This is a genomic window from Ruegeria sp. CH10 (assembly GCF_056537125.1).
Genome location: NZ_JBQFQY010000004.1, coordinates 1 through 115,343, shown reverse-complemented (window position 1 = coordinate 115,343; position 115,343 = coordinate 1). Strand labels below are relative to the sequence as shown.

Genomic DNA, 115,343 nt, shown 5'->3' with positions numbered 1-115,343 from the left:
AGGATTGAGATTGCCAGGCAGCCCAGTTTGATATTACCCGTTGTCATTTGTGTATTCCTTGCTGTTCATCCGCGCCATGGCATGACCATCGGCGCATTGTTTTCAATGGGATGGGCAAAGGATGCAGCCAACGGGTCATGGTTGATTGCAGGTTGTGTGGATACTGTGTGGAGGCGTGAGCTTTTCTACATCGGCAGCGCGACGATGATCTCAAGCCCGCCGCCGTCGCGGGGCTGCGCCCGCGCAGATCCACCATGCGCCTCAGCAATCGCCTTGACGATGGACAGACCCAGACCCGAGCCGCCAAAATCGCGCGATCTGGAGTCCTCGGCACGCTGGAACGGCTCGAACACGACCGACCGGAAACTGACCCCCAGACCGGGCCCCCGGTCTGCCACCCGCAGAATCGCCTGATCCTCGTCCTGCGACACGTGGATGTCGAGTACGCCCCCCTCGCTGGCGTAGCGGGTCGCGTTTTCGATCAGGTTCGACAAGGTCTGCCGCAACCGGTCCGGATCGACCCGGGCCACGACCGCGTCACCGCTTACGTGCACCGTGAGGCCGGCATCATCCAGTACACGCACGTGCATCTCAACCACCGAGCGCGCCAGTACCAACAGATCGGTCTGCGACCGGACCAGAGACAACGCCCCCTGCGAGGCCAGCGACAGGGTACGCAGATCATCCACCACGCGCGCCAGCACCTGCGTCTGGGCCAGCAATCGCTGCAGCTCGTCGCCGGACACCGGCACCACGCCGTCGATCATGCCGTGCAGCTTCATCTGCAGCGCCGCCAAGGGCGTACGCAGCTCGTGCGCGATGGCGGCGGCATCCGTCCTGATCCGCTTATCCGAGGCCTGCACCATATCCAACAGGCTGTTCACATTGCCGATCAGAGTCCCGATCTCACTGCCCTGCTGGTTGTCGGGCAGATGCGCCCGCGCTGAAAGGTCGCCGTTCACCACCTTCTGCGCCACCCTGCCCACATGGCTGATCGGCCGGGTGATGCGCAAGGCAACAAGAACGCTGGCCAATACCGACAAGGGAAGCGCGACCAGCAGAACCAGCAGGAATGTCGCCCCTTCCGAAACCGGGTCCAGATCGCTGATCCGGTCATCGGCTGCAAAAAAAGCCTGTCGTTCTGCGTCCGTCATGGCCGCGACAAAACTCATGTCCACCAGTACAAAGGCGATGATGAACAGGACAAAGAACAAGGCCAGGAAGGCGACAAACCAAACCGCCAACCGGAACCAAAGCCTTTTTGATAGACGCGGCAGCCTCATTCCGACAACAGCCTGTAGCCCACGCCCCGTATACCCGTGAAACAGGGCGGCGCGCCCAAAGCGTTCAGTTTCCGGCGCAAATGGCTGACATGGCTGTCGATCGTCCGTTCCACCGCATCACTGTCGCCCAGACAGGCATCCAGCAGTTCAGCCCGTGAAAACACCCGCCGTGGTGCGCGGGCCATATGGGCCAGTAAGCGGAACTCCGTCAGCGTCAGATCCAGCGCGTGCTTTGCCCCGTCCTGAACCACCCACGCAGTGTGGCTGTCCTGATCGACCTCGATCGCCCCCACCCGCAAAACAGTCCCCATAGCGGCCTGCCCCCGGCGTAGAACGGCGCGGGCGCGGGCCACGATCTCCATCGGGTTGAAAGGTTTGACGACGTAATCATCGGCGCCCATTTTCAGGGCGAGCAACTTGTCCAAGTCCTCGCCCATTGCTGTGGCCATGATCACGGGCGTATCGCCGCGCTGCTGGATTTCCCGCAGCGTCTCGATCCCGTCTTTCTTGGGCAGCTTCACATCCAGAATCACGATATCGGGCCGAAGCATGTCCAGATGCACCAGCGCCATCTCGCCATCACGGGCGGTCACGGTGCGAAAGCCGTCCCGCTCAAAATACGCGACGAGAACCGAGGCGATGTCGGGCTCATCCTCGACCACCATCACAAGCGGTTGAAAGTCTTCTGTCATGGGGTCCGGGGTTCCCTTTGCCAGTGCCGTCTGTGTGTACCGTAGCGGGCGGGCTTTGAAAATCCATCACCGCCCTAATTGGGTTAACCTGTGACGGTGTACCCGCGTTCGATCAGACAGCTTCTGACTGCCACGCGTTCGGTCACATCGACATCATCCAACCCATCCAGCGCGCCCACGCTGGCCCCGACAAGGGCTCCGGCTGCGGCGTTCCCGACCACTGTGCCACCATCATCAAGCGCCCCCAGAACACCGCCAAACGCAGCACCCGCCAGTGCCTCGGACTGCACCAGACGGTCCTGATCCAGAATCTCATCTGCAACCATACGACATTCCGCCAAATCCGTTGCGTATTGCGCATTTTTCGCACCGGTCACCTGTGGCTCGTAAGCGCCGGAGCAAGCGGCCAAGCCCAAACATGTGGTTAAAACAATCGGTCTCATTCCCGTCACCTTCCTATAGTCTCCAAAGCCTCAGCGAGGCGATGCGCCGGATATGACCGGGTTTGTCGAATACAAGGAGGAGGAAGTGTGGAGACTGTGTGGAGCGGTCAAACCCAACCCGCGCAGTTTGGTCCGCTATCGTTGTCGTTGATTGAAAATCGAATTGCGTCGCGTTTGACCAACGTCATCATTTGCGTGAGTAATTCGTATAAGACACTGTACCACGCTGAAGGCTCAGCCCGCCGATACGCTGAATTCCAGTATGTCCGGTGCGACCCCTTCGCCGTTCACGGGCGTCATGTCTTGGGGACAGGCCGACATCACCGCGATAAGGTCGGCTTCGGCCCGCAGCGAAATCCAATCACCCGCGCGCGCGACAGGAGGTTCAAAGCTGGTTGATCCATCCGTCTTGAGCGGCACATTCATCCAGATGTTGAACGGGGCTGGGATGAACGGCGCCTTCAGCCCGATGGCGATCAGCGCCATGCGCAGGTTGTCTGCGCAATTGTCGTGATAGCCTTCACATTCCAATTCGCGGTACCTCGCGTGGTCGCAACATGCGATAACTGTATCATGCACCCCCGGCGAAGTGTCCGTAATGATCGTCAACAATGGCCTCCGCTGATTACTGACTAAAATGTCTCCAACCTTCGGGAAGATTGACGCAATCGACGTATGAAGATGGGGCATCGACAGATGTTCGTTCAGGTTTCCGGCAACAAAGGCGAAGAAATCACAGACCTGATGACCGCTTGGATTTACGATGTTGAGAACCTGCCCCCGCGCAAGCCTGACCGCGATGCCGCATCGGGCAGGTATCTTGTAGGTGAGCCCTACTTCCGCAGTCCCGTCAGCCGAGATTGCGATATCAAGGCTCTGGTTTGACCCGTCCGGGACCGAAACATCGGTGCTGCTCACGTCACTCTCCATGTCGAAAGATCAATCCGACCAACCGCATTCTGCTGCGGAAAATAGGGCAACGCAGAGACTGTTTGGCATTGCAATTTCTCTCATCTGTGGCCGTTGACCGCTACGAAAAACTCACTTCTGTCCAGCCTCAACTTTTCAAGGTTCAGAAAAAAATAGTTATCTCGCCCCCTTCCCAAATCAACCTCTTCCAGACCAACCAATCCCATTGATTTAGGGAACTAAACACATTTCTTGATACCGCTCGGACTCATACTTTGCCGATCAAATCGGCTGGCACCTGCATTCCATCGGTGTAGGGCAGGCTGTCGTAGCGCGGGTCATAGGCTCCGGACGCTGTTACCGCATTGATGTGGTTGGCAATCTCCTCCAGCGTAGCGAACCAGACATCGCCCGTTCCCATCATGTATTCGATCATTTTTTCTACCCTTTGCCAGCGCGACAACCGCCCGCTGACAAAGGGGTGCCAGACCGCTATCCAAAGCCCTCCCGGGGAGTAGCGGAGCGCTTCGAATTCGGCCATGAAAATCTCCATGGCCCGATCCGGCGATTGGGGCGCGAACATGTATCCAAGGTCTGGTGCATGGACATAGGGTGGCCAGTCATCCGTGGCCCAGCTAACCGGTAGCTCTACCAGATCCCCCTGCCCTGTTTGCAGAATATACGGCACCTCGTCCCCCATCAGGGACGAGTCGTACAGGAACCCTTCCTGCGCAAGAAACCCGGGTGTCTTGGCGGACATATGATAGAGCGGCGAACGATTGCCTCGGGGTCGTTTTCCGGTGTGCTTTTCAATGATCTCGATCGAGCGGCACATCCAATCATGTTCTTGCGTCTCTGACAGGCTGTTGGGGGCCTCGTGGATATAGCCGTGATAGCCCACCTCATGCCCGTCCGCGACAATAGCCTCGACCGTTTTGGCATGGTTTTCGATGCACCAGGCGGGGATGAAAAAGCTCTGCTTCAGGTCGAACTTTCGAAAGGTCTCCAGAATGCGTGGCACTGCGACCTCAGGCCCGTATCGCAGCATCGACGTGGCCGACAATTTATTCTGTGCTCCTTCGCCGTGATGGATATGGATCAAGCTGTCAGCATCCATATCCAGCGTTATGGCGCAGGCCACTTTGGCACCATTGGGCCAGGGAACGGGTCTTGCAAGCTGCATAGCAAAAGCTCCTTAAATCATTACCGCGCCGCCATTGGGGCTGAGCGTTTGTCCCGTGAAGTACCCGGCGTGCGGTCCGCACAGGAAATGCACCAGCCCGCCGATCTCGGACGGTTGGGCGATCCGGCCCAAGGGAACGTCAAATTCCTTTTCGATCCATTCAGGCGACATGTTTTCGACATCTAGCATGGGTGTATTCACCGGCCCCGGTGCGACCGCATTAACCGTAATCGCAGGCGCAAGTTCACGCGCCAGAGACCGGGTCAGCCCCACCACGCCCGCCTTGGACGCGCAATAGGCCGAGTAATCCGCGCGCCCTAGGTAGGCGAGTTCAGAGGCGATCAGGATGATCCGCCCGGACCGAGCCTTGGTCATGATCCGCGCGGCACCCTGAGCGATCAGAAAAGATCCGCGCAGATTGATTGAGATCATCCGATCGAACGCCGACGCGTCCATATCGACAAGTTTCGCTTCGAACAGTACGCCTGCTGCGTTGATTGCAAAGTCCAGCCGCCCCTCGTTCTCAGCTACTGACCGGAACAGCGCATCCACACTGTCTGCATCGGATACGTCGCAAAGAACCCCGCGCGCGCCGGACAGACCCGAGATAGTTTCCGAAACATCCTGTAGATCGGCTGCAACGATGATGGCGCCTGCCTGCGCCAAAGCGTGTGCGACCGCCGCGCCGATCCCCTGTGCCGCGCCGGTGACCAGCGCGACCTTTCCGGACAAATCCTGCGTCATTGCATCAGCTCTCCACGATCCACGGTAAAGGATTGGCCGGTGATATTGGCAGCCGCGGGCCCGGCCAGAAACACGTACATTGCTACCATATCGGACGGTTCCATCAGCCCGCCAAGCGCCTGTGCCGACACGATTTCGTCCAGCAGGTCGGCTTCCGTCCGATCTTGCCGGGCTGCCATGAAAGAGAGCGACCGCATCGAGGCAACGGTGCGTACCCAGCCGGGGCACACCGCGTTGACAGAAATGCCGCGCGGCGCAAGCTCTTGCGCCAAGGATCGGGTCAGCCCGATCACCGCGTGTTTCGAGGCGCAATAGGCACTGAATTCGGCCACCGCCGTTTTGCCCCACATCGAGGCTGTGTTCACGATCCGCCCACCATCCGGGATTTTGTCCAGCAGGTGACGCGTGACGGAAAATGTACCGATGACATTGGTTTCGATGATCTGTCGAAACACCTCATCCACGTGATCCGCCGGGTCGTCGATCGGAGTGATATACTCAAAACCTGCATTGTTGATCAGCACATCGACCCGGTCCAGAGACGCGCAGAGAGCTTTGACCTGCTGCAGGTCAGAGATGTCACATTTGATGTGCCCGACGGCCCGCCCGTGATCCTTGGATAATCCCTGCGCCACCTGCACCACGTCTTCCTCAAGCGCGACAATGGTCACGTCGGCCCCCGCCGCGAGAAACCCCTGTGCAAGCCCCAAACCGATGCCTCGGTTGGCGCCGGTGACAACCACATGCTTGCCGGACAATTCTGCCACCATCTTATGTTTCCTCTAGTGTATGCGCGTATTCGGCCCGGATGATTTCCAGTATATTGGCCCGCAACTTGAAAAACCGGTCCATGTCCGCCGTGCCGTTGCGGCGGTCTTCGATGGGCAGAATCTCATCGACTTTGATTTCGCGCACCACCCGCGCAGGACGAGACGAAAAGATCACGATCCGGTTGGCCAGCAGGATCGCCTCTTCCACGTCATGGGTCACGAAGATGGTGGTTTTTTTCTCGGCCTTGTTGATGTCCATCAGCTGGAACTGCAGATATTCCCGCGTTTGCGCATCCAGCGCGCCAAAGGGTTCATCCATCAACAACACATCCGGTGAAGAAGCCAGCGTGCGTGCAATGGCAACACGCTGGCGCATCCCGCCCGAAATACGGTTGGTATAGAAACCCGCGTAACGTGTCAGCCCAACCATATTCAGGTAGTGATCGGTGACCTCTTCCTTTTCCTTTGCTCCGATATCCTTGCGATATCTGGTGCCGAATTTGATGTTGTCGCGCACCGTCAGCCACGGGTACGAAGAATAGGACTGAAATACCATGCCCCGCCTGCGGTCCGGCCTGGTCAGCAGGTCCCCATGCAGGTGAATGGTACCCTGATCCGGGGTCTCCAGCCCGCCGACGATCCGCATCAGCGTGGTCTTCCCGCAGCCCGATGGGCCCAGGAACATGACCATCTCGCCCTCAGCAATCGTCATGGAAAGCGGCAGAACCACCTTGGTTTCTGTACTGCCGTCATCGGACCAATAGGTCTTGGCCACATCTTTGATATCAATGAAATTATCCATGGTTTACCTGCGCAGATATGAGAACAGCCGCGCATGCGCGTAGCGAAACGCCTGATCGGTCAGCAGGCCAATGATCCCAATTGTGATAATACCTGCCATAACCTCGGGGGTTTTAACGAACCGTCTCAGGGACCAGATCACATGACCAATCCCGGAATTCGCCGCCACGATCTCGGCCACGATCAGATAGGTCCAGCACCATCCCATCGTGATACGCAGGCTGTCGACCATATTGGGCAATGCTGCCGGAATGATGATGTGACGCATGATCTGGCCATTGCTGGCCCCAAGTGTCTGGCCGGATTCGATGAACTCGACCGGTACGCGCTTGGTGTCGTCCGAGATCATCAGGATCAGTTGAAAGAACGTGCCCATCCACAAGACCGCGATCTTTGATGTCTCGCCCACGCCGAACCAGATCACCAGTAGTGGCACCAATGCGGGAACCGGCAGATAGCGGACGAAATCCACGAACGGTTCAAGGATCGCCCCGGCGAACCTGTATGTACTCATCAACAGGCCCAGCGGGATCGCGACAATCATGGACAGCAAAAAGGCAAACCAGACACGCCCCACGCTGATGACAATGTCCGAGGCAAAGTCGCGTTCGACAAAAAGGCCGACAAAGGCCTTTACCACATCGATGGGTGACGGCAGGAATTCGGGCCGGATTGCACCAGATCTTGCCGTGACCTCCCACGCGGCCAGAAAGAGGATAAACCCCACGATGCCCAAGGTCAGATCAGTGCGGCGATTGAGAGGTTTGCGAAAAGCGAACAGGGACTTGAACACGCGTCAGTCTTTCTGGCTGTAAAATCAGAGTGGTCGCGCTCCCCGGCCCGCCTCCGCGCCGGGGAACACAGGTTTCTTAACGCGTATGGCCATCAAACAGCCCGTCCAGAACTGAGCCATCAACAAAGGGTTGATACTCAAGCGGAGCATCCTGCAGATCAAGCACCACGTTGATTTCGTTGAAAGAGTCGAACACTTCTTTCAACTGACCATCCCCGGCGGCCGAGGGCAGATAGTCAACGCTTTCCTCGTAAGAGGTGTATTTCACACCGGCCAGCGCCTCCTTCATCTCGGCGGCCGGTACGTCAAAAGCCGGGGCAGAGATCGCTATGAACTTGTCCGGGTCGGTGTTGTAGAGGTCAATCGCCCGATAGATGCCCCGCAGGAACTTGGCATATTTCTCGGGGTTTTCCTGCAAATCCTCGGTCCGGACGATGATCACGTCGGTGATCAGCCCCTCATAATCAGCCGATGTCAGCAACAGATGCGCCCCATCGCGCGAGGTGTTTTTGACGATGGAACTCATCATCGGTTCCCAGGTCGCAACCGCCGATACGTTGGGATCCTCGAACACCGCAGCCGAGTCATCGGTGGCGATCAACTGGATATCCACGTCTTTGATGCTTTTGCCGACCTGTGACAGCGCGTGCTGAATCAGCGTGGTGCCAGGGTGATTTATTTCACCAGCCATGGTTTTGCCGATCAGATCCTCGACCGATTTGATATCTTCCGATGCGACAACCCCATCCGCCCCGATCGAGATATCGATGGTTCCGATCACGGTTCCTGTCGTATCCGGCTGACGCGGGCGCGACATGCTTTCGCCGATGGTGCGCATCGTGCAATCAATCGACCCATTCGCCATCGCTGGCAGAACGTTTGCGCGGTCATTGTCAAAGGCCGTCGTCACCTCAAGCCCTTCACTTTCGAAATACCCTTCCTCCTGTGCGACGAAGACAGGCGCAAAGCCGAACCAGAAGGGGAAGATGCAGCTGATGCTATCCTCGGCCTGGGCCGCCCCTGCGGCCATGTTTGTCGCCATCGCAACAGCCACCGGAGCCAAAAGGGCCTTCCTGGCTGTCCTGAAGATCGAATGGTCTTGCATGTCTTGGTCTCCTTGTTGGGTCACGGATGGCTCTGACGGCCAGTTGATGTCGGTATGAGACACAGGCAAAAAGTGATGAAAAATACGGGAATCGTTTACTTTACATCTATTTTTCTAGAAGTAATGCCTGCTCGCATTAACTTTGCTCGCAATTTCATCATGGGTTTGGAAACAGCGCGCGTTTCTTGCGCAGAACACAAAAAGGGAGCGGGGGAATGCCCGCTCCGGTAGAAATGACCAAGGCTTGCATCACGCGACTGCGTTCAAAGCGGCCTCAAATCCGGTCAGGAATCTATCGGCATTCTCAGCACTGAATGTCAGGTGCGGCCGAATCTTCAGGACATTGGCGTTGAAGGACGTGGCCGAGATTAAAATCCGTCGTTCGCGCAGTTCGTTTACAAGCGCAAGTGCCCGGCGACTGTCGGGGGTCTTGGTGGTTTGGTCCTGAACGATTTCGACACCCATGTACAAACCGGTTCCGCGCACATCGCCGATCCCGTCGTGACGTGCTGCAATGTCGCGCAGCCCGTCCATCATGATCCGGCCCACCCGTTCGCAATTGTCCTGAAGGTTTTCATCCTGAATGACCTCAAGCGTTGCTTTGGCGGCTGCCATCGCCACCGTGTTGCCGCCGAACGTATTGAAATAGCGCATGTCATGGCCAAACCGCTCGGCCACCTCAGGGCGCATGGCGATCCCGGCAACGGGGTATCCGTTGCCCATCGGTTTGCCCAGCGACACGATGTCGGGCACTACGCCATGTCGCTGGTAGCCCCACATGTGACTGCCGGTGCGTGCAAACCCGCATTGCACCTCGTCCGCCACAAAAACACCGCCCGCATTGCGAACCACGTCCAGAACTGGTTTCAGCATCCCCGGCTCTTGCGGGAAGATGCCGTCCGAGGTGAACAGCGAATCCGCCACAAAGGCCGCCAACCCCTGCCCGCGTCTGTGTAGATCATGTATCTGCTCGGATACGCGCGCGGCCAGCCATTCCCCCATGTTTTGCGTCTCGACCCGGTAGGTATCAGGCGCAGGCACCCTGCGCACCCAGGTTCCCAGCGGTGAGTTTTCACCCATCGAGGGCGAGAAACCAGCAGTCAGTTCCGAGTTGCCATGATACGCCTCGGACGTGACAATGATCCCCTGATTGCCGGTGTGATGCTTGGCCATACGCAGCGCCAGATCATTGGCCTCGGACCCCGTGCAGGTGAACATGACATGGCCGATCTCAGGCTCGAACGTGTCCAGCAGCGTTTCCGCGAACTCCAGAATTCCATCCTGCATATAGCGGGTATGAGTGCACATCACCTCCATCTGCTGCGTGATGGCTGCATTCACATGCGGGTGGCAGTGGCCGACCGAGACCACGTTGTTATAGGCGTCCAGATATTCATTGCCGTCCGCGTCATACATGAAAACGCCCTTGGCGCGGCTGAATTCGACCGGATTGGAATAGAACAAGCGGTAGGCCGGGCCCAGCAGCCGGGCGCGGCGTTCCACAAAGTTGCGCGCGCGTGGGTCAAGGTTTTCGGTATTGGCCGGGTCAAACCCGTTCACCATCTTACCGCGTTTGGTCTGTTTTTCGGCAGTGGTCACTTCGATCACCCTTTCTGATCGGCAAAAGACATCAACAGGTCCGAGACCTGATCCGGGCTGCGCGCCAGAAACCAGTCCAGCTGATGCCACCCCTGATAGGTATTGCGCATGATATAGCGCGTGTTTTCGGGAAACATCTTGGTTCGCCACAAGGTCAAAAGCGCACGCACGACGATCCGCCCCATCACCAGATGTGGGATCAGGGCCAGTTCATCCTCGGTCAGCTCCGTAACCTGCAAATACCCGCTCAGAACATCCCGTCCGCGATAGAACAGATCCTCATAGGGCCCTTGCGGCAGTTGATTGAGCAGCGCCGTCGCCACATCCACCGCAATCGCGGTTTTGACGGAATCGCCAAAGTCGATGATCCCGGTTACGAATTCGGGCCGGTTGTGATCGACCACAATGTTTGACTTGCTAAAATCATTGTGCAGCACCTGCTGCCGACACTGACGCAGCTGCGGTTCGATACCCCGGAACCGCGCAAGCCCGTGTACCAGCGCTTCGCGTTGCGAGGGATCGTCCACATGGGCCAACAGATGCTCTAACGTCAGCAGATGCTGCACATCCCATGCATATTGCCGCGCAGCACCGGGATGATCGAAACCGTCAGTGGCCAACCGCAAACGGCCCAGAACCTTGCCGATCTCGACCCTCTGCCGCGGATTGGACTCCGTTGAATCCAGCGGTACCCCTTTGAGGTAGCTGAGCACGCGTACGACCCGCTTGTGCCCCCCTTCATCGGTAACAAAGGCGTAGTCTTGCCCCGCAACCGTCTGGATGGTGTCCGGGATCGCAAGCGTAGGATCGCGCCGGCTTGCGTGGCGCATCATGCAGGTCTGAAAATCAATCTCTTCCAGTGGTTCGGAGGGGTTGGCGATTTTTAGAACAAACATGCGTCCATCCGGGCAGGACACACGGAACGTGTCGTCCTTTTCGGTCTCGAACCGACGCAGCGTGCCTTGAAAATCATAATACTCTCGCAGGATCGCGTTGGCATGATCTTGAGAGACGGGCACATATGCCCCGCTGAGCCCGCCTTGGTCAGCTAAGGTTGCGCTGCTTTGCATCATCGCGGCGTCACCGAGTGCCGCGCTTCAGCCAGCACGCAAAGCAGCTCAAACATCACCGTTGCCCCCGCCAGTGCCGTCAGTCCACCGACATCGAAAGGCGGCGAAACTTCAACCACGTCCGCGCCGACATAGTTCAGCCCGCGAAACCCGCGGATCAACGCCATTGCATCGCCAGTGGTAAAACCGGCAACCTCGGGCGTTCCAGTCCCTGGGGCAAAGGCCGGATCAATGCTGTCGATATCGAAACTCAGGTAAACCGGACCGTCGCCAACAATCGCCCGCGCCTCGTCCACGATGGCCACAATACCACGCTCCTGCACCTCTTCGATGAACATGACCCGCATGCCAGCCTGTTCGGAATAGTCCCACCCCTCGGAAACGTTCTGCGCACCGCGAATGCCGATCTGGACCGTCTTCTTCGGATCAATCAGACCCTCTTCATGGGCTCGCCGGAAGGGGGCACCGTGGTTGAATTTTGACCCCTGAAAACTGTCCCATGTGTCCGTATGCGCATCTATGTGGATCAGCGCCACCGGCTCAGGCGCGACGGCCCTCAATATCGGCAGCGTTACCGAATGGTCGCCGCCGCAGGACAACGGCACTACATCGTTGGCGACCATCAAAGCGATGAAGTCCGCTATGTCCTTGTGGGTCGCTTCTATGTCAAAGACGGAATGGAACGGTACATCGCCCACATCTGCGATGCGACACAGCTCATAGGGATTCACCCGCGTGGCGTGATTGATGGCGCGCATCAGGCTGGACTGGTTGCGCACCTCGCGTGGTCCGTGGCGCGCGCCGGAGCGGTTGGTCAACGCGCCATCATAGGGGATACCCAACAACCCGATATCCACATCCGCCAAGGACTGGGCGACGGGCGCACGCATAAACGTGGCCAATCCGCTGTAACGCGGGGCGAACATGTCGGGTGAAGACGGCGGAGTATATTCTGTCACAGCAGGCAAACCTCATTCAGCATCTGCGCCCCAGAAATCACGCTTGATTACCGCCGGGCAACCCATGATAAATGATGATTACATCTATAATTATCGTAGGAAACAGGATGCTGACGTCGATTTCCACGCCTGATCTTCATTTGTTGCGTGTCTTTGTTGCCGTGGCCGAGGCCGGTGGCTTTTCGCGCGCGCAGATCGCGCTGAATGTCAGCCAATCGACGATCAGCACACAGATGAACGACCTTGAAACCCGGCTTGGGATGCGGCTCTGCCGCCGGGGGCGGGCCGGGTTTGCGCTGACCGAAGAGGGGCATGAGGTCTACCAGATGGCGACCGACCTCCTGCGCGACTGTCAGGATTTTGTCTCGCGCATCAACAACGTGCGCGGAGAGATCACAGGTGAGTTGGAAATCGCCACCGCCGATGCGTTGCTGGGAAACGAGGATTTTCCATTTGACCGCATCCTGTCCGATCTGCGGGACGCGATGCCGAAAGTGAAACTGCATCTTCGCGTCATGGAACCGCTTGAGATCGAGCGCAGAATTCTTGAACAGAAGCTGCATATGGGTATCCATACTTTCCCCAACCATGCGCCTGGCTTGCGGTATCTGTCATTGTTCAAAGAGCAACAAGCCCTCTATTGCGGCGTCGGTCACCCACTGTTTGATGTCGCAGACCCGGAACCCGATGACATCGAAGCCTATGACTACGCGTCACGCTCTTATTATGGAGGGTCTTTGCGCCCCGGCGGTTTGAAGCCGGCTTACGAGCATATTCACAGCGGCAATATGGACGGCATTGCAGCCGCCATCCTATCCGGGCGGTTTCTGGGCCATTTGCCCGCCCAATGCGCCCGGCCCTACCTGTCCGCCGGACGCATGAAGGCAGTCTGCCTCGATCAGTTTTCCTATGCCGCAAATTTCGAGGCCGCCTTTCCCGTCGGCATGCGCCTATCCCGCGCGCAGCGCATGCTGGAAACGATCATCGAGCAGAGCTTTCAACAAAAGCCCTGACTCACCTGTGATGCAGCACCCGGCCAATGGTGTTCATCAGGATTTGCGCCGCCAGCTCGGCGCAACCTATGTGTCCAAGCGAATGGCCTTTCCGTTTCGACATAACTGATCTCCTCTCCGTGGAAGATCAGCAGACAACAAACCGTAGCTTACGTCAGTGTCCGAAAGCTAAACGTTGGATCAGGAATAGAGGTAGTCAACATGATCCGCTGTAAACAATTCTCTAGCTGTTTGATGAACCGATGATCCTATTCGATCAGGCTGAGCCGATTTCGATCCGATGTAGCCATGTCAATACATGGCCTTGGAAGAACTGATAATTCACATCGAAACGTACTCCTGCCTGGAACCTACTGGTTAGGTCTTGTGTTAGACACAATTGCAAACAAGTTTTGGACGGGCAGTACACGACTTCAGCGCACTCAAACCCAAATATGTAACCCACGTGAATATAGAGTGCTTTGAACAAGCTTTCCTTTGCCGAGAAAATCAGGGTAGCACTCTCATTTGCACTGAGCCCAATCGCCTTTTCACACAAGTTCTGCTCAGTTTGGGTCAGAGCAGTGGTTCTGATCGCTTCAGCGGCTTCACTGTGTGCTATTTCTTCGATGTCCACACCAGCCAACCCCTGATCTGACAAGGATATTAGCGCAGCACAAAAGTGTCCTGAGTGACTGATCGACCCAATTAACCCGTCTGGCCAGGCCGGTGCCCGATCTTCTCTTTGCGGAACCGGAAGATCTGGCAAACACAGTTGCTGAAAGCCGTATCTAACGGCCAAACGACCAGCGAGAAACTCTGCCTTGCGCTTGGGGATTGCGGTTGTCAATCGGGCTGGACATTCAAGTTGAAAATGTTCGAACAACCCTGACCGGAATCGATCAAGACTAAAGCGACCTAGAACAAACGCGGTGTGGTCTTTTCCAGTATTCAAAACCTCCAAATTAGGAATGAACCCCGTTGCATCAAACCAGGGCTGAGCACGCTTAAATTGCATTTGGAAGATCATCCCTTGTCTGTGCAGCGGACACACATTGCACCGTTAAGGGAATCCATATTGCCTTTCACGCTTCATCGAAAATAGGGATGTACACCCGGCAAACAATTATGTCGCGTTCACAAACGGCCCGGCTATGGACGCATTTAAGGTGTGCGGGCATTTAGGGCCGCAACAGCCAAAGATGGGCACCCCCTCCTTCAGCCAACGTGTTTTTTAACTCACCACTCATGGGTGAGTGTTGGAGAATTACATGCCCGCCACAGCCTCAGTTACTGCCTCCGGTCTGGATGAGCAGCTGTCCTCGACCCCCGGGACATATGTGGAAGGCTGGCTCAATTGCGCGGCAGGTACGGCCGATCTGATTCTGCGGGAAGCTGGGTTTGACGATCGGATGCTGTTGCGGGGCGTACAGGATCTGCACAGTTTTCGCTTTGTGACACGCGGTTCGGCTGCGGTTCTTGAACTGCGCAAGAGCGAAGATGCGCAGGCGCAGCTTTGCATCACAAAACAGATCGCACCGTCCGAGCAGAGTACTGAACCGACAGGCGAGATTTGCGACGCGCCGATCAGCCCCAGACTGATGCAGGTTGCGCAGGGTCAGCTCACCATGGCTGCGTTTTGGCAGCAAGTGGCACGTGACGGCAGCCCTATGATTGAACCCGACCTGAATGGATCGCAGGATCACCGGCTGGTCACCTTTCTGTGGCGTGGGGCCAAATGCAACGCGCGATTGATTGGCGGACCGGCCCCCGATCATGTCTGGATGCAGCGTTTGGCCGATAGCGATATCTGGTTTGCCTCGTTCCGCGTCCCGAATGACCTGCGCCTGTCCTACCGCATCGCGCCGGACGTGCCGTATATCAATGCCTCGCCCCGGGAAAATCGCATGGCGCTGCTTGCGGTGGCGCAGGTGGACCCTTTTAACAAAACGCCGTTTCATAGATCGGTCAGCGACCCCTTTGCACAGTGGAGCCTGTTTGACCTGACCTCACAATCGAAACCGCTGAAACAATTGCTGGGGCCGGTTACGCGAGACGTGACTGAGCATCGCATCAAGGACTCGGAACTGGCATCAGGGCGCAGAATTTGGATTCACCGACCGACCGGGTTCGTTCCGGGTGCGCCAGGCAATGTTCTACAGATTTTGTTCGATGGGGCAGTCTATCTGAATGATCTGGATCTACCTTCGCGGTTAGAGGCCGCAGCCGCCGATCAGACCGTGCCACAGGTCGCGACGGTGTTCGTGGATTCCGTGTCCCCTGCCCTGCGGTCCGAGAACCTGACCTGCAGTGATCGGTTCACCCGGTTTTTGATCAACCGCATCCTGCCCTTTGCCTGCGAAAAGCTGGGGCAGGATTTCGCGGCGCAACAGGTGGTTGTCAGCGGCTCCAGCTTTGGGGGTCTGGCTGCGGCCTATACAGCGCTGACGCAACCTCAGGCGGTTGGGAATTTCATCTCACTTTCAGGTTCGTTTTGGTGGGCCCCTTCGGGCTGGACCTCTGCTGCCCCCTATTTGGCGTCGCTGCCGGGGCGGACTGGGCTGCGTGCGGTTTTGACGGCGGGGAGCTACGAATGCGCCCGGCATGAAGGCGACACAGGCATTCTGGAAAGCACCCAAATGTTCGCCAACCACCTTCGGGCCCAAGGCGTCGCAGCCGAGATGCGGACATATAGCGGAGGCCATGATTATGCGATTTGGGGCCCGGCCCTGATCGACGCACTTGCAACCTTGTTTGGACATGATCCCAACCATCACCTCAATTCCAGTTCGCGGGGGCAGAGCTGAGCCATGGCCTCATCACCCTTTATCCGCCTTTCCTTGCTGCGCGAGAATGAACAATACAGCAGACTGCTGGCTGCACGTGCGCTCTCGCTGATGGGGCTGGGTTTTCTGGTCGTGGCGGTGCCGATACAGGTTTATCACCTGACCGCCTCGACCCTTTGGGTTGCGCTTGTCGGGGCAAGCGATGCCGCGGGCTTGTTTCTGGGTCTGCTGATCGGCGGCTTGCTGGCCGATACCCGTGACCAACGCAAGCTGATCCTGATGGCGCGCAGTGTCTGCGGGGTGGGCTTTGCGGCCCTGACACTCAATGCTTTGCTGGCGAACCCATCGGTACTGGCGCTGGTGGGTCTGGCCTTTGTCGACGGGTTTTTCGGAGCCATTGGCGTGGCCGCCCTGATGGCCGCCGCCCCGAAAGTGGTCGGGCGCGAACGCATTGTCGAAGCGGGGGCGCTTGGAATGCTCGTGACCCGCGTCATCAATATCACCAGCCCCGCTTTGGCCGGTTTGCTGCTGGCGGTGGCTCCGGTCGCGTGGGCCTACGGCATTGCCACAGCGGCCACGATTGCCACGGTCACAGTTCTGCGCGGGCTCAAGCCGCTGCCGGTCGAGCCGGTGGAGACCCGCAATCCCTTTGTGATGCTGGGCGATGCGCTCCGCTTTTTGCTGTCGCGCAAACAAGTGCTGGTGGTGTTTCTGCTGGGCATGTTGTTGACCGCCTGCACAGGTATCAAGGTCTTGTTCCCAGCCCTCACGACCGAGGTTTTCGGCGCAGGCAACGGCATGACAGGCGTGTTGTTTGCCATGGGGCCGGTCGGTGCCACCCTTGCGGCCGTCTTCAGTGGCTGGGTGCATGACAGACAGCGGCCTTTCGCCCTGATGATCTGGCTGAGCATCGGGGCCCTGGCGGTCTTTGCGGCCATAGGCCTGGCCCCTGTGATCTGGATGGTGATGAGTTTGCTGGTGGTGTTTGGATACCTGATGTCCACAGCGGCACTGCTGCAATATGGCATCGTGCAGCGTCAGACCCCCGACGCCTATCTGGGCCGCGTCAACAGCCTGTGGCTGGCGCAGGACGCGATGGGCGACATCCTCGGCGCGCTGGTGCTGGGCCTGCTGGCCAGCATGATCATGCCGCTGCATGCCGTTCTGGTTCTGGGCCTCTCAAGCCTTGGCATTCTGCTGGTGCTGAGCCTGTGCGCGCTTGCCCTACGCCGACAGGCAAAACCGCTGGACCCGGACCTGGCCTGACCTTTCCCTGAACAAAGGACCACGACATCATGCCCCCTCTGACCGCTGAAACCATCCGCAACGACATCCAGAGCTTTCTGGACGATGTTCCTGACGACCACGAACTCCTTTTGGATTACGGACTGAACTCGATCAATTTCATGACACTTGTCACCCGGTGGGAGGCGCATGGGATCAAGGCGGATTTCAATGCGCTGGCCCGCAACCCCACCATGGGCGGGATACTCACCCTGCTGGCCGACCAACTGGCCCCTGCGTCGGGTGAGGTGACCCATGGATAACGTCCAGCCCAACCCGTTCGACGATACCCGGTATCAATTCTACGCCCTGCGCAATGCCCAGGGTCAATACAGCATCTGGCCCGACTTCCGCGACATCCCCGCCGGTTGGGACGCGGTGCATGGACCCGACGAGCGCGCGGCGTGTCTCAGCCACGTCGAAGACAACTGGAAAACCCTGCGCCCCTGACACAGGGGCTTTGCTTGCCTGATCCAACCTGAGGGGCATTCGACATGACCAAGACATCTTTCGATCTGCTGGACACGCAGCAAGGCATCTGGACCGCGCACCAGATCGCGGCGCGTCCTCAGGATTATCTCATTGCGCATGCCATCGATATTCACGGCGCGTTGGACCCCGATCAGATGACCCGCGCCATAAAAGCCGCGCTGGCCGAGGCCGATACGGTGACTGCTTGTTTCCTTGAGGTGAACGGAAAGGCAGTCCAACAGTCTGGCCCTGATCTTTGCCCTCCTCAGTTCACAGTGCATGACCTGCCCGAGGAGGACGCGCGGGCGCGGATGGCAACTGACCTTGAAACCGGCGCTGACGGGTTCAGGCCCCATCACATGCTGTTTCGGATCGAACAACAGGCCGAGACCGAGCGGTGGATTTGGTACCAGCGCTATCACCACATCATGCTGGATGGGTACAGCCTGGATGCGCTGACTGACCGGGTCGTTGCGCTGTATGAGGCCGCCCTTGCCGGAACCGAAGCTGCGCCAACCCCTTTCACACCCGTCGTTGAGGTTGTGGCCGAGCAAACCGCCTACCGCACCTCGGACCGGTGGGGGCATGACGGGGCCTATTGGCGGGGCCAATGCGCTGATCTGCCCACCCCGCGCAGCTTGTGCGAAGGGGCCGCCCCGCGACAGGGGGTTGTGGCAAATACCGGCTTCAGCGCGCCGTTGCTGGATCAAGACGGGATTGCACAGCTGGACCGGATCGCAACCGCGCATAACTGTGCCGGTTTCGATCTGCTGACCGCAGCCATTGGTCTCTATGTCGCGCGCCTGACCGGGCAGCATGATCTGGTGTTGGGTGTCCCCATGATGCGGCGCATGGGGTCCGCCGCAATCAGCTCAACCGCGCCGGTGGTCAACGTCTTGCCCTTGCGCCTGAGCGTTCAGGCGTCTGACACTCTGCCGCAACTGGCCGCGCGCGTTCAGTTGGCCATGCGCGGGATGCGCAAGGCCCAACGCTATCCGGTTGAGCAGATCCAGCGCGACCTGGGGCTGACGGGTTCGGGTCAGGCGATGTGGGCCGCAACGCTGAATTTCCGCCTGTATGAGACAGACAAAACCATCGCGGGTCACGCCACTCGGTTGCATCGGCTTGCCATCGGTCCGCTGGATGAACCCGAATTTGGCCTGCGGATCGACGATACAGGCGTGCATCTGGACCTGCGCGCGCCTGGGGATCGGTATGATCGTGATGACCTTGCGCAGCACGCCGCGCGGCTGACCGCCATCCTCCGGCAGCTTATTGCGCAACCTGAAACCGCATTGTCTGAGATCGCGGTGACCACAGCGGCCGAACTGGACAGTCTGGCCCTGTGGCAGCAAGGGCCGGCCATCGCGTCGGCCAAAGCTGAAACGACCCTTGCTGACGTGTTCCTGAATGGCGCGTTGCCAGATCAGTCATCGCCCGCACTGCGGTTTGACGGGCGGTCTGTCTCGGGCGCGGAATGGGTGCGGCGCAGTTGCCAGGTTGCACATCTGCTGCATCGGCGCGGTATCGGGCGCGGTGACGTGGTGGCCGTTGCCCTGCCCCGATCCGACCTGTCGGTCATCGTGAAATTCGGCATTCTGATCAGTGGCGCAACCTATGTGCCCATGGACCTCAGTTATCCTGACACACGTCTGGCTGCGATCTGCGAAGACGCCCGGCCCGCAACCATCCTGACGACCAGGGAAACCGCATCTCGGCTGCCAGACGGGCTGGATCAAGTCTGGCTCGATAGCCCCGAAGTTGCCACTGCGCTTGAAGCCTATCCGCCCGTGCCCCCGGAAACCCTGCCACGGCCGCGTCCCGAGGATATTGCCTATATCATCTTCACATCCGGCAGCACAGGCAGGCCCAAAGGGGTCATGGTCTCACACCGGGCGCTGCTGAACCTGCTCGTGGCGCAACGGAGCGGGCTGATGCAAGAGGCGCTGCACCATCGCGCCTCTGACCAACCTCTGCGCGCCGCGCATTCCCATTCCTTCGCCTTTGACGCCGCGTGGGAGCAACTGTTTTGGGCACTGCTCGGGCACGAAGTTGTCGTGCTGCAAGACGAACAGCGCCACGATGCCCAGCGTTTTCTGCAGGCGGTCCATGACGAACGGCTGGACGTGCTGGATATCCCGCCCTCGTTCTGCGCGCAATTGCTTGAGATGGGGCTGCTGCAGCAGCCCGACCACCGCCCCTCGGTCCTGTTGCTGGGGGGCGAGGCGATGCAACCCGCGTTGTGGCAGGCACTGGCCGGTCAGGATCAGCTTTTGGCCTATAACGCCTATGGGCCAACAGAGTTCACCGTGGATGCCGCAATTGCGCCCGTCACGGGGCGAACGCAGCCAGGGATCGGGCGACCAATCGGAAATGCCCACGCCTATGTTCTGGACGCCTTCCTGTCGCCGCTCCCCGCAGGGGCCGTGGGTGAGCTTTATCTGGCTGGGCCGGGGATTGCAGCTGGATATATCGGCAAGCCGGGCCTGACGGCGGAACGGTTCGTTCCCAACCCGTATCGGGTGGGCGAAACCATGTACCGGACCGGGGACCGCGTGCGATGGACCGCGGATGGGACATTGGACATTCTGGGTCGCACGGATCAACAGGTACAGGTGCGCGGCCACCGGGTTGAACCCCGCGAAATCGCCGCCGTGCTGAACTCCTGCGACGCTGTAACCGATGCAGTTGTCGTGGCCGAGCCCGTTCACGGCAGCCATCGTCTGTTGGCGTATTGCACCGGCGATCTGGACAGCGCGCGTATTGAGGAATTGCGCGAAGAACTCGCCCAGAACCTGCCCGCCTACATGGTGCCCTCGGCCATCATGGCGGTGGACAGCTTCCCCCTGACTGTGAATGGCAAGATTGACCAGCGCGCGCTGCCGAAAACCTCGGCCAGCCACACCCGCGCAGCGCAGACCACTTTGGAAAAGATGCTGTGTTCCACCATTGCGCAGGTTTTGGGCATGGACGGGGTCGGGCTGGATCACGACTTTTTCGCCTGCGGTGGTGACAGTATCTCGGCCATGGTTCTGTGCAACGCGTTACGCAAACAGGGATGGGCTCTGCAAACCCGCGATATTTTTGCGACGCCGCGTGTGCTGGATCTGATCCCGGCGCTGACCCCTGTGGTGCCTGACGATACACAGATTGACGCAGCGCCTTCTGTTCATGCCCAGTTCGTCGATTTGCCGGATCAGGTCGCAACGGTTTTGCCCCTGTTGCCCGCGCAAAAAGGTATTCTGTTTCACGCCACGCTGGGTGATATGGCAGGTGCCTACAACGCTTTTACGCGCCTTGAACTGCACGGCGCGCTGGATGTTGAACGGTTGCGCAGCGCCTTTGACGCTGTATTGCAACGCCACCCGCAATTGGCAGGCTTCTTCGTTTCAGACACCGAAGGGGAGCCTTTCATGGCCCTGCCTGCGCGATCGGACCTGCGCTGGCCCTGGAAAACGCATGACATCAGCGCCCTGAAGGGCACAGACAGAGATCGCCGCCTTGAACAGATCGAAACGGCTGCCACCCGGAACCTGCGCCTGACCCGTGACCCTCTGTGCATGATTTCAGTTGAGTTGGTGCGTCTTGAGGCCCAGCGGCACGTTCTGATCGTGAATATTCACCACGCGATAATTGACGGCTGGTCCACGCCCATTCTGCTGCGCGACCTGTTTGCCGCGTATCGGGATGGGCCCCACAGCCTGCCTGTTGCCGATCAGGGCTATGGCGCGGTTGTGACCGCCCTGTCCCACCGGGACCGGGACGCCGCACAAGCGTTCTGGACTGCGCATTTGCAGGATTGCGTTCCCACCTGCCTGTTTGACAAAGATCGCAGCACCGGCACGATGGATGAGCATCACCTGACACTGACACCCAAACAAAGCCGCGCCCTGCGCAGATTTGCGCAACAAAACGGCGTCACGCTGAATGTCGTGATGCAGAGCTTGTGGGCCTCGGTCGTCAGCACCCTGTCTGGCCGCCAGGACGTGATCTTTGGCACCGCCGTGGCCGGGCGCTCGGCCCCCGTTGAAGGTATCGGCGAGCAGATCGGAATGTTTCTGAACACCCTCCCCGTGCGCGTCGATCTGAACCCGGCACAACCGGTTCGGGCGCAACTGGCGGGGATGCAGGCAACCCATGCTCAGGCCATGGAGCATGACAATCTCAGCCTGTCGGACCTGCACAGGCTGGCAGGGCAGGACGCGTTGTTTGACACTTTGCTTGTGGTCGAGAATTACCCCGATAACAGCTATCTCGATCAGGATATCAACGGGCTGCGCGTCGCCGATATCCATAACCGCGGCTACAGCCACTATCCGCTGGCCCTGCTTGTTCTGCCCGGCGATGACATCCAGTTCGTGATCGAAAGCCGCGACGCCTCGGCGCAGGCCGAACGCGTGGCAGGTATGCTGGGCCGCCTGATCGATACGCTCTTGCAGCAGCCAAATGCGACCCCGGCACAACTGTGCCTGCTGCCGGGGCGTGACGATGATCTGATCACTGAAAGCAACCGAACCGGTCTACACTTGCCCGATCTGTCGCTGCGCGATCTGATTTCGGCTCAGGTTGGTCGGTCTCCGGATGCAATCGCGCTGCAGGATGCCGACCATCAACTCAGCTTTAGGCAAACCCGCCATCAGGTCCTGCATCTGGCCCAGCAACTGCGTCAGGCGGGGGCGCAAAAGGGCGACGTCATCGCTGTTGCACTGCCCCGCTCGGCCCAGTTGTCGGTGGCCATTCTTGCCGTCATCGAAATCGGGGCGGTCTATCTGCCACTTGACCTCAGCTATCCGCAGGACCGGCTGGAGTTTCTGATCGCGGACGCAAAGCCAAGCCTGGTGTTGACCCAGACAGGTGTTGAAATCGGCGTGCCCGCGTGCCCCGAACTGGTGTTCGACACGCTTGCAGGTCCGGGGCAATGCGTTCGGGATCTGGTAGATGCGCCAAACCTGATGGGTTGCGATCCGGCCTATCTGCTTTACACCTCGGGCACCACGGGGCGGCCCAAGGGGGCCCTGATTTCGCACGCGGCCATCGTGAACCGGCTGCTATGGATGCAGAATGAGTACCCGCTGGATGAAAGCGACGCGATCCTCCAGAAAACACCCTGCGGTTTCGATGTTTCGGTGTGGGAGTTCTTTTGGTCCTACCTAGTAGGCGCGCGGCTGGTCATGGCCCCCGTGGACGCCCATCGCGATCCGCAGATGCTGTTGGAACTGGTTCAGCAACACAGCATCACCACACTGCATTTCGTGCCCTCGGTTCTGAACGTGTTCAATGATGCGCTTGCGGCTGCGGGTGGCACCCCCTGCCCCAGCCTGCGGCGGGTGTTCTGCAGCGGCGAGGCGCTTGGCGGGCAGGCCGTGGCCAATTTCGCGCGCCACTGTCAGGCGCAGGTGCACAACCTCTACGGTCCGACCGAGGCGGCCATCGACGTCACCTATTGCCCCGCCCTGCCCCACGCCGGCAGCCCGGCAGGCGTGCCCATCGGCAAACCCGTCTGGAACACCGGCCTGCGCATACTGGACCACCTGCTGCGCCCCGTTCCCGTGGGTGTCGGGGGTGAGCTTTATCTGACCGGTGTCCAACTTGCACAAGGGTATCTGGGCCGCGCTGGCCTGACCTCCGAGCGCTTTGTTGCGGATCCCTATACGCAAGGCCAACGCATGTATCGCACCGGCGATCTGGCCTGCTGGGATGAAGACGGGCGCGTGGTCTATCTGGGGCGCACCGATCACCAGATCAAAATTCGTGGCCAGCGGGTCGAGCCGCAGGAAATCACAAGCAGCCTGATGCGCCAGCCCGATATCACGGACGCGGTTGTGCTGGCCCTGAAACCCGATGGCCGGGACGAGGCAGAGCTGGTCGCTTATGTGGTCCCCGAAAGCGCGGCCTTTGACCCCGCAGCGGCGCTGCAGGCCCTGTCGGCGCAACTGCCACCCTATATGGTGCCGAAACACTGTATCCCGCTGGCCCATCTGCCGATCAATGCCAATGGCAAGCTGGACCGGCGGGCCTTGCCACAGCCTGATCACGCGAACCGCCCTGCGGGACGCCCCCCGGCTGTCGGCATCGAGCAGGAACTGGCTGATATCTTCTGCGATCTGCTGGGGCTGGATCAGGTCAGCGCGACGGATGATTTCTTTGCCATTGGCGGGCATTCGCTGCTGGCCATGCGTCTGGCCGCCCGCATCCGGCAGGACCTTAAACGTCAAATTCAGGTTGGCCAGATCATGAGCATGGCAACCGTCGAACGACTGGCTGAGCATCTGGCGGCAGGCGCGATGGTGGGCACGCTGGTGCAGGACGGGTTCGACCCCGTGATCCGCTTGCGCGAAGGCACCGGTGCGCCCCTGATCTGCATCTACCCGGCATCGGGCGTGTCCTGGCAATACAGTGTTCTGGCCCGGTACCTTAAAAACGACATGCCGATCATCGGCCTGCAGTCGCCGCGCCCGGACGGCCCGATCGCGACATCTGCCAATCTGGATGAACTGTGCGAGAACCAATACGCCCTGATCCGCGAAATCCAACCAGAGGGCCCGTATTACCTGCTGGGGTATTCGCTGGGCGGAAACATCGCCTTTGGCCTCGCAGAACGGCTTGAAGCCGCCGGGCAGGAGGTTCGTTTTCTGGGCCTTCTGGACACCTACCCGGCCGAGCGGCACGACTGGTCCGACCCCGACGGAGGCGAAGCCGAAGCAGGTGCGGAGCGCGAGCAGGAACAATTGCTCAACGATGCGATGGGGGACGTTATGGATGACGAATTCCACCGCGAAAAAGCCGAAATGTTTGGCCACATCTTCGACAATTACCGCGACGCGGTGCGGCTGTTGTCGACCGCGCGGACCGGGCAGTTCTCGGGTCAGATCACGCTGTTTGTTGCCGATAAATCGGACCTCCCGGACATTGATCCGGATACAAGCTGGCTGGGCCATATCGGCGCGCAGGACGTGCATCATCTGCCCAACGCATCGCATGAAGACATCGTTTCACCCGCGTCACTGAAAGTGCTCGGCCCGCTCATGAACCTGCTGATCGGCAAGGCATGCCACGACCGCGCAGATGATGGCAACACCGGTATGAGCGCGGCATGACGAACAATTTCAGCACGGCCCCCAACAGGAAAGGTTAAGTTCATGAGCAGCATTCTTCCTGAAAACAAGCATTTTCTGCCCTTCGAACAGGGCGCGGGTTTCCGGTTTAGCGGCAAAGAAGGCCGCGTTTTGGGCCACGGGGACATCCAGCCCCTTGCGGGCGGCACGCGCGATAGTCTGGCGGCGCGGCTGGCCCATCATTTCGCGCAGCACGGGCGGGATACCGTCTTAGCCGGGGCCTTTCCGTTCAACCGGTCCCGAAGCGATCACATGCTGAGCATGTCGCAATGCCAGCGCGACCCATTAGCAGACAGCTTGCCAGTGGCGACCACGCCGTTCCACTCGGTCAAAACCGAACCGCCTGCTGCGCATTTTCATCAAAGCGTGGCGCGGGCGTTGCGCCAGATGGACGTCGAAGCTGACATGACCGAAGGTCTGCGCAAGGTGGTTCTGGCCCGGTCTTTGCTGGCCCAGTCTGAGCAGACAATCGATCCCGGTGCCGTCTTTGCCGCGCTCTCCAGCGACCCTGCGGTTACGGCGTTTCAGATGCCTCTGCCTGACCGTAATGGTCAGCGGCGCTGTCTGGTGGGGGCAACGCCTGAGCTGCTGATCTCGAAAACCGGGCGGAAAATACGGTCTCATCCGCTGGCGGGTTCGGCACGACGTCAGGCTGATCTGGCCTTTGATGCCAAGGCGGCCGCGCTGCTGTCGCAATCCTCGAAAGACTGGCGCGAGCATCAGTTTCTTGTCGAGTATATTCTCGACACATTGGCCCCCTATTGCGATCAGCTTTCGCTGCCCGAAGGCACCAGCCTGACCAGCACCCAGACCATGTGGCATCTGGGCACCTGGATCGAAGGCACGCTGAGCGACCCTGACACTTCCAGCGCCGTTCTGGCCGCCGCGCTGCATCCTACGCCCGCCGTTTGCGGCGTGCCCCATAACCCTGCAATGGATCTGATTGCCGAGCTTGAGCCGGTGGACCGCGATTTTTATGCCGGCGCCATTGGCTGGACGGACGGATCCGGCGACGGCGCATGGTATGTCGCCATCCGCTGCGCCGAGATTTGCGGCAGCCAGGCCCGGCTTTACGCAGGCGCCGGAATTGTCCCCGGATCGGACCCCCGCTCTGAAACCGAAGAAACAGGCGCAAAATTCGGAGCCATGCTTGCCGCCCTCGGCCTGCCGCGCGATGCCGGGCTGGCCGATTTGCAAGCGCTTGATGACAAGTAGGTTCAGACCATGAAGAATATGCTCGATCAGATCAAAACATCGCTGATTGCCTTTGCGCTGCTGGGCTTCAGCACCTTAACCGGCACAGCGCAAACCGTCACCGTGACGGATATCACCGGGCGTAACGTGACAATTGAAGGCCCCGTTGACCGCGTGGTCCTGTCGGATTTTCGCCAGATCATCGGATTGTCCCTGATCGATCCCGAACTTGGCGGGCGCATCGTAGGAGCGGGATCAAAATCACGCGTCGGCCCGGACCTGAGGGCCGAGCTTGAGGCGCGTTTTCCCGGCATTACCGGCGTGCCTGAATTGGCCAGGGGCTCTCCGTCTTTGTCTGCGGAACAGGTCATCGCGGTTGCACCCGATCTTGTGATCCTCAGCGACCCGGCGGGGCCTGCGACAAATCAATTGGTCGCGCAACTGGCGCTGGCTGGGATACCGACCGTGTTTATCGATTTCCGCATCAACCCGTTCGACAATACGCTGCCCAGCCTGCGCATCGCCGCCCGGGCGCTAGACTCAGGTCCGCAGGCAGAAGCGTTTATCCGGTTCTACCAAACCCACCGGGACCGCGTGACGAAACGCGCGGCCTCTCTGACTGATCGCCCCTCGGTGCTGATGCATTTGCAGGCAACGCAGGTTCGCGCGTGCTGCATGTCGCTGAGCGATGTAAGTCTTGGGCGGTTTATCACCGCGGCGGGCGGCACCAATATCGGGGCTCAGGTCATCCCCGGCACATTCGCACAGATCGCCCCGGAATATGTTCTGGCTTTTCAACCCGATATCTACATCGCCACCGGCGGGCGCCAACTTGAACAGGATTACGGTTTGATTGTTGGTCCCGGTATCACGCCCGAAATGGCACACGCATCGCTGGTCGATCTGACCCGCACTCCAATCCTGCGCGATCTTGAGGCAATACAGGCCGGGCGCAGCCACGGCATGTGGCATTCGATTCATAACTCACCGCTGAACATCATTGCGCTGGAATTGCTGGCGCAATGGATACACCCCGAGGTTTTCGGCGATCTGGACCCCCAGCAGACGCTGGACGACATCAATCAGCAATTCCTGCCGTTCGACTTCACCGGTGCGATCTGGACAAGCGCGGCGGATGGCCATGACTGATCTGACAGCCAACCCCATCCTGATCTCATTCGCGCGCATACGGCGCAGGCGTGTGATGATCCTGTGGTCGCTGGCGGCGCTGTTGTGCCTGTCGTTTTGCCTTGATCTCTCGGTGGGGCCATCGGGCATCGGTGTGTCCCGCAGCCTGTCGGCGCTGTTCGGAGCCGACGGGGCAAGCCATGGCGATCTGGTCATCCTGCGCCATGTGCGCCTGCCTCAGGCCGTCGCGGCGATATTGGTCGGCGCGGCACTGGCGCTGGCCGGGGCCGAGATGCAAAGCATTCTGCGCAACCCGCTGGCCAGCCCTTTTACGCTGGGGGTGTCGGCGGCGGCCTCGCTTGGGGCGGCACTGGCTTTTGTGTTCGGCATTGGCCTGCCCGGTTTGGCCAGCGTCTGGCTGGTTCCCGGGAACGCCTTTGTCTTTGCCTTCGGCGCGGTCATGTTGCTGAGCGCCCTGTCGCACCGGCATGGGGCGGGCAGTGACACCCTGATCCTGCTGGGTATTGCGCTGGTGTTTGCCCTGAACGCGTTCGTCGCCCTTCTTCAATTCGTGGCGTCCGAAGCCGCCCTTCAGCAGTTTGTCTTTTGGACGATGGGAAATGTATCGCAGGTCAGCTGGTCGCAACTGGCGATCCTGGCGACCGCGTTGATGATATGCGTGCCGCTTTCGCTGGCTTCGGGTAACGCGTTGACCGCGCTGGCCTTTGGCACCGACCGGGCGGCCAGTTTCGGCATCGACGTCAAACGTTTGCGGTTCTTTACCCTGTTGCGCATCAGCCTGCTGGCGTCGATTGCCGTGGCCTTTGTCGGCACGATCGGGTTCGTCGGGCTTGTTGGGCCGCATATTGCCCGGCTGTTGGTAGGCGAGGATCACAAGGTGTTTCTGCCCGCCAGCCTGCTGAGCGGGGCGGTCATCCTGTCCCTGGCATCGGTGGTCAGCAAGGTGCTGGTGCCCGGCGTATTGCTGCCCATCGGGGTTGTGACCTCACTTGTCGGTATCCCCGTCTTTGCGGTTCTGATCCTCAGACGGAGGAGGATGTGATGCCGGTTTTGACGGTCAAAGACCTGCATGCCAGCTATGGGCCAACTAGCGTGCTGCGCGGCGTGGACCTGCCAGAGCTGCAACCCGGCAGCCTGACGGCCGTCATCGGGCCGAACGCGGCGGGCAAAACCACGTTGATCCGCGCCATCGCAGGGCTGCAACCGGCCAGCGGCACCGTTCAGTATGGCAATCGGAACCTGATGACTGCCTCGTGGTCTGACCGCGCGCGGCACATCGCCTATATGCCACAGCACCTGCCCGAGGGGCTGTCGCTGACCGTGATCGAAACGGTTATCATCCCGGCGCAGTCCGCAGCCAACCCGTTTGCACGGACCGATCAGGCCCTGCAGGACCGCGCGATACGCATCCTGCAGCGGCTGGGTATCGAGGCGCTGGCGCTGCGACCACTTCGATCCCTCTCGGGCGGGCAGCGTCAGATGGTGGCGTTGGCACAGGCCATGATCCGCGAGCCCGGCGTGCTGTTGCTGGATGAACCCACCAGCGCGCTGGACCCGCATCATCAGCTGGCTGTCATGCGCTGTGTCTCGGAATTTACCCGTGCAGACGGGGTGATCGGCGTCTTTGTCTGCCATGACCTCAACCTGGCACTGTCCTGGGCCGATCAGGTGGTGGCGCTGTCCGGCGGTGTGATCTCGGCCTGCGGGCCGCCCGATCAGGTGATCACGTCAAAGCTGCTGGCCGAGATTTATAAGGTGCAAGGCCGCGTCGAGCGCTGCTCGCTCGGGCGACCAATGCTGATTTACGACCACGCGATCTGAGCGGCAAGCCAAGAGATCCCGAAACACTTTGCGCTGCCCGGACCGCGGCTTAGGAAACGATTGGAGACAACATGCAACCGCTCGTGCAACCTTTTCCCGAAACGCGCGCTCAGGCGTATCGGGCCGCCGGTTACTGGACCGGCGAAACCTTTCCCCAGCTGTTGCGGCAATGGGCGCAGGACCGCCCCGCCGCGCCTGCACTCGTGGATGCCTCTCAAACCCATGCACGGGTTCTAACCTATGGCGAGCTGCATCATCGCGCGGAAAGGTTCGGCGCGGGTCTTATTGCCCAGGGCCTGCAACCCGGCGCGCGGGTCGTCGTGCAACTCCCCAATTGCGCCGAGTTCTTCGTTGCGGTGTTCGGCTTGTTCGCAGCGGGGATGCACCCTGTCTTTGCCCTCCCGGCGCATCGACAGACCGAGATAGCGCATTTTGTATCCCAGGCTGAGGCTGAGGGGCTGATTATCGCAGACAGCCATGATGGCTTTGATTATTGCTCCATGGCGGAGGATATCACTGCCACCTGCCCGGGCCTGACCCATGTGATCGTTGTGGGAGATGCGGGCGATTTCCTGCCGTTTGCCCAGATCAGCGCTGACTCAGCAGCCCTGCCCGACGACCCGGATGCATCTTCGGTTGCGTTTTTGCTGATCTCGGGCGGCAGCACCGGATTGCCCAAGCTGATCCCGCGCACCCATGATGACTATATCTATTCCCTGCGCGAAAGCGCGCGAATTTGTGGCCTGTCCCGCAGTAGTCGATACCTGGCGGTGCTGCCGGTCGCGCATAACTTTACGCTCAGCTCTCCGGGCAGTCTGGGCGTGTTCATGGCCGGCGGGATGGTGGTGTTGCCGCCCAATTCGGCGGCCGAACCCTGCATGGCACTGATCGCGCGTTACCGGGTGACGATGACCGCGCTTGTTCCTCCACTGGCTCAGGTCTGGTTGAACGCAGCCCCGGCGACGCCGCATGATCTGTCATCGCTTGAGGTGATGCAGGTCGGTGGGGCCAAGCTGCAGCCGGAAATCGCGCGCCAGATCGAACCCGCATTGGGATGCCGCCTGCAGCAGGTCTTTGGCATGGCCGAAGGGTTGGTGAACTACACGCGTCTGGATGACGCCGAGGTGCTGCGTCTGACCACCCAAGGCCGTCCGATCAGCCCGGCAGATGAAATTCGGGTCGTGGACGATGCGGGGGCCCCGGTGGCACAGGGACGCCCCGGCCATTTGCAGGTGCGCGGGCCCTATACAATCTGTGCCTACCACAATGATCCCGCCGCCAATCAGCGCGCCTTCACCGATGACGGGTTCTATTGCACCGGCGATATTGTGGTGCAGGATGCGCAGGGCAACCTGACCGTGCAAGGCCGGTCCGGCGATCAAATCAACCGCGCCGGTGAAAAGTTTTCGGCCGAAGAGGTCGAGGATCACATCCTCGCGCTTGCCGGAGTCATGGATGTGGCCATTGTCGCCATTCCTGACGAGACGCTGGGTGAACGCAGCTGCGCCTTTGTGCAACCGCACCCGGACGCTGTTGTGCGGCCGGTTGAAATCCGGCGTTTTCTGCGCGCACGCCAGATCGCGCCTTACAAGATACCCGATGAGATCGAAATCGTCGCCGTGTTGCAAAAGACCGCTGTGGGCAAGCTGTCGCGCAAGGATCTGCGCCAGCAACTGCGTGCCAACCGGTTGTCGGAACCCGCCTGAAAGAAGGACAAAATTCATGGGATTACCCCAAATCGCCCCATATCCTCTGCCTGACGACTCAGACCTGCCTGCGTCGCGCGCCGGGTTCTCTCTGACCTCTGGTCGCGTGGCCGTTTTGGTACATGACATGCAGCGCTATTTCTGCGCCCCCTATCCCGGCGATGAAGACCCGTTGCCAGGGGTCATGCAGAATATCGGGCGCCTGCTGGCGCGCGCCCGCGCCTTGGGCATTCCCGTGTTCTATACAGCGCAGCATGGAAATCAATTGCGTGCTGATCGCGGCTTGCAGTCCGAGCTTTGGGGGCCCGGCATGTCCGCCAAAGCCGAACATGAAGAGGTATTGCCAGCCATCGCCCCGCAAGAGGGCGATATCGTGCTGGTCAAACACCGCTACAGCGCCTTTCAACGGTCCAATCTAGAACCACTGATGCGCGCACGCGGGCGGGATCAATTGCTGATCGCGGGGGTCTTTGCCCATATCGGTTGCCTTGCAACGGCTGCCGAGGCGTTCCAGCTGGACATCGAACCCTTTGCCGTCGCCGATGCGCAGGCCGATTTCGACCGGGCGCGCCATGATATGGCGATGGCATGGGTTGCGGGGTGTTGCGGGCAAGTCCTGAATACGGATGCAGCGCTTGCACAGCTGAGCGCGCCGCCGCAATGAGGCTGACCGGATTTGAAGATCGCGTCGCGCTGGTGACAGGGGCCGCTGGTGGGATCGGGCAAAGCCTCTGTGCGCATCTGCGTCAGGCCGGGGCCATCGTCGTGGCCACGGATACCGCCGACGCGCTTGCACGGATCGCAGCGCCGTTGGGCGATCATGACCGACCCATGGATGTCAGCGATGCCGCTCAGGTCGGGGACGTGATCGACTGGGTCGAGCGCGAAGTGGGCCCGCTGCACTTGCTAGCCCACGGTGCCGGCGTCGTCTCATACATGAGGGCCGAGGAAACCACACCTCAGGAATGGGCCCGCGTCATGGGGGTCAACGCGACGGGCACGTTCAATGTGTGCGGGATCGCAGCCCCGCGCATGCAGGCACGCGGACGCGGGGCGATGGTGGTCATAGGTTCAAACGCGGCTGGGATACCGCGCCACCGCATGGCCGCTTATGCGGCGTCAAAGGCCGCGGCACATATGTATGTGCGGTGCCTGGGTCTGGAGCTGGGCGCATACGGCATTCGCTGCAATCTTGTGGCACCCGGATCAACCATGACACCCATGCAAACAGGCATGTGGCGCGATGCGACAGGGGCGGAAAACGTGATTGCAGGCGATCTGGACAGCTATAAAACCGGCATCCCGTTGGGGAAACTGGCGCAGCCGGATGACATTGCATCGGCTGCGATGTTCCTGTTGTCCGATCAGGCCGGCCATGTCACCATGGCTGACCTCTACGTAGATGGCGGGGCGACGCTGCGGGCCTGAAATCAGGCCTCGCAGCTGCGAGCTTTGGCGGGCGGCATCCCAAAGGCCCGGCGGAACGCCGTTGAGAAGTTGGCCGTATTAGAATAACCGGCAAGAAACGCCGCCTCGGCAATTGAAATCCCCTCGTTGCGCAGGGCCGAATTTGCCCGCTTCAGCCGCTCACTCCGCACAAACTCGGCAATGCTGACCCCGTATTCCGACTTGAAGACACGCTGCAACGATCTGCGGTTGCGGCAGAATTTCTCTTCGAGTTGGCAGGCCGTCAGATCGCGGTTGAGGTTGTCCAGAATATAAAGCCGGATATCCTCGACCCGACGGCGGCCTTCAACTTGCGCGGCCATGTCAACGCGACGGGCGTCCTTTTCCTCGGACATGCAGCGCAGGATTTCGATCCCTTTGGACATGCGATACAAGCCCAGTTGCTGCTGATTGTCATCCGGTGGCGGCAGGATGATTTGCGTCGCCAACCGAATGACCCGGGGCCCCGGAGTCCATAGCGCAGTTGAATAGGCGTCAGCCCCATCCATGGCCGGAATGCGGTGAGGCGCAACGCTGCCGAAATGCGCGGGCGCGTCGGCATCGGTGTGGAACTGGTTAAACCAGTCCAACTGACCCGCAATCGCAAGCTTGCGCAGCGGACGGCCCGAGGATTCCTGATACTGCACCATCGCGCTGGAACGCACGGCAATCGTCACGGCACTGGCCACGCCGTCTTTTTCATTGGCTTTAAGGGCGAACCGCTGCCCGTCAATTGTAAAAATCTGTCGCCCGTTCAAAACAATCAGGACGATGAACTTTGCTTCGATCTGAAAGGCGTCCGCGTTGCGGGGGCATTCAACGGTTTCGTTCATATGCCCGATGCGCAAGCCGCCCGGATAATGGTCTATTGTCATTGTCTTCCCTGCATTCACAGCTACCAAGTTGTGGATGCTTGCCGTGTCCCCGAGCATTGGTGGTACTTGCGCAAATACCTTTGTCGCTTTCGCAATGGCGGTTCTCATGGAGCTAGCGGCGGCGATCATCCATAACCCACAAAAAAAGTCAAGATTTCGTGAGCAACGCTCGGCGCTCTCTCGCATAGCGGGCAGCAGACGCAGCCAAACGGCTCTTGATTCAATCAAATCAAGACGAGGGTTACGTCGAAATGACCGAATCAAAACAAGACGCGTGGGACATGCCGCGCCATTCAAACGCCGCAAGACACCGGACAAACAGATTTGTCTGGTCCGTAGCTGCCGCAATTGCGACTGCGGCAAGCGCATCGGCGCAAGACGCCGAACAAGAATATGACCCTAACGCCACTTATCTGGGTGAGATTGTTGTCACGCCGGCGGGTACGGCGACCGAATTGCGCAAAGCCCCGGCCAGCACGACCGTCGTGACCGCCGAAGAAATCGCAGAATATGGCGCCAACAACCTGACCGAAGTTCTGGGCCGTACTGTCGGTGTCACCGTTCTGCGCAGCGGGAACCTGAACCGCGTGCAGTTGCGCGGCCTGGGCGATCGCTACACGCTGATCCTGATCGACGGCCAGCGCGTGAATTCAAACCCCAACCTGTTCCGGGGCAATGACTTTGATCTGGACTGGGTGGATATCGAAACCATCGAACGGGTTGAGATCGTGCGCGGTCCGATGTCCTCGCTTTATGGTGCCGACGCCATCGGCGGTGTGATCAACATCATTACCAAAAGGCCCGAAGATGTCCTCAGCGGTTCGGTCACCGGTTCGTACACGTTGCAGGACAACAGCAAGGCCGGGGATGCCTATCGCGCGGGTCTGACCCTGAGCGGCCCGATCAATGATCAACTGTCTTTCCGGCTTAGCGGCGGTTACACACGGCGCGAGGCGGATGATGACGATATCAATCCACCGCGGACCGGGTTCTTTACCGAGCCCAGCCGAGGTATCCCCGAAAGCAAGAACCGCTATTTCGACGGAGCCTTGGCCTATGAGATCGACGGAGCCAACCGTCTTGATTTCAACTATGGCTACTCGAATCGCCAGCATGACGAAGTTCCGCTGACCCGCAACGCCGCCGCCCTTACCTATTCAGGTATTCACGGGTTTGGCACCAGCGAAATCAAACTCTGGGGCGATCATATCAAAAATGACGTCGGCGTCAGCAGCGCGCTCAGCACGGAACAGCCGAACAAATCCTACAGCTACGGTCTGGACGCCAGAGTAAACGCCACCCGCGGCAGCGCGTTCTTACATAACATTACTCTGGGAACCTCGCTGGAATCGCAGAACCTGGAAGATGATTTCAACCTGGTTGGCGATGGCACCACCTCGGTCTGGGAATCCGCAATCTACATCGAGGACCGGGTCGAATTCAGCAACCGGCTCGAAGTGACCTTTGGCGGGCGTCTGGATTACCACGAAAACTACGGCACCAATTTCAGCCCCCGTATTTACGGCGTGTATGAGCTGAATGACCAGTGGATCGTCAAAGGCGGTGTCTCAACCGGGTTCAAATCACCGACCCTGCTGGAAACCAGCCCAAACTGGCAGCAGGTGTCCTGCGGGGGCGACTGTTATCTTCTGGGGTCGGAAGATCTGGATGCAGAAACCAGCGTCAACGCCGAGATCGCGTTGTCTTATGCCGGGCCGAGAGTGTCGTTTGATGCCACGGTCTTCAACAACAAGATCGACAATATGATCCAGTTCCCCCCCGCCCGGACCTTTGACCGGACACTGGCGCCAACCTTCGACAACTTTGTGGGCTTTGGTCCGGACGGCAATCCGATCTTCACCTACCAGAACCTCGAAGAGGTCGTGACCCGTGGTCTGGAACTGACCTTCTCGGCGGATATCACGGATGTGGTGACGTTCTCGGGCAACTACACCTATCTGGATGCCAAGGTCACCGAGGAAATCGAACGTCCGCTGGCCTATCAGCCGGATCACACCGTCAACCTTCAGCTGGATTGGCAAGTCACCGAACAGCTGCGCCTGTCGCTGGCCGGGAATTATGTGTCTGAACAATACACCTATGTTCCCACCTCGGGTGAGGCCGAGTTCTCATCCCAGGTCGATGGCATCGCCACCGCTGACCTGTTGGCCCAGTACGATCTGAACGACAGTGTGGTGATCAATGGCGGCATCCTGAACGTGACGGATAACACGCTGAACCGGACCGACGATTTCGGAGATGACTTCAACACCGAGGGTCGCCGGTACTTCATGACCGTCACCAAACGGTTCTGAACCAAAACCGGGCCGCGTGTGACGCGCGGCCCGGATGCTCTTGTTCCAAGCAGAAACAGAGGCCCACAGTGTCCCTGACCTTGCCGCAATCATCGCCGTCCGGACGGGTGCTGGGTCTGCTATTCAGCCTGTTTGCCGCGAACAGCCCAGCGTTTGCGGAAACCGGGGCCGGTTCGGCCGACAGGCCGCTGGTCACCGTTACACCGGTCGAGATGGTCCATGTCGCCCCGGAAATCAGCCGCCACACAACGGTGAAATCCCGGACTAAGCGCAGCCTGTTCGCTCCGGTATCAGGTCAGATTCTGTGGGTTTCAGACATGCTGGAACCCGGTCATCTTCATCCCACAGGGGCCGTGCTGGCGCGGCTTGACCCGATCCCTTTTGAAACCGCCGTGGCCGAGGCGCAAGCCCAACTTGCCGCCAGCGACCTGAACCTGTTGCTGGAAGAACGCTCGGCCAAGCTTGCCCGCAACCGGCGGGCCGGGACCGAGGTGTCGCAAACCGCACCACTGGTTCTGCGCGAACCCTATCTGAACGCGGCACGATTGCGGCGCGATGCGGACAAGGTCGCTTTGGATCAGGCGCAGGCCGATCTGACCAAACTGCAGCTTCAGGCCCCGTTTCCCAGTATGATCCTGTCGCATAAACTGTACCCCGGTGCCTATGTGAGTGCCGGCGAGGCGTTGGCCCAAGTCATTTCGGCCGGTGATCTGATCGTCGATCTGGCGCTGACACGCGAGGAATGGGCGCAACTGCTGCCGCGCGGCTTTGACGACATGACCAACCTGCCACTGGTCGGGAAGATTACAACCGATCAGGGGGCCAAGTTTGTCGCAACACCCGAGCGTATTCTGGCCACGGCCGACGACTTCACCAAACAGCCCGTTCTGCGGCTGCGGGTTGAACTGCCGCAGCCGCAGATGCAATCCCTGCTGCCCGGTGCCTTTGTCGCGATCACTTTGCAGGGTACGGCGCGGCAGACACTTTTGAAAACACCCAGCAGCGCGCTGACCTTTGACAACCGGGTCTTGTATGTGTTGCCGGAGGACAACCGTTTGCGGGATATGACCATCACCGCACATTTCGAACGGGACGGGTTTTCCTATCTACCCCAAGGATCGCTGCCTGAAAATGCCCAAGTGCTGATCAGCCCACTGGCCAGCTATCAGGCAGGCACAGCTGTCACCACCGAGCGCGACACTGATGGCTGAGCAGCGGACCCATGGTTTGATCGCATGGTTCATCCGCAATCCGATTGCGGCAAATCTGCTCATGCTGACCATTCTGGCGATGGGCTGGATCTCACTCACTGGTATCCGGCGCGAAAGCTTTCCGAAACTGCCTCCGGTCGAAGTCAGCATCGTGGTGCCCTATGACAGCGGCTCAGCCCTGAAAACCGAAGAGGCCGTCACCCTCAGGATTGAGGCCGCGCTTGGCCGGATCGAGGGGATCAGGCGCATCAGCAGCCGCTCGGACCCGACGGGTAGCTATTTCACCGTAGAAAAGGAAACCCGAGCGGACATTGACGACCTGATCCTGCAGATACGCGAAGAGATCGAAACGCTCAGCCTGCCGGCCGAGGCCGAACGCGCCCGCGTCACCCGCGATGTCTGGGTCGAAGAGGTCGCCAATGTGTCGGTTGTCGGGCATGTCGATCATCAGACCCTGGCGCGTACCGCGCGCCATTTACGAGATGCATTGTTGGCCCGGCCCGAGATTTCCGCGCTGTCCATGGCCGGAGAGTGGACCCCGGAACTGGTGATCGAAGTGCCGCCACAGGCATTGGCCCGGTACAATCTGGCGCGGCAAGAGCTGGCGGCAGACCTGATCAACCTGACGGCCAGCGCTCCGGAAGGGCGTATTGAGACCGATACCGGGCCGCTTGTTGTCAGCACTGTGGAAACCGCGCTGGACCCGAGTGATCTGGCCGGAATGACCGTCACCACCGGCCCTGACGGCCAGATTGTCACCTTGTCACAGATCGCCGATATCCGGCACGATTTTGAAACCCCGCGCAGCCTGCTGCGTTTTGATGGCCTGCCTGCGATACGCCTCACGGTTGAAATGAACGCCAGCTCGGATCTGGTTTCCGCCGCGCGCGCGTTGCAGGAGACTGTTGACACCTTTGCCAGCCGCCCCTCGCTTCCGCCCGGAGTTTCGCTGCATGTCTGGAATGATCAAAGCGGATTCATTGCAGACCGGCTGGCGCTACTGACCAAGAACGGTTTGCAGGGAATGCTGTTGGTCGCAATCGTGCTGGGCCTGTTTCTGAGACCGCACGTCGCCTTTTGGGTTGTACTGGGCCTGCCTGTCTGTTTTGCCGGTGCGCTGATCCTCATGGGGCCCGCCGGTTTTGGTTTTACCCTGAACGAATTGACCACGTTCGGCTTTATCGTAGCGCTGGGATTGGTGGTCGACGATGCGATCGTGGTGGGCGAAAGCGTGACCGAGACCGTTTCTCACCACGGCGCGTCGGCGAAAACGGTCTATGCGGGCGTGCAAGCAGTTGCAATGCCAACCGTCTTTGGCATGCTCACCACAATTGCCGCCTTCTTTCCCATCACGCTGATCGACAGCGACCTCGCCCGCATTCTGGCGCAATTCTCGACGATTGTGATCTTTACCCTGCTGTTTTCCATGGTCGAGACCAAGCTGATCCTGCCTTCTCATCTGGCGGGTCAGAGGGGCGACAGGTTTACGGCTGTCTCAGACTACTGCTCGGGCATGTTGCGGCGCGTTGCGACGGATGTTTACGCACCCGCTTTGCGATTTGCCCTGCGCATGCGCTATGCCAGCCTGCTGCTGATGGTGGGCTGTTTTGCGGCAACACTTTATGCGGTGTCCAGTGGTGTCATCCGACAGGCTTTCTTTCCCGACATCCCGCAAAGCACTCTGACGATCACATATGTCGCCCAACCGGATTTGGCGGTTTCTGTGTTTGAACGAGAAGCCCTGCGGATCGCCGATGCAGGCATTACCCTTCGCGATGAGATGAATTCCGCAACAAGTGCTGAGGCAATTTCAACCATTGAACTGCTGGCGCAGGGCCGGTCTGCAACCATTGTGGCGGAAATCTCACCACGCGCTGACAGTGTCGAAATTCTGCAGCGATGGCGGAACCGTGTCGGGCCGGTTGAAGGCGCGCAGGAGCTGAATTTCTCGAACCGGATGTCAGGATTTCCCGATTTCAGCGTCGAGTTGTCCCTGCCGGATCGCGCGGCTCTGCAGGACGTGTCAGAGATCGTCGCGCAACATTTGCGTGCCACCGATGGCGTGACGCAGGTCAACCGTTCAAATGCCGCAATGCAGCCTCAGGTCCAGTTGGAACTGACCCGTCTGGGTGAAACTCTGGGTCTGACCGTGGACGATGTGGCCCGGCAGATCGATGGTCTGCTGGATGGGGTTGAGATTGCCACGTATATGGATGCAGGCCGCGAAATTTCGGTGCGGCTGACAACCCCCGCGGCCAGCCGCCAAAGCCTGTCTGACATCACGGCGCTGGACATCAGCGCGCCGGATGGGCAGCGGGTTCAGCTTCGCGCCGTGGCAAACTGGACGCGGGGCTTTATCTCAGATGAAGTCACCCGCGGCGATCAGGGCCGTGTGGTGTCCCTGACGGCCAGCATTAACCATGACGTCACCGACGGGTTTGCGCTGCGCGAGAGGTTCCTGCAGGAAATCCTGCCACCTTTGCTGAAATCGCATCCCGATCTGAAATTCGGGTTCTTCGGCGAAACGCAAGCACAGGAAGAGGCCAGCACAGGTCTGGTCCACGCCTTCGCGCTGGCATTACTGATCATCTATGGCCTGCTGGCTGTCGCCTTGCGGTCTTATGTGCAGGCGGGGCTTGTCCTTCTGGTGGTGCCCTTTGGTCTGGTCGGGGCGGTATGGGGTCATTGGCTGCACAACATCCCGTTGAGTATTCTGTCCATCAACGGCATCATCGCCCTAAGCGGGGTGATCGTGAACAATGGCCTGCTGCTGGTTTCAACCTACAATAAAAGACGGCAAGTCAGTACCACTATTTCCGGCGCCTTGATTGATACGGGAACGCGACGGTTTCGCGCAGTGATACTGACCAGCCTCACAACTTTTCTGGGTCTGGCACCATTATTGTGGGAGACATCAGAACAGGCGCAATTCCTAATCCCAGCTGCAGTTTCAATCGCTTACGGCATGTTATTTGCAACTTTGATCACGCTGTTCATCGTGCCGGTGCTTTTGCTGATCGGTGAAGATTTCGGTACGGCCTTTGCAACCCGAAAACGCACCATTTGGTCTTCAATTGGTGGCCCGAGGTAACGAGACGAACCCGGCTAGCAATGTGATGATCAAGTGCAAAAAAGATCGCATTACACGCGCAGGCATATTGGCATGACGCGATGCCGTTGGGGCATCCACGGCCTTTACCCTATGGCCTGCCACTGCCCGTTGCTTTTGTCGGATGTGAGTGTGGTTGCGATAAAAGCCATCCCCAGCAGGCCGTCGCCTAATCCCGGCAGCAGCATTTGGGGAGGGTACTCCCCCCGGATCAGCGCTGCCGCATCCGCGTAGAGCGTGGCGAAGCCTTCCAGATAGCCCTCGGGGTGGCCCGGAGGCACACGTGTGGCGGCGCGGGATGTTTCAGTTGTAACCGCCGACCCCCGGGTTAGGATTTGGCTGGGCTCTCCGAACCGGGTGAACTGCATGTGGTTGGGATGTTCCTGCGCCCATTCCAGCCCGCCCTTGTCGCCGTAAACCCGCAAGCGCAGGCTGTTTTCGTTGCCCACCGCCACCTGACTGGCCCACAGCATCCCCCGCGCGCCGCTGGCATAGCGCAGCAGGATATGGGCGTTGTCATCGACCAGACGGCCCGGCACCATGCTGGACAGATCTGCCGCCAGATGCGAAGGCACCTGGCCCGTCACGAAATGCGCCAGATTGAAGGCGTGGGTGCCGATATCGCCGATGGCCCCGGCCCCCGACCGCGCCGGATCGGTGCGCCAGTCGGCCTGTTTGTTGTCGGAAGTGGCGGGTTCCGTCAGCCAATCCTGCGCGTATTCCACCTGCACCAGACGCAGCTTGCCCAATTCGCCCGCCTGCACCATCGCGCGCGCCTGCCGGATCATCGGATAGCCGGTGTAATTGTGCGTCAGGATGAAATGCGCGGACGACGCCTCGGCTGCGGCCTTGATCCGCGCGGCATCCTCGGGTGTGGCGGCCAGTGGCTTGTCACAGATGACGTGGATCCCGGCCTCAAGAAACGCGATGGCCGGGTCCGCGTGCATGTGGTTGGGCGTCACTATGGCCACCGCGTCGATCCCGTCGTCGCGGGCAGCCTCGGCCTGCGCCATCTGGCGGAAATCGGAATAGGATCGTTCGATCCCCAACTCTTGTGCCGAGGCTTCGGCCCGCTGTGGGTCGGACGACAGCGCCCCCGCCACCAGGTGCCATTGCCCATCCAGCCGGGCGGCGATGCGGTGGACCGCTCCGATAAAGGCCCCTTGCCCGCCCCCGACCATGCCCAGTTTCAAAGGTGTCATTGGCTCAGCCCCAGCATGGATCGGATCATGGCCTGATCCACTTCGCCGCCTGCGAAATCGTCAAAGGCCTTGTCCGTGGTTTCAATGATATGGCGCGCAATAAACGGCGCGCCCTCAGCCGCCCCTTGTTCGGGGGACTTTAGGCAGCATTCCCATTCCAGCACCGCCCAGCTGTCATATCCGTACTGCGTCAGCTTCGAAAAGATTGCGCTTAAATCCACCTGTCCGTCGCCGAGGCTGCGGAAGCGCCCGGCCCGGTTGGTCCAGCCCTGATAGCCGGAATAGACCCCTTGCCGCCCAGTCGGGTTAAATTCGGCGTCCTTGACGTGAAAGGCGCAGATGCGGTCGTGATAGAGGTCGATGAATTCCAGATAGTCCATCTGTTGCAGCAGGAAATGCGAAGGATCGTAATTGATCCGGCAGGCCTCATGTCCGTCTACGGCATCAAGGAACATCTCGAAGGTGGCCCCGTCGAACACATCCTCTCCGGGATGGATTTCGAACCCGATTGCGACGCCTTGTTCGGCATAGGCGTCAAAGATCGGCTTCCAGCGGCGGGCGAGTTCGGTGAACGCCTCTTCGATCAAGCCCTGCGGGCGCTGCGGCCAGGGGTAGAGATAGGGAAAGGCCAACGAACCGGTGAAGCTGACCGTGGTGTCCAGCCCCATGCGCCGGGCGGCGATGGCGGCTTTTTTGACCTGATCCACGGCCCACTCCTGCCGCGCCTTCGGGTTGCCGTGCACGGTCTCGGGTGCGAAGGCATCAAAAGCCTGATCATAGGCGGGGTGAACGGCGACCAGCTGGCCCTGCAAGTGGGTCGACAGTTCGCTGACCTCAACGCCTGCTTCGCGGCATATGCCGGTGATCTCATCGCAATAGGTCTGGCTGTCGGCGACCTTATCCAGATCGAACAACCGCCCGTCAAAGGTCGGGATCTGAACGGCCTTGTACCCAAGACCCGCAGCCCATTCTGCAATCGAGCCCAGTGAATTGAACGGAGCGGCGTCATCCGCAAACTGCGCCAGAAATAACCCCGGCCCTTTGATCGCACCCGGCATATCAGCCTCCCTTGAAAAACATGGATGTCAGGCCCCGACCGGGGCCTGACGGGGTCAGTTGATTACTTGCCGCCCCAACGCTCGGGGTAACCCGGCATGTCTTCACAGCCGCAACCCGCATAGTGCAGCGGCGGCATCGACGGGTTCACGAAATCCGCCAGATTGTCATTGGTGATCGCCGGTTGCGGCAGGTTCCATTCCGGGCCGGGGATCACCTCGCCATCCAGAACCTTCAAAGCCGCCAGAATGGGCGTGCGCCACTGATAGGTCGGATAGGTCGGCGCGATGGTGTTCAGGCCGATCTCCTGCCATTTCTGCAGGAAATCCTGCTGGTCTTCGCCGGTGACAATCGGCACGTCCAGCCCCATATCCTCGAACGCCTCGATCGCCGCGACCGAGGTTGCGCCCGCGTCCATCCAGACCGCGCCCAACTGGTTGCCGCGCTGGATATAGTCCTCGACAATCGCCTTGGTCTTGGCGCGGTCGCCATCGGTGAATTCCGCACCGACGATGTTCAGACCGGCCTCTTCCAGAATGCGTTTCGCGGCAGAGTAGCGGGTTTCCAGAACGTCCACTCCGGGCAGGATGCGCAGCATCAGCACGTCCGATCCCTCGGGGGCGTTGGCCGCAATGAACTCACCGGACTGGATGCCAAAGCCATAGCCACCGACGGGCTTGATGAACGTGACCGGGCAATCGGTATTCACGCCGCGGTCAAATACAATAACCGGCAGCTGTTCACAGGCTTTTTCCACAGCGGGGGTCAGGGCTGCGGTCGTGTTGGGGGACACGATCAGGGCGTCACAGGTGCCACCGGCCAGCAGATCCTCGATATCGGCAATCTGCTTGTCGTCCGAACCTTCGGCATCGGTCACCACGAACTCGGCGATACTGTCATGCTGTTCGACCTCGGCCTGCATGGTGTTCCAGCCGACCACGCGCCACGGGTTGTTCACACCCGCGTTCGAGAAGCAGATCGTGTGCGGGCCGTCTTTCTTGAAGCCCGAGGTATCGGCCATCACGTCGCCATAGTGCTGCAGCCAAGGGGTTGACGCATCGCCATTGGCGGCTGCGCCCAGCATGTCCTTTTGCTTGGCAAATTCGACCGGGTCATCGAAATTCTGCGCCTGCGCGGGCAGAGCGACCACAAGCGCCGTCAGCGCGGTTGCTGTCATTATTTTAATCATTTCGTTTCCTCCTCTGAAAAGTTATTGGGCGCCTATCCCCCGGATCGGCGTCGTCGGTATCCGGCGATCACCACCGCCGAGATCAAAATCAGTCCCTGCACCACGTCACGGGTGGGTTTGGGAAAGCCCAAAATGTTGAGCAGCGTGAACATCGCCTGCAAAACCAGCGCGCCTGCAATCGTGGCCCCCACGGTGCCGCGCCCGCCCAGCAATTGCGCGCCACCGATGACGGCGGCGGTGATGGCCTGCAATTCCAGCCCCACGCCCACATCGGTGGACACTCCTGCAAATCCGCCTAGCAATATCCCGGCGATGACCGCCGAGACCGACGACATGACAAAAGCGACAATCCGAGTTTCCGTGAGTGGGACTCCGGCCAGCAAGGCCGCTTTGGGATTATCGCCCATGGCGATCAGGCGTTTGCCATAATTGGTGCGGTGCATCAGCCACCACATCGCGGCGCAGACCACGATCATGACAATCACCGCAACCGGCAGGATTTTGACCAGCGGCATGTCCTTGATGAGGTAACGCCCGAAGAACCGGAAGTTCTCGGGCAGGTATCCACGCGGAGCCCCGCCCGACCACGTCAGGGCAATCCCGCTGAGGGTAATCATCATCCCCAGCGTGGCGATAATCGACGGCACCTTCAGCCAGGACACCACCAGCGCGTTCACCGTTCCCACGATCACGCCTGCGCCCAGCATGACGAGGATCACCCACCATGTCGCACTTGCATCCCCATCCAGCAGGATCGAGCTGCCGATCACCGTCAATGTCACCAGCGCCCCCGCCGACAGGTCGAACCCGCCCGAGTTGATGACGTAAAGCTGCCCCACCGCCAGGATCGCAATCGGGGCCGCGCGTTTGAGGAAGTTCATGTACCCGGTCGGTTGCAGGAAATAGGGTGACAGGATTGCAATCGCCACGAACAGCAGCGCCAGCACCAGAAAGACCGGGTTGATCTGTTTTATACGAGCCATCATGCCTCGATCCTCCGGCTGCGCACCGCATAGACGGCGACAGCGGCCACGATGATGACCCCGCGCAGGATCTGTTTGGCGAAGGCGTCCACTCCCGCGATGTTGAAGATCGAGTCGATCAGCGAAAAGATCATCACCCCCATCAGGGTGCCCCAGACCCCTCCGCGCCCGCCGGACAGGGCGGTGCCGCCAATGACAACCACAGCGATGGATTCCAGATCATAAACACCATCCCGCCCGATCCACGGCGCGCCTGAACGCAACCGGCTGGCCAGATAGAGCCCCGCGATGCTGGCGCAGACCGAGCAAATCACATGTGCCATGATGACCACGCGCGTGGTACGCATTCCGGCCAGTTTGGCCGCATCCGGATTGCCGCCGACCGAATAGATGTTGGACCCGGCACGAGTGAAACGCAGAAACACCCAGGCCGCCACGGTCAGCGCAATCAGGAAGATAAGGCTGATCGAAACGCCCCCAATCTGACCATAGGCGAAGACCTGAAACTCTTCCGGCACTTCGCCGGCGAAATTGTTGAACGTGGCGCTCAGCAACCCTTGCAGGATCAGGGCCATGCCCAGCGTTGCGATCAGCGGATTGACCTCGAACTGGGTGATGACCAGCCCATTGATCAGGCCGACCACAACCCCCACGGCCAGCACAGCCGCAACCGCAGGCAACATCATTGCCGGATCGCCCGACATGATGGACGAGGCCAGCACCGCCGAGACCGAAATCAGGTTCGCCACGCTCAGATCGATCGAGGCAATCAGAATGGCGAAAGTCTGGCCAATGGCCGTGATCCCCAGCGCAATCGATCGCCCCAGCAGACCCAGCAGGTTCTCAGCGGTCAGGTATTGAGTTTGCCCAGTGGCGACCGCAACGGCGACATAAGTCGCCATGGCGACCAGCAACAGCAAGAACGGGGCCAGCGCGGCAAGATTGCGGGGCCGTCTCATGCGCCCTCCAGTTCAAGATGGGCTTCAGTCGCCGCATGCATCACTTCGGCTTCGCTGGCACCATATCCAAACTCGGCCACGATTTTTCCGTCGCTCATCACCAAGACCCGATCCGAGATGCCCAGCACCTCGGGCAGATCGGACGAGATAGCCATAACTGCGGCGCCCTCTTGCGCCAGTTTGCGCATTTGGGCGTAGATACCGGCCTTGGTATTGACGTCGATCCCCCGGGTTGGTTCGACAAAGATCAGGACTTTCGGCGACAACGACAGCCAGCGCGCGACAATAGCCTTTTGCTGGTTACCGCCGGACAGGGATTGAATTTCAACACCGTAATTTGCCGCCCGAAGGTCAAAGGTGTCAAAAAGCGCATCCATCTGATCCAGAGTGGAAATCGGCGTTTTGTCTGGCGCACCCGTCGCGGCCGAAAAGGCGCGGGCCGAGATCATGCCATTGTCGCGCACAGATTGCATCAGCATCAGCCCTTCGGCCTTGCGATCACCCGGAAGCATGGCAATCCCTGCCTTGGCTGCGCTACGCGGGTTCGCCAACGTGACGCCTTCGCCCTCAACCGAGACTGCACCTTTCACAAACGGTTCCGCTCCGAACAGGGCAAGCGCCAACGCGGTACGGCCCGCACCCTGAACACCAGCGAACCCGGTGATTTGACCTGCGCGCAGATCAAGGTCGATGTCGATCAGCCTGTCGTTGCAACCGCCGCGCACGGTCAATACGGCCTCGCCAACCTCTTCTGCGCTGGCAGGTTCAGGATAGAAATGCCCGATGTCACGCCCGACCATGGCTTCGACAATCTGGCCGGTTTCAGGGACATCATCGAACGCCGCCGCGACCTTGCCGTCCTTGATCACTGTGACACGATCCGCCAGACGACGGATTTCGCGCATGCGATGGGTGATGTAGACGATCGAACGCCCCTGCCCACGCAGATCGTCGACCAATTGGAACAGCAGCTCGCATTCCGTGTCGTTAAGCGCGGCTGTCGGTTCGTCCATAACGATGACCTGCGCGTTCAGCGACAACGCCTTGGCAATCTCGACCATTTGCTGTTGCGCAACATCCAGATCGCTGACCAGAGTGTCGGGCCCAAACCGATGGCGGTTTCCAAACAACGCCAGCACGCTTTGGGTATCGCGCCGCATCTTTTCGGTATCCAGCAATCCGAAACGGCGCGTGGGTTCGCGGCCCAGGAAGATATTCTCGGCCACCGTCCGGTCAGGCAGCAGCGAGAATTCCTGATAAATCACGCTGACGCCCTGCGCGAGCGATTCAAGCGGGTGTGCAAACCGGACCTTTTGACCGCGCAGAATGATGTCGCCTTCTTCCGCCTGATAGACCCCGGAGAGCACTTTCATCAGCGTGGATTTGCCCGCCCCATTTTCGCCGACCAGCGCGTGAACCTCGCCTGATCGCGCAGAAAAACTGACCGCGTCCAACGCCTTGATCCCCGGAAAAACCTTGGTGATCCCCTTCATCTCAAAGATGACATCGCCACTCATGCCTGTGCCCATCCCTTGCGAATGAACGTGGCGCTATCGTGGAACAGTTGCGGATGATCTTCGAACATCGGACGCCAGATACGTGTGGCAGCAGCAAGTTCAGGAACACCAGCGCCAAATGCCTCCATCACCACCCAGCCATCGAAACCAGTCTTTTTGACCGCCGCGAAAACCGTATCAAAATCAATCTGGCCGGTTCCGGGCGTCCCACGGTCATTTTCCGAGACGTGCAGAACGTTGATCTTGCCCGCGAGCGCAGCAATCGCCTGCGCCTCGTCTTTTTCCTCGATATGCGCGTGGAACGTGTCGTACATAATCCCAAACGCCGGGTGATCGACCATCTCACAATACTGCGCGGCCTGTGCCGCCGTATTCAGGAAATGAGTTTCAAAACGATTGAGCGGCTCTAACGCCAGAAGCATGCCGCGCGCTTGCGCTTTTTCCGCCATCCGGAAATGCGCCTCTGCCCCGCGTTTCCATTCATCAACAGTTGGTCCGCTGCCGGTAAAATGCCCGATCGGCGCATGAAAGGGTCCGCCAATGGTCTGGGCACCCAATGCTGTCGCGCATTCCAGTATCCAGTCCAGATGCGCGATGCCTCCCGCCCGGACCTCTGGGTCGGCACTTGTGGGGTCCGCCTTTGGGTCGGGGGTGATCGCGGTACAGGTTCGTTCCAGGCCAAGAGCGTCCAACTGTGCAGCCAGCCACGCATAGTGGTCGACCGACCCTTCGAGCACGGGAATCTCCACGCCATCATACCCCGCCTCGGCTGCGAGCTTGCAGAACTCCAGCTGCGCTTCGCCGATCAGGCCACCGACACAAAGCAGGTTCACACCCAGCTTCATTTCCCCTCCCAAGGTGATCAAGCCTTTCCTGTTCACTTTTATGTAATCGTTTTCATTTTCAATGTAAAGGATTACATTTCACAATTCGCGCTGCTATAACCGCAGGTATGACAAGAAGTACGAATAAACGGCCCACGGTTCGGGACGTTGCCCGGGTTGCCGGGGTCTCGACCGCTACGGTCAGCCGGGCCTTGCAATCACCTGACATCGTTTCGAAAAAAACACGCGACTCGGTGTTCGCGGCGGTTGTGGAAACAGGCTACAGCGTCAACACAGCGGCCCAGATGCTGCGGCGTAACCGCTCGGGCACCGTTCTTGTCGTCCTGCCGGATATTTCCAACCCCTTCTTTTCCAAAATCCTTTCGGGCATCGAAGAGGTTGCGACCCGCGCCAATCTGACGATCCTGATCGGCAACACGAATGGCGATGAAACGCGCTATGCCAAGATCCTTGAGAACTTGCGCAACGGACGCGCGGATGGGGCATTGATCCTGAACGGAACTGCCCCCCCTAAGGGGATTTTGCCCGAAGGGACCCCCGCTGTTTCGATATCAGAGCGACTGGAGGGTTCAGGCTATCCGCATGTGGGCACGGACAACCGCAAAGCAGCCTTCGATGCCACCCAGTTTCTGATCTCTCAGGGCCACCGGGCAATCGCCCACATCACCGGGCCCGAAGATAACACTCTGACCAGCGACAGGCTTGCCGGGTACGTTCAAGCTATGACACAGGCCGGTCTGACCGACTGTATCCAGAGTATTCCCGGCGGCTTTACCTATGCGGACGGAGAGAGGGCAGCAAAAGAACTGATCGGCAATTGGCCCGGCACCACGGCCGCTTTCTGCGCAAATGATGAATCCGCGATGGGCGTCATCCGCAGTCTGCAACAAATGGGCTACGCAGTCCCCGAACAGATATCTGTAATGGGTTTCGACGACGTGCCCTTTTCCCGCATTTTTCAACCCGAACTGACAACGGTGCATCAGGCGCGCAATCTGATCGGACAACGTGCGATGGAGATGTTGCTGGAGCTTATGGAGAGCGGCGAAGCCCCCGCCACGGCCGTTTTTCTGGAACATGGGATCGTTTCGCGCAACAGCGTGAGCCGCCCACCAGAGTAAATCTGCGCCCGGAAAGTTCTGCAGATCAGGTGTTCAATACTTGTCTGAAAGGCGCCAAACATCCTGCGTCCTGAACCCCCGGATGTCTCTTGGTCCAAGCTCCTCCAGGTCTAACTGTTCCTTGAGAACCTGCGCGACTTCATCCTGAACCGTTATTTGCATCGGCTCAGAGAACTCTTGCAGCCGCGAGGCCAGGTTAACGGCGGGCCCGAAGATATCGTAGACATATTTCTGAATCCCAACGACCGAGCCGACCACAGAACCGGACGCCAACCCAATTCTACAGCGCCACTGATGCGGATGGCTGAGGTTACGGCGGTTCAGATAGCGCACGAACCGTATGGCTGTATTGGCAATTGCCTTGGCGTGATCGGGGGTTGGATCAGGCAGGCCCGCAACGGTGATATAGGCATCGCCGATCGTTTTGATCCGCTCGCAGCCAAATTGCTCGCCGATGCGGTCGAAGGCGCTGTAAATATCATTCAGTTCGGTTACGGTGACACTTGGGTCCTGCGAGGCGACCATCTCGGTGAAGCCGACGAAATCCAACATCAGCACCGAAACCGGATCGTAAAGCTGCGGCGTTACCACGCCAAAGGTTTTGTATTCCTCGTAGACCGATCTTGGCATGAGGTTCAAAAGCAGCTTCTCTACCTGCTCTTTTTCCCGCTTCAACTCACGCGTGTTGCGTTCAACCATCATCGAATATGAATCGATCATGGACTCCAGCTCTTTGATGCGTGTGATGTTCTGGCAGACAAGAACCAGCACGTCATCATGCGCAACGGTAAAGTCCAGGGCGATCACAAGCGTTCGGCGTTTTTTCTTGAAACTGATTTCAGACGTATAGCGCTGTTTTTCGGACAGGCTGTGCTGAACCGCAGTCACATCCAAATCGGGAAAGACCTGCAGCAGATGATCGGATTGGTCCTCGGCGCTGAACCATTCGTCGAATGTGTCGTTGCGGAAACCAAACTGCAACGACTTGCGGTCCAGCAGCGCCACCCCCACACCGATTGCGCGCAGCAGCTGTTCGTTAATTGCTTCGATGGTCATGATTTACCTAACAATCAGGGGACGACGTTTTCCGAATTCCGCAACAACGACCGCGACGTCTTCGTCGGCAACGCTGTGTTTCTCCAGCGCATCCCGCAACACCGCTTCAAGTTCGTCAAAATGCGCGTGTGAAATGTCCAGATGCGAATGCAGTTGCCGCAATTGATTGTCGGTGTATGAGGCAGGACCGCCAAGCAACGACGCAATAAATTTGGTCTGGTGGTCGACCATCTTTGACATATCGACTTCGTCAAAGAACGGTCCGACTTCGTCATTGTCCAGCAGGGCATCGTAGAACGAGATCACGATCTTACTGATCTGCGAAAACCCACCGTATTTCTCATAAAGTGTACGCTCAGCCATGTTGAAACCCCCTACACACTCACTCTTACCACAGTTTTGAGCCGCTCGTGCATACCAGTGTGACCCAATGCCTGTTGGCATTGGGCACTTGCACATTTTGTCAGCAGCGCTTTGCGACGATCTCAGCATACTCGGACGAAATACACAAAGACCCATTGGTCGAGATGTCGAACTTGTCGATCAAAGCCATTATTTCATCGTGCAGAGATGTTTGACCCGCCGCGTCCAGCGCATCAAAGGCTTTCTGCATTGGGCCGTAGAATGTCCGGAAATAGTCCAGAAAATGATCGGCCGACCGATAGCGGAACATGAAGTTTTTGCGCTTGAACGAAGCGATCTCGCATGTTCCCTCAAACGTATCCCCGATCCATTCACGACTGCCCCACAAAGCCGGAGAGTTGACACCGGCGGGCGGCGGTACATGCTTGCCGATGGTTTTGAACAGCAGTCCGATGAAACTGTCGGGGGTCCAATTGGCCATTCCGATCTTGCCACCCTGCTTTACAACCCGTTGCAATTCCGCAGCCGACTGTTGTTGGTTTGGGGTAAACATGACCCCAAACGTCGAAACAACAGCGTCGAATGACTGATCCTCGAACGGCAGGTTTTCCGCGTCTGCGACCTTGTAGGTTACAAACAGACCTTCGGCTTTTGCGCGCTTGCCGCTGGCATCCAGCAGGGCCTCGACATAATCCGTAGACGTTACGTCGCAAAACCGTCTGGCGAACGCCAGCGTGGCGTTCCCATTGCCTGCTGCGACATCCAGAACCTTGTCGTTCGGGGACATATCCATGGCTTCGGCAAGCTCTTCGCCGGTGATCTGCAGGGTCACACCGACCTTGCTGTAATCCCCGGCCCCCCAGGCCGCGTTTTGTTTCGCTTTGATCGCCGTAAAGTCCGGCTGGGAACTGGCAGTTGTTTGAATATCCATAGTCTTTGGTCCTCTTGATAAAGGGGTTGATGCTTTGATGGAGGCGGTGCCCCAATGGGGTCAGGCCGCAGTCTTTTCCGGCCAGCTGATTTTGACGGGGGCCCGTTCGACGCTGGCGACGTGTTCGATAATTCTCGAATTGACCCAATCGGGTTGGAAGACCGGCGCCATATGCCTCAGTTCAGGCAACAGCGCGATCCGGGCGTTCGGCAGGGCCTTGGCAATGGCGACGGATACGTATTGCGCGATCTCTGGCGACTCCAGCCCTGTCATGATCAGCGCAGGCATCCGCAGCGCAGACAGATCCGAGAGTTGCCAGGTTTCCGCGAACCCGTTCGCAAAATCGGCCATAACAGACGAAATCATCCCCGCAAAACGGCCCTTGGCCGACGCAGAAAGTGAGGCCCAGAACCCGTCTTCATTCCAGAAGTCGAGAAAGCGCTGCATTCCCGCGGCTGGATCGCCGTCTGCTGCGGCAGCCGTCACCACGCCGGACAAAAGCTGGATTTCGCGGAACAGATTCTGACCGATCTGTTGGTCCTGCCTGAGAACATGAAAAGAGGCAGGTTCATAGACGGTCAGGCTCTTGACCAGATCGGGGCGCAACAGCGCGATCTTGATGACCACACCGCCGCCATTGGAATGACCGACAAGATGCACGGCTTGTCCAAGCGCCTCGATTTCGCGGATGATCGGAGCCGCCGAAACGGCCATCCCGTTCTGAGTGTAATCGCCGGTCAGCGGGGCGTTTCCGTAGCCCGGCAGATCAAAGGCAATAACGTCAAAACGGCCCTCCAGATCTTCGGTCAGCCGGGCCCATTGGCCCCCGTTTGATGCAGAGGAATGCAACGCGACAATCGGTGCATTCGTCGATTCAGCAGGTTTAAATGAAACAGTCATCTTCGTTACCCAATTACTTTTGTGATGGGTAGAAACTGGGCATTCATTGTTTCAATGTGATTTCTGAAAGCCCCGCAAAATGTTTCAGTTGTTGCTCTGTGAAGCAGGTCACACAACTCTGTATCCAGCTCAAAAACCGGCATGATTTCGGGTGAGGCTGGCAAGATGCGCCAGCTTTTGAAACAATTGAAACACAAGAGGGCAATTTTGAAATCGCAATGAAACAATGATGTCTTAGAAAATCAGGATGACGATGGGCATGGTGAACGATCTTGAAGAAATCGAGAAGGCGCGCGACCTTCTGCGCGATGCCATTGAATCCCTAAAAGAAGGCTTTGCGCTTTATGACGACGACCGTCGTCTGGTTTTGTTCAACAAACAATATGCCCGGATGAACAAAGGTGTCGCCGATCTGCTGGAACCCGGCCTGGATTGGGAAATCCTGATGCGTGAAACCGCCCGCAGGGGCATCTACGCCGATGCCATCGGCAATGAGCAGCAATGGGTTTCCGACCGGCTGGCCAATGGGATTGAGTTTATCCAGGATTTCGAGCTGACCGAAACGGATGGCCGGACCTATCTTGTTTCAGTGCACCCCACCACTTTGGGGGGGTTTGTTGTCACGCGCGAAGACATCACCGAACGCAAAAAGGCCGAGCGGGAAGAACGCGACGGCGATCTGTTGATCCGAAAGGTTCTGGACGCCAGCTCGGCGATTGTAACGATGGCCCGGATTGGTGACGGTCAGATTTTGTATCGCACACCCGCTGCTCTGCAACTGTTCGGGCCCTCCCGGTCTGCAAAAGAGCACTATTTGAACCCCGAGGAACGTGCAGACTTTGTCACTCAGCTTTTGGCCGACGGGTATGTTCATGACTATAAGCTCGACCTGGTGAACAAAGGTGGTGAGGTTTTTCCGGCCTCAATTTCCTCGCAGCTGATCGACTACAAAGGGGAAGAGGTCATTGTCACCAGTATAATTGACCTGACTGTCCAGAAAGAGGCCGAGGCCCTGATCCGCCAGGTAATGGAAGCCTACCCTGCCGCAATCAACATGACCCACGCAGAAACTGGTAAGGTGCTGTTCGCGACCCCTGAAATCCGGGCACTGTTTGGCGAGGCTGACAATTCAAAGTCCTACTACGCCGACCCAAGTGAGAGAGACCGTTATCTAAAGGATCTGCGACAGGCCGGTTTTCTAAAAGATCGGCGCATGGAATTTGTTGACGTGGACGGAAGAACGTTCTGGGGCGCGGATTCATCGCGCCTCATAACGTTCAAAGGCGAAGAGGTCATCGTCTCCAACACCCGTGACCTGACGGACGAATTGGCGATAGAAGCCGAGCTTGAAAAACAGCGGGAGCTTGTCTTTCAGAACGAAAAAATGTCCGCCTTGGGAGAGTTGCTTGCAGGGGTCGCTCATGAACTCAACAACCCGCTTTCCGTCGTTGTCGGCCACGCGCTTATGCTCCGCGAAGAAATCACAGATCCCGATTTGACAGTCAGGATCGAAAAGATCGGCAATGCGGCGGAGCGCTGCGCAAAAATTGTTAAGACCTTTCTGGCGATGGCACGTCAACAACCCAGCAAGATTGAGTCGGTCGACGTGCCCGGCATGATCGAAACCGCCGCCGATGTGGCAGGTTATGGCAACTCATCCGGCGAAATTCGTATCACGCAAGACGTGCCGGAACACCTGCCCCAAATCGCCGGTGATGCCGACCAGTTGACTCAGGTCATCCTCAACCTGATCATCAATGCTGAACAGGCTATGACCTCAAAAGGCATAGGAGATCAGATCACCCTGTCGGCGACATCAAAGCCCGAGACGGGAATGGTTGAGATTTCAGTTCGGGATAATGGACCCGGAATAGCCAAGGCCATTCGCCCGCGCATTTTCGAGCCCTTTTTTACCACCAAGGAAGTCGGCGATGGCACCGGTATTGGACTGGCTTTCTGCCACAGGATCGTGCTGTCCCATGGTGGTCAGATCAGTCTGGATCAGGCCGAAGCTGAGGGCACGTGCTTTCGGATCACACTACCCGTTTCCGAAGCTGAGGAACGCGCAGATGACGCCCCCCCCAAAGCCCCGCAGACCTTTGTCAGACACAGGGCGCTGGTCGTGGATGATGAGGCGGAAGTCGGTGAACTGAATGCCGAAATCCTTAGAAGAGAGGGGATCCACGTGGATTTCGTCACCTCTGGCGAAGACGCGTTAAATCGCCTGCAGACAACGAAATACGATATCCTTTTGAGCGACCTGAACATGCCCGGCGTCGACGGGCGCAAGATTTACGAAGCGTTGCTGACGCGGTTCCCCGATATGCTTACCCGGACCGCCTATATCACCGGCGATACAATGGGTCAGAGTTCATTGGGTTTGCTGCGGGAGTCCGGTTTGCCATTTCTGGAAAAACCGGTCTCTCCGTCGGAGCTCAGGGCACTTGTCGCAAAGCTGCTTACAGACCAGAAGGACCGGACAGATGGATAATCAAAAAACCCATATTCTGGTTTGCGACGATGAGGTCGATGTGCGCGAAATGCTGCAGGAATACCTCAGCAAGCGCAGCTACAAAGTGTCTGCCGCATCTGGTGGCGAAGAACTGCGGTCCATTCTGGCCGCACAGGCCGTGGATGTCATGATCATGGACATCAACATGCCGAAGGAGGACGGCCTTTCAATTCTAAGGTCCCTGCGCCCCGAAAACACGACACCGGTGATCATGCTGACGGCGGCAGGCGATGTTGTGGACCGGATCATCGGCTTGGAGATGGGCGCCGATGACTACCTTGGCAAGCCTGTTGACCTCAGAGAGCTTGAAGCTCGTATCAAAGCCATCCTGCGACGTGGGGCAATCAACGACGCTGCACCTGTCAAAGCTCCTGACGGGGCCCCTTCGCGCTTTGGGGATTTCACGCTCGACACAGACGCTGCAAAGCTGCTTGCAGCAGATGGGAGCGAAGTTCAGCTGACTGCCATGGAATACAGCTTGTTGAAGGTTTTTGCCGAAAACAAAGGGCGTGTTATGAACCGGGACCAGCTTTTGGAACAGGCGCATGACCGATCCTGGGACCCGTTCGACCGCAGTATCGACATCAGGATTTCAAGACTGCGTCGAAAGCTTGAAACCAATCCTGAAAAGCCGGAAATCATCAGAACCGTGCGTGGAATTGGGTATTTGTATGATCCGAACTGACGGTGAAATCGCCAGATACGTCTGACTTCAGAATAGGGAGCTATCTCCTGTCATTGCGGCTGTTGAACCTGCGTCATCGTTTCAGGTCGCGCGGCAATTCTTCGCTCCATTTCCGCAGCTCGTTAAGAAAGCCAAGCGCCGTTCCGCCAAGTTCGGTGATGGAATACTCGACCGAAACCGGAGCGGTATCCATCACCTGCCGGTGAACCAGCCCCTGATCTTCAAGCTGTTTCAACCTTTCGGAAATCATCTTTTTGCTGGCACCGCCGATCATCCGCGCAAGATCGTTAAAACGGACCGGCCCATCTTTCAGGTGCCACAGGATAGAACCCGTCCACTTGCCGCCAATAATCCGCATACCCCGTTCGATGGCACAAGGTTCGTGGCAGACATCAATGGCCACCCGGCGCCCTCTTGCACTCTCTTCAACCCGCGCGCGCATCATGGTCCTTTCCGCTGAACAATAGGTTACTAAAAGTATACTGGTTGATTTTCTTCACTGCTACTCACAAATTCTTGCTGCGCCCGAAGTGTCTAGAACCCGCATTTACAGAGGTCGACCATGTCCCAGCCTGATATTCATCTTTACACAGCCGGAACAATGAACGGTTACAAACCGGTCATTTTCTTGGAAGAGGTTGGCATCCCCTATGATCTGACCCACATCAACTTTTCGAAGCAGGAACAAAAGACACCCGCTTATCTGGCGCTGAACCCCAACGGTAAAATCCCGACAATTGAAGATCGGGCAGAAGGACGGGCGATTTTTGAATCCGGTGCGATCCTGTGGCATCTGGCGGAAAAATATGGCCGCTTCCTGCCAACTGATCCGGTCAAGCGATCCGAGGTGATGCAGTGGATGTTCTTTCAAGCCGGACATGTCGGGCCCATGATGGGGCAGGCGATGTACTTCCATCATATCGCAGCCCCCAATGGTCACGAAGAACCGTTTTCGATCCGCCGCTATGTTGATGAAAGCCGCCGCTTGATGGAAGTGATGAACGCCCATCTGGCCGGGCGTGAGTGGATCGCGGCAAATGAATACACCATTGCCGATATGATGTTGTTCCCGTGGGCCCGCGCCTATGTCTGGGCCCGGGTGAATGTCGATGACTTGCCCCATCTGAACGCCTGGTTTGACCGGATAGATGCACGCCCCGCCGTTCAACGGGCGTTGACCATACCCAAAGCGAACCCGCAATTCTGGGATGCCGATGCAGATGCCAGCGCCTTTGCCAAAGAAAACGCCGCGCGCTTTTCCGGCGACGTGAAAGGAAGCTGACTGTCCGGTTCGTCACACTCTGCGCAACTTTCAAACAGATCATCACGCCGGATTCCCACCTGAGACCGAGGGGTCGGGGATAGCAACAATCCGCTGCAACCCTGATCGTATAGTGATCTGCAAGCATTTGATCAGTGGCCGGTGCGCGCAAGAATTGCGCATGACGGGGTTCGGTGTTGAGCTGCCGGAACAGGCGGTTTCCGACCGGTTGTCAGTGCCTGCCGCAATACGGTTTCAGACGCAGTGTTGAGGAAAGGGCTTCTATTCAGGCGGGCTTGTCAGCCTTTGAACAACTTCATCGATCAGCGCGGAATTCCGCGCGACATATTGCTGTCCTGACGCCCGGATTTTCATGATGTTTTCCTGCTTGGGGTTAAATCCGTTGACACCTGCGACCGTGCCCGGTGACAGAAAATAACTGTCTATCTGGATGGACGACTCGAAATCAGCATGCCGTTCCAACGCGTGCGTGCTGACTGTGGCCTCTCCGTTGAACACCATGTGCATCAGCGGACGGAACCATTTGATAAGACCGCCGCCCTCAGCGGTTTCCGTCGGGACCGGTTGTTGCAGTTTACTGCCAAGCGACACGACAACGAATTCCTGATGCTTGGGCAGGTTGGTGCGCGCGTGCAGATATGCGATTTCGCCGGGCGCGTTCAGAATCATGGCGGCATCGCCCAAAAGCTCACCCGATGCATGCTCCCCGGACAATTGGACTGCCGGGAAGTATACCGGTGCACTGGTTACAGCCGTCACCAGGGACCGCAAATAGAGGTTTCCTTCGACGTCATCCCAATTGCGAAACACCCGCAAGCCATTCTCTTTCTGCGAGAACGAAGGAAACATGGCCGGTCGCAGAAAATCGTTGAACTTCGTGACGCCGAATACCTCTTCAAACACTTGGATACGGCCTTCGTTGGGTATGGCGGGGCCGAACAGCCCCCAGCCGGTCAGTATCTTATGATACAACGGTGCGCCCAGAATGTCCTTTGCGAAAACCTCATAGCCCTTCAACGCCTGCTCTGCGGTCAGCGGTTGGCCATCATCCTGAGACGGGCTGAACAACAAAGACGCGATGATTGCCCCCGTGGATGATCCCGCCACAAAGTCAAAAAGTTCATGAACAGGCTTTCCGGATTTTTCTTCGAGCGCCTTCAGCACTTCCAGTTCCGCCAACCCGTAAAGAGCACCACCATCCATCGCCAGAATGCGTACCTTTTGCGGATACTCGCTCTGCCATTCAAGCGCATCGCCAAAGTCTTCCTTGTCTGGCCAGCCTGGCAACTCTGACTGGCTTTCGAAAAAGTAGCGGCTGTACGCATATACACTTGCTGCGTAAACCAGCGCAATTGGAACCAGACAGACCAAAACAGTACCGGCTATTTGAATGAGGCGCTTCATACTGTCGGTAAGGCCCTTTCTTCGTTTGAAACATCGGACGTCATGGCTGCCTCCATCACATCACCAGCCGGAAAATCCAAATTGGTCAGTCCCCGCACTCTCGGGCAATCCCCTGCCCCATTTGCAACCGCTACGCGCAAAAGATGGTCCCAGCGTAGCTCTGCTTTGGCCGGCAGGCAATTGACTGAGGGTCAATCCAATGCAACCCTTGACGTAATTGCTCTCATACAAAGGTGGATCGGTGTTCATGCGACAGGCTTGGCTCATTTTGGCGACCGCTTTGCTTTCTGTATTGGCCGCAACGGCACAGGGGCAATCCAATACGACGCCCCCCAGTGTGGTTGTGCAAAAGGCGCAGACTCAAAAGTCCGACCTGACGGATTCCTATGTGGGTCGGGTCGAGGCGGTCAGCACCGTGGATATCACCGCCCGGGTCCAGGGCACCCTTGAGACGCGCCAGTTTACCGAAGGCGGGCAGGTGCAGGCGGGTGATGTGCTTTTTGAGATCGAACGCGATTATTATCAGGCGCAGGTTGATCAATCCGTCGCCAATGTCGAAGGCGCGGAATCCACCGCAAGAGGTGCGCAAGTGGAATACGAACGCCAGGTGGCCCTGTTGCAGCGCGACGATGTCCCACAATCCACCGTCGACGCGTCCGAGGCGACGCTGGGCGCAAATCTGGCCGCTGTGAAACAAGCCCAGGCACAGCTGGAACAGGCAGAAATCAATTTGGGCTATACTACGATCACCAGTCCAATTGATGGGCGTATCTCGAAATCCAACGTAGATGTCGGCAACCTCGTCAGTTCGAATTCCGGCGTGCTTGCGACCATTACCAGCATCGATCCAATCTATGTCAGCCTCTATGTCAGCGAGCGGGACTTGATCCAAAAACGGCAAGAGGGGCTGGTCGGACAGAACTCATCGAAACTGGGGGTACGGCTGGAGCTGACAAACGGTTCGACCTACGCCAAGCGCGGCACGGTCACCTATATCAGCAACGAGATCGACGCAGCGACCGACACGATCGAGGTACGGGCCAGTTTTGACAACCCCGACGGGTTGCTGATCCCCGGGCAGGTGGTGGCCGTCACGTTTGAAAATCCGGATGCCGCGGACGTGGTTGTGATCCCCCAAACCGCGATCCAGTTGGATCAAAAGGGCCATTTCGTCTATGTGGTGAACAGCAACAATTTCGCGAAACGGCAGGACATAACCCTGGGTGCGCAAACCGGGCGCGATTGGGTGGTGTCATCGGGGCTCAAGGCAGGTGACACGGTCATCGTGCAGGGGCTGCAAAGGGTCAGGGAGGACGAAAAAGTCACCCCGACCGAAAGCCAATCCTAGGATGTAGTCCCTTATATGCTGTCCAAATTCTTCATTGACCGTCCCAACTTTGCCATTGTTCTGGCTGTGATCATGGTCCTGGTGGGGGCCATTGCCACGCGGCTGGTGCCGATTGCTGAATTCCCGTCTATCGCGCCCCCTCAGATTCAGGTCACTGCCACCTATCCCGGCGCAAATGCCGCGCTGATCCGGGATGCGGTGGCGACGCCGATCGAGGAAAAGGTAAACGGGGTCGAGGGCATGATTTACATGTCGTCGTCCTCGTCCAGCGAGGGAACATATACCCTGACGGTCACCTTTGATATCAATACCGACCCCGATATTGCCGCCGTCAACGTGCAAAACCGCGTAGCGCTGGCAACCCCGCTTTTACCCGAATCCGTAACGCAGCAGGGAATCTCTACTTCAAAACAAAACAGCAACATGCTGCAGGTGATCAACCTGGTTTCTCCCAAGAAAACCTATAGCCAGCTTTATCTCAGCAACTACACCTCGGATGTTCTGCAAGATCCCCTCAGCCGGATTGACGGAGTTGGCGCGGCCACTCAGTTCGGACCGCTCAACTATTCCATGCGGGTCTGGCTGAACACCGACCAGATGGCTGCACTGAACATTGATGCATCTGACGTGGCCTCGGCGATTCAGGGACAGAATGTCGAGGCCGCAGCAGGACAGATCGGTGCTGCCCCATTTGGAGAAGAGACAACGGCGTTTCAGTTCACGTTGGATGCGCAGGGTTTGCTGGATGATCCTAAGCAGTTTGAGAACATAATCATTCAGGCACAGGATGATGGATCTTTTGTGCGCCTCAGGGATATTGCACGGATTGAGCTGGGTGCCGAAAACTACTCGGCCATTGCCTATTACAACGGGCAACCTTCGGCGATTCTGGCGATTTTTCAGGAAAGCGGGGCCAATGCGATTGATGTCTCGACCGCGGTGCAGGCCGAGATGGAAGAATTGGCCAAGCAATTCCCAGAGGATATCGAATACATCCTTGCGTATGACGTAACCGACGCGGTGCGCCAGTCAATCGAAGAGATCATCACCACGTTGGCGATAACCGCCACAATTGTCGTGGCGGTGACGTTCCTGTTCCTGCTGAGTATCCGCGCTACGATCATCCCGGCGGTTGCAATCCCCGTTTCCCTGTTGGGAACCGTCGCCCTGATCTACCTGATTGGGTTCAGCGCCAACATGATCACCCTTTTTGCCATCGTTCTGGCCATCACATTGGTGATCGACGACGCAATCATCATCATCGAAAACACCGAACGCATCATGGAGGAGGACGGGCTTGCCCCGCGTGAGGCAACGCTGAAGGCCATGTCACAGGTCACCCGACCCATCATCGCGACCACTTTTGTTCTGGCCGCTGTATTCGTACCAGTGTGCTTTTTCCCCGGCATCACGGGGAAAATCTATCTTCAGTTTGCCCTGACGATAACCTTTGCCTTCACCCTGTCAGCGATCAATGCGCTGACCCTTGGGCCGGTTCTGTGCGCCCAGTTCCTTAGCCGCAAGACAGGCCACCCCACGGGGCTTGCCCGGATCGTTCCCGATGCGATCAACCGCTGCCGGGATTGGTATGTGGTCCTGGTCAAACTGACACTGCGGTTCAAGACCCTGTGCCTGATCTTCTATGCAGCTGTGGTTGCGGGAACCGTGTATCTTTTCATGAACACACCCACCGGCTTTATCCCACCCGAAGACAACGGCGTCTTGTTTGCGAGCGTTACACTGCCCGACGGCGCGTCGCTGCAACGGACCGAACAGGTGCTGCTGGATATTGGCGCAGAGGTGAGACAACATCCCGGGGTGGCCTCGGTCACATCGGTTGCGGGGTTCAGCCTGATTGCCGGCGACAAATCCAACGTGGGCATGGTGGTGATGCTGCTTGATCCCTGGGACGAACGGAAATCTAAAGAGACGCAGTGGTACAACATCATGTTCGCGCTGAACGACACTCTCGCGGCAAAGCCCGAGGCGACCTCGTTCGTGTTCCCATTGCCCGCAATTTCCGGTGTCGGACAGGCGGGCGGGCTGTCCGCGCAGCTACTGGATTTGCAGTCCCGAAACGTTCAGGAGTTTGATGCCGTTAAAAATGGCTTACTCGCGGCGCTTATGAAAGAGCCTCAGGTGCAACAGGCCTACAGTTCGATGTCGGCAAACGCGCCCCAGTATTTTCTGGACATTGATCGGAATCGTGCCGAAGCGCTGCAAGTGCATGTCAGCGATATTTTCACTGCGCTTCAGGCAAGTTTTGGCGCCCTATACGTCAATAATTTTGTCCGCGAGGGCAGGGTCTATTGGGTCGTCATGTCTGCCGAGGCGCAGCATCGGCAGTCTCTGGATGACATTGACGGTGTCTACGTCAAGAACGCCTCAGGCACGGCCCTGCCCTTGCGGACATTCGTGACCGTCAAACCGCAACTAGGGGCCGAAATCCTATACCGCTACAACCTGTTCAACTCAGCCTCGATCAGTGCGCAATTGCAGACCGGTGTCAGCTCGGGCGATGGGATTGCTCTGGTCGAAGAAGTCGCGGCCAAAACTTTGCCCGACGGGTACACCCTTGAATGGACAGATGTCACCCTGCAAGAGGTAGAGGCCGGCGATCTGGTCTTGTTCATTCTGGCCCTTGCCGTGCTCTTTGCCTATCTGTTCATGGTCGCGCAGTACGAGAACTGGATATTACCCCTCGCCATCATGGCCTCGACGATTTTTGCGGTTCTTGGCGCGCTCATACCGCTGCAGTTTATCCCCAACATCAACAACAACATCTACGCGCAGATCGGTATCGTTCTGCTGATCGGGCTGGCCGCGAAAAAGGCCATCATGGTTGTCGAGTTTGCCCATAACATGCGGGCCCGGGATGGACTGTCTATCGACGAGTCCGCAATCAAGGCCGCATTTATGCGCTTTCGTCCTGTCACCATGACCGGGCTATGCTTTATCCTTGGGGTTCTGCCGCTGATGCTGGCCAGTGGCGCGGGCGCGGCAGGTCGGGTTTCGATCGGGTACCCGGTCTTTGCGGGCATGATCATTGACAGCACCCTTGGTCTGTTGATGATCCCTGTGCTGTACGCAGTGTTCCAGCAATTGTCCGAGCGGTTGCGCGGAAGTACCAGACGCAAGAATGTGGCAGACCCAGCGCCGGACCAAACGGCATGACGCAATGCACAGCTTGGGATACCCCCTTCACTTCGATACTTGGACCGAGGTGACCAGGCTACAGGACAACGCAGTATTCAGATGTTCGCAGCGGGCCCTTGGCCAAGATGCGACGCCTTACACGCGACACGAAACCCCACCATCAACAGTGATCTCGGTGCCCGTGATGTAAGATGCCTCATCACTGGCCAAAAACACGGCCGCATTGGCAACATCCCACGGCGTGCCGACACGGCCCAACGGGATACGGGCCGCGCGCTGGCGATCCAGCGCCCCCCAGTCAATCGCGTCCGGATCGTCCGCATTCTGTACAGTGATATCCCGCGCCATCGGCGTATCGATAAAGCCCGGCAGGATTGCGTTGGCCCGTATGCCATGCGGGGCCATCTCAGCCGCCAGGTTCCGCGTAAAGGAAATGATTGAACCCTTGGTTGCGTTGTACCCGATGTAGGGTGTACCAAGGTAGCGCAGCCCGGCGATAGACGAGATATTTGTCACAACACCGGCGCCCCTATCCACGAAATGCGGCAAGACGTGTTTGGTCGGAAGAAAGGCGGCTTTCATGTTGACATGAACAAGCAGGTCCCAATCTTCAACCGTGCTGTCCATCGCGCCGCCGGTTTTCAGGATGCCAACGTTGTTTTGCAGGATATCTATCTGTCCAAGCGCGCCTAGACATTGCGACACCGCCGCCTGCACCTGATCCTCATGCGTGACATCCGCGGACACCGCAATGGCTTTGCCGCCTTCCGATCGTATGATCTCGCAGGTCTCTTCGGCAGCGTCCATATGCAGGTCCAGAGCGCAAATGGCGGCCCCCTCCTGCGCCAGACGAATGGCCGCCGCCTTGCCATTGCCCATACCGCCATTCATCGAACCCGCGCCCGTTATCAGAGCGACTTTTCCAGCCAAACGCGCCATGCGCTATTCCTCATTCGATTGCAAAAAAGCGTTCATTCCGCCATCAACTGCCAAGAGCTGGCCGTTGATGTAAGATGCAGCCTCGGACATCAGGAAGGCCACCGGCGCCGCGATTTCCGCCGGGTCTGCCCAACGCGCCGCAGGCGTCCGGTTTTCGATCCGGCGCACAAACGCCTTGTCGCTCAGGATTTTCTTGTTCATTTCGGTCAGAACATATCCCGGCGCAATCGCATTCGCGCAAATACCGTCGGCCCCGAAATCCGCTGCCAAAGACCGCGTCAGCCCGGCAATGGCCGCTTTGGATGACGCATAGTTCCCAATGCCCGGTCTGGGATGGGTCGCCGCGATTGAAGAGACCGAGACGATACGCCCGCGCTGAGGACCGGGATTGGCCAGCATTACCTTGCCCGCTGCCTGCGACAGCACAAAGGGGGCCATGACGTGCAGATCGTAGATGCTGCGATAGTCCTCGACAGTTTGGTCAAGGACGTACCCGTGATTGGTGATCCCCGCATTGTTGACCAGCCCCCAGATGCTGCCCGCCTTATCCGCAACATCCTGAACCCATTCCCGACACGCTTTGAAATCCGTCAGGTCAAACGCAGCCGCCTGCGCATCTGCCCCCTGCCCCCTGAGATCAGCGGCTGTGGCCTCCACCGCTTCAGCGTTCAGATCCTGCAGCCAAAGTTGCGCTTCCATATCGGCACAAGCCTTGGCCATAGCAGCACCCAATCCACGCGCCGCACCGGTGATCAGGATTGGCTTGCCGGTCAGAGCAAACAGGTCCGACATCAGGAGGCAAGCGCCTTCTTGTCCCCCTCCAGCGCAGCGTTGACTGCCGGCATAACCTGATCACAGAACAGTTCGAGCGACCGCAGGGTATTGGCAAATGGGATCGAAGCGATCTGCATGAACACACTAAGATGCGTTATGCCAAACTCCCGCGCCTCGGCTAAAATCCGCGATGTAACATGTTCAGCATCGCCAATGATCGCGCGTTCCATCACTTCATCCAGGCTGGGTTCATTGTCAAAGGGCACGATTTGCAAATCCGCGCCATTCATCAGCGGTTCGGGGCGGCGCATGTTGCTGGCCATACGCGCGTGGATCAGAACCTGCTCAGCCGCCGCCCGCGCATCGTCTTTGTCCTTGGCAACGTAGACATAGCGTTGCACAGCAAAGGCGAAGTCATCACCGCTCAGGCCGTTCTCCATTCGGGTTTCCGAATACAGCCGCCGCGCCGTCGCAACGATCGAGTTTGGTCCGATTGCGGGGGTGGTCAGCGGCTCGGCCCCGTAAACGATCATCTTCTGCCGCATCTCGGGCGCATTGCCCACAGCAAAGGTGCGAATGCGATCCTGCACCGGAGCAATTGACAGCGCCGCATCGTCGATGCGCACATGCTGACCCTGATAGTTGATTGTACCACTATAGACGCCCTGCTCGATACAGTCCCAGATCTCCAGCCCGCGCATCAATCGATCGTTGATTTCAAAGCCGAATTTCTTGAACTCGCGCGGCTGGTATCCTGTTCCCAGACCCAGGACTAAACGGCCATCGGTCAACTGATCGGTCAGGCAGATATCCTCGACCAGGCGCAGCGGCTCGTAAAACGGCATCACCACCACCGCAGGCCCCAGTTTGATACGTTTGGTCACGCCCGCCATATGCGAGGTCGTCATCAGCGGTGAAGGTGAGATGCAGTAATTCGACAAATGATGCTCGGCGAACCAGGCGACATCGAACCCGGCATCATCGACCATTCGCGTCATCGTACGCATCTGGTTGAACACATCGGCATGCGTCGATCCGTCAACCGGTTTTGTCATCAGATTGAAAAGAGAGAATTCCATGACATTAGGCTCCGAGAATATCCGGGTAAACGTGTTTCTCTCAGCCTTTCGCAACCTAGCCTAACCTACAAATGTTGAATCCTAGGTCATTGCCAAAGGAATTCTTATGCAGCCTGTGACTCTTGTCTTAACCATTTGAGAAAAGCCTGTACGCGCGGTTGCTCAAGGCGGCTTTCCGGACAAAGGAAATGATATGCGAACGATCCGTCCACCGATTCAAACGGCAGTTCGATCAGCATGCCATTGTCCAGAAAATGCTGCGCGACGATATCCCGGACAACGCCAATCCCACCACCAAAGGCAATCGCCCCCAACGTCGCGCTGGCGTCGCCGAAATAGGCGCCATGCTCAAACGCTTCGGGATCTCCTCCGTTACGTTCGATCACCGTGCGCCATTCACTGTGGTTGGTGTCGTGAAAGAACGGCAGGTAAGCCAGGTCACCAACGCGATTCACATCTGCAATCTCGTCAGTCAAACCAGCCGAAGCCACCATGATATGACGTTCACCAAATAGCCTCTCTTCGTAGACATTCGGTGTGCCTCCAGGCCCCCAGCGAATGGCGACATCCGCATCTTCTTGACCAAAACCCGTACGAGCGACCGTGGATAAGGCAATCAAGTCAATCTGCGGATGCAGCTTCAAAAATCGCGCCGCGCGGACCGCAAACCAGGTAGAGGCGAATGACGGCAAAAGGCTGACCGTCAGCATGGTCCGCCCCGCATCCGGCGCTAGGTCCTGAACGCTTTCACTGAGGTTATCCAACATCGCACCGACAGCTTCGGCAAATTGCTCACCCTGCTCTGTCAGGCTGATCTGGTTGTTCGAACGGCGGAACAGCCGAACACCAAGCCTCTGCTCAAGAAGCTTCACCTGCTGGCTGACCGCGGGCTGTGTCAGGTTCAATTCTGAGGCTGCCAGAGTAAAACTGTGCAACCGTGCAGCGGCTTCAAATGCGATCAGCGTCTGCAAGGGCGGCAACCCGCGGCGCATGCGGTTGCTGTCAAAGCCGACAGGCTCCAACCTCGACAATGCGCCTGGCCCAAGCTGATTCAATCGTGTTTTCAAAGCGCGTCGCATGGCGAACCTGCATTACTTTTTCTTTGCCTGATAGCACAAGAAACGCTCAACAGGCAAAACTCACCTATTGCAAACCTGGGGAAATCTCCGCCGACGCAGCTATCTCTGCCACCGCGCTGCGTCATCAGACGAACAGATAAAACGATTTTCATGCGGCGCACCTGCGGAATGAGTCTTTGAGACCTCCGCTACCCGCCAGCCTAAAGACCCCTGATCAGCGCAGGTTCGAGCCCGGCGCGACGCTTAGATCGCGGCGGAGCACCCCGCAAGCCCACTGCTGATCACAACAACCTTGTGATGCGTTTCGACAAGTAGGCTTTGGTGCGCATCGCACCCCAACAAAGAATCAAGATCGCCAGCGACCTCCAATGCCGCCATATCGTCAAAGCTGCCGACATGATGATTACCGATGAATACCTTCAGAGCAGTCTTGCGTCCGGAGCGTTCGTTGATCTCGGCGCTTATTTCCCATCCTTTGTGTACATGATGATGTTAGTCAATTCTCAGTCCTTTCAGGAGGTTGTCTTAACCAACACGCTCACTCATGTCTTTGCGAAACAAAAGGCTGTCGCCCGCCTGGGTACCCTGACGATACAGCATCTTTCCAAGCATCATCTGGCCGGGTTCCCAGCGTTGCAGCGCTGTGTCGACATCGTCAGGGTGGCGGACCAATGCGTCATATAGCGCAAGGGCGTTCGCCGCTGCTTTGGACGTGCTTGCCGCAGTATGCGGCCGGGGGACAAAAGCTGCGTCGCCAAGCAGGATGACTCGCCCTCGCACCATGTTTGGCACAGTCAGGTCCCGGATCGCTTGTGCGAAGGGTTCCTGAGTAGAAAGAACCACCTCGCGGAATGGCTTCGGCAAGAGCGCATTGGCCTCTTGATAGACATGCGCCTTCCAGGTTTCTGACAGCTTTCCCTCGGGCATCGAATACCCGCGCTGTTTTCCGTCCTTATCGATCATGATCTTAAGGAGAGTGTTGTGGTCCGCGACGCGATACCAGACCCAGTTGTAGAACCGCTTGCCGGGCTCTGTCGCGTTACTCTCTCCCGGAACAAGATAGCCCAGAATATGCGACCCTTCTGTGTTGGAAAAACCAAAGTCTCCGGCCAGACCATCTCGGGCGGCTGGAGTCAGTTCCTCCTCGGGGATCAAACCGCGCCACGCAAGATATCCGGCGTAAGTCGGTTGCGCCTTGGGCCAGATCAGTTGGCGCACGGTCGAGCCGTTCCCATCGGCCCCAACAAGGAGGTCCGCGGTCTCGCGGGACCCATCTTCGAAGATCGCTGTCACGGTTTTGGCGTCTTCGTTCTGCTCAATGGATGCCAGAATCCGGCCCCGGTGATAGTGCCCATCGCCGAACACCCCCTTCATCGTTGTGTAGATCAAAGACCACGACGTCTGCATTTGTTGCGCAGGACGCTTATCCCGTATACTGCCATCTTTGCGGTAGACGATCCTGTTTTGCGACGGAACACCGAGGCTCATGGTGCTGAAATCAACGCCCGCTTCGCGGAACACTTCAACCACGTCCGGTTGCAGCACCACTCCGCCGCCCCGACTGTCAAGATCGTGTGCCGAGCGCTCATAGATATCGACCTCCCATCCGGCCTTCTTGAGCATGTTGCCCGCAAAGAGCCCACCCAGTGAGCCTCCGATGACAATGGCTCTGCTTTTGCGATTGGACATAACAATCACCCTTTTGCGTTGTTTCTGTGGGTTGAATTCAAGCTATTGGATGTAGGCAGCCATGATAATTACGCGGTTTCCGATATCATCTTTGCATTTTTTGCAACGCTGCCGTGGGTTGGGAAATACGGCAGAACCTCTGCACCCAATTCTTCGATCACCTCAGAGGCAGGTCGCGTACTGTGCCGCAAATTGATCATCACGTGATGGACCCCGAGGTTCCTCAGGCTGTCCAGATGCTCAATCAACCGGTTCCGCCCGAAGCGGAAGCCAAGAAAGATAGGACTTGCTGGCGCATGGGGATTGTCGGTCAGATCGACGAAGAGAGATTGCGCGAAGGGCTTGAAGATACCGGGCGCGCGCTGGTTCAAGGCGGTGTGCCACAACCCGATGCGGCGTCGTTGGTCTTCAATGTCACGGGGGTAGGAGATCCATCCATCCATATGTTCTGCGATCCATTGCACGCTTTGTTGCCCGCTGCCGACCGCAAAGATTGGGAGTCGCGGCGCGGTCGGCTTAGGAAGCAGATCAAGGCCGCCATCAAAGGACGTGCGCCCAGAAGTAAACCTTGGGAAACCATGCTCCGTCAGGTGCCGGATCGTCTTGATGCCGTCCCTATATGCTGGGCCGCGGCCGGTATGATCAAAGCCGAAAGCGGGATACTCCGTTGCCCGGTCACCGGATGCGGCACCGAGCATGAAGCGGCCGCCGGATAGCACATCCAATGATGTCGAGGCTTTCGCTACGTGAATGGGATGTCTTAGCGGAAGAATGATACCAGCCGTCGACAACGCGATGGTTTTTGTCCGCGCGGCCAATTGAGACAGCCACACCCATGGATCATAAATCTGACCGGCATCACCAAAGTCAGGATCAAACAACGGGACATCGCGGGACCAGAGCGTGGCGAAGCCAAGTTCATCGATGCGCGCGGCCTGATCCAACTGCCCAATCATGTTGGGCACACCGTTCACCAGGGGCGCGGTTGGCATCATCAGCCCAAGCGACAGTTGCCCCGGAACAAAGGTTTGGGAAAACCCCATATGTGACGAATTTGGATTAGCGCGTGTCATTGGGTCGCCTCCGTGTTTTGCCAAGAGACGGGGTCACCAAACAATTCCAACGGGGACCACGCGATCATCGCGGCAGCGGACAGGTCAGATGTGGATCCGGCTGGCACAAGATTGTCGGAAAAGATCTGGCGCTCTGGCTTGGGTGCTTTTGTTAGGTTTGCTTTAGGGTCTGGAGACATCATTCGACTTCCTCCTTGCGGTTTGACGGCGGCCATACCGTTCCCTGGGTCACCACTCTGTGTCGGCGGGACTGCCGGGCGATTGGTGTTGCGTGACTCAGAGAACGGAGTTTGAAACTCATAGACGGAGGATTGTGCAGCCTAGCCCAACCCAGATCGCATATCGCAAGACTAGCGACTAACTCGCAGCACGCCTGCCAATTGATTTCTGGCTTGCAGCCAACTCAATGACCTGCGCCAAAACATCCGCCGGCTGTGCACCGCTGACAATTGTGCCTTCGATATCGAATTGTGGAACGCCCCGCACGCCCGAGCGCACTGAGGCATTCAGCAAGTCCCGCGTTTCGGTATCGGTCGTTTCGTCTGTCAAATAGGCCAGAGCTTCGTTCGTGCTCAAACCCGCCTCTGCGGCAATTGCCGCAAGAACCTCGTGATCCCCGATATCACGGCCTTCGGCAAAGTACGCTTTCAGGATACGATGTGCGACGTCAGACTGCTTGCCTTGAGTGCCTGCCCAATGTGTCAGCTTATGCGCGGCAAAAGTGTTAGGCGTCCGCTCAATGATACCGTAGTTGAACGTGACTCCGTCGGGTTGACCCGCCTCGATGGTTCCGGCATCCAGCGACTGGCTCCGCTCCCACGAACCGAACTTCATCGACCGATAGACTTTTCGGTTCATTCCCTCTTTACCCATGCGGGGATTGAGTTCGAAGGGCTGCCAGCGAAGGTTTACCTCGATGTCGTCCGGCAGCATAGCCAGCGCATTCTCAAGCCGCTTCTCACCAAAGCGGCACCACGGACAAATGAAATCCGAGGTGATGGCGACGTCTATGACAATCTTTTCCGTGGACATGGGCTTGCTCCTATTCCTTCGTCTGAAGGGAATATGATCCAGCAGCGGTTTGTTGATAATCTGGCGATTATCGGCAATAGTATTGCGTAACGCGCAACGATGACTTGGGAAGTAGATGGATTACTTTGCCGCCCTTCGCGCTTTTCGTGCCGTGGTCGAGGAAGACGGCTTCGCGCCCGCCGCGCGCCGTATGGGGATGGCCACATCGTCTCTCACACGGCAAGTAAACTCCCTTGAAGACAGCCTCGGCACGCAACTCTTGAACCGGTCAACCCGAAGTATAACGCTGACCGACACGGGCGCGCGTTATCTGGATCAGACAATTCTGGTTCTGGACGCTCTTGATGATGCGAACCGCAGCGTCAGTGAAACGGACGGTGCGCCCCGTGGGTTACTCAGGATCTCGATGCCAGTTGTCTTCGGCTCAATGCATGTTGCCCCCGCGATAGGCCAGTTCATACGGCGTTGCCCCGAGATTGAGCTGGACTTTCAACTGAGCGACGGTTTCGTCAACCTGGTCGAGGACCGGATTGATATCGCCATCCGCATCGGCAGGCTCGACAGCAGCAGCCTGATTGCGCGCAAACTCGCGCCGCACCGGCGACTGATCTGCGCGAGCCCGGACTATCTGAGTGAGCACGATATCCCACAGCACCCGGACGACCTGAAAGACCACAATTGCCTCTGCTTTGCATTCACAGATGGAGATCGCACTTGGCGCATGGAAAAAGATGGAAAAAGCCTGAACCTGAAGGTCAAAGGCAACATGGTTGCCAATAACTCCGAGATGCTGAGACAAACAGCGATCAACGGGGGCGGTCTTTTGATGATGCCCAGCTGGCTGGTGGGCGAGGATCTTAAGGCCGGGCGATTGACCCAGGTTTTGCCAGACTGGACAGCCGGGCATGGCGAAACCGATACGGCGATCCACGCAGTCTATTTGCCCAACAGGCGAGGATCAAAAAAGGTTACAGCATTCGTTGATCACCTGCGTACCCATTTCGGCGCGCCGCCTTACTGGGAAACTGGGGAAGGATAGTACCGCGCCAGGGCCGAATACCCGGACAAACACGAACTGCACGGCGGCACCACGAAAACGGTGCCGCCGAGCAATGTGTCATGCAGGCTGATCAAGTACGTTCAGTTTGGTCAAACCCGCTTGGAATGTCGCCAGGTTCGCTGCACCGGGTAGTCGCAGTTTCCGACCCGTAACGGTGTCCGTCAGAAAGATCGACGGAACGCCTTGGACACCAAGGGCAAGACCTTCACTCAACGAACGATCCACCCGCGCGCGATACTCACCACTATCGATGGCGCCGGATACTGCCTCAGGATCAAGACCCACCTGCTTGGCCACGTCCTCAATCACTTCACGCGAACCTATATCCCGCCCGTCCTCAAAGAACGCCTTGAACATCTCTTTGTGAAACGCGTCGAAGTGCTGTTTTTCTCTTGCGTATTCGGCGGCGGCCAACGCATCCCTGCTATAGGGTTGGACCGGCGGCAGTTTCAGCGGCAGCCCGCGCTCTTCCGCCAGCGGATAAACGGAGCGGCGCCAAACATCGTGCTAGTAATCGCCATCGGGATCGAGCGTTGGGTTTGGATAGGGGCGCAGTTCAAACGCGTGCCAGTTCACGGTAAGCGGCTGATTGCTTTGGGCCTTCAATGCTTCAAGCACCGGAAATTCAAGATAGCAGTAGGGGCAAACGTAGTCCGACCAGATGTCGATCACGATGCGAGGAAGATCTGACATGGCGTCACCTCTTGGGTTGTGGTGTGACACATAAGGTCGGGTTTGAGACCGCTGAGCAGAATTGGTCAAAAACAGCGATCAGCGTTGCAAGGAACGCAACAGTTTGATCCGCAAGCGTACAAGGCGTTCTCACCACACAATTGTGGCGGCTTGCACTGATCGCAAGCAATTGGTTACGGTCGGTCGTCACATGGCACCAACCAGAAAATGCGGCACCTAAGTGTTCCAAAGAGCATTTTTTCATTGTCCAGCAGCGGAAGAGCCAACGCTGTCAGCAGCAAACCGTGTAAAAGCGCTGCAATATCCGGACTACAGCACCGCCTTTAGCTTTTTAAGTTCGCATCCCATAGCCCGGACGTAGCAATTGTTTTGGACGCTACCAACGCGATGTTGGACTTTTTCCGCGATGACATCGTTGGGACAAAATAACCACCGCGTTGGTGTCCAAAATGCACAGTTCTAGAAACTGGAATTCCTTACCGCTGCGGTTTCACCAACAACGGGATCCAGCGCACATGTCCGCTGATCCTCGCCTGGAAAAGTGGCAAGATTACGCGGGCGAGATTACGCGTTCTTGATTTGCGCAAGGCGACCGTCGTAACCTCTGGCAAGGCTTTATTGGTACGGGCGACGCTCGCCCATCTTCGAGATCCGGTTTATTTTCAGGATCTTATTTGTGTTCCACGCTGGCCAGTGACCTGCTTTTCGAATGGTCGCTGATCCGTGCTAACGTTTTGGTGTAGGCCTCAGTTTTTGAGGCAGTATTGGCGGAGGTTTCTTTCTGCGATGCAAAACCCAGGTGACGCTATCCGCCCTGCCGACGTCTTTGGTTTGCCGTGTCATGCGCGAATTTGATATCGCACTGATCGGTGCCGGTCCTACTGGTTATGCCGCCCTGACCGCGATGCGCGGGTTCACAGGCTCTTTGGCCGTGATCACCGGGGCAACGCCTGACCCTTGGCAAGGCGGGCCTGCAAAAGTGAAATCCGTGGCTTTTGAAAGGCGCAGGCCGGCCTGTTTGGCCGACCGCATGCCAGTGTCAGGCGATGCCCCCGCAATGTATGCGGCTGCAGAGGTCGGTGGGCTTGCCAATTACTGGGGCAAACAGCTTCAGGTATACGAGCGCGATGATCCGTGGGGCCAAAGCCCGTTTCTGCAAACATGGGCCGCATACAAGGATGCCTGCGATGAGTTACAGACCGAATTCGAGGTGATCGGAGGCACACAGAAGCGCGATCTTGGACGCGCTTTTGAGACCAGCACCCCGCGTCTTTTGGTTGGCACCCGGGATGCCCCGGGCAGTCAGCTAAATGCGATGGCCTGTGCCGTGGAAAAGCGGCTGAAAGAAATACAAAACGTCGAGGTTTTCTCGGATCGCGTGCAGCGCGTACAGCTGAAAACGGGCGGTTTGCGTCTGGATCTGAGTGGAGGAACCCAGATTTGTGCCCGGCGGGTTTATTTGGCCGCCGGGGTTCTGGGCACGGCCACGACGCTCAGCCGCAGCCTGCCATCAATCGAAGAGATCGGATTTCGGGATCATGCCCCCTACACGATCAACTGTTTCCGTTTGGACCGCATTCTGGGGCCCGCGCATACCTATGCCAACAACGGCAACTTCAATGCTCTGACCGTGAAACACAAAGAAGACGGGAGATGCGATTTATACGCCTCTGTTTATGCAGTGTCCCAAGCACCTATCAGTCTGCTCACTGCGAATTTTGGTTTGGGACCCCACCTGCGTGGCCGACGCGTCGGGAGGATTTTTGACTTCGTTCAACCGATCCGCCTGTGGACCCCGCAAACGCAGGTGCAGTTCCATCGCCATGGCAAAAACGGGCAAACGGAAGCGGAACCAGTACTTGATCGGGGGTTGGATCAAAGCTTAACGCTATTCCTGGATTGGCTTGCCGCACACGGGGTTCGGACCAAGCTGGGCCAGACCGCGCCGGGTCAGGGATTTCACTATCATGGATTGACACTCGGCGCGGACAAAACGCCTGTCGACAACGCCGTCGAGACGGCGTTCGAGGGCCGACTAAGGGTTGTCGATGCCTCGTGCCTGGAACAGATCGGGTGTCCGCCACATACCTTGACAGCAATGGCACAAGCCTATGCGCGCGTGACCCATGATCTTCATAGTGCCGAATACCATTAGCTCTTAGCGGCTCGGCAACCCCCGTATTGTCTCAGTTGATTTCAGTTGGCCAATCCATATGCTGACACTATGTTAAAATCCGAACTCAGATCCTTTCATGCCGTTGCAACCTATCGCGGCTTTTCAGCTGCGGCGCATGAGCTGAATATAAGCCAACCGACCCTGTCCACACAGGTCAAAGACCTTGAAACCCGGTATGATGTGCAATTGTTCAATCGAGTCGGCCGCGAAGTGCGCTTGACCCATGCCGGGCGGGAGCTGCTGACGATCACCGCACGCCTGCATCAGGCTGAGGTCGATGCCGAAACCCTTTTGGATTCCTTTCGCGGGTTTCACGCCGGGCAACTTAGCATCGCGGCAGTGGGTCCGTTTCACGCCACGGACATGATCGTCGCGTTCAAATCCAAATACCCCTCAATTGATCTCGATGTCTGGTTCGGAAATTCCCAACGCTGTTTCGAGCGCATATTGTCCTACGAGGCCGATGTCGCGATCCTGGCCGAGGTGCAGTCAGACCCGCGTGTGACGACGCGCCTGTATAGTACGCATCAGGTGGTTGCCTTTGTGAATTCCGACCATCCCTTCTTTTCAAGGGATGGGATAAAAATCAGCGATCTGCACCGCCAAAAGATCGTTCGCCGCGAGGCCGGGTCGACCACGCGCGCCGCGATTGAGGCCGAAATTCGAAACCGCGGGATCGAGGTCGACCCCATTCTGGAGCTGGGCAGCCGAGAAGCCATCTGGAAAGCGGTAGAACAAGGCATTGGAATTGGCTTTGTCGCCGATTTCGAATTCGTCCCGCATCCCAACCTGCGCGCGATTCCCATCACGGACGCCCGTATCGAAACCCGGTACTACATGGCGCATCTGAATGACCGGTCCGAATCCCGTCTGGTCAGGTCATTCTGCGACACCGCACTTGGGACCAGCCTAAGCGCCAAATAGCCAATTCCAAAGCGCCCTGCGGGGTGGCACCTTGACGGCAAGTCGCTTTTCGCCGATCCAGCAAATCTTACATTTTCAGTATTGCCCAACACCCCTAAGATACGCTCCAGCACATACGCATGTGCGTTCGAACCCGAAAGATATCAAAGGCCCCATTCGTGAACAGCCAGACCAGCACGACACCTCCGCCCCGACACGAGCTGCGAAAGGTGCGGAACCAAGGCCTGACCTTTCTGGGTCTGGCCTTTTTGTTCAGCATTTTCGTCAACCTGTTGATGCTGACGGGACCCCTGTTCATGTTGCAGGTCTACGACCGAGTATTGGGGTCGCGCGCGGTTGAAACGCTGACGGCGCTGTTCCTGCTGGTGGCGCTGCTGTATGGCTTGATGGCGATGCTGGATTACGCGCGCGGCCGCATCGTTGCGCGGTTCGGTGCCCGGTTTCAATCACAGCTGGACGAACGCGTTTTTGACGCGACCCTGCGCCGTTCTTTGTTTCCACAAGTGCGCTCTGCCCCAGCCACGGCGTTGCGCGATCTGGAATCGATTCAAAACCTGTGTTCCTCGCCGGTTCTGCTGGCCGTGATGGACATTCCGTGGACCCCGCTGTTTCTGGCCGCAATCTTTCTGTTTCACCCGCTATTGGGTTGGCTTGCCGTGGGCGGTGGAGCGTTACTGATCGTGATTGCGCTGCTCAACCAAGCCATGACGCAGCAAAAGGTATCGTCGGCGCAACGCGCCTCGGCCCAGGCAAACGCGTTTTCGGAACATGCCCGTCAGGCCGCCGAAGTTGTCCGGTCGCAAGGCATGCAAGAGGATATCACACAGCGCTGGCAGCGGCAGCGCACCGATGCGTTGCGGCAGACAATTGCCGCAAGCGACTGGACCGGCAGCTTTACATCGCTGACCAAGTCCCTGCGGCTGTTCCTGCAATCGGCCATGCTGGCGCTGGGGGCGTGGCTGGTGTTGCGCAATGAATTGACCCCGGGTGCAATGATTGCAGGCTCGATCCTGTTGGGCCGGGCGCTGGCGCCGGTTGAACAGGCCATCGGCCAGTGGGGTATGGTGCAAAAGGCGCGCACGGCCTGGACCTCGCTGAACCGGTTTCTGGACGCAACGCCGCCAGAAAAACCGCGCACCAAGTTGCCGGTGCCCGAAGCACGGCTGACCGCCAAGGGACTGACTGTTGTGCCACCCGGCGCGGACAAACCGACATTGCGGAACGTGTCCCTGCAGCTTGAGCCTGGCAAGGCGCTGGGTGTGATTGGCAAAAGCGGGTCGGGCAAATCGACGCTGGCCAAGGCCCTGTTGGGTTTGTGGCAACCAGCCGTGGGGGAAATCCGGCTGGGCGGTGCGACACTGGACCAATATGATTCAACCGATCTTGGCCAGCATATCGGCTACCTCCCGCAGGAGGTCACCCTGTTCAATGGCACTGTGGCCGAAAACATCGCCCGAATGTCCGAAGAACCGGACGCGCAGGCCGTAGTGGCCGCCGCCCGCAAAGCCAACGCGCATGAACTGATCCTGTCACTGAGCAAGGGTTATGATACCTTTTTGGAAGGCAATGACAGCCAGTTGTCAGGTGGGCAAAAACAGCGGATTGCGCTGGCGCGTGCGCTGTATGGCGATCCGGTCATGCTTATTCTGGATGAGCCCAACTCGGCCCTGGATGCCGACGGCACCGAAGCGCTGAACGCCGCAATCCGAGAGCTGAAGGCCGCAGGAAAGTCAGCGATCATCATGACGCACCGCCCTCAGGCAATCTCGGAATGTGATGATCTGGCGGTTGTGGAAAACGGGCAGGTGGTGAAATCTGGCAGCCGGGATGAAGTTCTGGCAACGATGGTGCAAAATGCCAGCGCCATCAAACGAAGCCTCAGTCAGGTGAATAAAGATGCAGGATAAAGTGGCTCAGGATACGCGCCCGGTATGGCAGATCACCCTGCCCGCGCTGGTCGGCTTTGCGGCCTTGGTCATTCTGGTCGGCGGGCTTGGCATCTGGGCCGTGCAGACGCGTCTGGCCGGGGCCATCGTTTCGTCCGGCGTGATCGAGGTTCAGAGCAACCGGCAGGTGGTCGAGCATCCCGATGGCGGTGTGGTCGGCGAGATTTACGTCCGCGATGGGGATGCCGTCAGCGAAGGTGACTTGCTGGTGCGTCTGGACGATACGTTTCTGTCCTCGGAAAAAACCATCGTGGAATCTCAGCTGTTTGAATTGCTGGCGCGCCGGGTTCGCCTGGAGGCCGAGCGTGAGGGGGCGGACGCTGAGACACTGGCCACGCGGCTGGCCGCGCTGCAGGAGCGGGACAATATCGGCAATGACCTGATCGAAGGCCAGCAAAGCCTGTTCGAGGCACGTCTGGACACCCAGAGCCAGCGGATCGAACAGCTGGGCAAACAGCGGGTGCAGATCGAAAGCGAGATCGATGGTACCAAGGCCCAGCTTGTATCTTTGCGCCGTCAGGTCGATCTGATCCAGAATGAGCTCAAGGACCAGCAAAGCCTGCTGGATCGGGGCCTGACGCCTGCCAGTCGCGTTTCGGCCCTGCAACGGGAAGAGGCCAGCCTGACCGGCGAGATCGGTCGGCTGGAAGCAGCAGTGGCGCGGCTTGCCGGTCAGATCGCGGCCACCGAGATTGAGATTGTCGAGTTGATCGCCACGCGGCGCGAAGAAGCGATCACGGAACTGCGCGACGCACAAACGCAGATTGCGGAACTGGCGGAACGGCGGCTGTCTCTTGATGTACGCCTGTCGCGGCTGGACATTCGCGCGCCGGTTGGCGGCTCGGTCTATGGCAGTCAGGTTTTTGCGCTGCAGTCTGTGATCCAACCGGCCGAGCCGATGATGTATGTGGTGCCGCAGGATACCCCTTTGCTTGTGGCGGCTCGCGTCGATGCCATCCATGTGGATCAGCTGCATATCGGGCAACCCGTGTCCCTGCGGTTCCCCGCCTTTAATCAGCGGGAAACACCCGAAATTGAAGGGCGCGTCGTCACTGTGTCCGCGGATACGTTCACGGATGAAGCGACCGGGCAAACCTATTACCGCGCCGAAGTTGCGCCCGAGGATAATCAGGTCGAACGTCTGAATGGTCAGGTTCTGTTGCCGGGCATGCCGGTCGAGACCATGATCAAGACAGATGAGCGAAGCCCGCTATCCTACCTGATCAAGCCCATGGCCGACTATTTCAACAGGGCCTTCCGCGAGTAGCGGCGGCATCAGACCTGATCCAGATTGCCCAGCAGGATCGAGGTCATATCTGCTGTCAGTACATTGTCGGTCACCGTCACATCGACGCCGGTGTCATAGCTGACGTTACCCGCCGATATGCCGGACAAGTCGGCATCCGCATCCAGAAAAACCCATTTGGCATCATGCGCCGAGGGCAAACCAACAGCCACCTGCAGAATCGCCAGCGCGTCCAGCGCGTTGACCACCCCGTCCTGGGTAATATCCGCCGCGATCAGGTTTTCCGGCGTTGCTGGACCCCATGTCGGCTCTAGCCCGACGGCGATGCGCAGGGCCTGAAGCGCGTCCAGCGAGGTGATCTCATTACTGGCTGTGGAATAGGATTTGATGACGTCCAGTTCTCCGTCAAAGGACCCGGACGGCAAATCCAGGTCAAAGCGCCCTTCGTCATTCGCCTGGACGCTGATGGTTCCGCCACCATTTGGGGTGAACTGAATTTCTGCATCTGACAGGGCCGCGTTCGCAGTGTTCGAGTCGATCATGATATCGCCCTGAACCCCATCCGAACTTCCAGGTGCCTGCCCTCCGAAATCGCTGAAATCCACCGGAATGTGATCTGGCCCCCCAAATTCAGACCCAAAGACCTGAGCACTGGTCAGCGACCCGCCGGTCGAGGAATTGAGGATGACAACCTCATCCCGGAATTCGATCCGCGCGCCCTGATCCGTGCTGATAAAATTCAACTGCGCAGGGCTGCGCAACAGTAAGTAGTCGAACAAATCCAACCGATCGACGCCTGCCTCGAACCCGTTGATAGTTGTTGGATTGCTGCCATATTGCATCACGAATATGTCGGCTCCAGAGCCACCGTTCATCGTGGTCGTGCCTGAACCCGCGATCAGAATATCGTCTCCTGCCCCGCCTTTTAACGTGGTGTCAAAAACACTGCCGCTGAGAATATCGTTCTCGGCGGTTCCGTTCACATCTCCGAAACCATCCTGAACGATCCCTAAATCGCCCACCGTCACACTGAGTTGCGTAAGGCCAGCATCCTGTTGCGAGCTGGCGAGGATCTGCAACTCATCCCCGACATGGGCCACGCTGATGGTTTCGACATTCTGCAAACCGCTTTGATTGGTGTCGGAAAAGCTGTCCTGATGCACCAATTGCCCGTTGGGGGTGAGTGTAAACAGGCTGATCCCGTCATCGCCACCGCCCGCCACAACAAACACCTGCCCGTTCACCTCGATCACGGCCAGATCCTGCACCGACTCAAAGCGGGTGTCGCGCGTGTCCAGAACATGGTCGGTCGCGGTCAGACTCCCGTCACTCCCCAATTCCATCACGCTCAGAGAGTTGCTACCCGCCCCTGCCACGACGACCCAAGATTGACCATAAGCCTGAACCACTTCGACCGCCGTTGGGGCCGCGATCCCCAAAGTGGCCAGTGCATCACTGTTGTCGACAGCCGACAAGGCCCCGGTGTCCTGATCCAGCGCATAAGTGTTGATCGCATTTGTGGCCGCATCGGCAGCAATCACGATCTGCGCGCCACCTGACTGGACCACTTGCATGGAATCTGCCCTGCCCGCCACCGAAGTGACAACCGAAAGCGACCCATCGCCATTCACCGTGTAAGAGGCAGTCTGCCCAGTGGCTTCATGGGCAAGGGTCAGAACGCCGCCGGACTGGGCTAGCGCCGAGATGTCCCCACCGCCCACCAGCGAATCGGTCTCGGACAGCGCGCCAACAGTGCCGTCTGGGTTCAGCTCATACCCGACCAGACCGGCTGCCGTGCGCACATCCAGCACCAGCTGATCCTCTCCAGCCAGCGAAACGGGAATGCCACTATCACCAACCTGAAAGGTGATCGTCCCGGCATAATACTCGGTGTCCTGCAGCTGCGGCACAGCGCCTTCGACCAGTTTCCAAACCACGATCCCGCCACCCGGTCCAGACAGGCTGTAGAGATACGTGTCGCCATTAAACGTTTTTAAAGCCGTATCACCGATACCTGAATCGAGCGCTGCGCTCCCTGTTGCAACCACGCCTTCGAATTGAAGCCTCATATCAAACCACCCCACGCCAAAATCGGCACCGACTACAGGATGATCTGAGGCCCAGTTCGAAACCAAAGCGGGAATGTGGAGAAAACGAGGAGTTCAGCCCCAGTTTAACTCAATTTTTTCAGGTCCGGCTGCCTGAGACACCGAAGGGATAAGCAAATGAAAACTTCCCGGACCCCTCAGACGGACGCGCAAACCACCTGTGAGGGTAAGATGACCAAAGAACATGACTCCACACATCATCTGGCTGCCGATCAGTCTGATTTTGAGCGTAAGCAGACAATCCGCAAATGGGTCGACGGAAAGATGCGCCGATGGGCAGGGCGCGGCATCGCAGGCGGTCTTGGGTCGACACTTCTGGCCCTGCCCGCCCTGGCGCAGGCCACTATTGAAGAGCTTTATGCCTTTCAGTTCGCCGAAACGATCCCCGGGGTAAGGTCGGTCAAGCTGTTGGACAATGGCGACGTTTTGTTGAAGCTGGCCGATGGGCGCAAACTGGTCGTTGACGCCGAGAATGTACAGGTCCTGGACAGCGGCGCGATCATGATCGCAGAAGGTGCCGTGGCTGAGATTGCCCAGTTCAGTCTGGCTGAGGCAGGTGGCGCTGCAGCTGCCGGTGGGGGTATCGGCAGTGCCGGCGCCGTTCTGGGCGGTCTGGGCTTGGCCGGTGCCGCTGCCGCCGCCGGAGGTGGCGGCGGTGGAGGTAGCGACAGCGATGACGCGGACACGGGCGGGGCCGTGACCCCACCGCCCCCGCCTCCACCCCCCGTTCCCAGCAATCCGCCGCTCAATCTGTCGGATGTGCAAACCAATGCGCTCAGCAGTGAGCAGTTGAGCCTGTCACCGCCGGATGGGACCGAAACGGTTGAAGTGACCATTGGAACCGTGACCAAAATCGTCACCCCGGCTGCCGACGGATCTTGGAGCGTGTCGCTGACCGCAGCCGAAGCCGCCAGCCTCCCCCAGGGTGACCAGACCGTCACTGTTCGCAATCTGGACGCGGATGGTGAGGAGCTGTCTTCTGAAGCGATCATCTTTGATGTGGACACGATTCCTCCGGCCCTGACAGTCTCGGGTTTCTCAGACGGTGCGGTGATGAATGCCGCTGAACAGGGTACCGATCTGACGATTACAGGGACGACAGATGCAGAAAACGGTCAGACCGTTACCGCAACAGTCAACGGGCAGACCTACACGGGCACTGCATCGGGCGGCCAGTGGAGCGTGACAGTTCCGGCAGCAGATCTGGCAGCTCTGACCGATGGTGCAACCATCGTTGTCACGGCTGATGTTACGGATCAGGCAGGCAACCCTGCAGCTCAGGCCAGTGCCAGCTTTGATACCGATTTCTCGGCTCCGACAGTGTCACTGGACCCGGTCGCGGGCGGGTCTATCGAGTTGGTCGATGTCAGCAGCGATCTTACTGTGACCGGGTCGACCTCAGCAGCTGATGGCGAGGCGGTGACGGTCACGTTCAACGGTCAAACTTATCCGACCACGGCTGCTGGCGGGGCCTGGAGCGTCACCATCCCAAGCGCCGATCTCAGCGGACTTTCGACCGGTGTGCCCGCAGCGGTCAGCGTCACTGTGTCTGACGCCGCAGGCAACGTCTCGGTCCCTGCCGCGGCCTCGGTTCCGGTTGATCTGACCGGCCCTTCCATTGCCGTAACGCCTCTGTCTGTTGGTGGTGTTTTGAACGCAGCGGAAACAGGGTCGAACCTGACTGTCGCTGGCACGACGAGCAATGTGCAGGATGGCCAGCAGGTCACAGTGACCCTGGATGGCCAAACCTATACGGGCTCTGTCTCGGGCGGCGCGTGGAGCGTCACCGTGCCTGCGGTTGATCTGGCAGCATTGGCCGACGGCAGCAGCTTCACCGTAACCGCAGATGTCTCGGATACAGACGGGTTGGCCGCCCCTCAAGCCAGTGTCGCGCTGGCCAAAGACGCAACCGCCCCAACCGTATCCGTCGACACATTGTCTAGCGGCTCGGTTCTGAATGCCTTCGAACAAGGGTCGGACCTGTCCATCTCGGGTGCCACAACGGCAGAGGACGGTCGAACCGTGACCGTCACGGTGGACGGTCAGACCTATACAGGTACGGCGTCCGGTGGTGCCTGGTCCGTGACCGTTCCCGCTGCGGACTTGGCAGTCTTGGCGGATGGCGCCACAATCGCGGTTACAGCAGATGTTTCGGATACTGCTGGCAACCCGGCGGCGCAGGCCACCACCAGTTTTGATACGGATTTCACCGCGCCCTCAGTGGCCATCACGGGCGTTTCCGACGGCGCAGTGATGAACGCTGCCGAGCAAGGCACCGACCTGACGGTTACAGGCACATCTGATGCAGCCGACGGCACAGTGGTCACAGTTGAAATCGCGCGCCCGGATGGCACTGTTGATGTCACCGGAACGGCGACAGTCAGCGGTGGCAGTTGGACCTATACCGCCCCTGCGATGGACTTGACCACGTTGCAAGATGGCACCAGCTACGAGGTTGAAGCATCGGTTACGGATGCGGCGGGCAATAGCTCTCAGGCCAGCGTCAACCTGAACACCGACTTCACGGCGCCAACGGTGACGCTGGATCCGCTGCCGGTAGGGGCCGAGCTGGATATTTCCGAACAGGGCAGTGACCTAAACGTCACCGGCACAACCACAGCCGAAGATGGGCAAGTGGTGACCGTCACATTGAATGGTCAGAGTTATACTGGCACAGCGTCTGGTGGCACATGGTCCGCAACGGTGCCCTCATCCGACTTGAGCGCCTTGTCCGACAGCACGGGCTATACGGTTGAGGCCAGTGTGACCGATCAGGCAGGCAACGCGGCAACGCCGGCGACAGCATCTGTCACAACGGATCTGCGCCCGGTTTTGTCGATCAACCCTGTCGCGGCAAACAACGCAATTTCGATTGCGGATGCGCAAACGTCCGGCGTCACCGTAACCGGCACATCCATCGGGCTCAGCTCGGGGCAGTCTGTGGATGTTTCCTTGAACGGAAGTCCTGTCGGCACCGCAACTGTTGGCGCAGATGGCAGCTGGTCGCTGGCGGTTGCCGCATCGAACTTTTCCTCTTTCGATGCAGGCGATGACCTGGATTTTGCGGCGGATGCAACGGTTTCGGGCGGGCCCGATCCGTTGACAGCCGCAGACGAGAACGCGGCGCATGAGCCCGCCGCTTATGTCATCACCCAGGCAGGGATCAGCGGAAACACTGTCACGTTTCAGGTCTATGCCGATCCTGATCAGGACTTCTCGGGCGGTCTGGCGCTGAATATTGATCTGGGGTTTGACCCATCCGTCGTTTCGTTTGACACCGGGTCCGACGTTGCCAACGGAGATTTCCTGTCTCTGTTGACGAACCCAGTCAGCGCGTCCGTCGTCCGCTTTGCCGGATTTGGATTAAGCTTCAATGACCCGACCCAACCCATGCTGACCTTCGACATGACAGTCCTTGATCCCACAAAACCCATTGAACTGACCGTTACGACGGCCGATGGCGGGGACAGTGTGGTGCAGTTCGGAACCAACGGCGCCGATACTTTGGTTGCCACAGACGTTGACAACTTTATCCGGGGCCAGGGTGGTGACGACACCATCGATGTGACTGGTGCCGGGCGGGACACCGTCGTGTTCGAAGCCGATCCGACCGCCAACGGCGTTGACACGGTCACCGGGTTCTCATTGGGGACCGAAGCCCAAGCGGCAGATGCAATCCTGTTCAGCGACCTTAATGTTTCCGACCTGCGCGGCGACGGAACCGGCGTGGAAACACTGGCTGCGGGGGATGCCATTGGTGCAAACACCGGTGTTGTTGGTTTGACGACAGTTCTTGGCGATTTGTCGGACAGCAGCATTGAGACAGCGGTTGAAAGCCTGACCGGAACACAGGCTGGCGATGAAATCTACGTCCTCGCCACAGACGGGACCGACAGTGTGCTGGTCAAGGTCGATTATAGCGCGCCGAACTCAGCCTCGATTGAAACGGTCGCTCAGCTGTCCGGGCTGGATGACCTGAGCGGGTTGACGACCGACAACATCCTGCACACCGACCCAACCGGTGCGACAGCGTAAGGATCAGTGGGGCTGCCCCGGCGGCCCCACCCACTGCAGGGGGCAAGAATGAAATCGGTTCCTGTCAGCCAGTCGCGTCACGGGTCGCTCTACTGGAAACGTTATACCTCTTATGGGTTTGCAGCGCACCGAACGGAGTGTCCTGTCGTCCTCCCGGAGGTCATGCAAGCCGCAGCAGCTTTTCCTATTGTGTTTCAGCATCGTGGAACGTGCATCGAACCTGTTGCGTTGTTGTCTTTGACTGCGGACATGCCCATGCCTTTTGTTGCAGCGGATGGATCGTGGCTGTCGCAGTATGTGCCCTCTGATCTTCGATGCTACCCTTTTCGGGCGCTACCTTATCCTGCCGGTAAATCGACGCAGTTCCAGCTTTGTATCGACGAGGCATCAGGGCTGCTGAGCCGCGATCCGCAAGACGAAGCATTTTTTGACACAGCTGGAAAACTCACACCGACCTTGCGCGGCGTACAACGGTTTTTTCAAGCCCAAGCCTGGGCCGCTCAGCAAACCCGTGCTCTTTGCGCGCAGATCGAGGAATTGGGGCTGCTTAAACCCTGCGCGTCTCATGACAAAATTGCTCTTCCGCCGAAAACGCAGTGCCTTGACGATGCGAGATTGGCCGCCCTGCCCGACAGCGCAAAACTGTATTTGTTCGAAACCGGCGCATTGGCGCTGCTCCAAGCCCATCAGGTTTCGCTATCCCACATTGCGTGGCTGGCGCGTGCCCAACAGCAGATTGCACAGAAGGGATACACCGAAAATTCAGACATTTCCGGTTTTCTCTCTGCAGTAGCAAATGCTCAGAACGACGATTCCTTCGGAACCTATGGGGTGTGAAACACCTATGTTAAAACTTGATCGCAAATGTGGAGTTCTACCGCTTTTTCTTGTCATTGCCATTGTGCAGGGGTGTACACCGGCACCGAGCCTGACCGCCGTAGAAACATCCTTGGCCAGTGGGTCGATAGGGGCCGGAGCCAGTCAACCTGCCCCCCAACTTGCACAAAGCCAGTTTGGTCAGCAAATTCGCAAGGCGATCGAGACAAGTCCGGATCTCGCACAAAATGCGACCCGGCTTACCATCGCACAAGCCAATCAGGACGCGGCCAGAGGGGCGTTCCTGCCGCAGGTCTCTATCGGTGTGAATGCGCGGTCTGAGAGGATCGACTCTGACACCGCTGATGTGACCCCGTTTCTGCGCGTCTCGCAACTCGTCTACGACGGGGGTGCCGCAACCAATGACTTGGCCGCAGCCAAAGCCCGTGTTCTGGAAGGCCGTGGAGAGCAGCTGCAAACGGCTTCGGCTGTCGCTTTGTCAGCAATCGAAGCCTATGTGCTGGTGCTTGACCGGCAAAAGATACTTCAAATCCTGACGCAAAACGTCGCCGTTCACGAAGAACTGGTTCAGCAGATCACAGAGCGATCCGAACAGGGTGCAGGCTCAACCGCCGACGTGTTGACGGCACGGTCGCGCATGGCCGACGCACAGACCCGGATGGCAGACGCCAAGGCACGTCTGGATCGCGCAAAAGCCCAGTTTCATGAGGTTTTCGGCCGCCCACCCGGCGTGCTTCCTGCCCCCGTTCCCGCCCCGAACCTTGCACGCACGGACAGTCAGATTGTTTTGGACAGCCCGCAGGTTCGGCGCGCCGATGCGGCGCTTCTGACTGCAAAAGCCGAGCAGGCAGCCGCGCTGTCACGCCGTCAGCCCGGTGTTCAGATTGCAGCTTTCGCCGACCGTGATGACGACAATGACGCAAATTTCGGGGTCGATCTGTCGCTCAACTATGAAATTGACAGCACCGGCCAACGCCGCGCCAATATTGCCGCCGCCGAAGCCCGGGTGAAAGAAGCGGAATTTGCCAGGGATTCTATCATCCGAGCCATCCGCCGCGAGTTGGAATTCGTGCGGTCCGATCAGACCGCAGGCGCTGTGCGTCTGAACGCAGCCCGGATTGCCGTTCAGGCCAATGCAGACAGCGTTGCTGCGGCGCAGGCGCAATTTACCATAGGCCGACGCAGCCTGATCGAGATTCTGGACGCGCAGCGTGACTATGTGAACGCTCAGGAGCGGCTGATCCTGGCGGAACAAAACTTCTTTCTGACCAATTATGCAGCGCTCAGCCTCACAGGTGACATTCTGGATTTACTGGGTGTATCGATCGGACGCTGGAGTGACACCCCATGACCCCGCAACGTGTTCAAAGCCCCGCCCTTTCGCCACTTGAATCCTGCCTGTTGCATGTTGCGGCGCAGATGGACTGTCCCCTGACTTTGTCGGCGCTTTATTCGGCGCAAACCGGCGCAACGGACAGTCTAACCCTGCGCGATGCAATCGATGTGGCGCGAAAGGCTGGTTTGCAGGCTGGGTACGGCCAGCAGAAACTCAGAGAGTTTGATGCAAGCCTCGCTCCTTCCCTGTTGATTTTGGAGGATGGCGGGGCAGTTGTTTACCACGGCCGAACTCCAGACAACCAGTTGTTGATTTTCGATCCGAATTTCGGCGAAGGCGTTAGCGCCGTTCCCGAAGACACCCTAGGTAAGACGTATTCCGGCTATGCCATTCTGTTTCGCCGCAATCACCAAAGCGATGTTGCAGAGGCCGGCACACCATCCTCAGGCCATTGGTTCTGGTCCGCGATGGCTGCAAACCGGTGGTCGTATACGCAGGTGGTTCTGGCCGCCGCACTGGCAAACCTGTTGGGTTTGTCCACATCGATTTTCATAATGGTCGTCTATGATCGCGTGCTCCCAAACGAGGCCACCGAGTCCCTGATTGCCCTGACCGCAGGCGTCGGCATCGCACTGGGGTTTGACTTTATCCTGAAATTGCTGCGCGCCGGGTTCATCGACCGCGCCGGGCAAAAAGCTGACATGCAGATGGGGCGCCGCGTTTTCGATCAGGTGCTGAACATCCGGATGAAATCCCGCACTGGTTCGACCGGAGCCATGGCCAGCACCGTCCGCGAGTTTGAAACACTGCGAGAGTTTTTCACCTCGGCCACGTTGGTCGCTTTGGTAGACCTGCCGTTTATCGCGTTGTTTGTGTTTGTCATCCACCTCGTCGGGGGGTCATTGGCCTTGATCCCCGCGCTGGCTGTGCCGGTAGTGTTGCTGGCCGGCATCGTCGTTCAACCCATTCTGGCGCGTTTGGCAGAGCGCAGCTTTGCCGATGGCCAGTCCAAACAATCTGTTTTGGTCGAGACTGTGTCGGGTCTTGAAACGATCAAAACCACCGCCGCTGCCAGACAAATGAAATCCCGTTGGGAAGACGCGATTGAACGCCAATCCTCGCATGGCGCACGCAGTCGAATGGTGACGCAGTTTGCCCTGAACCTGACCGGGTTCACGCAGCAGGCCGCTCAGGTTCTGATCGTATTCTACGGCGTTTTTCTGATCGCTGACGGTGAGGCAAGCATGGGGGCCCTTGTTGCGTCGGTGATGTTGACCGGTCGGGCTCTGGCCCCTCTTGGACAGTTGGCGCAGACGCTGACCCGGATCAATCAGGCCCGCAGCGCTTATCGCAACCTGAACGCGCTGATGCAGGCCGAAAGCGAGAGGCCTTTTGGGCGCAGCTGGATCAGCCGGTCAGATATCGAAGGGCGTATCGAGTTCAAAAACGTACACTTCGCCTATCCGGATCAGCCCGAGGACACATTGTCCGGGGTGTCTTTCTCGATTGAACCCGGTGAGAAAGTGGCGATCCTGGGCCCGATTGGCTCGGGCAAAAGCACAATAACCCGGCTGCTGCTTGGGCTTTATGAACCACGATCCGGGTCCGTCCTGTTGGATGGTCTGGATATCCGCCAGATTGACCCCGGCGATTTGCGGCGCAATGTGGGATCGGTCCTACAGGATATCTGGCTGTTCTCGGGCTCTGTGCGCGAGAATATCAACAGCGGGGCCGTCCGTCCGCGGGAACAGGACTTGATCTACGCGGGACAGGTCTCGGGTGTTGAAGGTTTCGTGGCACAGCATCCCCTGGGCTATGATCTGAAACTGGCCGAACGCGGCGAAGGCCTGTCGGGCGGGCAACGGCAGGCTATTGCGATGGCCCGGGCGTTGATCGGACACCCACCTGTGCTGTTGCTGGATGAACCGACCAGCGCAATGGATGTCAAAACCGAGGCCGAGGTGATCCGACGGCTCAAACAAGCGACCCAGGACACGACTATGGTGGTTGTCACGCACCGCACCAGCCTGTTGGAACTTGTCGACAGGGTCATTGTGATCGAAGGCGGGCAAGTGGCGACAGACGGACCCAAAAGCATACTGACACGGCACGTCCGCAAAGCGAGAGGGCATCTGAATGTCGCAGCATCCTGACCTGAACACGCTGGCCCGTGAAATGCGGGGGCGCTCGCCAGTACGCGGATCAGTGCTGTTGCTGGCCATCGCGGCCTGTCTGATTGCCTTGGGCCTGTGGGCGCATTTGACGGAATTGGATGATGTCACGCGTGTGGATGGACGGATTGTGCCTTCGGCGGACATACAGGTGATCGAAGCGACAGAACCCGGTGTATTGAAGTCACTGGAGGTGCGTGAGGGGCAGATTGTCGATCAGGGCGTGCTGTTGATGGAGTTTGAGACAACCCAGATCGACAGTCAGTTCAGCCAGGAACAACAGCGCGCCTTTGGACTGATGGCCAGGATACAACGGCTGGATGCGGAAATTGCCGGCACTGAGTTGACCTTTTCACCGGAATTAATTGCCGGAGCGCCCGAGGTCGTGCGGTCTGAGACGGCTTTGTATCAGGGGCGGCAGGCCGAGCTATATGCCGAAGTTGCGATCTTCGAACGTCAACGGCAGCAAAGGCAGCAGGAATATGAAGAGGGGCTGGTCGAACGCGTCACCGCTGAGGAAACACTCAGCCTTTTGGCAGAAGAACGCGCGATGATGGAGCCTTTGGTCGAAAAGCGTATGGAGCCCATGACCACCTTGCTGTCACTCCGCCGGGGGGAGGCGGAATGGGAAGGGCGCAAAACCCGCGCCGTTGCGGCCACCAACCGTCTGAAAACCGGTCTGGACGAAATTGACGACCGGATTCGGGCAACCCGCAGCCGGTTTCGCAGTGCTGCCCTTACCGATCTTGCACTGGCAACAACCGAACTGGCCGCTCTGGAACCGGTTCTGCCAGCGCTTCGCGACAGGGCCGACCGGGCACAGGTGCGGTCTCCGGTTCGTGGAATCGTCAACCGCCTGCATCGGACAACAATCGGCGGGCTTGCCCGCAGCGGAGAGGAGCTGGTCGAGATCGTTCCCCTAAACGATACGCTACTGGTTGAGGCCTATGTGCGCCCTGAAGACATTGCCTTTTTGCACGCCGGGCAAGCGGTCAAGGTCAAGATTACCGCCTATGATTTCGCACGCTACGGTGCACTGAACGGACAGATTATGCGGATCGGAGCCGATACGATCACAAGATCCGAACGTAACGACGAAGAGGTCTTTGTGGTGGAAATCGAGACCAGCAACTCGATGCTGGATGCGGATGGTGTCGCGGTTGAAATCATCCCCGGCATGATTGCCGAGGTTGATATTCTGTCTGGCCGAAAATCGGTTCTGGACTACCTGCTGCAGCCTGTAGTCAAAATCAAGGACAGGGCATTGCGTGAATGAGGGTGCCCCACCGTCTTTGCTAGCCTGATTGGGCGGCAGCCTCTTTCGCTGGCTGTTTGAACTGATGGTCGAACAACTGCCGGAACACACCATCCTTTTCGATCAGCGTTTCAAGATTGCCCTCTTCCAGAACCTGGCCTTCCTGAATAACAACGATCTTGTCCGCCTCAAGCACAGTGGACAGACGGTGAGCGATCACGATGGTCGTCACGTTTTCGGTCAACCGGTCCAGGGCCGCTTTGACCAAAGTCTCAGATTCGGCATCAAGCGCGCTTGTGGCCTCATCCAAAAGCAGAATTTCAGATTTCCGCAAAATCGCACGGGCAATGGCGAGCCTTTGTTTTTGCCCACCAGAGAGGAAGGCGCCGTTCTCGCCGACTTGTGTATTGTACCCGTAGGGCAGGTTCTCAATGAACTTATGCGCATGTGCTGCGCGCGCTGCCTCCATCACTTCTTCGTCTGTGGCCTCCGGTCGCGCATACCGCAAATTGTCCATGACCGTTGAAGAGAACAAAAAGGTCTCTTGGCCGACATAGGAAATCTTTCGACGCAGCGAGGCAAAGCTAATGCCCAGCAAATCCTGACCGTCGATTTCAACCGCACCGGAAACAGGGTCGTAGAACCGCATGATCAGGCCAAAGATCGTTGATTTACCACCACCCGACTGTCCGACAAGCGCGGTTGTCTTGCCGGCTTCAAAAGTCAGGTTCATGTTCGAGATGACCGGCTTACCTTCAGTATAACCAAAGGTCAGATCCCGCAGACGAATCTCGCCTGCATCCGTGACCAGCGACTTGGCATCGGGGCTTTCCCTCATCGGGTCTTCTTCGTCCAGAAGCTGGAACATCATCTCAATCGGAATCAGCGTCGTCTCAATAGAAACGCGCATTTTTGACAGCCGTTTTGCAGGTTCGTAAGCCATCATCAGAGCGGTGATAAAAGACATCAGCTGACCTGCAGATGTCGGTTCGCTGCCGCCGAAGCCGATTGTGCTGATAATCAGAATCCCCGCGATTGCGAAACCGGCCAGACACTCCATCAACGGACTGGCAATCGACTGCAGTTTGGCGATTGAATTCGCGCGGGCTTCGACCGAGCGGATGGCACCGTTCATGCGGCCTTCCATATGTTCTTCAAGGCCGAAAACCTTGATGATCGTGATGCCGCCAGACGTTTCCTGAAGAACCTTGATGATCTCGGACAAGGCCATCATCTCGGATTTCATGATCGCCTTGACACGTTTCAGAAGCATTCGGACGCTAACCAGAGCAACCGGACCGACAACGAAGAAAAGTATCGACAAAAGCGGCTGCTGATAGACCATGACGATGATCAGGCCAACCAACGTCAGCAGGTCGCGCACAAAGCCGGTCACGATGACATCGACCAGCCGCCTGGCCGCCTGCGCACCCTGCGTGACCCGCATCAGCAACCCCGAGGATTCGTTGCGCGAGAAAAACCCGACACCCCGCTTGATCAGCTTGGCAAAAAGGCGCTCTTGCTGAACGGCGATAATCCGGTTCCCGGCCCGTGCAAGAAAGACGCCCTGCACATAGGATGCGACCGCTTTGCTAAGGAACAGCCCCATGACAGCGGCGGCAATCAAACCCACTTTTGACCGCATTTCCGGCTCGGTCATAGCGTTGACGATGTTCTCCATCATCCATGCGGTGCCCGCCGTCGTGCCCGCAACAACAACCATGGCGATCATCGAGATGCCGTAGAGCCAACCCTGGCTGCGGAGGCTTTCGAACAGCAAGCGTCCGATATGGCCGTTTTTCCATTTGGCCCAGGTTTTCTTGATCATATTACGTTCCAAAACCTTTAGCAGTTTCGATGCATGCCAGCTTTATGGTTTTACCGAAATCCCAATCTGTACCGCTAAGTATAGATCAGAAGTGATGATGTTAGTTATTCCTGACCACCCCAAGAATCCATAGGTTGAACGCAGATAATCAGGGCATTGTGTCGCCCCTGACATCAGGTCTTTAAGCTTTCGGCAATTTTTCTACTTAACATTATGTATCCAAGATATAATTTAAGGATGAGGGCACCGAAACCCTTTCATTATCTCGCCAAAGATAGGCGCATTATTGCCACTCGACATCCCCCAGAAAGATATACCCGGCCCCGTATATTGTCTTGATCAGGCGCGGATTCTTGGGGTCTTCGCCCAGTTTCGTGCGCAAACGCGAAATGCGCACATCCATCGCCCGGTCAAAGCTTTCGCCTGCCGCGCCACCCAATGCCTCTTGCATCTGGGCGCGACTGATCAGGCGTTTTGGGCTTTCCAGAAACAGGCGCAATACTTCGCCTTCCGCGTGGCTGAATGGTGTTTCCTGACCGGTGCCATCAATCAGAAAATACCTGTCGAAATAGGCTGTCCACCCGTTGAATCCGGCCACGTCAGACTGTGACATTTGAATGCGTGGCGCACGTAGCCTGGCACGGATGCGGGCAACCACTTCGGCCGGGTCGAACGGCTTGGTGATGTAATCGTCGGCACCAAGTTCCAGCCCCGTGACGCGATCCTGAACCTGCGCGCGCCCCGAGATAATGATCACCGCCGCGCCCTGTTCAAGCGCCAGACGGTGGACAAGGGCCAGGCCATCGGTGTCTGGCAGAGACAGGTCTACAAGGCAGACATCGGGTGTCACACGTTTTAACGCCGCTTCGAATTCCCGCGCGCGGGCAAAGCTTTGGGTGCGAAACCCGGCATCCTCCAGCGCATCGGTCAGAACACGTCTGATTTCGGGCTCATCATCGACAATGGTGACCAGGGGATCGGACATCAGGCGGCCTCGGCTTGGATGACGGCAGAAAGCTGCGCTTGGGTAAACGGTTTGCGCAGCACCGGAGCCAGCGTCAGCGCCTGCTGGTGCAGCGGGTCAGACAAGGGCAATGAGGTCATCAGAACGCGCGGCAGCGCCGGCTTGAGCTGTGCCAGCAGGTCCAGCCCGGTCCCCTGCCCCTCCAACCGAATGTCCGACAGCACAAGGGCGATGTCCTCAATATCGGCGGTCAGGGCCAGCGCCTCGTCGGCCGAGGTCGCTTCAATCACCGAAAATCCGATGTCTACCAGCATATCGCGGAACTGTCCCCGCAGGTCTTCATTGTCCTCGACCAGCAAAACAAGACCCTGCCGGACCGCGCGGGCCGGACGGTAAGGCAAGCGCATAGCCACGGTTGCACCGAGGGGGTTGTTACGCAGGCTCAGATCGCCGCCCGCCAGTTTCACGGTGTCGTAAACCATGGGCAGACCCAGCCCCGATCCCTGGCTGCCCTTGGTGGTGAAAAACGGGTTCAGCGCCTTTTCCAGGGCTTCTTTGGCAAACCCCGATCCAGTGTCTGAAACCGCGATCTCAACCCAGATATCACCAATCTTATGGGCGCTGATCGTGATCTGGCCCGTTGCACCACAGGCGTCACGCGCATTCAGCACCAAATTCAATAGCGCGTCCTGTACCATCCCTGGATCCAGCATCAGGGGTTTGTCGGGCAACGTATTGACCACGGACAGGCCTACGCCGCGCGGCAAAGAAGGCGAGGCGAGAATGCGCAAATCCTCCAGCAAGCCTTTCATATCGGTCGCCTTGGGCTGAAAGGTGCGGTTTCCGGTCATGTCCGCGATCCGGTTCAACAACTGACCGCCGCGCCGGGCTGTTTGTTGGGTTGCGGCCACCAGTTCGCGGGCCTCCTCAGGCAGGGTCATCTTGTCCAGACGCGACTGCATGCCCAGTATGATTGTCAGCAGGTTCGAGAAATCATGCGCGATCCCACTGGTCATCTGCGCCGCCATCGCCCTTCGCCGGGTCTGTTGCAAAGCAACGCGGGCCTGCGTTTCCTCGGTGATGTCAACAGACAGGACATACACCCCGCCCTCTCCATCGGATGAGAACGACACACGAAGACGGCGGGAATCCTGATCCTCGGTAAATTCGAATACCGAGGCTTCGCCATCATAAGCCTTCTGCAAATGCGGCTCGACCCGCGTAAAGGCCGAAGCCCCCAGCGCCTGAGAGATATGCATGCCCAGAATGTCCGAGGGCCGGCCCGGCATGACGGAACTGAGCCTGCGGTTCGAATAATCATACCGCCCGTTCCGGTCCAGATGGGCGATATGGGCCGGCATCATCTCGGTCGTCATGCGGGTGCGGGCTTCGATCTCGGTCAATTGGCGCTTGGCCTCTTCCAGCGCGGCATTGGCGGCTGCCAGTTGCCGGTTGGTGGCCGAAAGCTCTTCGGCGCGGTCCAGAAGCTGACCGGACAATTCCTCGGACCGGGCGCGCAGCAGGGCCTCGGCCTGTTTGGTGTTGGTGATGTCGGTATAGACCGAGACCCAGCCCCCTTTGGGCAGCGGCGCACCCTCGACCGAGATAACCCGGCCATCTGCGCGCAGACGTTCCATGTAGTGCGGCTCGAACGTCAGGGCCTGTTGCACCCGCAGGGCGACGATCTCATCGGCATCGGCATCCGTGCCATATTCGCCCCGTTCCGCCAGGTATCGGATTGTGTCCTTGAACAGCGCGCCCGGGCGGACCAGATCATCGGGCAGGTCAAACATCGTTTGGAACGGCCGGTTGCTGACCACAAGCCGCAACTTGCTGTCATAGATCGACAGCGCCTGTCCGATCAGGTTCAGACCGGCGGTTGTCATCTCTTTTACATGCTGTTCGGTTATGTCCAAAGGCGCCCTCTCTGCCCCATATGCCTAGCACCTGATCTGTCACAGGTGTAGAGGGCAAAGGCGCGACACATGGCAACCCGTACCGATCAATACCGGGGTTTCGACACCGGCCCCTGCGCGGTGATCGAATGCAGCGACAGGGTGTGATCCATGTTCCGCATTCGGTGGCGCAACATTTTGCGCCCCAGCCGGGCAAGATCGGTGGCATAATCGGGGTTGGCGGCGACGTTTTCCAGCTCACCCTTTCCCTGATGATCAAACAGAAGGGGCGGCAGGTCAGCGGCAAACTCGACCAGTGTAAAGCGGTCGTCACGCAGAATGCCCAGACACGAGTCGCTGTGGCCGGTTCCAAGTTCCTGTTGCCAGAGGCTTGGCCTTTCCGGTGAGCCAAAATCCAGCTCGCTGAACGAATAGCTGCGCCAATCGTCGGGGGGGTTCCCTTGCAACAAGGGGATCAATGAGCGGCCATCCATGGCATTCGGGATCGCAATCCCGGCCCAGTCCAGAATTGTGGGGGTGATGTCGATCGACTCGGTCGGGGCCGAGATCACCGCGCCCGCCCTGTCCTGATTGCCGGGCATGCGGATCATCAGCGGCGTGTGATAGGCGGCGTCATAGACCGACATTTTGCCCCATATGTGATGGTCGCCCAGCATCTCTCCGTGATCTGCGGTGATGACAAGCAGGGTGTCATCATACTGGCCGCTGTCTTTCAGGAATTGCACAACCCGACCCACGTGATGATCCACTTCGGTCGCCAGCCCCAAATAGATCGCGCGCAAGGTACGCAGATTTTCCGGCGTGGGTTCGACCTGATCAAACCCTTCCACAAAACCCGACGCGGTTTGCTTATCCATTGCGGGCCCATGAAACGGATGCTGCGCGCGTTCTTCTGCGGCCTGTTCAAAGGCGGTTGGCAGAGGCAGACCCGCAGGATCGTACATATCGTTATAGGGGGCCGGGGCCACCAGCGGGGGGTGCGGCCGGATATAGGTCAGATGGGCAAACCAGTTCTGATCCGCGAAGGCAGCCATGCTGTTCAGGAACGCATCGGTCAGAAACGCGGTATCGCTGTCTTCGGCGCGGTAGAGGGCGGGATCGTTCAGCCGGGGCGTTGCCCCCGTTGGCGAGACCGGTTTGAAGACATCCCAGTATTCGCCAAACTCATAACCCTGCCGCATCAGGTGGGACCGCCAGGGATAGGATTCCTCAAGCCGCATCTCGACAACCTCGTGAAACCCGGCCATCGGAGATTCATAGGATTTCAGGATCGGATCACCCGCATCATAGGCGCGCGGGTCGGCAGAGGTGTCCGTGTACCCGAACAGCATCGGCAGATAACCGGCCTTGCGCATCTCGCTGGCGATGGTCGGCGCATCGTGGCGCAAAGGCGTGCCGTTCCGAACAGACCTGTGATTCATCGCATATTGGCCGGTCAGAATCGACGCGCGCGACGGCCCGCAGGGATTGGTGACCGAGAAATGCCGATCGAACGTCACCGCCTCGGACATAAAGGCCCGCAGGTTCGGCAGATCGACATGGTCCGCCAAAGCCCCTTTCAGGCAATCGGCCCGTAATTGATCAATGATGATAAACAGAACATTTCCGGGCTTTTGCATATGATCGACCCTGATTTCAGAAAACCGTTTCTGCTGCGATCTTTGGCCTGCTTTGTGCGTTCGGGCAACCTTTTCATAGTGTCGCATTGTAAGCGCCGATCACAGTGTAACACCCGGAAAACGCTGGAATGATTATGGTAGACCATCGAATATCCGGCTGGCGAACCCAATTTGTCACACCACCGCTATTGTACGCGGGCAATTTCCCGGCAATCTGCAAAAACCCGTTGCAGCGCAACGCGGTTTCCCCTCACATACGGCCATGACGCAGCCCATGATACACCCGGATGATGACGCAAACGGCCTTTGCCTGCGCATTTCGGGCGAGATGCTGACGCAGTCTCTGGAACGTGTCGAGCACGCCTTTGCCAGCGTGCAGCCCAAAGGCGGGACTGTCACGCTCGACCTGTCAGAGGTCGAAGCAATGGACACTGGTGGTGCATGGCTGGTGGCCGATCTGGCACAGCGGGCGCGGGCTGCAGGGGCCGAGGTGCAGTTCAAAGGGTTGAACCCGGCGCAATCTGCCCTGTTGGACACCGTGTCGCGCAACATTCCCGAGGACCCCGGAACCCCGGCCGAACCCCGCAGCTTTGTGGATTGGGTCGCCAGTGTCGGCGCCCGTACGGTTGGCGGCTGGAAGGACACGCTGTCCATCCTTGGGTTTTTGGGGCTGACATTGCACCGGCTGGGCCGGACCATCGTGATGCCATGGCGGCTGCGTAAGGCGGCACTGGTCTCTCAGATGGAAGAGGTGGGGTTCAAAGCCATTCCGATTGTCGCCCTGATGGGGTTCCTGATCGGTGTCGTTCTGGCCTTTCAGGGGGCCACTCAGCTGAAACAGTTCGGGGCCGAGATTTTTGTGGTCGAGCTGATTTCGATCTCAGTACTGCGCGAGCTAGGGATTTTGCTGACAGCGATCATCGTTGCGGGCCGGTCCGGGTCGGCCTTTACGGCCTCGATCGGGTCGATGAAGGTGCAGGAAGAGATCGACGCCATGCGCACGCTGGGTCTGGACCCGGTTGAGGTGCTGGTAATCCCGCGCGTCGTGGCCTTGTTGATCATGCTGCCTATCCTTGGGTTTATCGCCGACATGTCCGCCCTGATCGGTGGCGGTCTGATGAGCTGGATCGATCTGGACATCAGCCCCGGCATGTTCGTCACCCGCCTGAAGGAAAGCACGGGGATCTGGCATTTTGCCATTGGCATGATCAAAGCCCCCTTCTTTGCGCTGGTGATTGGCGTGATCGCCTGTTGGCAGGCGATGCAAGTCAAAGGCTCGGCCCAGAGCGTGGGCCAAAGAACCACGGCCTCGGTTGTGCAGGCGATTTTCATGGTGATCGCGCTGGATGCGCTGTTCTCGATCTTCTTCTCGGTGCTGGAGGTCTGACATGGACGGAACCGTGCTGGAACAGACCGCAGACACCGCCGCGCAACGCGAGGCGGTGATCCGCGTGCGCAACCTGACCAACCAGTTTGGACCGCAGGTGGTGCACCAGAACCTCAACCTTGATGTTTGGAGGGGTGAGGTGCTGGGCATCGTGGGCGGCTCGGGCACCGGAAAATCGGTCCTGCTGCGGACGATTGTGGGGCTGAACAAACCCGCTGCCGGCAGTATCGAAGTGCTGGGCGTCGATGTGCTCAACGGCCCCGAGGAAGAACGACGGCGCATCGAAAAACGCTGGGGCGTTGCGTTTCAGGACGGAGCGCTGTTTTCGTCGCTGACGGTGTTGCAGAACGTCATGGCCCCGCTGCGCGAACATACCGGCATCAGCGAAAAACTGATGTGCGCCTTGGGCAGTCTCAAGATCAGCCTTGTGGGCCTGCCACAGCTGAGTTGTGGCAAGTTCCCCTCGGAACTGTCGGGAGGCATGCGCAAGCGTGCCGCGCTGGCCCGCGCGCTGGCACTGGACCCCGAGATCGTGTTTCTGGACGAACCTACCGCCGGTTTGGATCCGATCGGCGCAGCGGCCTATGACGACCTGATCGGTGAGCTGCAGCAGGCCCTGGGTCTGACCGTGTTCATGGTCACGCATGACCTGGATAGCCTTTACGCCATTTGCGACCGGGTCGCAGTGCTTGCAGAAAAACGCGTTCTGGTTGAAGGACCGATTGAAGAAATGACCAAAGTCGATCATCCTTGGGTGCAGGAATACTTCACCGGCCCCCGGGCGCGTGCGGCGCAAGAGAAGGGGTAAGACAGGTAGAGGCCATGGAAACCCGAGCAAACTATATCCTGATCGGCGCATTCACCCTTGCGGGTATTCTGGGTGTGTTCGGCTTTTTCCTCTGGCTCGCGAAATTCGAAGTGTCGCGCCAATACGCCTATTACGATGTTTTGTTCGACAATGTGTCTGGCCTGTCGGCGGCGGCCGGTGTCAGCTATAACGGCCTGCCCGTTGGGCAGGTCATCTCGCTGACTCTGGATGACGATGACCCGTCCAAGGTGCGGGTAAAGATTGAGGTCGACGCCGACATTCCCGTGACCGAAGACACCATCGCCCAGTTGCAATCGCTGGGCGTCACAGGCGTCAGCTATGTCGAATTGTCGGGCGGGTCCTCCAGCGGAAAGCGTCTGGAACAGAACAGCGTGATCAAAAGCAAACGCAGCACAATCCAGTCCCTGTTCGAAGGTGCACCGAAAGTGCTGGATGAGGCGGTCACGCTGCTGCAAAACCTCAACGCGGTTGTGGACGATAAGAACCGACAGGCTGTCAGTGACATTCTGGACAACGTCGCCTCGGCCTCGGGCAAGCTGAACAAAACACTTACGGATTTTGAGAACCTCTCGACGGATTTGGGGGGGGCCGCCAAAAAACTGGGCGATTTCACCGATCGTCTGGATCAGTTGGCGGATACAGCGGAAACGACACTGACCACCGGCACCGATACGCTGAAAAGCGTAAAGACAGCCTCAGAGGCCGCAACAACGGCACTGAACAGCGCCAATACCACCATTGAAACAGCAGAACGCGTCATTCAGCAGGACATCCGCCCCGTGATCGACAAGGTGGGGACTTTGGCAGACAATCTGAATAGCCTGTCCGGTGAGGCGGATGTGGCAATTGCCACAATTTCCGAGACGTTCCTGAACGCCAACAAGACGCTCGGCTCGATCACCGGCGCGATGGAGACCGCCAAGGGCACGCTAACCTCGGCTGAACGCGCGTTTGACTCGGCCAACAAGGTGATCAACGAAGATATCGGCGCGGTGATGAATGACATTCGCACCGCCGCAAATGAGGTATCTTCGACCGTCAAGAACGTCACGGCCCGGATTGACGACATCTCGGCTGATATTCTCAACGCATCCAAGTCAGCCTCGGAACTGCTGGGAACCATCGACGGGATCGTGCAGGATAACCGCCGGCAAATGTCGGATTTCCTGCGTGTGGGTCTGCCGCAATTCGTCCGGTTCATCGAAGAATCCCAACGTCTTGTCATCAGTCTGGACCGGCTGGTCGACAAGGTCGAACGTGATCCCGCGCGCTTCCTACTTGGAACGCAAGCATCGGAGTTTCGCCAATGATCAGGTTTTTTCTTTTGGGTCTCGCCCTGGCAACCTTGGGGGGCTGTGCGGGTCTGGGAACGCTGCGGCAGGCCTCCAAGCCGAACGACCTGTATCTTTTGACACCGAAAAGTACGTTTTCCTCGTCACTGCCGCAGGTCAAAAAGCAGATCGTCGTGCAAGAGCCGACGGCGACAGCCGCGGTGAACACCGACCAGATCGCCATTCAGCCCACACCATTGCAGGTTCAGTACCTGCCCCGCGCCCGCTGGGTGGACCGGGCGCCGTTGATCGTTCAGGCCCTGATGGTGGAAAGCTATGAAAACAGCGGCAAAGTAGCGGCCGTCGGGCGCTCAACGGTCGGGCTGCGTGCAGACTATGTGATCGCCCCGGATTTGCGAGAATTTCAGGGCCAATTGATCAGCGATGAGAACGGCAACCAGACCATCCGTGTCGAGGTGCGGATCAACATCAAGATTATCGATGAGTTCGAAGACAAGATCATCGCCTCGGATTCCTTCCGCGAATATGTCATCTCTCCCAGCGACCAAACGCCCGATTTGGTCAATGCTTTTGATGAGGCCCTGGGCAGAACAATGCGCGACTCGGTCGAGTGGAGTATCCGCAAGATCAACACCCATGCGGCGAACAACCCACGCCAATTCTGACCTTGGCCTGCCCGTCACCTCATCAGAAATGCGTGGCCGAGGCCATTTTCCAATCGGCCGCAAACGCCTCGGGCACCGTGTCGGACAGCAAAGCGCCGGTGTCGATTAAGGTGTAAAGCTCGGCATACGACCATTCCCGCTCATCCGCCGTACGGCGGCGGATATCGCCCGGATGCAGTTCTGCCACTTTTTCTTTACCCATTGCGCCCAAAAGCTCGCGAAAGCTTTCCAATGTCGCGTCATGATAGCGATGCACGCGTTTGCGTTTTTGCGGCACATTCACCGCGCGGCCCCTTATCGGGTCCTGGGTTGCCACGCCTGAGGGGCACCGGTTTGTGTTGCAATGCAGGGCCTGGATGCAGCCCACGGCAAACATCATCGCACGCGCGGCGTTGCACATATCGGCCCCCAGCGCGAATTTCTCGACCAGATCATACCCTGTGGCCACTTTACCCGAACAAATCACCCGGATTTTGCCGCGCAGCCCAACACCGCGCAGGCAGTTGTTCACAAAGATCAGCGCCTCGTTCAATGGCATGCCCAGACGGTTGGTGAATTCAACGGGGGCCGCGCCAGTGCCGCCCTCGGCCCCATCGATGGTGATGAAATCCGGCAGAATACCCGTCTCCAGCATTGCCTTGCAGATCGCCATAAACTCGGACGGTCTGCCGATGCAGAGCTTGAAACCAACGGGTTTGCCCTCCGACATCTCACGCAGGTGCTGAACGAAATGCAACAGCCCCGTTGGTCCTTCAAAGGCAGAATGAACGGGCGGAGAGATCACGTCCTGATGTTCGGGAACACCGCGGATTTCGGCGATTTCCTTGTCGACCTTTGCAGCAGGCAGCACGCCGCCATGGGACGGCTTTGCCCCCTGGGACAGTTTGATCTCAATCGCTTTGACCACGTCCTTTTTGGCCTTTTCAGCGAACTTGTCCTTGTCGAACCCGCCCTCAGACGTACGGCAGCCAAAATACCCGGTGCCGATCTGCCAGATGATGTCGCCCCCCTCGGCCAGATGGTGCGGCGAAAGCCCGCCTTCGCCTGTGTTGTGGGCAAAGCCGCCATCCTTGGCCCCGCCATTCAGCGCCCGGATGGCATTTGCACTCAGCGCACCGAAACTCATGGCGGATACGTTCAGGCGGGACGCATTGTAAGGCTGTGTGCATTGCGGACCGCCGAGCATGATACGCTCTTCGCTTTCGTCGACATCCTTGGGCGCCAGCGAGTGATTGGCCCGGTGATAGCCCACCGTATGAATATCGTATTGGGTACCAAAGGCCTGCGTATCCACCTGCCCTTTGGCACGTGAATAAACAAGGCTGCGCACGATCCGGTTATAGGGCCGCCCATTTTCATTGGTTTCCACGAAATACTGTCGGATTTCGGGGCTGACGAATTCCAGCATATAGCGGAAATGGCCCAGAACCGGATAATTGTTCAGCACGTTATGCTTGGTGGTCAGCATGTCATAAAGGCCGATCACCGCATAGGGGATCAGGATGAACAACAGCCAATGCGCGGGTGACCAGAAGAACCCCAAAAGCAAGACCACAGGCAAGCAAATGCAACTGAGAAAGTAGTAGAGTCCGCGTACAACCATTTCGTGCTCTCCCAATGTTGCGCCAAACCAGCTTGGTGCAAGGGTGGATCAGTTCAGCGTTTGATTGCAAGCGTTTGTGCTGTGCCTCACGCAATTGGGCGGGGTCGTGAGAATAGGTCTGAATCTGGCGGCTGTTGATCCGGCGGGCGGCAAAATGTATGCCAAAACAAAGGCGAAGCAGGACAGGATGATTGGCCGTGACACAGACCCGACCCTCTGTCCGCACCACAGTGTTAATGTTCGTTGCCGTTTTTGCGGGTGGCGCTGCGGGGTCGCTGCTGCGCGAGGCGTTCTCGGCGCAAATACCTGGCGCCGCGGTGCTGACGGCCACGTTCGGTATCAATGTCATCGCCTGTTTCGTCCTGGGATGGTTGTATGCGATACGTCACCGGGTGCATGCCCATGTACTGCATCTTGGGGCCGTCGGATTCTGCGGAGGGTTGTCCACCTTTTCATCCTTTGTTGCCGAACTGGACCGAATGGCCCAGACGCATCTCTGGACAGCAATCTCTGCCGCCACCGCAGAGATCATCGCGGGTCTGGCTGCGGCTGTCTTGGGTGAGGCTATCGGGCGCCGCCTGCACCGGGAAAGGTCCGCAGAATGAGCGATCTTTACCTGCACGCCATGTTCGGTCTGGGCGGCGGTCTGGGCGCGGTGCTGAGGCATTGGATCGCCCTGCGGGTTCATCACAGCCTGCCCTTTGCCACCCTGATCGTGAATGTTCTGGGCAGCCTGCTATTAGGGCTATGGATCGGGTATCTTGGTGGCGCCGTGGACCTGACTGCGCAGGAGCAGCGTCTGGTCTTTGGATTTTGCGGCGGGTTCACCACGTTTTCCAGCTTTGCCTACCAGTCGTTAGAGTTGCAGCGCGAACGAACGATCCTGTTTGCGGCGGGGAACATCCTGCTTAGTTTGGGTTTGTGCTGGCTGGCGTATTGGGCGGGGTTGGTTCTGACCCGCCTATAGACCGGCGCTGGGGCCTTGATCGGCTTAGCGTTCGCGAACAGTCGCAGGCGTTACATCGGATAAGTGTGCATCCGCACCGCCAGATTGCCCATGATCCAAACCGTTCCCAGAATGATGATGAGGATCACCAGAGTGGAAAACAGCACCAGATCCAGGTCCTCACGGCTGCTGCGACGGCGGTCGATATGCAGGAAATAGACCAGCTGCACGATCAGCTGCGCCAAACCCAGTAAGGCGATTGACAGGTAGACGCCCTTGGTCTGGAGCCCAAAGACATAGGCAATGGTAAACACGGCCGCCGTCAGTAACAGAGAGCCGCCATAGCCGACGATATACCGCCGACGCTCGCGCCGGTGCATCTCGCTGCGGTTATCCATAGGTCAGACCTCCGAAATACACGATGGTTATGATGCCGATCCAGATCAGGTCAAGAAAGTGCCAGAACAGCGCCAACCGGATCACGCGCGACATCAGCAGATCGGTCAAACCGAAAAGACGCAGCTGGATGCCAAGAACAATCAACCACAAACAGCCCGCCGCCACATGCAACCCGTGCAGGGGAACAAGGCCGTAAAAGGCAGACAGAAACCCGCTGCGCTGAGGAATGCCGCCTTTTTCCGCCATCGCCATGAAGTCGCGGATTTCCAACACCAGAAAGCTGAGACCCAGAACCAGAGTGACCCCGAACCACAACACGATCCGCCTGCGCGGCAGGTTGTATTTCAGCGCCAGCATGGCCAGACCCACCGTCAGGCTGCTGGTCAGCAGGATCAGGGTTTGGGCAAAGATACTGTGCAGATCGAACAGCTCATGCGGGCCCGGCCCGCCCGCCTGCGCGTCGATCATGGTGATGTAGATGGCAAACATCAGGCCGAAATAGACCAGATCGCTCATCAGGAAGACCCAGAAGCCAAAGGTCACAACCTCGGTCGCTTTATGCGCGCTGGCGTGACGGCGGCCAAGATTGATCCCCGGATAGCTATGTGTCGGCGCGCGTTTCATGTCGCCGCCTCCAGATCGGGGCGGGCCAGTCCGCGGTTTTCGGGCGCGGTCTCAGAGTCGCGGTCGACGGGCGTTGCGCTGTGCACCAGATCGAGCCACGCCTCATGCCGTTTGCGCACCTCGGCGGCCGGGATCACCTCTTCGGTATCCAGCCGGAAGGTCCACAGGATAAAGGCCAGCAGCATCAGCGCGGTTGTCAGTGCCGCCAGCCACCAGATCCACCAGACCAGTGCGAACATCCATACCCCGCTGAGAACGCACAGGATGAACCCGATCCCGGTGTTGCGGGGCATCGAAATATCCTCGTATTCCTCGGGTCTCGGATAGGCCTCCCCCCTCTCTTTCGCGGCGGCGAAATCGTCGCGTTCGGTGATCTGAGGGATAATGGCAAAGTTATAAGGCGGCGGCGGGGCAGGCGTAGACCATTCCAGCGTACGTGCATCCCAAGGGTCGCCCACCGGCACACGGGTTTTGTCTCTGTCTCGGATACTGACCCAAAGCTGAAAGACCACCGACAACAGCGCGCAAAGGATCACAAGTGCGCCCACCACGGCCACGATCATATAGGGGTGGAAACTGGGGTCCTCCCAACTGAAAGACCGGCGCGGCATCCCCATCAGCCCAACAAAGTAAAGCGGCAGGAAGGTCAGCATGAAGCCCACGGTCCAGAGCACGACGCTGATCCGGCCCCAAGTTTCGTTCAGGCGAAAACCGAAGGCTTTGGGGAACCAGTAATTATACCCGGCGAGCAGGCCAAACAGCACACCGGGCAGCAGAACGTTGTGGAAATGGGCCACAAGAAACAGGGTGTTGTGCACCTGATAGTCCACTGTGGGGTTGGCCAGGATCACACCGGACAAGCCGCCGATGACGAACAGCATCAGAAACGCCAGCCCGTACAACATCGGAACAGAAAACCGGATGCGCCCCCGATACAGCGTGGCCATCCAGTCATAGACCTTCACCCCGGTCGGAATCGCGATCAGCATGGTGGCGACCCCAAACACCGCATTGATCAGTGCGCTTTGCCCCATGGTAAAGAAATGGTGCAGCCAGACGGTGAAGGACAACACCGCAATGCACATGGTCGCAATCACCAACGAGGTATAGCCATACAGCCGCTTGGCCGAAAACGTGGCGAAAACCTCGGAATAGATGCCATAGGCGGGCAGCACCAGCAAATAGACCTCGGGGTGGCCGAACAGCCAGAACAGGTTGGCATAGTTCATCATGTTGCCACCAAGGTCGTTGGTGAAGAAATGAAAATCCAGATAGCGGTCCGCTGCCAGCATCAGCGCGGCAACGCCCAGAGGCGGCATCGCAAAAACAATCAGGATCGAGCTGCTGATGATCGTCCAGCAATACATCGGCAACCGCATGAAACCCATGCCTGGTGCCCTCAGCTTGTAGATCGTAACGGCAAAGTTGATCCCCGTCAGCGTGGTGCCGATGCCCGAGACAACAATAGCCCAGATCCAGTAATCCGGCCCCACACCAGGATTAAAGGCCGCCCCGGTATAGGGCGGGTACGCGGTCCAGCCTCCGGTCGAAAACTCACCCACCACAAGCGAGACCATCAGCATCATACCGGCTGAAACGGTCAGGCCGAGGCTGATCTGGTTCATCACCGGAAAGGCCACATCCCGCGCGCCGATCATCAGCGGGATCAGATAGTTTGCGATGCCAAATACAAACGGCACCGCCACGAAAAAGATCATGATCGTGCCATGGGTGCTGAAAAGCTCGGCAAAATGCTCGGCCTCAAGAAAGCCGTCCCCCGGCCCCGCCGCCTGTTGCGCGCGCATCACCACGCCTTCCAGCACGCCGCGCGCCAGCATGACGATGGCAAAGACAATATACATGATACCGATTTTCTTGTGATCCGCGCTGGTCAGCCAGTCACGCCAAAGCGGCCCCCACAGACGAAACCATGTCAGCAAGCCCACAACCACTACTGCCCCAAGGATCAGGATACCCCCGGCGGCATTGGCTACGATCTCATTGGCGTTGGGGGACTGGATCAGCCCGACAATCGGCAGCGCGTCCCAGCTCAGGCGGCCAAAGAAACCGGTATCGGTCATTGCTGCGCCTCCTGACCAAATGTGGCCGTGCCCGGTTGCTGTTCGACCGGCAGGGGTTGCCCACCATGATACCGGTGCAGGATCGAGTGGAACAGGTCACTGCCCTCCAACGTAAAGTACAGCGCGTTCAGCGGCATGAGTTCCGTCCCAAGCGCGGCCTGCACCTCATCGCGGTCCGTGCGCATGGCAAGCGTCCGGTAGGTCTGGTCCGTCAAGGGGATGCCATGGGCGCGGACGCTTTCGACCCAGGCGTCGAAATCCTGCGGCTGCATGGCCTGGGTCAGGAATTTCTGCTTGGTAAAGCCGCGCCCGTTATATTGCGTGTTCTCGCCCTGCATCGTTTTGGGCGTATCCGCCACCAAATGCAGCTTGGTTGTCATTCCGGGCATCGCATAGATTTGCCCGGCCAACGCCGGGATCATGAAAGACTGCATGACAGTATCCGTGGTCAGCGTCATCGCAACCTGTTGATTGACCGGAATCCCAAACTCTCCAACGGTGGCGATGCCGTGGTCGGGGTAGATGAACAGCCATTTCCAATCCAGACCCACAACCTGAACGTTCAGGGCCGGGGTCTGACCGAAATCGGCGGTATAGGGGTCCAGCCTGTGCGTGGCTTTCCACAGGTAGAACGACAGGATCGCCACGATCAGGACGGGCACGCCCCACATCGCAAACTCTAACCTTGGGGAGAAGTCCCATTTAGGCCGATATGCAGCCCTGCTGCTTTTGCGCCGCCGATAGCGCCAGGCAATCAGCGGCACCAAAAGCAGAACGGGCAGAACAGCAACCATGATCAACAGGGTCGCGCGCAGCAAATGGGTCCTTTGGATCGCCGCAATGGGCCCTTGCGGGTCCATGAAGCTGTCGCTTGCCCCTGCCATCTGTGTCCAAGCAGCGATTGTCGCACCTGCAAGCAACGCCACTGAAGGTCTGAATAAGACCACGCCTGATTGTCCTCTTCCGCCTTCTTCACGGTCAACTATCGGCAGAGTCTCGACTTTTCACAAGGGTTTTTCGGGGCACCTTCCAATGCATCTCACAGCCTTTACGCATGTCGGTGCAATGGTGCAATCAAAAGCATCGGAGCGCGATTGTTGACTTCGCAAGCTGGACCGGCGACATATTTTCATGATGCGTTGGATCCTCTTTGCCCTGAGCCTTTGCTGCTTGTCCCCCGGTGCCCATGCGCAGGACCGTGATGCGGTCGAGCGTCAGTTTCAGGTATGGCTGCAAAACACGGTCTGGCCTCAGGCCAGAGCCAAGGGCGTTTCGCGCGCAACGATGAACCGGGCCTTTGATGGTGTGACGCTGAACTGGAAACTGCCCGATCTCGTACCGCCGGGCACGTCATCCCAAGTGCCAAAGCGGCAGAAACAGGCGGAATTCGGCGCGCCGGGCCGATATTTCAACGCGGGCTCCGTTCAGGGGGCGACCTCGGTCGGACGACAGATGGCGCGACGCCATGCGGCCACCCTGGCGCAGGTCGAAGCGCAAACGGGTGTCCCCGGCCGTATCATTCTGGCGATATGGGGGCGTGAGAGCGGATACGGACAGGTGCCCATTCGCCACAACGCCTTTCAGGTTTTGGGCACCAAAGGGTTCATGAGCACCCGCGCGCCATATTTCACCGATGAACTGATCGCCGCCTTGCAAATCGCCGAGGCCGGACATGCCCCGCCCGGTAAGATGAAAAGCAGCTGGGCCGGGGCTTTGGGGCAGCCGCAATTCATGCCCTCGAACTACTTGACCTATGCAACTGACGGCAATGGCGACGGCGCAGCTGACATTTGGGGATCGCCTGAGGATACCATCGCCTCAATCGGGCATTTCCTGTCGCAACACGGCTGGGTAACCGGTCGCGATTGGGGGTTTGAGGTGCAGGTCCCGGCATCGGTGTCCTGCGCGCTGGAGGGGCCGGATCAAGGCAGGCCAATACAGGACTGGGTTGCGATGGGTGTGCAACGGGTATCGGGCAGGCCATTTCCGAAACACGAATTGTCCGGGACGGGTTTCCTGATGATGCCCGCCGGGCGGCACGGGCCGGCTTTCATCGTCACGCCAAATTTCTACGTCCTGAAAGATTACAACAAAAGCGATCTCTATGCGTTGTTCGTCGGCCATGTCGGCGACCGTATTCAATATGGCGTCGGTGATTTCTCTGCCTCTTGGGAGAGTGTCGGCACTTTGTACCGGTCCGATATAGCCCGGATGCAACGGGCATTGGAAAAGCAGGGACATGATGTTGGCGGAGCCGACGGCTTGCCGGGTTACAAAACCCGTCGATCGATCGGACGCTGGCAACAGGGCACGGGCCAGACACCAACCTGTTTCCCCAAAAGCGGAATGAGAAGCGTTCTGAAATAACGGCGATTCGCCCCTGCCCTTGCGTCATCTTGACGGCCAAGACCGCCCCAAGGGGTCAAGCGCTAGATGCAACCTTCACGAAAGTGTCAAGAAGTCCGCCAGTTTCATTATTATATTTCGGCAGACCCGATGTTTCATTCACAATTCGCCAGTTGCCCGCCAATATCCAGGCAAAGGCTTTAACCTTTTTTGAAATAATGCCACCTTCGGCGTCAGTGAAAGGCAACTTTCGCAAATCATTCCCGACTGCAAACGGAAAGACTGCGACGCGGTGTTCATTGCGATCTGGCAAAGCAACATTCGAAACTATCCCGGTCTCGCTCTGGGTCGGACAAACATGGTGACCAGCCGTCATCCTGAACGGATGCGCGTGGGTAACCTTTAGAAATGGGAGTTCCATAATATGAACAAATACATTCGAACATCGCTGGCGGGGCTATTGGCCTCAACCATGATTACCGGTGCCGCATTTGCCGCCGGCACGCATCCCGAAACCGGCGAGGCACTGGCGGATGACCAGACATTTATTTATCGCCTGCTGGATGAAACTACGTCTTTTGATCCGCAGATCGTTGAGGATGTGGACGGGTCCGACATCGTGCGAGACCTGTTCGAAGGTCTGATGAACCAGGATGCAGACGGCAATCTGGTGCCGGGTGTGGCAACTGGCTATACCGTGAATGACGGCAAAGACGTCTACACTTTCACCCTGCGTGACGATGCCAAATGGTCGAATGGCGACCCGGTGACGGCTGGCGATTTTGTCTTCGCGTGGAAGCGCGCCGTCGATCCCGAACTGTCCTCGCCCTACGCATGGTTCATGGAGCTGATGTCGATCGAGAACGCCTCGGCCATCATCGCAGGCGAAAAACCGGTGGATGAGCTGGGCGTGACCGCCATCGACGATCACACGCTCGAGGTCAAGCTGAGCACCCCCCTGCCCTATTTCCCGCAGATGACCACGCACACCACGACCTTCCCTGCCCCGCAGAAGGTCATCGAAGAGTTCGGCAACGCCTGGACCAAGCCGGAAAACATCGTCTCGAACGGCGCCTATGTTCTGACCGAGCATCTGCCGCAGGAACGCTCGACCCGCGAGCGCAACGAGATGTACTGGGACAACGACAACACCATCCTCGACAAGGTCGTGGCGCTGGTGATCAACGATGAAAACGTGGCCCTGACCCGCTATCTGGCAGGTGAGCTGGACCGCACCGATGTGCCCGCCGGTCAGTTCCCGCGCCTGCAGCAAGAACACCCGGACGAGGCCATCAGCTTCCCCCGTCTGTGCAACTACTATTACACGTTCAACGTGTCCGAGGGCGGCCCCGAAGCCTTCAAGGACCCCAATGTCCGTCAGGCGCTGTCGCTGGCCGTAGACCGCGCGATCATCACCGAAAAGGTTATGGCAGGCGGTCAGCCGCAAGCTTACACCTTTGCCCCCGAAGCCACCGCAAACTTCACCGTGCCCGAAGTGGAAATGGCATCGATGAGCCAGCCCGAGCGCGATGAGCTGGCCAAGGAACTGCTGGCCGAGGCAGGCTATGGCCCCGACAATCCGCTGAGCTTTGAGATGGTCTACAACACCTCGGAGGCGCACAAGAAGGTCGCCGTGGCGCTGAGCCAGATGTGGAAGCAGAAACTGGGCGTCAACGCCAACCTCGCCAACATGGAATGGAAGGTTTTCCTGGAAGAGCGCGGCAACCAGAACTTCGATCTGGCCCGTGGCGCATGGTGCGGCGACTATAACGAAGCGTCCACGTTCCTGGATCTGCTTCAGTCAGACTCCGGCTACAACGATGGCAAATTCGCCAATGCACGCGTCGATGAGCTGCTGGCCGAGGCCAAAACCTCGGACGATCCGGCCCCTCTGTACACCGAGGTTGAACGGATCATTGCACAGGAAACACCTGTTATTCCGATCTACCACTATGCGGGCGTCTACATGATGGACACCGATGTCGGAAACTGGCCGATCAATAACGTCGAGCAGAACTGGTACTCGAAAGACCTCTACAAACGCGCCGAGTAATCGTCTTTGAACCACGCCCTGTCCCGGTCACATCCGGGGCAGGGCCAATAAACACGGGGGCATGAAATGCTTACCTATAGTTTGCGGCGGTTGCTGGTCGCCATTCCGACGATCCTGTTGCTGATCGTCGCCTGTTTCTTTTTGATGCACACTGCGCCCGGCGGGCCTTTCACCTCGGAACGGCCCTTGCCGCCGGCGGTGCTGGCCAATATCGAGGCGCGCTACGGGCTGGACCAGCCGCTGTGGAAGCAGTTGTGGGATTACCTCTACAACATCGTTGTGCATTTCGACTTTGGCCCGTCCTTCAAGTTCAAGGATAGGGACGTCAATGACATCATCGCACAGGGATTTCCGATCTCGCTGACCTATGGCTCGCTGTCGTTTCTGGTGGCGACCGCGATTGGTGTAGGTCTTGGGATCGCGGCTGCGATCAAACACAATACATGGATCGACTATTTCGCCGTGGGTCTGGGGATCGCGGCGCAGGCGCTGCCGAACTTCATCATGGGTCCGATCCTGATCCTGACCTTTACCTTGTGGCTGGGATGGCTGCCGGGTGGCGGCTGGAACGGGGGTCAATGGCAATACCTGATCATGCCCGTCATCGCGTTGGCAACGTCCTATATGGGGTCCATCGCGCGGATCACCCGGTCATCGATGCTGGAGGTTCTGAATTCGAACTTCATCCGCACCGCCCGTGCCAAGGGTCTGCCGACCAGAACCGTGATCTGGCGTCATGCGTTGAAACCGACGCTGTTGCCCGTCGTCTCGTATCTGGGTCCGGTCTTTGTCTATGTGCTGACCGGATCGGTGTTTGTGGACATCTATTTCTCGACCGGAGGGCTTGGGCAATCCTATGTAAGCTCCGCCCTGTCGCGCGACTATGCGGTGTTGTTGGGTGTCACCATCCTGTACGGCGCGCTGACCGTGATCGTGAACCTTCTGACCGACCTGGCCTATGCCTGGTTCGACCCGAAAATCCGGTACTAAGAGGGCAGGCAAATGCTAGGAAAATCACAAAAAGCCGCCCAATTGGCCGAAGATGTCACGGACTACACGGTCATTCAGGGGCGCTCGCTCTGGCAAGACGCACGGATGCGTTTTGTGCGCAACAAGGCCGCGATGGCCAGCGTTTTCATACTGGGTCTGATCGTGCTGTTCACGATCATCGGGCCGTATTTCGCGGTCTGGAGCAACGAGGAAATCGACTGGAACGTCATGGGCGACGTGCGGGGCATGGGTATGCCCTCAATCGAAACCGGACACTTTTTCGGGGTCGATGATCTGGGGCGCGACCTCTACAGCCGCGTCATTCAGGCCACAACGACCTCACTTCTGGTGGGTCTGATCGGGGCGGCCACAGCACTGATCGTTGGCACCTGTTATGGCATCGCCGCGGGCTACATCGGCGGTCGGGTCGACAGCAGCATGATGCGCTTTGTCGACATCATGCTGGCGATTCCGGCAACCCTGATCATCATCCTGCTGCTGGTCGTGGCCGGGCGGTCGTTCTTTATGCTGTTCATCGCCCTGGGTGCGGTGGGCTGGCTAACGATGGCGCGGATCGTGCGGGGGCAGACCCTGACCCTGAAGAACCGCGAGTTCATCGAGGCCGCGCGGGCGGCAGGTGTCAGCGAATTCACCATCATGTATCGCCACATCCTGCCCAACCTGCTGGGGGTGGTGATCGTCTATGCCTCGCTTCTGGTGCCCGAGATGATCCTGACCGAAAGCTTTATCTCATTCCTCGGGCTGGGCATTTCGGAACCCTATACATCCTTGGGGCGTCTGATCGCCGAAGGGGCGGGCACGATGGCCTATGGCACCCTGTGGCAATTGATGTACCCGCTGGCATTCTATGTCGCCATCATCATCTCGATGTTCTTCATCGGCGATGGTTTGCGTGACGCTCTGGACCCGAAGGATCGCTGATATGAGCCTGTTTTCCATAAAAGACCTGAGCGTCCAGTTCGACACACCCGATGGCGTGGTCGAGGCCGTCAAAGGCATCAGTTTCGACATCAATCCCGGCGAATGTCTTGGGATCGTGGGCGAAAGCGGATCCGGCAAAAGCCAGACCTTCATGGCCGCGATGGGATTGTTGCCGCCCGCGGGGCGGGCGTTGGGATCGGCCATGCTGAATGGCAAGGAAATCCTGAACCTGCCGGTGGGCAGGCTGAACAAGATCCGCGGCTCGGACGTCGGGATGATCTTTCAGGACCCGCTGACCGCCCTGACCCCGCATCTGCGGATCGGGCAGCAAATGCGCGAAGTGCTTCAGGTACACGAAGGGCTGCAAGGTTCTGCCGCGCGCGAACGCTGTCTGGAATGGCTGGACCGCGTCCGCATTCCCGAAGCCAAACGGCGCCTGGATCAGTATCCGCACGAGCTGTCGGGCGGCATGCGTCAGCGCGTGATGATCGCCATGTCGATGCTGTGCAATCCCAAGCTACTGATCGCGGATGAACCCACAACCGCGCTGGACGTGACCGTTCAGGCCGACATTCTTGACCTGATGGTCCGCTTGCAAAAGGACGAAGGCACCGCGATTGCCCTGATCACCCATGACATGGGCGTGGTCGCCCGCATGTGTGACCGTATTCAGGTCATGCGCCTTGGTCAGTTTGTCGAGGCCGGAGACACGCGCGAAATATTCCGCGCACCGCAGCATGCCTATACCCGCACCCTGCTTGAAGCGATGCCCCGCATCGATGCAGGCGACGCGCCCAAGGCGTTGGACAAGGTCGACGACCCGCTGCTCAAGGTCGATGACGTCAAGGTTCACTTTCCGATCCACGTCAAAGGCGGGCTGTTCGGGCGCAAAGTGCCTCTGAAAGCCGTGGATGGTGTCAGTTTTGACATCCGCAAGGGCGAAACGCTGGGCGTAGTGGGCGAATCCGGCTGCGGCAAGTCCACGCTGGCCCGCGCCGTGTTGCAGCTGATCGAACCCAGCGCGGGCAATGTCAGCTGGCTGGGACATCCCATTGTCGGGCTAAAACGCCATGAGCTCAACAAGTACCGCAAGGACCTGCAGATCGTGTTCCAGGACCCGCTGGCCAGCCTTGATCCGCGGATGACCATCTCGGCCTCGATCGCGGAACCCCTGAAAACCTACCGTCCCGATCTGACTGATCGGGAACGCAAGGACATGGTCGCGCAGATGATGGAGCGGGTCGGGCTGAAATCCAACATGATCAACCGCTACCCGCATGAGCTGTCTGGCGGTCAGAACCAGCGTGTCGGCATCGCCCGGGCGATGATCAACAAACCCAAGCTGATCATCTGTGATGAGGCGGTCTCGGCGCTGGACGTGTCGATTCAGGCGCAAATCGTGGAATTGCTGCGTGAGTTGCAGCAGGAATTCGGGCTGTCGATGATCTTCATCAGCCACGACCTGTCCGTAGTGCGCGCGGTGTCCAACCGGATCATGGTTCTGTATCTGGGCCGGATCGTCGAGTTGGGCGATGGTGAGGTGATCTGCTCTGATCCGATCCACCCCTACACCAAATCGTTGATCTCGGCCGTGCCGATCCCCGACCCGGATGTCGAACGGACCCGGCAGCGTCTGAAACTGCCTGGCGAGCTGCCCTCGCCCATGGATCCCAAAGCGGCGCTGCGGTTTCTGCCCAGCCGTTTGGCGCATGGCGACACCGATTACGTGCCGCAACTGGCCGAAATCAGACCGGATCATTTCGTGGCCGAACATGACCCGTTAGAGACCATCATGAACGGGGCCTGATCGCCCTATCCCCCCGGGGCTTGTTCGCGGGCTTTGGGGGGACCAGATTTGGACTGACATAATTTCGGCCGCCCAATCCGCCCGAATTTATGGCAATGCCTAAAAAACTTGCAGAGTCCCGCCGTCGGCCCGTTGATCGTTTTGACTCTCGCCCGTTGGGGTGGCACGATCTTTGGAACCGGCAGCGCACAACCCCGGCGGCATTGAAACTTCACGCCGCAGGTCCTAAGAGGGCGCGTTAGAAAAACGCTGTCAAACATTACTTTAGTAGCTTGAGAGGTTATATGGCACGCAAGGTCACAAAGGCGATCTTCCCCGTCGCGGGGCTGGGAACACGTTTCCTGCCTGCAACAAAGTCGGTGCCGAAAGAGATCATGACACTGGTTGATCGTCCGCTGGTGCAATACGCCATCGACGAGGCGCGCGCCGCCGGCATCACCGAGTTCATCTTTGTCACCTCACGCGGCAAATCCGCTTTGGAAGACTATTTTGACCACAATCTGGTCCTTGAGCAGGAATTAAAGAACAAGGGCAAAGACCAGCTACTGGAAACGCTGAGCGCGACCAACATGGAAAGCGGCGCGATTGCCTATATCCGCCAGCACAAGGCGTTGGGTCTTGGGCATGCTGTCTGGTGCGCCCGTCGCCTGATCGGAGATGAACCCTTTGCCGTAATGTTGCCCGATGACGTGATCGCAGCTGAAAAACCCTGCCTGCAGCAAATGGTCGAAGCCTATGAGGAAACCGGCGGCAATATGGTCGCCGCGATGGAGGTTCCGGCCGACAAGACCAGCGCATATGGCGTGTTGGACGTGGGCGACAATATCGGCCCCGTGGTGCGCACGCGCGGCATGGTCGAAAAGCCCAAACCGGAAGAAGCTCCGTCAAATCTGGCTGTGATTGGGCGTTATATTCTTGGACCATCGGTTCTCTACAACCTCAATCAGATGAAAAAAGGCAGCGGCGGCGAAATCCAGCTGACCGACGCGATCGCAGAAGACATTGGCAACGGTGTTCCGGTCTTTGGCTACAAGTTTGATGGCCAGCGCTTTGACTGTGGCTCCAAGGCGGGTTTCCTGCAAGCCACGGTGGCCTTTGCATTGGCCCGCGACGATCTGCGCGACGACCTGAGCCAGTATCTGCACGATGTCGTTGCCACGGGTCAGGCCGCACAATAGAGCGTTTCGGGTTTTACCTGAATCACTCTGTGACACGAATGTCCCGAGAACGCCGCAGGCGTGGCAGGGTATTCGTGTCTCAAGTTAA

At 58.5% G+C, this 115,343-nt stretch carries 92 protein-coding genes and 1 pseudogene (1 of these 93 running past the window's edge); 45 read left to right on the top strand and 48 right to left on the bottom strand.

The annotated features are described in order from the left end of the window. The 5 genes from ACRZ94_RS13390 to ACRZ94_RS13370 form a co-directional block, all read right to left on the bottom strand. On the bottom strand, positions 1-47 hold the 5' end (the start) of the coding sequence (locus ACRZ94_RS13390; RefSeq protein ID WP_480654112.1) for an alpha/beta hydrolase. 613 nt of this gene lie to the left of the window's left edge; 47 of the gene's 660 nt are visible here — the first part of the coding sequence; it begins with the start codon at positions 45-47; the stop codon falls past the left edge of the window. A gap of 138 nt (positions 48-185) precedes the next feature. Next, positions 186-1,283 carry an ATP-binding protein gene (locus ACRZ94_RS13385; RefSeq protein WP_480797545.1) on the bottom strand — a complete coding sequence of 366 codons (1,098 nt, stop codon included), beginning with the start codon at positions 1,281-1,283 and terminating at the stop codon, positions 186-188. Further along, on the bottom strand, positions 1,280-1,975 hold the full coding sequence (locus ACRZ94_RS13380) for a response regulator (RefSeq protein ID WP_480654109.1): 696 nt from the start codon (positions 1,973-1,975) through the stop codon (positions 1,280-1,282). Before ACRZ94_RS13380 ends, ACRZ94_RS13385 begins: the two co-directional genes overlap by 4 nt. A gap of 83 nt (positions 1,976-2,058) precedes the next feature. Beyond that, positions 2,059-2,352, bottom strand: coding sequence for a glycine zipper family protein (locus ACRZ94_RS13375; protein ID WP_480797544.1), 294 nt, complete (start codon positions 2,350-2,352; stop codon positions 2,059-2,061). Between the two features lie 300 nt (positions 2,353-2,652). After that, a complete protein-coding gene (locus ACRZ94_RS13370) occupies positions 2,653-3,183 on the bottom strand; it encodes a DUF1989 domain-containing protein (RefSeq protein WP_480654703.1) in 531 nt (176 codons plus the stop codon). On the opposite strand from ACRZ94_RS13370, the gene ACRZ94_RS13365 reads away from it, so the two are divergent. After that, positions 3,115-3,303: a hypothetical protein gene (locus ACRZ94_RS13365; RefSeq protein WP_480654715.1), complete on the top strand. Its 189-nt coding sequence runs from the start codon at positions 3,115-3,117 to the stop codon at positions 3,301-3,303. The two genes, ACRZ94_RS13370 and ACRZ94_RS13365, sit on opposite strands and share 69 nt — an antisense overlap. Positions 3,304-3,595: 292 nt before the next feature. Here the strand turns inward: ACRZ94_RS13365 and ACRZ94_RS13360 are convergent, their stop codons facing one another. The 9 genes from ACRZ94_RS13360 to speB form a co-directional block, all read right to left on the bottom strand. After that, positions 3,596-4,510 (bottom strand): polysaccharide deacetylase family protein, encoded by a 915-nt coding sequence (locus ACRZ94_RS13360; RefSeq protein WP_480654105.1) that lies wholly within the window; start codon positions 4,508-4,510, stop codon positions 3,596-3,598. Positions 4,511-4,522: 12 nt separating this feature from the next. Continuing rightward, positions 4,523-5,254 carry an SDR family NAD(P)-dependent oxidoreductase gene (locus tag ACRZ94_RS13355; protein WP_480654103.1) on the bottom strand — a complete coding sequence of 244 codons (732 nt, stop codon included), beginning with the start codon at positions 5,252-5,254 and terminating at the stop codon, positions 4,523-4,525. Next, entirely contained in the window at positions 5,251-6,024 is a 774-nt protein-coding gene (locus tag ACRZ94_RS13350; RefSeq protein ID WP_480654102.1) for an SDR family NAD(P)-dependent oxidoreductase, read from the bottom strand. The genes ACRZ94_RS13355 and ACRZ94_RS13350 overlap by 4 nt, the downstream gene beginning before the upstream one ends. 1 nt (position 6,025) lies before the next feature. Beyond that, complete coding sequence (locus tag ACRZ94_RS13345; protein WP_480654100.1) at positions 6,026-6,826, bottom strand: ABC transporter ATP-binding protein; 801 nt, start codon at positions 6,824-6,826, stop codon at positions 6,026-6,028. 3 nt (positions 6,827-6,829) lie between these two features. Next, on the bottom strand, positions 6,830-7,618 hold the full coding sequence (locus ACRZ94_RS13340) for an ABC transporter permease (RefSeq protein ID WP_480797543.1): 789 nt from the start codon (positions 7,616-7,618) through the stop codon (positions 6,830-6,832). Positions 7,619-7,694: 76 nt separating this feature from the next. After that, positions 7,695-8,723, bottom strand: coding sequence for an ABC transporter substrate-binding protein (locus tag ACRZ94_RS13335; protein ID WP_480797542.1), 1,029 nt, complete (start codon positions 8,721-8,723; stop codon positions 7,695-7,697). 249 nt (positions 8,724-8,972) lie between these two features. Continuing rightward, positions 8,973-10,322 carry an aspartate aminotransferase family protein gene (locus ACRZ94_RS13330; RefSeq protein WP_480654094.1) on the bottom strand — a complete coding sequence of 450 codons (1,350 nt, stop codon included), beginning with the start codon at positions 10,320-10,322 and terminating at the stop codon, positions 8,973-8,975. Positions 10,323-10,327: 5 nt separating this feature from the next. Continuing rightward, complete coding sequence (locus tag ACRZ94_RS13325; RefSeq protein ID WP_480797541.1) at positions 10,328-11,395, bottom strand: phosphotransferase; 1,068 nt, start codon at positions 11,393-11,395, stop codon at positions 10,328-10,330. Continuing rightward, positions 11,392-12,351, bottom strand: coding sequence for an agmatinase (gene speB, locus ACRZ94_RS13320; protein ID WP_480654090.1), 960 nt, complete (start codon positions 12,349-12,351; stop codon positions 11,392-11,394). Before speB ends, ACRZ94_RS13325 begins: the two co-directional genes overlap by 4 nt. 107 nt (positions 12,352-12,458) lie before the next feature. On the opposite strand from speB, the gene ACRZ94_RS13315 reads away from it, so the two are divergent. Next, positions 12,459-13,364 carry a LysR family transcriptional regulator gene (locus tag ACRZ94_RS13315; RefSeq protein ID WP_480654088.1) on the top strand — a complete coding sequence of 302 codons (906 nt, stop codon included), beginning with the start codon at positions 12,459-12,461 and terminating at the stop codon, positions 13,362-13,364. Positions 13,365-13,620: 256 nt separating this feature from the next. Here the strand turns inward: ACRZ94_RS13315 and ACRZ94_RS13310 are convergent, their stop codons facing one another. Next, on the bottom strand, positions 13,621-14,361 hold the full coding sequence (locus ACRZ94_RS13310) for a 4'-phosphopantetheinyl transferase family protein (RefSeq protein WP_480797540.1): 741 nt from the start codon (positions 14,359-14,361) through the stop codon (positions 13,621-13,623). 253 nt (positions 14,362-14,614) lie between these two features. Here ACRZ94_RS13310 and ACRZ94_RS13305 point away from each other — a divergent pair, with 253 nt between their 5' ends. The 12 genes from ACRZ94_RS13305 (at position 14,615) to ACRZ94_RS13250 (ending at position 32,297) form a co-directional block, all read left to right on the top strand. Then, positions 14,615-16,150 (top strand): alpha/beta hydrolase-fold protein, encoded by a 1,536-nt coding sequence (locus tag ACRZ94_RS13305; RefSeq protein ID WP_480797539.1) that lies wholly within the window; start codon positions 14,615-14,617, stop codon positions 16,148-16,150. Between the two features lie 3 nt (positions 16,151-16,153). Then, positions 16,154-17,395 (top strand): enterobactin transporter EntS, encoded by a 1,242-nt coding sequence (entS, locus tag ACRZ94_RS13300; RefSeq protein ID WP_480797538.1) that lies wholly within the window; start codon positions 16,154-16,156, stop codon positions 17,393-17,395. A 29-nt stretch (positions 17,396-17,424) separates the two neighbouring features. Next, positions 17,425-17,676, top strand: a complete 252-nt coding sequence (locus ACRZ94_RS13295) for a phosphopantetheine-binding protein (RefSeq protein WP_480797537.1) — start codon at positions 17,425-17,427, stop codon at positions 17,674-17,676. Beyond that, the gene (locus tag ACRZ94_RS13290) at positions 17,669-17,863 is read left to right on the top strand and encodes an MbtH family protein (protein WP_480654079.1); all 195 of its coding nucleotides are present in this window, start codon (positions 17,669-17,671) and stop codon (positions 17,861-17,863) included. The genes ACRZ94_RS13295 and ACRZ94_RS13290 overlap by 8 nt, the downstream gene beginning before the upstream one ends. A gap of 44 nt (positions 17,864-17,907) precedes the next feature. Further along, complete coding sequence (locus tag ACRZ94_RS13285; RefSeq protein ID WP_480797536.1) at positions 17,908-24,981, top strand: amino acid adenylation domain-containing protein; 7,074 nt, start codon at positions 17,908-17,910, stop codon at positions 24,979-24,981. Positions 24,982-25,023: 42 nt separating this feature from the next. Further along, the gene (locus ACRZ94_RS13280; protein WP_480797535.1) at positions 25,024-26,214 is read left to right on the top strand and encodes an isochorismate synthase; all 1,191 of its coding nucleotides are present in this window, start codon (positions 25,024-25,026) and stop codon (positions 26,212-26,214) included. Positions 26,215-26,223: 9 nt separating this feature from the next. Next, entirely contained in the window at positions 26,224-27,342 is a 1,119-nt protein-coding gene (locus ACRZ94_RS13275) for an ABC transporter substrate-binding protein (RefSeq protein ID WP_480654073.1), read from the top strand. After that, a complete protein-coding gene (locus tag ACRZ94_RS13270; RefSeq protein WP_480797534.1) occupies positions 27,335-28,384 on the top strand; it encodes a FecCD family ABC transporter permease in 1,050 nt (349 codons plus the stop codon). Before ACRZ94_RS13275 ends, ACRZ94_RS13270 begins: the two co-directional genes overlap by 8 nt. Continuing rightward, positions 28,384-29,163, top strand: a complete 780-nt coding sequence (locus ACRZ94_RS13265) for an ABC transporter ATP-binding protein (protein ID WP_480797533.1) — start codon at positions 28,384-28,386, stop codon at positions 29,161-29,163. Before ACRZ94_RS13270 ends, ACRZ94_RS13265 begins: the two co-directional genes overlap by 1 nt. Before the next feature lie 71 nt (positions 29,164-29,234). After that, on the top strand, positions 29,235-30,869 hold the full coding sequence (locus ACRZ94_RS13260) for a (2,3-dihydroxybenzoyl)adenylate synthase (RefSeq protein ID WP_480797532.1): 1,635 nt from the start codon (positions 29,235-29,237) through the stop codon (positions 30,867-30,869). Between the two features lie 16 nt (positions 30,870-30,885). Then, positions 30,886-31,533, top strand: a complete 648-nt coding sequence (locus ACRZ94_RS13255; protein ID WP_480654066.1) for an isochorismatase family protein — start codon at positions 30,886-30,888, stop codon at positions 31,531-31,533. After that, on the top strand, positions 31,530-32,297 hold the full coding sequence (locus tag ACRZ94_RS13250; RefSeq protein ID WP_480654064.1) for an SDR family oxidoreductase: 768 nt from the start codon (positions 31,530-31,532) through the stop codon (positions 32,295-32,297). Before ACRZ94_RS13255 ends, ACRZ94_RS13250 begins: the two co-directional genes overlap by 4 nt. Positions 32,298-32,299: 2 nt before the next feature. Here the strand turns inward: ACRZ94_RS13250 and ACRZ94_RS13245 are convergent, their stop codons facing one another. After that, entirely contained in the window at positions 32,300-33,190 is an 891-nt protein-coding gene (locus ACRZ94_RS13245; RefSeq protein ID WP_480654062.1) for a helix-turn-helix transcriptional regulator, read from the bottom strand. A gap of 251 nt (positions 33,191-33,441) precedes the next feature. On the opposite strand from ACRZ94_RS13245, the gene ACRZ94_RS13240 reads away from it, so the two are divergent. The 3 genes from ACRZ94_RS13240 (at position 33,442) to ACRZ94_RS13230 (ending at position 39,807) form a co-directional block, all read left to right on the top strand. After that, positions 33,442-35,505 carry a TonB-dependent receptor domain-containing protein gene (locus tag ACRZ94_RS13240; RefSeq protein ID WP_480797531.1) on the top strand — a complete coding sequence of 688 codons (2,064 nt, stop codon included), beginning with the start codon at positions 33,442-33,444 and terminating at the stop codon, positions 35,503-35,505. Positions 35,506-35,573: 68 nt separating this feature from the next. Beyond that, a complete protein-coding gene (locus ACRZ94_RS13235; protein WP_480797530.1) occupies positions 35,574-36,716 on the top strand; it encodes an efflux RND transporter periplasmic adaptor subunit in 1,143 nt (380 codons plus the stop codon). Beyond that, positions 36,709-39,807 (top strand): efflux RND transporter permease subunit, encoded by a 3,099-nt coding sequence (locus tag ACRZ94_RS13230; RefSeq protein WP_480654056.1) that lies wholly within the window; start codon positions 36,709-36,711, stop codon positions 39,805-39,807. The genes ACRZ94_RS13235 and ACRZ94_RS13230 overlap by 8 nt, the downstream gene beginning before the upstream one ends. A 104-nt stretch (positions 39,808-39,911) precedes the next feature. Here the strand turns inward: ACRZ94_RS13230 and ACRZ94_RS13225 are convergent, their stop codons facing one another. From ACRZ94_RS13225 to ACRZ94_RS13195, 7 genes are all read right to left on the bottom strand, one after another. Further along, on the bottom strand, positions 39,912-41,027 hold the full coding sequence (locus tag ACRZ94_RS13225) for a Gfo/Idh/MocA family protein (RefSeq protein WP_480654055.1): 1,116 nt from the start codon (positions 41,025-41,027) through the stop codon (positions 39,912-39,914). After that, on the bottom strand, positions 41,024-42,085 hold the full coding sequence (locus ACRZ94_RS13220; RefSeq protein WP_480654053.1) for a sugar phosphate isomerase/epimerase family protein: 1,062 nt from the start codon (positions 42,083-42,085) through the stop codon (positions 41,024-41,026). The genes ACRZ94_RS13225 and ACRZ94_RS13220 overlap by 4 nt, the downstream gene beginning before the upstream one ends. A 62-nt stretch (positions 42,086-42,147) precedes the next feature. Further along, positions 42,148-43,272: a substrate-binding domain-containing protein gene (locus ACRZ94_RS13215; RefSeq protein ID WP_480654051.1), complete on the bottom strand. Its 1,125-nt coding sequence runs from the start codon at positions 43,270-43,272 to the stop codon at positions 42,148-42,150. Positions 43,273-43,304: 32 nt separating this feature from the next. Beyond that, positions 43,305-44,258 carry an ABC transporter permease gene (locus tag ACRZ94_RS13210; RefSeq protein WP_480797529.1) on the bottom strand — a complete coding sequence of 318 codons (954 nt, stop codon included), beginning with the start codon at positions 44,256-44,258 and terminating at the stop codon, positions 43,305-43,307. Further along, complete coding sequence (locus ACRZ94_RS13205; RefSeq protein WP_480654048.1) at positions 44,255-45,214, bottom strand: ABC transporter permease; 960 nt, start codon at positions 45,212-45,214, stop codon at positions 44,255-44,257. Before ACRZ94_RS13205 ends, ACRZ94_RS13210 begins: the two co-directional genes overlap by 4 nt. After that, positions 45,211-46,731 (bottom strand): sugar ABC transporter ATP-binding protein, encoded by a 1,521-nt coding sequence (locus ACRZ94_RS13200; protein ID WP_480654046.1) that lies wholly within the window; start codon positions 46,729-46,731, stop codon positions 45,211-45,213. Before ACRZ94_RS13200 ends, ACRZ94_RS13205 begins: the two co-directional genes overlap by 4 nt. Next, positions 46,728-47,576: a sugar phosphate isomerase/epimerase family protein gene (locus tag ACRZ94_RS13195; RefSeq protein WP_480797528.1), complete on the bottom strand. Its 849-nt coding sequence runs from the start codon at positions 47,574-47,576 to the stop codon at positions 46,728-46,730. The genes ACRZ94_RS13200 and ACRZ94_RS13195 overlap by 4 nt, the downstream gene beginning before the upstream one ends. A gap of 107 nt (positions 47,577-47,683) precedes the next feature. Here ACRZ94_RS13195 and ACRZ94_RS13190 point away from each other — a divergent pair, with 107 nt between their 5' ends. Then, entirely contained in the window at positions 47,684-48,697 is a 1,014-nt protein-coding gene (locus tag ACRZ94_RS13190) for a LacI family DNA-binding transcriptional regulator (RefSeq protein WP_480654042.1), read from the top strand. A 33-nt stretch (positions 48,698-48,730) separates the two neighbouring features. Here the strand turns inward: ACRZ94_RS13190 and ACRZ94_RS13185 are convergent, their stop codons facing one another. From ACRZ94_RS13185 to ACRZ94_RS13170, 4 genes are all read right to left on the bottom strand, one after another. Continuing rightward, on the bottom strand, positions 48,731-49,753 hold the full coding sequence (locus ACRZ94_RS13185; RefSeq protein ID WP_480654040.1) for an adenylate/guanylate cyclase domain-containing protein: 1,023 nt from the start codon (positions 49,751-49,753) through the stop codon (positions 48,731-48,733). 3 nt (positions 49,754-49,756) lie between these two features. Further along, positions 49,757-50,116 carry a group I truncated hemoglobin gene (locus ACRZ94_RS13180; protein WP_480654038.1) on the bottom strand — a complete coding sequence of 120 codons (360 nt, stop codon included), beginning with the start codon at positions 50,114-50,116 and terminating at the stop codon, positions 49,757-49,759. 100 nt (positions 50,117-50,216) lie between these two features. Next, positions 50,217-51,047, bottom strand: coding sequence for a class I SAM-dependent methyltransferase (locus ACRZ94_RS13175; RefSeq protein WP_480654036.1), 831 nt, complete (start codon positions 51,045-51,047; stop codon positions 50,217-50,219). Between the two features lie 60 nt (positions 51,048-51,107). Beyond that, positions 51,108-51,947, bottom strand: a complete 840-nt coding sequence (locus tag ACRZ94_RS13170; RefSeq protein WP_480654034.1) for an alpha/beta fold hydrolase — start codon at positions 51,945-51,947, stop codon at positions 51,108-51,110. Positions 51,948-52,206: 259 nt separating this feature from the next. Here ACRZ94_RS13170 and ACRZ94_RS13165 point away from each other — a divergent pair, with 259 nt between their 5' ends. Further along, positions 52,207-54,438 carry a hybrid sensor histidine kinase/response regulator gene (locus ACRZ94_RS13165; protein WP_480654032.1) on the top strand — a complete coding sequence of 744 codons (2,232 nt, stop codon included), beginning with the start codon at positions 52,207-52,209 and terminating at the stop codon, positions 54,436-54,438. After that, a complete protein-coding gene (locus tag ACRZ94_RS13160; protein ID WP_480654030.1) occupies positions 54,431-55,144 on the top strand; it encodes a response regulator in 714 nt (237 codons plus the stop codon). Before ACRZ94_RS13165 ends, ACRZ94_RS13160 begins: the two co-directional genes overlap by 8 nt. Positions 55,145-55,217: 73 nt before the next feature. Here the strand turns inward: ACRZ94_RS13160 and ACRZ94_RS13155 are convergent, their stop codons facing one another. Further along, positions 55,218-55,589: a winged helix-turn-helix transcriptional regulator gene (locus tag ACRZ94_RS13155; RefSeq protein ID WP_480654028.1), complete on the bottom strand. Its 372-nt coding sequence runs from the start codon at positions 55,587-55,589 to the stop codon at positions 55,218-55,220. A gap of 117 nt (positions 55,590-55,706) precedes the next feature. On the opposite strand from ACRZ94_RS13155, the gene ACRZ94_RS13150 reads away from it, so the two are divergent. Beyond that, positions 55,707-56,426 (top strand): glutathione S-transferase family protein, encoded by a 720-nt coding sequence (locus tag ACRZ94_RS13150; protein ID WP_480654026.1) that lies wholly within the window; start codon positions 55,707-55,709, stop codon positions 56,424-56,426. A gap of 261 nt (positions 56,427-56,687) precedes the next feature. Here the strand turns inward: ACRZ94_RS13150 and ACRZ94_RS13145 are convergent, their stop codons facing one another. Next, positions 56,688-57,830 (bottom strand): patatin-like phospholipase family protein, encoded by a 1,143-nt coding sequence (locus ACRZ94_RS13145; protein ID WP_480654024.1) that lies wholly within the window; start codon positions 57,828-57,830, stop codon positions 56,688-56,690. A gap of 247 nt (positions 57,831-58,077) precedes the next feature. Here ACRZ94_RS13145 and ACRZ94_RS13140 point away from each other — a divergent pair, with 247 nt between their 5' ends. Then, positions 58,078-59,178: an efflux RND transporter periplasmic adaptor subunit gene (locus ACRZ94_RS13140; protein ID WP_480797527.1), complete on the top strand. Its 1,101-nt coding sequence runs from the start codon at positions 58,078-58,080 to the stop codon at positions 59,176-59,178. Between the two features lie 15 nt (positions 59,179-59,193). Further along, complete coding sequence (locus tag ACRZ94_RS13135) at positions 59,194-62,352, top strand: efflux RND transporter permease subunit (RefSeq protein WP_480654020.1); 3,159 nt, start codon at positions 59,194-59,196, stop codon at positions 62,350-62,352. Positions 62,353-62,469: 117 nt separating this feature from the next. Here the strand turns inward: ACRZ94_RS13135 and ACRZ94_RS13130 are convergent, their stop codons facing one another. The 7 genes from ACRZ94_RS13130 to ACRZ94_RS13100 form a co-directional block, all read right to left on the bottom strand. Then, positions 62,470-63,273: an SDR family NAD(P)-dependent oxidoreductase gene (locus tag ACRZ94_RS13130; RefSeq protein ID WP_480654018.1), complete on the bottom strand. Its 804-nt coding sequence runs from the start codon at positions 63,271-63,273 to the stop codon at positions 62,470-62,472. Positions 63,274-63,276: 3 nt separating this feature from the next. Continuing rightward, positions 63,277-64,065: an SDR family NAD(P)-dependent oxidoreductase gene (locus ACRZ94_RS13125; RefSeq protein WP_480654017.1), complete on the bottom strand. Its 789-nt coding sequence runs from the start codon at positions 64,063-64,065 to the stop codon at positions 63,277-63,279. Then, positions 64,065-65,126: an LLM class flavin-dependent oxidoreductase gene (locus ACRZ94_RS13120; RefSeq protein WP_480654015.1), complete on the bottom strand. Its 1,062-nt coding sequence runs from the start codon at positions 65,124-65,126 to the stop codon at positions 64,065-64,067. The genes ACRZ94_RS13125 and ACRZ94_RS13120 overlap by 1 nt, the downstream gene beginning before the upstream one ends. Before the next feature lie 104 nt (positions 65,127-65,230). Then, positions 65,231-66,097 carry a LysR substrate-binding domain-containing protein gene (locus ACRZ94_RS13115; protein WP_480654013.1) on the bottom strand — a complete coding sequence of 289 codons (867 nt, stop codon included), beginning with the start codon at positions 66,095-66,097 and terminating at the stop codon, positions 65,231-65,233. A 633-nt stretch (positions 66,098-66,730) separates the two neighbouring features. Continuing rightward, a complete protein-coding gene (locus ACRZ94_RS13110) occupies positions 66,731-67,894 on the bottom strand; it encodes an FAD binding domain-containing protein (RefSeq protein ID WP_480654011.1) in 1,164 nt (387 codons plus the stop codon). A 68-nt stretch (positions 67,895-67,962) separates the two neighbouring features. Continuing rightward, complete coding sequence (locus ACRZ94_RS13105; protein ID WP_480654009.1) at positions 67,963-68,967, bottom strand: LLM class oxidoreductase; 1,005 nt, start codon at positions 68,965-68,967, stop codon at positions 67,963-67,965. A 357-nt stretch (positions 68,968-69,324) separates the two neighbouring features. Next, positions 69,325-69,999, bottom strand: coding sequence for a DsbA family oxidoreductase (locus ACRZ94_RS13100; protein ID WP_480797526.1), 675 nt, complete (start codon positions 69,997-69,999; stop codon positions 69,325-69,327). Positions 70,000-70,114: 115 nt separating this feature from the next. Here ACRZ94_RS13100 and ACRZ94_RS13095 point away from each other — a divergent pair, with 115 nt between their 5' ends. Then, complete coding sequence (locus ACRZ94_RS13095) at positions 70,115-71,038, top strand: LysR family transcriptional regulator (RefSeq protein ID WP_480797525.1); 924 nt, start codon at positions 70,115-70,117, stop codon at positions 71,036-71,038. Positions 71,039-71,116: 78 nt separating this feature from the next. On the opposite strand, the pseudogene ACRZ94_RS13090 reads toward ACRZ94_RS13095, so the two are convergent. Further along, positions 71,117-71,752, bottom strand: a pseudogene (locus ACRZ94_RS13090) (DsbA family oxidoreductase). Positions 71,753-72,593: 841 nt separating this feature from the next. On the opposite strand from ACRZ94_RS13090, the gene ACRZ94_RS13085 reads away from it, so the two are divergent. The 4 genes from ACRZ94_RS13085 (at position 72,594) to ACRZ94_RS13070 (ending at position 78,065) form a co-directional block, all read left to right on the top strand. Beyond that, positions 72,594-73,907 carry a hypothetical protein gene (locus ACRZ94_RS13085; RefSeq protein WP_480654001.1) on the top strand — a complete coding sequence of 438 codons (1,314 nt, stop codon included), beginning with the start codon at positions 72,594-72,596 and terminating at the stop codon, positions 73,905-73,907. Positions 73,908-73,976: 69 nt separating this feature from the next. After that, positions 73,977-74,852, top strand: coding sequence for a LysR substrate-binding domain-containing protein (locus tag ACRZ94_RS13080; RefSeq protein ID WP_480653999.1), 876 nt, complete (start codon positions 73,977-73,979; stop codon positions 74,850-74,852). A gap of 200 nt (positions 74,853-75,052) precedes the next feature. Further along, positions 75,053-76,759 (top strand): type I secretion system permease/ATPase, encoded by a 1,707-nt coding sequence (locus tag ACRZ94_RS13075; RefSeq protein ID WP_480654701.1) that lies wholly within the window; start codon positions 75,053-75,055, stop codon positions 76,757-76,759. Beyond that, positions 76,749-78,065 (top strand): HlyD family type I secretion periplasmic adaptor subunit, encoded by a 1,317-nt coding sequence (locus tag ACRZ94_RS13070; protein WP_480653997.1) that lies wholly within the window; start codon positions 76,749-76,751, stop codon positions 78,063-78,065. The genes ACRZ94_RS13075 and ACRZ94_RS13070 overlap by 11 nt, the downstream gene beginning before the upstream one ends. 8 nt (positions 78,066-78,073) lie before the next feature. Here ACRZ94_RS13070 and ACRZ94_RS13065 read toward each other — a convergent pair whose 3' ends face one another. Next, positions 78,074-80,113 carry a hcalcium-binding protein gene (locus ACRZ94_RS13065; protein ID WP_480797524.1) on the bottom strand — a complete coding sequence of 680 codons (2,040 nt, stop codon included), beginning with the start codon at positions 80,111-80,113 and terminating at the stop codon, positions 78,074-78,076. A gap of 210 nt (positions 80,114-80,323) precedes the next feature. Between ACRZ94_RS13065 and ACRZ94_RS13060 the strand changes: the two genes are divergently transcribed. From ACRZ94_RS13060 to ACRZ94_RS13040, 5 genes are all read left to right on the top strand, one after another. Beyond that, a complete protein-coding gene (locus tag ACRZ94_RS13060) occupies positions 80,324-84,187 on the top strand; it encodes a beta strand repeat-containing protein (RefSeq protein WP_480797523.1) in 3,864 nt (1,287 codons plus the stop codon). Between the two features lie 48 nt (positions 84,188-84,235). Next, positions 84,236-85,024 (top strand): SapC family protein, encoded by a 789-nt coding sequence (locus tag ACRZ94_RS13055; RefSeq protein ID WP_480797522.1) that lies wholly within the window; start codon positions 84,236-84,238, stop codon positions 85,022-85,024. Between the two features lie 112 nt (positions 85,025-85,136). Further along, entirely contained in the window at positions 85,137-86,375 is a 1,239-nt protein-coding gene (locus ACRZ94_RS13050) for a TolC family protein (RefSeq protein ID WP_480797521.1), read from the top strand. Continuing rightward, on the top strand, positions 86,372-88,513 hold the full coding sequence (locus ACRZ94_RS13045; protein ID WP_480653987.1) for a type I secretion system permease/ATPase: 2,142 nt from the start codon (positions 86,372-86,374) through the stop codon (positions 88,511-88,513). The genes ACRZ94_RS13050 and ACRZ94_RS13045 overlap by 4 nt, the downstream gene beginning before the upstream one ends. Further along, on the top strand, positions 88,497-89,807 hold the full coding sequence (locus tag ACRZ94_RS13040) for an HlyD family type I secretion periplasmic adaptor subunit (RefSeq protein ID WP_480653985.1): 1,311 nt from the start codon (positions 88,497-88,499) through the stop codon (positions 89,805-89,807). The genes ACRZ94_RS13045 and ACRZ94_RS13040 overlap by 17 nt, the downstream gene beginning before the upstream one ends. Positions 89,808-89,826: 19 nt before the next feature. Here the strand turns inward: ACRZ94_RS13040 and ACRZ94_RS13035 are convergent, their stop codons facing one another. The 4 genes from ACRZ94_RS13035 to ACRZ94_RS13020 all read right to left on the bottom strand — a co-directional run bounded on the left by ACRZ94_RS13035 (position 89,827) and on the right by ACRZ94_RS13020 (position 96,113). After that, entirely contained in the window at positions 89,827-91,614 is a 1,788-nt protein-coding gene (locus tag ACRZ94_RS13035; protein WP_480653983.1) for an ABC transporter ATP-binding protein, read from the bottom strand. Between the two features lie 283 nt (positions 91,615-91,897). Then, entirely contained in the window at positions 91,898-92,599 is a 702-nt protein-coding gene (locus ACRZ94_RS13030; RefSeq protein WP_480653981.1) for a response regulator transcription factor, read from the bottom strand. Beyond that, positions 92,599-94,464, bottom strand: coding sequence for a PAS-domain containing protein (locus ACRZ94_RS13025; protein WP_480653979.1), 1,866 nt, complete (start codon positions 94,462-94,464; stop codon positions 92,599-92,601). Before ACRZ94_RS13025 ends, ACRZ94_RS13030 begins: the two co-directional genes overlap by 1 nt. A 116-nt stretch (positions 94,465-94,580) precedes the next feature. Continuing rightward, entirely contained in the window at positions 94,581-96,113 is a 1,533-nt protein-coding gene (locus tag ACRZ94_RS13020) for a sulfatase-like hydrolase/transferase (protein WP_480797520.1), read from the bottom strand. Positions 96,114-96,387: 274 nt separating this feature from the next. Between ACRZ94_RS13020 and ACRZ94_RS13015 the strand changes: the two genes are divergently transcribed. The 4 genes from ACRZ94_RS13015 to ACRZ94_RS13000 are packed head-to-tail and all read left to right on the top strand — an operon-like array spanning position 96,388 to position 100,286. Continuing rightward, complete coding sequence (locus ACRZ94_RS13015) at positions 96,388-97,500, top strand: ABC transporter permease (protein WP_480797519.1); 1,113 nt, start codon at positions 96,388-96,390, stop codon at positions 97,498-97,500. 1 nt (position 97,501) lies between these two features. Further along, positions 97,502-98,308 (top strand): ABC transporter ATP-binding protein, encoded by an 807-nt coding sequence (locus ACRZ94_RS13010; protein WP_480653973.1) that lies wholly within the window; start codon positions 97,502-97,504, stop codon positions 98,306-98,308. Between the two features lie 14 nt (positions 98,309-98,322). Beyond that, on the top strand, positions 98,323-99,639 hold the full coding sequence (locus ACRZ94_RS13005; RefSeq protein WP_480653971.1) for an MlaD family protein: 1,317 nt from the start codon (positions 98,323-98,325) through the stop codon (positions 99,637-99,639). Next, the gene (locus ACRZ94_RS13000) at positions 99,636-100,286 is read left to right on the top strand and encodes an ABC-type transport auxiliary lipoprotein family protein (protein ID WP_480653969.1); all 651 of its coding nucleotides are present in this window, start codon (positions 99,636-99,638) and stop codon (positions 100,284-100,286) included. Before ACRZ94_RS13005 ends, ACRZ94_RS13000 begins: the two co-directional genes overlap by 4 nt. Before the next feature lie 22 nt (positions 100,287-100,308). Here the strand turns inward: ACRZ94_RS13000 and ACRZ94_RS12995 are convergent, their stop codons facing one another. Next, entirely contained in the window at positions 100,309-101,889 is a 1,581-nt protein-coding gene (locus ACRZ94_RS12995) for an FMN-binding glutamate synthase family protein (RefSeq protein ID WP_480797518.1), read from the bottom strand. A 197-nt stretch (positions 101,890-102,086) separates the two neighbouring features. Here ACRZ94_RS12995 and ACRZ94_RS12990 point away from each other — a divergent pair, with 197 nt between their 5' ends. Both ACRZ94_RS12990 and ACRZ94_RS12985 read left to right on the top strand, forming a co-directional pair. Beyond that, positions 102,087-102,494 (top strand): fluoride efflux transporter FluC, encoded by a 408-nt coding sequence (locus ACRZ94_RS12990; protein ID WP_480653965.1) that lies wholly within the window; start codon positions 102,087-102,089, stop codon positions 102,492-102,494. Further along, positions 102,491-102,856 (top strand): fluoride efflux transporter FluC, encoded by a 366-nt coding sequence (locus ACRZ94_RS12985; protein WP_480653963.1) that lies wholly within the window; start codon positions 102,491-102,493, stop codon positions 102,854-102,856. The genes ACRZ94_RS12990 and ACRZ94_RS12985 overlap by 4 nt, the downstream gene beginning before the upstream one ends. Before the next feature lie 50 nt (positions 102,857-102,906). Here the strand turns inward: ACRZ94_RS12985 and ACRZ94_RS12980 are convergent, their stop codons facing one another. From ACRZ94_RS12980 to ACRZ94_RS12965, 4 genes are read right to left on the bottom strand one after another with little or no spacing between them, the layout of a single operon-like run. Then, positions 102,907-103,233 (bottom strand): cytochrome o ubiquinol oxidase subunit IV, encoded by a 327-nt coding sequence (locus tag ACRZ94_RS12980; RefSeq protein ID WP_480653961.1) that lies wholly within the window; start codon positions 103,231-103,233, stop codon positions 102,907-102,909. Further along, a complete protein-coding gene (locus tag ACRZ94_RS12975) occupies positions 103,226-103,858 on the bottom strand; it encodes a cytochrome c oxidase subunit 3 (protein WP_480653959.1) in 633 nt (210 codons plus the stop codon). The genes ACRZ94_RS12980 and ACRZ94_RS12975 overlap by 8 nt, the downstream gene beginning before the upstream one ends. Next, positions 103,855-105,939 (bottom strand): cbb3-type cytochrome c oxidase subunit I, encoded by a 2,085-nt coding sequence (locus ACRZ94_RS12970; RefSeq protein ID WP_480653957.1) that lies wholly within the window; start codon positions 105,937-105,939, stop codon positions 103,855-103,857. Before ACRZ94_RS12970 ends, ACRZ94_RS12975 begins: the two co-directional genes overlap by 4 nt. Further along, positions 105,936-106,823: a cytochrome ubiquinol oxidase subunit II family protein gene (locus tag ACRZ94_RS12965; protein WP_480653955.1), complete on the bottom strand. Its 888-nt coding sequence runs from the start codon at positions 106,821-106,823 to the stop codon at positions 105,936-105,938. Before ACRZ94_RS12965 ends, ACRZ94_RS12970 begins: the two co-directional genes overlap by 4 nt. A 250-nt stretch (positions 106,824-107,073) precedes the next feature. Between ACRZ94_RS12965 and ACRZ94_RS12960 the strand changes: the two genes are divergently transcribed. Then, positions 107,074-108,306, top strand: coding sequence for a lytic murein transglycosylase (locus ACRZ94_RS12960; RefSeq protein ID WP_480653954.1), 1,233 nt, complete (start codon positions 107,074-107,076; stop codon positions 108,304-108,306). Between the two features lie 55 nt (positions 108,307-108,361). Here ACRZ94_RS12960 and ACRZ94_RS12955 read toward each other — a convergent pair whose 3' ends face one another. After that, positions 108,362-108,598, bottom strand: coding sequence for a hypothetical protein (locus tag ACRZ94_RS12955; protein WP_480797517.1), 237 nt, complete (start codon positions 108,596-108,598; stop codon positions 108,362-108,364). Between the two features lie 111 nt (positions 108,599-108,709). On the opposite strand from ACRZ94_RS12955, the gene ACRZ94_RS12950 reads away from it, so the two are divergent. The 5 genes from ACRZ94_RS12950 to galU all read left to right on the top strand — a co-directional run bounded on the left by ACRZ94_RS12950 (position 108,710) and on the right by galU (position 115,255). Continuing rightward, entirely contained in the window at positions 108,710-110,338 is a 1,629-nt protein-coding gene (locus tag ACRZ94_RS12950) for a peptide ABC transporter substrate-binding protein (protein WP_480653950.1), read from the top strand. Between the two features lie 66 nt (positions 110,339-110,404). Further along, positions 110,405-111,328, top strand: a complete 924-nt coding sequence (gene oppB, locus ACRZ94_RS12945; protein WP_480797516.1) for an oligopeptide ABC transporter permease OppB — start codon at positions 110,405-110,407, stop codon at positions 111,326-111,328. A 12-nt stretch (positions 111,329-111,340) separates the two neighbouring features. After that, entirely contained in the window at positions 111,341-112,270 is a 930-nt protein-coding gene (locus tag ACRZ94_RS12940; protein WP_480797515.1) for an ABC transporter permease subunit, read from the top strand. A gap of 1 nt (position 112,271) precedes the next feature. Further along, the gene (locus ACRZ94_RS12935) at positions 112,272-114,077 is read left to right on the top strand and encodes an ABC transporter ATP-binding protein (RefSeq protein ID WP_480797514.1); all 1,806 of its coding nucleotides are present in this window, start codon (positions 112,272-112,274) and stop codon (positions 114,075-114,077) included. Between the two features lie 284 nt (positions 114,078-114,361). Beyond that, on the top strand, positions 114,362-115,255 hold the full coding sequence (gene galU, locus ACRZ94_RS12930; RefSeq protein WP_480653942.1) for a UTP--glucose-1-phosphate uridylyltransferase GalU: 894 nt from the start codon (positions 114,362-114,364) through the stop codon (positions 115,253-115,255). Positions 115,256-115,343 lie beyond the last annotated feature (88 nt).

Excerpts from the sequence above, each read along its gene's own strand:
- ACRZ94_RS13070 (WP_480653997.1), top strand. The coding sequence starts at position 76,749 with ATGCAGGATAAAGTGGCTCAGGATACGCGCCCGGTATGGCAGATCACC.
- ACRZ94_RS13215 (WP_480654051.1), bottom strand. The coding sequence starts at position 43,272 with ATGATTAAAATAATGACAGCAACCGCGCTGACGGCGCTTGTGGTCGCT.
- ACRZ94_RS13080 (WP_480653999.1), top strand. The coding sequence starts at position 73,977 with ATGTTAAAATCCGAACTCAGATCCTTTCATGCCGTTGCAACCTATCGC.
- ACRZ94_RS13315 (WP_480654088.1), top strand. The coding sequence starts at position 12,459 with ATGCTGACGTCGATTTCCACGCCTGATCTTCATTTGTTGCGTGTCTTT.
- ACRZ94_RS12940 (WP_480797515.1), top strand. The coding sequence starts at position 111,341 with ATGCTAGGAAAATCACAAAAAGCCGCCCAATTGGCCGAAGATGTCACG.
- ACRZ94_RS13265 (WP_480797533.1), top strand. The coding sequence starts at position 28,384 with ATGCCGGTTTTGACGGTCAAAGACCTGCATGCCAGCTATGGGCCAACT.
- ACRZ94_RS13360 (WP_480654105.1), bottom strand. The coding sequence starts at position 4,510 with ATGCAGCTTGCAAGACCCGTTCCCTGGCCCAATGGTGCCAAAGTGGCC.
- ACRZ94_RS13310 (WP_480797540.1), bottom strand. The coding sequence starts at position 14,361 with ATGCAATTTAAGCGTGCTCAGCCCTGGTTTGATGCAACGGGGTTCATT.
- ACRZ94_RS13035 (WP_480653983.1), bottom strand. The coding sequence starts at position 91,614 with ATGATCAAGAAAACCTGGGCCAAATGGAAAAACGGCCATATCGGACGC.
- ACRZ94_RS13380 (WP_480654109.1), bottom strand. The coding sequence starts at position 1,975 with ATGACAGAAGACTTTCAACCGCTTGTGATGGTGGTCGAGGATGAGCCC.
- ACRZ94_RS13085 (WP_480654001.1), top strand. The coding sequence starts at position 72,594 with ATGCGCGAATTTGATATCGCACTGATCGGTGCCGGTCCTACTGGTTAT.
- entS (WP_480797538.1), top strand. The coding sequence starts at position 16,154 with ATGGCCTCATCACCCTTTATCCGCCTTTCCTTGCTGCGCGAGAATGAA.
- ACRZ94_RS13285 (WP_480797536.1), top strand. The coding sequence starts at position 17,908 with ATGACCAAGACATCTTTCGATCTGCTGGACACGCAGCAAGGCATCTGG.
- ACRZ94_RS13180 (WP_480654038.1), bottom strand. The coding sequence starts at position 50,116 with ATGGCTGAGCGTACACTTTATGAGAAATACGGTGGGTTTTCGCAGATC.
- ACRZ94_RS13240 (WP_480797531.1), top strand. The coding sequence starts at position 33,442 with ATGACCGAATCAAAACAAGACGCGTGGGACATGCCGCGCCATTCAAAC.
- ACRZ94_RS13015 (WP_480797519.1), top strand. The coding sequence starts at position 96,388 with ATGATACACCCGGATGATGACGCAAACGGCCTTTGCCTGCGCATTTCG.
- ACRZ94_RS13365 (WP_480654715.1), top strand. The coding sequence starts at position 3,115 with ATGTTCGTTCAGGTTTCCGGCAACAAAGGCGAAGAAATCACAGACCTG.
- ACRZ94_RS13220 (WP_480654053.1), bottom strand. The coding sequence starts at position 42,085 with ATGCCGGGTGCGATCAAAGGGCCGGGGTTATTTCTGGCGCAGTTTGCG.
- ACRZ94_RS12975 (WP_480653959.1), bottom strand. The coding sequence starts at position 103,858 with ATGAAACGCGCGCCGACACATAGCTATCCGGGGATCAATCTTGGCCGC.
- galU (WP_480653942.1), top strand. The coding sequence starts at position 114,362 with ATGGCACGCAAGGTCACAAAGGCGATCTTCCCCGTCGCGGGGCTGGGA.
- ACRZ94_RS12950 (WP_480653950.1), top strand. The coding sequence starts at position 108,710 with ATGAACAAATACATTCGAACATCGCTGGCGGGGCTATTGGCCTCAACC.
- ACRZ94_RS12960 (WP_480653954.1), top strand. The coding sequence starts at position 107,074 with ATGCGTTGGATCCTCTTTGCCCTGAGCCTTTGCTGCTTGTCCCCCGGT.
- ACRZ94_RS13005 (WP_480653971.1), top strand. The coding sequence starts at position 98,323 with ATGGAAACCCGAGCAAACTATATCCTGATCGGCGCATTCACCCTTGCG.
- ACRZ94_RS13100 (WP_480797526.1), bottom strand. The coding sequence starts at position 69,999 with ATGTCCACGGAAAAGATTGTCATAGACGTCGCCATCACCTCGGATTTC.
- ACRZ94_RS13195 (WP_480797528.1), bottom strand. The coding sequence starts at position 47,576 with ATGAAGCTGGGTGTGAACCTGCTTTGTGTCGGTGGCCTGATCGGCGAA.
- ACRZ94_RS13025 (WP_480653979.1), bottom strand. The coding sequence starts at position 94,464 with ATGACAACCGCCGGTCTGAACCTGATCGGACAGGCGCTGTCGATCTAT.
- ACRZ94_RS13030 (WP_480653981.1), bottom strand. The coding sequence starts at position 92,599 with ATGTCCGATCCCCTGGTCACCATTGTCGATGATGAGCCCGAAATCAGA.
- ACRZ94_RS13150 (WP_480654026.1), top strand. The coding sequence starts at position 55,707 with ATGTCCCAGCCTGATATTCATCTTTACACAGCCGGAACAATGAACGGT.
- ACRZ94_RS13355 (WP_480654103.1), bottom strand. The coding sequence starts at position 5,254 with ATGACGCAGGATTTGTCCGGAAAGGTCGCGCTGGTCACCGGCGCGGCA.
- ACRZ94_RS12965 (WP_480653955.1), bottom strand. The coding sequence starts at position 106,823 with ATGGCAGGGGCAAGCGACAGCTTCATGGACCCGCAAGGGCCCATTGCG.
- ACRZ94_RS13065 (WP_480797524.1), bottom strand. The coding sequence starts at position 80,113 with ATGAGGCTTCAATTCGAAGGCGTGGTTGCAACAGGGAGCGCAGCGCTC.
- ACRZ94_RS13325 (WP_480797541.1), bottom strand. The coding sequence starts at position 11,395 with ATGATGCAAAGCAGCGCAACCTTAGCTGACCAAGGCGGGCTCAGCGGG.
- ACRZ94_RS13250 (WP_480654064.1), top strand. The coding sequence starts at position 31,530 with ATGAGGCTGACCGGATTTGAAGATCGCGTCGCGCTGGTGACAGGGGCC.
- ACRZ94_RS13335 (WP_480797542.1), bottom strand. The coding sequence starts at position 8,723 with ATGCAAGACCATTCGATCTTCAGGACAGCCAGGAAGGCCCTTTTGGCT.
- ACRZ94_RS12980 (WP_480653961.1), bottom strand. The coding sequence starts at position 103,233 with ATGGATAACCGCAGCGAGATGCACCGGCGCGAGCGTCGGCGGTATATC.
- ACRZ94_RS13040 (WP_480653985.1), top strand. The coding sequence starts at position 88,497 with ATGTCGCAGCATCCTGACCTGAACACGCTGGCCCGTGAAATGCGGGGG.
- ACRZ94_RS13160 (WP_480654030.1), top strand. The coding sequence starts at position 54,431 with ATGGATAATCAAAAAACCCATATTCTGGTTTGCGACGATGAGGTCGAT.
- ACRZ94_RS13255 (WP_480654066.1), top strand. The coding sequence starts at position 30,886 with ATGGGATTACCCCAAATCGCCCCATATCCTCTGCCTGACGACTCAGAC.
- ACRZ94_RS13185 (WP_480654040.1), bottom strand. The coding sequence starts at position 49,753 with ATGACCATCGAAGCAATTAACGAACAGCTGCTGCGCGCAATCGGTGTG.
- ACRZ94_RS13000 (WP_480653969.1), top strand. The coding sequence starts at position 99,636 with ATGATCAGGTTTTTTCTTTTGGGTCTCGCCCTGGCAACCTTGGGGGGC.
- ACRZ94_RS13260 (WP_480797532.1), top strand. The coding sequence starts at position 29,235 with ATGCAACCGCTCGTGCAACCTTTTCCCGAAACGCGCGCTCAGGCGTAT.
- ACRZ94_RS13145 (WP_480654024.1), bottom strand. The coding sequence starts at position 57,830 with ATGAAGCGCCTCATTCAAATAGCCGGTACTGTTTTGGTCTGTCTGGTT.
- ACRZ94_RS13055 (WP_480797522.1), top strand. The coding sequence starts at position 84,236 with ATGAAATCGGTTCCTGTCAGCCAGTCGCGTCACGGGTCGCTCTACTGG.
- ACRZ94_RS13060 (WP_480797523.1), top strand. The coding sequence starts at position 80,324 with ATGACCAAAGAACATGACTCCACACATCATCTGGCTGCCGATCAGTCT.
- ACRZ94_RS13295 (WP_480797537.1), top strand. The coding sequence starts at position 17,425 with ATGCCCCCTCTGACCGCTGAAACCATCCGCAACGACATCCAGAGCTTT.
- ACRZ94_RS13170 (WP_480654034.1), bottom strand. The coding sequence starts at position 51,947 with ATGACTGTTTCATTTAAACCTGCTGAATCGACGAATGCACCGATTGTC.
- ACRZ94_RS13105 (WP_480654009.1), bottom strand. The coding sequence starts at position 68,967 with ATGACACGCGCTAATCCAAATTCGTCACATATGGGGTTTTCCCAAACC.
- ACRZ94_RS13125 (WP_480654017.1), bottom strand. The coding sequence starts at position 64,065 with ATGTCGGACCTGTTTGCTCTGACCGGCAAGCCAATCCTGATCACCGGT.
- ACRZ94_RS13245 (WP_480654062.1), bottom strand. The coding sequence starts at position 33,190 with ATGACAATAGACCATTATCCGGGCGGCTTGCGCATCGGGCATATGAAC.
- ACRZ94_RS13280 (WP_480797535.1), top strand. The coding sequence starts at position 25,024 with ATGAGCAGCATTCTTCCTGAAAACAAGCATTTTCTGCCCTTCGAACAG.
- ACRZ94_RS13020 (WP_480797520.1), bottom strand. The coding sequence starts at position 96,113 with ATGCAAAAGCCCGGAAATGTTCTGTTTATCATCATTGATCAATTACGG.
- ACRZ94_RS13135 (WP_480654020.1), top strand. The coding sequence starts at position 59,194 with ATGCTGTCCAAATTCTTCATTGACCGTCCCAACTTTGCCATTGTTCTG.
- ACRZ94_RS13165 (WP_480654032.1), top strand. The coding sequence starts at position 52,207 with ATGGTGAACGATCTTGAAGAAATCGAGAAGGCGCGCGACCTTCTGCGC.
- ACRZ94_RS13205 (WP_480654048.1), bottom strand. The coding sequence starts at position 45,214 with ATGAGACGGCCCCGCAATCTTGCCGCGCTGGCCCCGTTCTTGCTGTTG.
- ACRZ94_RS13230 (WP_480654056.1), top strand. The coding sequence starts at position 36,709 with ATGGCTGAGCAGCGGACCCATGGTTTGATCGCATGGTTCATCCGCAAT.
- ACRZ94_RS13120 (WP_480654015.1), bottom strand. The coding sequence starts at position 65,126 with ATGGAATTCTCTCTTTTCAATCTGATGACAAAACCGGTTGACGGATCG.
- ACRZ94_RS13210 (WP_480797529.1), bottom strand. The coding sequence starts at position 44,258 with ATGATGGCTCGTATAAAACAGATCAACCCGGTCTTTCTGGTGCTGGCG.
- ACRZ94_RS13270 (WP_480797534.1), top strand. The coding sequence starts at position 27,335 with ATGACTGATCTGACAGCCAACCCCATCCTGATCTCATTCGCGCGCATA.
- ACRZ94_RS13385 (WP_480797545.1), bottom strand. The coding sequence starts at position 1,283 with ATGAGGCTGCCGCGTCTATCAAAAAGGCTTTGGTTCCGGTTGGCGGTT.
- oppB (WP_480797516.1), top strand. The coding sequence starts at position 110,405 with ATGCTTACCTATAGTTTGCGGCGGTTGCTGGTCGCCATTCCGACGATC.
- ACRZ94_RS13130 (WP_480654018.1), bottom strand. The coding sequence starts at position 63,273 with ATGGCGCGTTTGGCTGGAAAAGTCGCTCTGATAACGGGCGCGGGTTCG.
- ACRZ94_RS13140 (WP_480797527.1), top strand. The coding sequence starts at position 58,078 with ATGCGACAGGCTTGGCTCATTTTGGCGACCGCTTTGCTTTCTGTATTG.
- ACRZ94_RS12985 (WP_480653963.1), top strand. The coding sequence starts at position 102,491 with ATGAGCGATCTTTACCTGCACGCCATGTTCGGTCTGGGCGGCGGTCTG.
- ACRZ94_RS12970 (WP_480653957.1), bottom strand. The coding sequence starts at position 105,939 with ATGACCGATACCGGTTTCTTTGGCCGCCTGAGCTGGGACGCGCTGCCG.
- ACRZ94_RS13010 (WP_480653973.1), top strand. The coding sequence starts at position 97,502 with ATGGACGGAACCGTGCTGGAACAGACCGCAGACACCGCCGCGCAACGC.
- ACRZ94_RS13155 (WP_480654028.1), bottom strand. The coding sequence starts at position 55,589 with ATGATGCGCGCGCGGGTTGAAGAGAGTGCAAGAGGGCGCCGGGTGGCC.
- ACRZ94_RS13095 (WP_480797525.1), top strand. The coding sequence starts at position 70,115 with ATGGATTACTTTGCCGCCCTTCGCGCTTTTCGTGCCGTGGTCGAGGAA.
- ACRZ94_RS13290 (WP_480654079.1), top strand. The coding sequence starts at position 17,669 with ATGGATAACGTCCAGCCCAACCCGTTCGACGATACCCGGTATCAATTC.
- ACRZ94_RS13350 (WP_480654102.1), bottom strand. The coding sequence starts at position 6,024 with ATGGTGGCAGAATTGTCCGGCAAGCATGTGGTTGTCACCGGCGCCAAC.
- ACRZ94_RS13225 (WP_480654055.1), bottom strand. The coding sequence starts at position 41,027 with ATGACACCTTTGAAACTGGGCATGGTCGGGGGCGGGCAAGGGGCCTTT.
- ACRZ94_RS12995 (WP_480797518.1), bottom strand. The coding sequence starts at position 101,889 with ATGGTTGTACGCGGACTCTACTACTTTCTCAGTTGCATTTGCTTGCCT.
- ACRZ94_RS13045 (WP_480653987.1), top strand. The coding sequence starts at position 86,372 with ATGACCCCGCAACGTGTTCAAAGCCCCGCCCTTTCGCCACTTGAATCC.
- ACRZ94_RS13190 (WP_480654042.1), top strand. The coding sequence starts at position 47,684 with ATGACAAGAAGTACGAATAAACGGCCCACGGTTCGGGACGTTGCCCGG.
- ACRZ94_RS13305 (WP_480797539.1), top strand. The coding sequence starts at position 14,615 with ATGCCCGCCACAGCCTCAGTTACTGCCTCCGGTCTGGATGAGCAGCTG.
- ACRZ94_RS13200 (WP_480654046.1), bottom strand. The coding sequence starts at position 46,731 with ATGAGTGGCGATGTCATCTTTGAGATGAAGGGGATCACCAAGGTTTTT.
- ACRZ94_RS13275 (WP_480654073.1), top strand. The coding sequence starts at position 26,224 with ATGAAGAATATGCTCGATCAGATCAAAACATCGCTGATTGCCTTTGCG.
- ACRZ94_RS13345 (WP_480654100.1), bottom strand. The coding sequence starts at position 6,826 with ATGGATAATTTCATTGATATCAAAGATGTGGCCAAGACCTATTGGTCC.
- ACRZ94_RS13110 (WP_480654011.1), bottom strand. The coding sequence starts at position 67,894 with ATGTCCAATCGCAAAAGCAGAGCCATTGTCATCGGAGGCTCACTGGGT.
- ACRZ94_RS12935 (WP_480797514.1), top strand. The coding sequence starts at position 112,272 with ATGAGCCTGTTTTCCATAAAAGACCTGAGCGTCCAGTTCGACACACCC.
- ACRZ94_RS13175 (WP_480654036.1), bottom strand. The coding sequence starts at position 51,047 with ATGGATATTCAAACAACTGCCAGTTCCCAGCCGGACTTTACGGCGATC.